Genomic DNA, 113989 nt, shown 5'->3' on the forward strand with positions numbered 1-113989 from the left:
CGGCGATCGGGGTGAACGGCACGGTGGACGACCCGGATGCCGACACCGCCGCGCTGGATCGGATGCACGCCACCAACTACCTCGGGGTGATCGCCGTCCTCCGGGCCGCTTCCCGAGTGTTGCGCGAGGGCGGCCGCGTCATCACGGTGAGTTCCGGGTTCGGCACTCGAGTCGGCGTCCCGGGCGTGGCCGACTACGCGGCGACCAAGGCGGGAGTCGAGCGGTACACCATGGGCGTCGCCCGCGACCTCGGCCCCCGGGCCATCACCGCCAACGTCGTGGAAGCCGGGCTGATGACGGGCGGCATGGAGCCGCCCGACCCCGAAACCCTCAAGGCCCTGCTCAGCTCGCTGTCCCTGCAGCGCATGGGACACCCCGACGAGATCGCCGCGGCGATCGCCTTCCTGGCGAGCCCCGCTGCGTCGTACGTCACGGGCGCCGTGCTGGACGCCCACGGCGGCTACAACGCCTGAGCCGCAGCGCCGTCGGCGCGCCCCATGCTGGAACCTAGGGGGCGGTGGTGTATCCCCGGTTCACAGTAGGCGAAGAGAGTGGTGTGGCTGGACCCGGACGCCGTACGCCCCGTCGCCGTCGCCGGGCCCGTCCAGCAGGTGATGGGCTGCACCCCGGGAGGCCGCGGTCGCGGTGGCACACCTGCTGGTGGCCTCAGGCGGTAGGCGGGTGGCCGTCCCTGGCGGGCCCGTCGCGGAGGCGTTCCGCCGGGCGATCGACGGCCTCATCCCACCGGAGCCCGCAGCAACGACACCTCCCCCTGGCCGGGCGCGGCCCGTCCACCGCCGTCACCCCGGTGGCGCGGCATCCGCAAACCGGCGAGGCAAGGCCGTGCGCTGCGCGAGCGTCCTGCCGCCGGCCGCCGACGGGTGGACGTACCTGTCTGGCGGCAGCCCAGCGTGGCACACACCAGACGCCGCACCCGCATGCAAACCACCACCCGGCGGTCATCGACCGGCACGTCGGTCACCGTCCTCAGCTGGTATCCGTGCACCCGTCCCGACGACGCCCCGCACACCGGACAGACCTCGGCTTCCCCTTTGGGCCTGTCGCATCTCATGGACTTGAGGCGCGCCTTGCCTCTATTCAGACGCGCTTCCTGACTCCCCTTGAGTGAGGTACCGGTGAACACATGGCAACCGCCACCGCGCCTCCTCAGGATCGTCCCAGTACTCCCCGATTGGATTGAACGGTTCTCGGATTTCGATACCTCTGGCCCCTGGCGTCTCCCAAAGGGACAGCGCACCTTCACCAGTCACCTGCTCATAAGGATGGATCGCAAGTGAGCGCAGTGACTCGAACTCGGGATACAGCTTTTCCGGCAACCTGCCCGCCGACCGACGATATTGGACACGCTCTCTTACAGTCAATAGGTTCTTCAGCCAATGCACTCACTCAACCTTTGTCCAACCTTCACCTTTCGACGACTCAATCAACGCCCAGAAGTCATCTTCACTCATGCTGTGGTACCGTTGCACATTTCCTCCTTAGTGTTTGAGTCGTTCATTCGCCGGCAGCACCGGTCAAGATATAGGGCGGGGTTTGGCGTTCCCGTTCTCGGGTCCAGGCGGTGCAGGGTCGAGGCGACCCGGCGCATCGACTACCGCTTCGGCACTGACGAGGTTGGTCACCAGCTTTGGACGGCCAGGATGCCCCACAGCCACCGGCGTTCTCACATTCCGGCCACAGGTGCCCTCACATGGCCTGCTGGATCCACTCATCGGCTGCGGGCAGGAGAACGGAAGGCGTTACCCAATGGGGTGTCCACGCCTTGGTACTCGTCGGCGAAGGGCCCGGCCAACCACAGGTCAGAGTTATTCTGCCTGCATTCTGGCACGGAACAGGCCGAACGGTTGCGCGTTCAGGACGCTGTGCGGCTGATTTGATGCAGGCACCGCTTCATGATGACGACGACGGCTTTTTGATCGTCGGTGAGATGTCCCATGAAGGCCTGGCTCGCGACCGCGTCCGCGGATCTGGTGGGGTCGTCTCCCAGCGCGTCCAGCAGCACCTTCACGGCCGCACGGCGCGGTGTCCAGTCGGGGCCAGGTTCTCGTGAGACGTCGTCGCGCAGTAAGGCGACCTGGCGGCGGACCTCCCGCCGCCGGGAGGTGTCGTCGTCGCCACGCAGGAACTCCAGCGCCTCATCCGTTGTGGGATGCAACAGCTGCGAACCCTGTACCACCGCCTCCGTCATCAGGTAGCGGATGGGAGCTACCTTGTCGGGCGACAGATCGTCGAGGATCGCCCGTACTTCGGGTCGGTTCAGTACAGGGTGGTTGCGTAATTGATCGGGGACGATGTCGTCGGGGAGCGGATTCTCGACGAGCAGGCGCGTGAGGCCGCCGTCCAGCAGCCACTCTTCCGTGAGGCGGGCACCAGTGATGTGCTCCGCCGCCAGGAGCGAGGCGGCTTGGAGCCCGATGACATCATCGGTGCCGACCGAGCCGATGACCGAGTCGATGACCGCGCCGGCGTCACCCGGAAGGCGGCCGGGACGGGAGGGGGAGGACGTCAGCCGGACGGCGAGCAACCGCCCGGCGGCGGCGTAGCTGAGCCGGTCGTACTGGCCTCCGTTGAGCAGAACGTTCACCGCTCGCCCGCGGGCCGACAACGCCTTCAGCACTTCGGGTCTTGCTCCCTCGCATCCATTCGGTTCGACGACCAGCGTCCAGTCGCCGATCGTCCCGGCGACCAGACTCGGCAGGATGCCAGGGATGTCCGCGGTGTACTGCTCGAGCTGGGCGTCCTCGAAGCTCAAAGACTCGGCCGCGGCGAGATCGGCGCCGAAGGCTCGCGCCACGCCGTCCAGCCCTGATGCCTCGCACCAGGTCAGGCAGGTTGGATCGGAGAACCACGCGGAGACGAGTCTCTCGTAATGAGTAAAGTCGTCTTCCCTCATGCCGCGGTCTCCATCGTGAGGAGCCGGCGGGCGTCCTGGAACGCCCGCCGGCTCAGCGCTTACCGAGCGGGTGGATGCCCGTCATAGATCTTCACATAGAACGTGTCTCCAGGGAGCACCCTGTACCGCACTCCGGCCGACGTGGCGCCCGCGCCCCCGGAGCGGCAGGTGACCGAGCCCTTATTCGATGGGGATCTGGAAGGCGAGCAGGCCCATGCCTAGGCTGTCGATGACGCGCGGGCCGGCGCGACGGTGGGCGACGTACGCCACAGTGGCGCGGGCGGGTGCCGGCCGGTCCAGCGTCAGCACCAGGCCGCGACCACGTTCCCAGACGACGGATTCCACGACGGCGTCCGGTACCCGAAAGTCCGACGCGGCGCCGTCCTCGACGGTCAGCGGGTGGGCGGGTGAGCGGAGTCGCACCACCAGTCGGTGCGGGTTCGTGTCGATCCGGTGGGCCGATCGAGGGTTCGGCGGTGCGACCCTGGGGGTGCCTGGGCGGTACAGGTCGTCGAGCAGCATGGCCGCGTTGTGCTCACCCAGGGTGCGGTAGCCGTCGATGTAGGCGAAGTGGCAGCCATCGTGGCCGTTGAGGCCGGTCGTCGACAGCACCCGCAGGTTGCCGACGGTGTCCGGCAGCCGCCGCTGGGCGTCCCGCAGCGCCACCGGGGTCGCCTGGTCGCATGGGGAGTTCCGGACCTGGTGGACGTGGACCGGCAGCTCGGCGCCGTAGTCCTGGCGCCAGTCCGCGACCAGCTCGGTGAACCCGGAGACATGTGCCTCGGCGTCGTCTCGGTCGGCCTCACCCTGGTACCACAGCATGACGTCGATGGCGTCCGGCCCGGTCAGGCCGGCCCGGGTTAGGCGTTGCAGCAACATCCCGTAATTGGTCGCGCCATCGGTGGGAGCGCTGTCGTTGCGGGCGAAGTAGCTGATCGGCCGGCCACCACGGGCACCGTTGATGATGGCGATCGGGATGCCGAGCCGGGCCGACATCAGCTGTCCCGTCCGGACCGCCCACTGGCCGATCGCCGCGACCCGCTGGATGTTGTCGCCCGTGGCATAGGTCCAGCCACCGATGGCGGCGGCCAGTCGCGGGTTGTTGTTGTTGGAGGTGCCGTAGGTGCGAACCCACCGGGACCGGTCCGCCTCCGACGAGGTCGAGTTCGGCTGTCGGCCGGCCTGCGCGTTCGACTGGCCCTGCACGACGATGACGTCACCCGCGACGACGTCGACCGCGCGGGCGATGCGGCGGCTGTCGCCGTCGACCGTGAGCGCGACGAGTTCCAGGTCGGTCGACGCCAACGCCACAGGCAGCGAGACGGTGAAGGAGAACCGCGGTGCCGCCGGTGACACGGTGGCCCGTCGGGTCGTCCGGCGGCCACCGCGGGTGGTCCGCAGTTCGACCTCGGTGACGTCCGGGTCGAGTGCCACCCCGCGGACCGGCACCGGCACGCTGGTGGCGATCCGGCCCGGGCGGGGCACCACCTGCCGCGAGATTGGGGCGGTTTCCACCCGGGCAAGCGAGGGCCGGGCGTAGAAGGTGAGCCGCCTGGCGGTGTGGTCGCCGGCATTCCTGGCGGACGTCCAGTCGGGGTTCTCACCCGGGGCGGCGCCGATGCCGACGTCCATCGCCTGAGAGCCGGCGGTGAAGGCGTTGACGGCCAGCACCGGAGTCGCGGTGGCGGCGTCCGCGGCCCGTGGGCCGCGGGCGTCGCCGGCGTCGGCGAACGCGTGTACCTGGAACGAGCCGTACCCGTTCGCCCACAGGACCGCGTCGTCGGCGTCGCGGGCGGTCTCGGACGCTCCCGGTACTTGTCCCGAACCCGTTGCGTCGTACTGGTTGGGCCACATCTCGACCCAGCCGGAGCCTCCGTCGACCTCCCGCACGCCGGGCACGTTGGAGGCGACCGTCAGGTCGTCGACGAACTGGTGCCGCGACTGCTCCATGCGAGTCGGCAGGCCCAGGTCGTCGGGGTTCGCGCTCAGCGCCTCCATCGAGGTCCACACCCAGGCCGTGCCCGCCTCGGCGGTGAGCTCCAGGCAGTAGCCGACCCGGTCGAAGCCGCCGACCAGGCCGGCGGTGTCGTCGAACATGTACGGCGGGGTCGTGTCCCGCCAGTTGGCGACGGTTGGCAGGTCGAGCACTCGCACCAGCCGGTAGCCCGCGGCCTCGGCGTCGCAGGAGGTCGGCGGGGCGCCGGTGGTGGCCGGTCCGGCGGCGGCGACGCCGGTGATGGAGACGGTCGCCGCGGCGAATACCAGGGCAGCGCATCCGATGGCTGACATGCAGGTGTTGAGCCGATGGCGCGGCATGGGCACTCCTCCATGGGCTGGGGTCAAGGGGAGTGAGCCGGTCAGCCGAACGACAGCCAAGTATCGCGCAGCGGCCGCTGCCCGACTCCGGGCTTCGTCCAGTCGCACACGCCCGAGGGGAAGACCTCCAGCAGCCGGCGGCGCTCGGCCGGGCTGAAGGTGACCGAGTAGTCGCTCCAGTCGACGGCCTTGCGGTGGCAGGTCACCACGTCGTCGGTGAGCGGGGCGCCGGCTGTCAGCCGTGGGGTGGAGTAGGCGGGGAACAGCTGTCCGCACTCTCCGGTGTTGTCCGCGGTGAGCCGTTGCACGATCTTGCGAGGCTCGGCGTCGCGGCTCCAGCAGGCGTCAGTGAGATCGCCCGGCTTGTGGCGCACCACCTTCTGGTGTGCGGCCAGCCGGGAGCCGTCGCCCGCGATCGCGGTCAGCCACGCGTCCATGCTCGTCAGGGCGTACCGCAGGGTGGGGCTGGTCAGGCTGAACCCGCCATACCGGCCGTCCTCCACGAGGATGACGTGGTTGTCGGCGTCGCCGTTCGCCGCCTCCAACCGGGCCCTGGTGGCGTAACCGTGCGTCATCATGTGGATGTCGCCGTTCGCGGCGTCCTCGGAGTAGGTCCGGTAGTCGATGATGGGGGTGCCGGCGAGGCCCGCGCCACCGGAGAGGATACGTCCGGTGCGGTAGGCGGCGTTGCGCGCGATCGGGTCCGCCGCGGTGCGCCGGGGCGTCGGCCTGGCGTCGAGGTCCAGGCCCCCGATGCCCTGGTTGAGGTCGAGGAACTGCTGTGTGCTGATCCCGCCCGAGTCCAGCGCGGCCAGTCCGTACTGCACCCCCACGTTGTCCAGCGGCCGCCGGGCGAACCCGGTGGACGGGTCACGTCCATAGACGTTCACTGTGTGGTCGTAGACGTCCGCGCGCGCTCCACCGGGGTTGGTCCGCGGGTGATAACGCAGTTCCGCGGGCAACTCGGCGGGGAACTCGGCGACCGGGTCCAGCCGTTTCGCCCCGTTGCTGAGATTGCCGATGCTCTCCCACCGAAGGAAGCCGGCGACCTGGCGCTGCTCCTCCCGGCTGAACGTGCCCGGGGCGACCTCGGCGAAGTAGTGCTCGAGCAACCGGGCGTCGAACAGCGTGATGTTCGTCGCGGACGCGACGTCGGGAAACGACCGCCCGACCACGATGCCGTCCAGCAGGCCCGGGTAGTTGTCCGCGATCTGGTGGCTCTGGTAGGAACCTCCCGACGAGCCCCACCCGATGGTGAACAGCGGGTCGCCGTAGTGCTCGACGAACCGTTCCTTGACCATCATCATGGTCTCGGCCGCGAGCAGATCGTTGCAGTTGTTGCCGAAGACGTTCAGCGACGCCGAGGCGACCGCGTAGCCGCGAGAGAGCATCTGCTGGTCCAGTACGCCGCCGGTGTCCGTGCCCTGGGTGTACCAGCCACGCCGGCAGCCTCCGCCGAAGGTGTAGATGAGCCGGTCGTTCCAGCCGGGGCTGTGCCGGTAGAACGTGGGCTCCTCCGTTGCCGGGTCGTGCAACATGGAGATCTGGTAGATCGACCGGTTGAGCGTGCCGGTCTCGATCCTGATGAGGAACGGGACCGTCTCGCCGGAGACGGTCGTCGTGTACGCGAGGTCACCGGGTCTGACCGCCGGATCCGGCAGCGGCCTGATCCGGCCGGCGGTCGATCGGTACGCGTAGTCGACCTGGGTGGCCACCGAGCAGTCGGCGTCGAGCGGATCGCCGAGCGTGCCGCCGTCGACCATCCGGAACAGGTCAGTGGTGCAGGCGTACGGTGTCTCCTGCGGACCGCTGATCACCGGCCCGGAGGCCGGATGGTTGGTCATGACGAGGTGGTCGCGCAGCGGCCCGGCGGTCGCGACGAGGCGGTTGTGTCCGGGGCGTAGCCGGTCGGCCAGGCCGGTGAGGGCGTGCGCGGACGTGTCGGCCAGGAAGGAGCCGGTGATGTCCGCGCCGTTGAGCGTGATCCTTACGGCCTCCAGCGGGTGGTCGCGCGGCACCTCCGCGGTGACGAGCACGTCGTCCGCCGTCACCAGTTCGGGCCGAGCCGACAACGCCACCAGCCGCAGGCGGCCGTCGCCGGCCGCCGATGCCGATGCCGGTGCGGGCTGGGGCGCGACAAGCGTGGACGCGGTGACAGCGATCACGGCCGAGAGCGCGGCGAGGACGGATCGTGGAGAACGGTGTCCGGTGACAGAGCGCATCGTGAGCCTCTCCTCATCCGCCCGCGGAGTGGACGGCGAGCGCCGCCGCGAGGAGCGGAACGGCGACCAGACGCTCACCGGTCATCACCGGTCTCCGATCGCTCGCCGGGAGGCACGATGGCGTTCATCGGCAGGTGAGCGGTGAGGCCGGGAATGCGGTTGGTGTTGCTGGTACGCAGCCGGGCCAGTTCGGCGGGGCTCAGTGCGCGGTCGTAGATCCGGAACTCGTCCATGCTGCCGTGGAACCGGTCCGCCCCGTCCAGCCGCTGCCCGAGGTAGACGGGCGTTGGATCATCGCCGCTGACCGCCCCGGCGGCACCGGACGCGACGCCGGCCCGGACACCGTCCACGAACAACTCGACGGTGTCCGCTCGGCGGCGCAGCACGACGTGGTGCCAGGCGCCATCGGCGTACGCGCCGGCGGAGGCGACAGCGGCCACCCCCGTAGCGGCGGTCACCACGCCACGGATCCGGTCGCCGCCCGGTTCGGCCCGCAGCGACACCCCCGGATCGCCGTCCTGGCCGTACGCCGAGACGATGGCCTGGTCCCTGGTGCCGTCGTCGTACCTGATCCAGGTCGACACGGTGAAATCGCCCGGACCCAGCACCGGCGTGGTCCGGTACGGCAACTGCACCCGGCCCCGCTGCCCGTCGAACGCCAGCGCCCGGCCGTACATGCCGCGGGTGGTCGTGACACCGTCGAAGACCAGCGCCGAGCGGCCTCGCGCGTCCGGAGTGGTCGACGGGGTGTGCAGGTCACGATCGTCGAGCGTCACGAAGGCGATCTCCGAACGGTAGTCGGTGGCGCCGCGCTCGTAGAGCAACGCGACGTCACCATGAGGCAGCTCCACCATGTCGGAGTAGCCGCCGTAACAGGCGCACTCCTGCACCGTGACGCTCCGATCGTTGGTGCCGTACACCTGCACACCTTCATCGGTGGAGTCCAGCGGCGTGTCCACGCCCTGCCAGGTCCGGCCCTCGTCGAACGACGCCCGGACCGTCGGCCGGATCCGCGGCTCCTGGTTCACCGAGGGCGCGGAGGCGAGGATCCGGTTGTACGCGTCGCCCTCGTCGGTCGCGTCCGTCCGCAACGACGCCGACTGGATCGGAGGCGCCTCGAACCCGGGCAGGTTGGTGTAGCCGCTGTGGTAGGTCTCGCCGCCGTCCTTGCTGATGGCGATCGACCGGTGCGGCACCCTGTGAGGATCGGCAAGTTCCTCCGGGGTTCCCGTGTTGGTGTTCTGCCGGCCCCACACGAGGATGTCGCCGTTGGCGAGTTCCACCAGGCTCAGCTCCCCGACGTTCTGCCGGGCGACGGGCGGGTACTCGACCTGGGCGCCCTTGCGCCAGGTGGTGCCGCCGTCGTCACTGTAGGCGATCATGAGGCCGAACTTCGAGCCGGCCCGGTAGTTGACGCCTACCGCCAGCCGGCCGGCGTGCGCGCCGCGGGTGAGCTGGATGCCGTGCACCGGGGCGGTCTGCATGTGGCCCCAGGAAGGGTCGTCCAGCTCCTCGTACAGGCTGCGCGCCGGGCTCCACGTCACCCCGTTGTCATCGCTGTGCAGCACGTACGGGGTACGCGGCGCGGTCCTGTGGTTGCTGCCGGGAGTGGCCGGATCCACGGGATTGTGCGTACTCATCAGCACGATCCGGCCGTCCGGCGCGTCGGTCGCCGGAGCGCCGGGTAACTTCCGGTACACCACCGGCCCTGGGTTGCCCCAGGTCGCCGGTGCCTCCAGGGTGGAGCCCTGCACGGTTTCCTCCGGTAACCACTGCGAGGCCCGGGGCGGCAGCCGCCGTACCACCAGGTCCATGTGAGATTTGTCGGCACAGGTGTGAATCCGGCGCTCGGCGAAGGCCAGCAACGAGCCGTCCACCGCCCGCACGATGGCCGGGATCCGGTAGCACCCGGACGGCACGTACGGGGTGGAGAACAGCACGGTGGTCCTCGCCTCCAGCGGCCCCGCCGACGGCGCGGTGGCCTCGGCCGCTGCGGTCCGGGCCGGTAACAGCGCCGTCGCCGTGGTCATCCCGACGGCGAGCAGCGCCGCCAGGCATCTGGGCAGGCGAGAAACGGGCCTGCGATGGATCGTCACGATCGTCGCTCTCCTCGTGAGGGCGGGGGGTGCTCGGGCGGACCGAGCGTCAGGAACGGTGTCGTGCGACCGCGGTGGCGAACAGCTCCCGCCGCGCGGCGCGGTCGTCGTCGGTGGCCTGGACGCGGGACGGAGCGGCAAGATCCGCGTAGGTGGGTGGGGTCGCCTCGTGCAGCGCCCACCGCGCCACGGTGTCGCGCACCCTCCGGAGCACGTCGGCGTGGGACGGGTCGCCGGCGAGGTCGGTCATCTCGTAGGGGTCGGCGATCAGGTCGAACAGGGCTTCCCCGGCGGCGTCCGACCACAGCAGCTTGTACCGGCCGGCGCGGGCCATGCCCGCGATCTCATGCCTGCGGTCCTCGGCGAAGACGCAGTCGTGCCCCGCGGCCGGGTCGGTCAGGTCCTGGCCCGGCAACGGCGCCGCCGGCGACACTCCGCAGGTCGCGAGGACCGTCGGGGCGACGTCGATCAGTGAGGCGAGCCGGTCGGCGGCCTCGCCGGCGCGCCGGCCCTCCGGGAACTTGACCAGCAGCGGCACCTTCACCACCGGGTCGTACATCGGCCCGTCCTTGAGCAGCAGGTGGTGGAACCCGAGGTACTCGCCGTGATCCGCGGTGAAGATGATCAGTGTGTCGTCGTAGAGCCCGCGTTGCCGCAACGTGTCGAGCAAGAGTCCGACCTGGTGGTCCAGGTGCGAGATGGTGGCGTAGTAGTGCGCCATCACCCGCCGCAGCAGCGGCAGGGTCAGCGGCTCGTAGTCGAAGTACCTGCGCCGGTACCGTTCGTCGGCGGGCGGGATCGTGTCCGTCCATCCTGGCAGCGTCGTCAGCGCCGCCGGGTCGTACATCGTGTCCCAGCCGTCGGGCGGGTCGAACGGGTGATGTGGCTTGACGAACGACACGTGCAGCAGGTCCCCACCGCCGCCGGACCAGGCGGCCACGACCTTCCGTGCCCGCTCGCCGATCCAGGTGGTGGTGTGCCATTCCTCCGGCAGGTCCGACCGGCCGCTGCCGTACGTCGCCCAGTACGACTGTGGCGCCTTCGCGCGGAACTCCTGCTCCTGGTCCACGAGATCGGTCACCGGAGCCAGCCCGGCCGCCGCCAGCTCCCGGTGGTAGTCGTCGTCGTACCGGCCGGGCCCGTCCTGCTCCGCCAGTTCGAGACGGTCGTAGCCGACGTCGAGGTACGTCGGCGTGAAGTGCATCTTGCCGACCGCCGCCGTCCGGTATCCGGCCCGGCGTAACGCCCGGGGAAAGGTGTCGATGCCGGGCGCGAGCGTGGACCGGTTCGTCCAGCCGGCGTGCTGGCGGACGTGCAGGCCCGACAGCAGCGAGTACCGGGACGGGGTGCAGACCGGGAACGGGCAGTACGCGTTGCGGTAGCGGACCCCGTCACCGGCCAGCCGGTCCAGGTGGGGGGTACGGACGTCCGGGTTGCCGGCCGCGCCGAGGCAGTCCGCCCGGAACTGGTCGGCCTGGATGAGCAGCACATTCGGCGCCATCAGCGGCCGCCGTCGACACCGAACCCGAGCCGGGCGACCTCGGCGCGCAGCGCGGCCAGTCGCTCCGGGCCGAGTGAGGCGAGCGGCGCCCGGCAAGGCCCGCAGTCGACGCCGAACACCGAGCCCAGGGCCTTGAAGCCGGCCAGCTCGCCGGCCGGCCGCCCGGCCGCGTCGATGACCTGCTGCGCCAGGAGCTGACACTCCTGTGCCTGAGCCAGCTCCCCTCGGGCCGCGTGGTCGAGCATCCGCCGGAACAGCGGAGCGGCGAAGTTGTACACCGACCCGATCGCCGCCCGCGCCCCCCACTGCCAGGCGGCGAGCACCAGCTTGGCGACGCCGACGAAGACCTCCTGCTCGCCGGCCAGGTGCAGGCAGCGCTGCAGGTCCACCATGTCGTTGGCGGCGAACTTGACGCCGGCGAACGACGGGATCCTCTCCCGCGCCGCCGTGAGCACGTCGCTGGCCCGCAGGTTCACGCCGGTGATCGAAGGGATGTGGTAGTAGGTGAACGGCAGCGTCGGCGCCGCGTCGGCGATGGCCGCGCAGCCGTCCACCAGCGAGGCCACCGTCTCGGGCCGGTGGAAGTACGGGGCGACCGCCGAGATCGCCTTCGCCCCCGCCTCCTCGGCGTGGCGGGCGAGCGCGCGCGCCTCGGTGAGGCTCGCGTGCCCGACGTGGACGATGACGTCCAGCCGGCCGGCCGCGACCTCGCACCACCGCTCGACCAGCGCCATCCGCTCGGCCGTGGACAGCGCCGCGCCCTCTCCCGCGGTGCCCCCGACGAACGCCGCCGGCGACCCCCACGCGAGCAGCGCGTCCGCCTGCTTCGCGACGGTGTCGAGGGCCAGCTCGCCGGCCTCGTCGAACGGTGTGAACACCGCGGTCAGCAGCGCCATGTCCGTGCCGTCGGTGGAGTAGCGCAACCCTGTCATGAAGTTCCTTCCAGTTGGCCGGTGAGCAGGTCATGCCTTCGTGTCGACGAGGGTGACGAAGTTGCGGGGATCGGTGGCCAGGCCGGTGACGCGCTTGTCCAGTGCGAACAGCGATGGCTGGGTGGAGATCCCGATCGCCCAGGACTCGTCGGCCAGCACCCTGTTCAGCTCCGCGTACGCGGCCTTCTGGTCCTCCGGTGTGAGCGCGGAGCCGGCCGCGGCCACCGCGTCGACGTAGGCGGGCGGCACCTTGTCGCGGAACGTCGTGTTCTCCTTGCCCGGCAGCATCTGCCGGCCCCGGGCGATCAGCGACGGGCTCTGCATGTTGTTGGGCTGCGCGGCGACGGTGCACTGCAGTTTGCTGGCGAACAGCGCCTCAAGGTACGCGGCCTCTTCCTGCGGGGCGATCTCCAGCTCGAACCCGATCTTCTTCAGGTCCGCCTGGATGATCTGCAGCACCTCCACCTCTGGAGTTCCCGCGGCCACGCCCGCGACCGCCTTGCGCGCGCCACCGGACTGCGCCAGCAGTGCGGCCGCGGCGTCCGGATCGAACCCGTGTGAGTCGAGGTACGCCGGGTCGAACGCGGGCGACCGCGGCATGAACGCCGTGTAGATGGGCTCGCCGATGCCGAAGTTGACCTGCTTGATGATCCGATCGCGGTCGATGGCCCGCGCCAGGGCCTGCCGCAGCAGCTTGTCGTCGAAGGGCGGGATGGTGGCGTTCATGAAGAAGAGGATCATCCGGCCGCTGCCCCGCACCAGGGTGAACCGGTCCTTCAGCCGCTCGGAGTGCCGGAACCCGATGTAGGCGGCACCGTCGACGGATCCCGACTCGAGCGCGGCCACCAACGCGTCCTCGTCGGTGAAGAACCGGTACTCGACCTCGTCGAGGTACGGCTTGCCCGCATCGTGGAAGTCGGGATTCTTCTTCAGCGTCAGGCGCTGGTTGCGCCGGAACTCCCCTAGCCGGAACGGCCCGGAACCGGCCGGCTCGTGTTCGAGCTGCTCCGGGGTGTTCTTGTCCGCCGGAACGAGCGGGAACGCGAACATCCAGTCCATGACGAGCCCCTCCGGGGTGGGCGCCTTGAAGTCGACGCGTACGGTGCGGTCGTCGACCGCGGTCGCCGTGTCGATGAACGCCGACGGCTGCGCGAGGGTGAACGCGATATCGGGGTTCTGCGCCCGCTTGATACCGGCGACGACATCCGCCGCGCTGACCGCCGTACCGGAGTGGTATTTCGCCTCCCGCAGGGTGAGGGTGACCGACTTGTGGTCGGCGGCGAGCTCCCACCTCTCGGCGCCGGCGGGGATCGCCTCGTACGTGCCGTCGGTCGGATAGTCGACCAGGTACGTGTAGAAGGCATGGATGTGGATGTCGGTGTTGGTGAGGTACGGGTCGAACTGCATGATCTTGGTCGTACCGAGCGTGAGCTTGCCCCTGCCGGCGTCGCCGCCGCTGCCTGCGCCCGTGCCGGAACCGCAGGCGCTCAGCAGGGGCGCGGTGGCCAGCGCGCCGGTCACCGCCAGGCCGGTCCGTAGGAGCGCGCGGCGGGAGACAAGGCGGGAATCTCGCGGAGAAATGCTCATGGTCATTGCCCTCTGAGGTGAGAAGGGGGTGGAGGTCAGGTGAGCCGGATACGCGGATCTAGGACGCCGTAGGCCACGTCCACCAGGAGATTCAGCAGCAGGAACGTGGCGACGACGAACAGCACCCCGCCCTGCACCAGGGCGTAGTCGCGTTCCCCGATGGCGGTGTAGAGCAGCCGCCCGAGCCCGGGATAGTTGAAGACGGCCTCGATGACGACGGTGCCGCCGAGAAAGCCGCCGAGCTGGAGCCCGACGACGGTGACGGTCGGCAGTGCGGCGTTCCGCACGGCGTGCCGGCGGATCACGTCCCGTTCCGGTACGCCCTTGGCGCGGGCGGTACGGATGTAGTCCTTGCCCATCACCTCGCCCAGCGAGTTCGCGAGGAACCGGGCGGTGACGCTGGAGGTGTGCACGGCGATGGCGGTCGCCGGCAGGATCATGCTGGCCAGCGCGGCACCGGGATCCTGCCACAGGGGCACGAAATCGCTGGAGGCGGGCAGCCACCGCAATTGGACGGCGAGCACGATGATGAGCAGCAGACCGAGCCAGAACGCCGGCACCGCCAGGCCCGCCGTGAGGTAACCCTGCAGCACCCGGCCGACGGCCGAGTACGGCCGCAGCCCCACCACGATGCCGACCGGCACCGCGATGACCAGCGTCAGCACCAGCGTCAGCCCGGCCAGCTGCACCGTCGCCGGGATCCGGTCCATCAGCTCGGTGAGCACCGGCTGGCCCGAGTAGTACGACGCGCCGAGGTCACCGGTGACCGCGTGACCGAGCCAGATCCCGTACTGCGCCAGGAAGGGCTGGTCCAGCCCCATCCGGGCGCGGGTCGCGGCCAGCTCGGCGGCGCTCGCGTCCGGGCCGAGCAGCACCGCGGCCGGGTCGCCGGGCAGCAGGAGTACGAACGCCCACACCGCGACCGAGCCGAGCAGCAGCACCACCGCGAACTGCATCAGCCGGCGTACCAGATAGCCGTACATCTACACCGCTCCTCTGCCGAGGCCGCGGGCCGCCGCGCGCCGCCCGCCGCCACCCACCGCGAGCTGCAGGCCACGCCCGATCCGTTCCAGGAGGAAAACGGTGGCGGCCAGGCAGATCCCCGGGAACAGTCCGTAGGTCGGGCTCTGGTACAGGTACGATCGGGCGTCCTGCAGCATGCCGCCCCACGACGGCGCCGGCGGCGGAGTGCCGAGCCCGAGGAAGCTCAGTCCCGCTTCGATCACGACCGCCATCGACGCGGTGATGACGAACTGGACCATGACAGGACCGAGCACGTTCGGCAGTACGGTGCGGGTCATCGTGTCCGGCGTGCTCGCGCCCATCCCGCGGGCCGCCAGCACGAAGTCGCGCTCGCGCACCTCCATCGTCGCCACCCGGGTCAGCCGGGCGAACTCCGGTATCGCACCGATTCCGATCGCCAGGATCAGGTTGAGCAGGCCCGGCCCCAGCACCGCGATGATGACCAGTGCGAGCAGGATCCCGGGCACCGCCAGCAGCAGGTCGACCACCCGCATCGCGACCGCGTCGGCCCACCGTCCCAGGTATCCGGCGGCCAGACCCAGCGGGACCCCGATTCCCGCGCCGACCGCGGCGGCACCGGCCGCGACGAGCAGCGAGCCGCGAGCACCGTGGATCATCCGGGAGAGGAGGTCCCTGCCGAGCTGGTCGGTGCCGAGCCAGTGGGGCCCGGACGGGCCCAGCAAGGGCTCGCCGCCCTGCACGGCCGGGTCGAACGGCGCGACAACCGGCGCGAGCAGCGCCAGCACCGCGAGCGTGGCCAGCCCGACCGCACCGACGACGGCGGACCGGGACCGGGCGAACCGGCGTACCGCCGCCAGCCGTCGCCGTCGCCGTCTGGGCGCGACCGCCGGGTCGCCGGCGGGTGACGCGCTCATGCGCTCGGCTCCGGGAGCGGATGGGGACCTTCGTCGGCGAAGTGGCAGGCCGTGTGCCCGCCGGCGACGGGACTGAGCAAGGGTTCCTCCTCGGCGCAGCGGGCCACCGCGATCGGGCACCGCGTACGGAAGCGGCATCCCGACGGCGGATTCACCGGACTGGGGACATCGCCGCCCAGCGGCACACGGCGCCGGGTCTCGCGGCCGACCGGGTCCGGTATCGGCACCGACGCCAGCAGCGAACGGGTGTAGGGGTGGCGCGGGTCGTCGTACACCCGGGTCACCGGCCCGGACTCCACGATCTTCCCGAGGTACATGACAGCGACGTGGTCGGCGACCTGGCGGATCACCGAAAGGTCGTGGCTGACGAACAGGTACGCCATCCCGGACTCCCGCTGCAGGTCCGCCAGCAGGTTCAGCACCTGGGCCTGCACCGACACGTCCAGGGCGGACACCGGCTCGTCAAGGATCAGCAGCCGGGGCCGGGAGGCCAGGGCCCGCGCGATCGCCACCCGCTGGCGCTGACCGCCGGAGAACTCCGCCGGGAACCGGTCGGCGTGCTCCGGCCGCAGGCCCACGCGGCTGAACAGCTCGAGCACGTCCTCCCGCCGCCGCGCGCGAGGAAGGCGCTGCAGCCGTAGCGGCTCGGCCACGTTGTCGCCGACGGTCAGGCGCGGATTCAGCGAGGCGTACGGATCCTGGAAGACCATTTGCGCGCGCCGCCGGATCCGCCGCAGACCGGCCCGGCCCGCCCGCCCGACCTCGTCGCCCTCCACGAGGATCTGCCCGCCGACCGCGTCCACCAGTCGCAGGACGAGCCGCGCGAGCGTGGTCTTGCCGCAGCCGGACTCGCCGACCAGGCCCAGTGTTCCGCCAGGCGGGATGCGCAGCGAGACCCCGTCCACCGCGTGCACCCAGGAGGTCGCCCGCGCGAAGACCCCGGATCGCACCGGGAACCGGCTCACCGCATCCCGCACCTCCAGAACCGGCACGGCCGGCTCCGCCGCTTCTTCCGCTGTCGCCTCCGCCTCGCCCGCACCGGCCGGCGTGGCCACCGGATCCGCCGGTTCGCCGCTCAGCGGCTGCGCACCGGTTTCCGTCGCGGGCCGCGCCGCCGCCTCGTCCGGGAAGTGGCAGGCGCTCGCGCCGGTACCGGCCTCGTCGGCCGGCAACTCCGGCCGGGTCTGCACGCAGACGCTGCGGGCGCGGGAGGTCGGGCAGCGCGGCGCGAACGCGCACCCCGGCGGCATCTCGGTGAGGTCGGGCGGCTGTCCAGGGATCGGCAGCAGCCGTTCCGCCGTACCGTCGAGCCGGGGCAGCGAGCGCAGCAGGGCGGCCGTATAGGGGTGTCGCGGCCGGGTGAAGATCGAAGTGACGTCGCCGGTCTCCACGATCCGGCCGCCGTAGGTCACGGCGACCCGGTCGGCGGTCTCGGCGACCACGCCGAGGTCGTGGGTGATCAGCACGACGCCGGCGCCGGTCTCCTCCCGCGCCAGCCGGAGCACGTCGAGGATCTGCGCCTGGACGCTCACGTCCAGCGCCGTGGTGGGCTCGTCCGCGATCAGGACCTTCGGGCGGTTGGCGATCGCCATGGCGATCATCACCCGCTGGCACATCCCCCCGGAGAACTGGTGGGGGTACTGGTCGTAGCGGGCCCGCGGGTGGGGCACGCCCACCATCTCGAGCAGCTCCACGACACGCTCCCGTGCCGCGCCGGCCGTCAGTGCCCGGTCGTGCACCCGCAGCCCCTCGGCGATCTGGTCGCCGACCCGCCGAACCGGGTTGAGTGCGGAGATGGCGTCCTGAAAGATCATCGCCACGTCGCGCCCGAGCCGCCGCCGCAGCTCCACCTCCGGCAGGGTCAGCAGATCCATGCCGCCGAGCATCACCTCGCCGGAGACCCGCCGCAGGTTCGCCGTCTGGAGCAGGCCCAGCGCTGCGAGCACCGAAACGCTTTTGCCCGACCCGGTCTCCCCCACCACGCCGAGCGTCTCGCCACCGTAGACGTCGTAGGACATCCCGTCGACCGCGCGCACCACGCCCGCCGGCGTCGCGAACTCGACGACCAGGTCCCGCACGCGCAGCACCGGCTGGTCGGCACCGCCATCCGGCACGACGGGCGTGGTGCCGCTGTGGACGATGTCGTCTCGGACCACACCATCCAGGCCTCCACCTGACACCGGGCGACCTCCTCCGCACCGAAGACGAGTGCGTTGCTGCAAGATGTCCTACAGATTTCGTCACCGTAAGCTGCGCCCATCACAGTGTCAAGACTGGCAAGATATCCTACAAGTTGATACGAAGGGGGAGGTCGATTCCGAACGTGGCCACTCGAGAGGACGACGTGCAGCCGGAGTTCCGCCGGCTCGACAACGCACCTCCGCTGCACAAGATCGTGCAGCAGGAGATCAGAAACTACATACTCAAACAGGGACTGCGACCCGGTGACCCACTCAAACCGGAGTCCGAACTGGCCCGGCTGTTCGGGGTCAGCCGCAACTCGGTCCGCGAGGCGGTCAAGGCGCTGGAGTCCACCGGCGTCCTGGAGACGCGCCGCGGCAGCGGCGTCTACGTATGCCACTTCTCCTTCACCCCGCTGCTCGACCACCTCCCCTACGGGCTCATGCAGGACCATCGAGCGCTGCGAGAGCTGGTCGCGCTGCGAAAGACCCTCGAAGCCAGCCTGGTCGCCGACGCGATGCAGGCCATGACGCCCACGAGCATCGACGCTCTACGAGAGAACCTGGACACGATGCGCAGGCTCGCCGAACAGGGCCAAGGCTTCCCCGAGCAGGATCGCCAGTTCCACCAGCTCCTCTTCCGCGATCTCGACAACGCGATGCTGCTGAGGCTGTTCGACCAGTTCTGGCTCGCCTTCCACGCCGCGGCGCCACCACCGCGCGGCCGCACGCCGATGAATGCCTACCAAGGCCACGTCACCATCTTCGAAGCGATCCTCAGCGGCGATCCGGATCGGGCGCGGGCGGCGATCCAGGACCACTACATCGGCATCGAATCCAAACTCACCGAGACCCCGCCGCCCGATACGCCACCCGGAACGCCATCGGGCGAGACGACCACGGAGGCAGGCTGACCGGCGTGGGCGTCGGAATCGGTTTTTTGCCACCGCCGAAGTCCACGTCAGAGCGGGCACCCTGCCAGGATCGCCACCCTCCAGCAGCGCGGGGACTTCGCATGGAGAGGGCGGGTGAGCACGTTGATCGAGGATGGTGGCACGCGAACGCGGCCCTGTTCGGGGAAGCACGACACTCTAGAGAAGCGGCGTTTCACCGATGGCGGCGAGTAACAGGATCGGGAACTCCGGATCAGCCTGACCGACCGCGAGTGCGACCCATCGGCCGGCGCCCGGATGCCAGACGGACATCTCACCGCTGTACAGGCTGAGCTCGTTCAGCGGCTCAGGCACCGGCGAACTCTCACCCTCCAGGTCAGGCCACAGATCCACTACTTCGGGCCGGCCCCAGCGGGACGTCAGTGCGGTCACCAGCGCCTCGAAGGCGGTGGCGATCTCTTCCTCCGCCGCCTCGACGACATCCTCGCCGCGGCCGTCCCAGAAGTCCTGGCTGGCCTGCAAGAAGCACAGGTGGCTGCGCCGTCCGCTGGAGCGATACCCCTCCCACGCCTTGCCGGCCGGCTGCACCCGTTCCTCCTCCCGCGGAAAAGGGCGAGCCAGCAGGCTGTCGATGGTGGCGAGTCGATCTTCCAAGGTCATGCGGCAAGGTTAGGGACCCGGCGGAGGTTCTTGGCCACCGCACTGCGAATGGGTCGGCTGGACGCCCGTCGCGGCAGGACGTCACGATCAACCGCCCGCCCACCGGGCAGGCAGCGCGGAGTTCGGGTTGCGGTTGTGCCGGATGGTTCGCGAGCGATGCAACGCCCGCGAGTACGTCACCGAATACTCGGCGATGTGGATGGGCGACTCCTGGCTCGCCGCGGACAACCGGCCCTACGCCCTCGTCCGCAACCTGCGCTGGGTGACCGCGGCGCCCGAGGGCATCGTCCCCGCCACGAAGCCGGCCGCGGGCCGCCTCGGCTTCCGCATCTGGATGGATCCGCTGCAGACGGTGTTCCACAGCGGCCCCGGCGACGACTTCTTCCTCGTCGGTGCGGAAGAGGCGATAACGATCCCGCGAACGGACGTTCCCCCACGGATCGGCGCCCCGATTCCCACCCTGCTGCGCAACGACGACAGCGTCTTCACCCAGATCGAGCGGCACGGGCTGCCCACACCGCGGTCATGGGCCTGGGCAGACTAGGAGGTTTCTGAACCGGAGCCGGGGAAGCAGACGGGTGATCTCCCCGGGTGATCGGCCTAAGGGCAGATGTTCTGGTACGGCGCTCCGCCCAGGTACCGCTCCCATTCGGCGTGCGACAGCGGGCGCCCGACCCGCGCGCACACCTCCCGCGCGACCCGTTCCCCGTCGACGGAAACCGCGCGGACGGCCCCCTCCATCCCGACGTGCACGGCCGCCCCGTCGGCGCTGAACGCGAGCGACCACGGCTGGCCCTCCCGCAGCCGGTAGGCGCCGCCGAGCCGACGCCTGGCCTCGACGTCCCACAGTTGCAGCACGCCGTTCAACGAGGCGGTGGCGAGCGTCTTGCCGTCGGGTGAGAAGGCCAGGAAGTCGACTTCGTCAGCGGCACGGGGAAGGGCGGGGCGCAGTGCCGCCGGCCCGTCGGCGTTCCACAGCCCGACCCGCCCGGTGGTGCCTTCGTACGCGGCGAGGAGCCCTCCCCTGCTGATCGCGAGCGCATCCGTCGGCAGGAACCCGGCGCCCACCGGCTCGCCGGTGCCGACGTCGACGAACCTGCCGCTTTCCGGCGACACGTACGCCGTGCCGCCCGGCAGGAACGGCCCGCCCCGGGATGTCGTGTCGAACGAGCTCAGCACGCGCCCGTCGGCGGCGTCGAGCACCACTTCCTTGAACACCGTGCTCTGCCCGTACGCGACGGTCGTCGCGAGCCGCCGCCCGTCCGGGCTGAAGCGCATGTTGATCGGCATACCGCCCTTTCCGGGCATCGGCACCGACCAGAGCATGGCCTGGGTACGCAGGTCCCAGAACATGACCTTGCCGCCGGCGTCCCTGACCGCCAGCTTCGTTCCGAAGAAGTCGGCGATCAGCGGCCCTCCGTCCGTGGCGACCGGAAGGCGGGCGCTCTCCTTGCCGGCGCCCACGTCCCAGATCCGAAGCTGCTTGCCGGTTGCGATCGCGGCCAGCCTGCCGTCCCCGCCGAGGTAGGCCATCCCCGGCACGGCCGTCGCGCGGGTGCGCGAACGCAGGTCCATGCTGACGACGGCGTCGTCCATGACGTACCGGAGCGTGCTGCCGTCGGGATCGAACGCGACGTCGGCCAGATCGCCCTCGGCGCGGTGATCGAGCACGGTCTTCCGGGTGCGCAGATCCCAGACCTGCACATCTCTTCCACGGAAGGCGGCGAGGCGCCGGCCGTCCTGGCTGAAGCGTAACTGGCCGTCGGACCCGCAGGCGTCGCAGGAGATCGTGTCGCCGAGGGCGCGGCCCGAGGCGGCGTCGACGAGGACGATATCTGTCCCGCCGCAGGCCAGCGTCCCGCCGTCGCGGCTGAAGGCCACCGCCTTGGGCCGTTCCGCGCAGGCGGGGAACGGCCGTTCCATCCGCCACCCCGGCAGCGCGATCTGGTCGAGGCGGTCCCCCGGCAGCAGCAGGCGCCTGCCCGTGCGGTCCACGAGCGGATGTCTCACCGCCTTCCCGCCGCGCTGCCGGAAGACGGGCCTGCCGAACTGCTCGCCGGTCGAGACGTCGAGCAGGTAGTGGACGTCGTGCAGGCTGTACAGCAGCGTGAGCGTGGTCTCGTGCTCGCCGAACACGGCGCTGTAGCTGAACCCGGCTCGTGCGGGAAGCGGTCGTTCGAGCAGCTTCCTGCCGGTCTTCAGGTCCCAGACACCGAGCTTCTCGGTCGTGGTCTGGGCCAGCAGTCGCCCGCTGCGGCTCAGCGCCGGTGGATAGATGATGGTCCCGCTCAGCGTCATCCGGGGCCAGCTCGCCGTACGCCTGCCGGTGCGCACGTCGTACACGTTCACTCCGCCTTCGCTGGCGCTGACCAGCGTGCGGCCGTCGCGGCTGAGCAGCCGCCGCGCCACGCCCTTGACCGGCGGGTCGCGGAAGACGGCCGTCTCCTGCTGCTGAAGTGAGGCCGTCAGGCTGGAGCGGGCCTCCGGCTGCGCCGGCGAGATCCGCCAGGCCGCCACGCTCAGCAGCATCGCCAGGGACGGGTCGACGGTACGCTGCCGATCCGCCTCGGCCGCCGCCTGCCTGGCGGCAAGGATGTCGCGTTGCCGTGCCGTCTCCTGGCGCTGCCAGACGGCCAGCCCGCCGGCCACGAGCGACACCACCAGCAGCCCGGCCAGCGCGACCGTGGTGAGCGTCCGGCGCCTGGCCCGCCGTCTGGTGAGGTGGGTGCCGGCGCGCAGGAAGTCCTGTTCGAACGGGGTCAGCGTGACGTGCCGGCGACCGGTCGCGGCCCAGCTCAGCGCCTGCTCCAGGCGGCTGCCCTGGAGCACGTCCGCGTCGCGCCTGCCGTTCTCGGCCCAGTGGCGGGCGGCGACGTTGACGCTGTTCAGCATGGCAAGCCCGTCGCGTTCGGCCTCCACCCACCTGCGCAGTCTCGGCCAGGCGCGCAGCAGCCCGGGGCGCGACAGGGCCACCGTGCCGTCGTTGCTGACGATCACGTACGAGAACGCGTCCAGCACCCGCCTGACCGCAGCCGACTCCCCCTCGGGACGTCCCTCGAACAGCTCGTCATGCCCGGCCGAGCGTCCGGCCTCGTGCCCGTCCTCCCCGACGGTCACCAGCCTCAGGAACACCTCGGCCGCCACCTCCCGCTCCTCGGGGTTCAGCGACTCGAAGGCGTCCTCGGCGATCGTTCCCAGAGCGGGATCGCCCTGCGGCGCCGACCCGTGCACGCCCCGCGCGGTCCTGCTGCCCGCCGCCAGCAACCTCTCTGTCCCGGCGTCGTTCCCGCTGACCAGCGCCAGCAGCAGGTCACGGGCAGTGGGACGGGCGGCCGGGTCTTTTGCCATGGCCGCCTCGACCAGCGAGGCCAGGCGTGGCGGCAAGGCGCTCAGATCGGGCCGGTGCGACAGCACCCGATGCATGACGGCGCCCAGGTTGTCGGCGGCGAACGGCTCACGCCCCGTGGCGGCGAACACCATGATCGCGCCCCACGCGAACACGTCGGCCGGTGCGCCCGCCCGCTCCCCGATGAACACCTCGGGCGCCATGTACGCCGGCGTGCCCGACACCTCGCCGGTCCTGGTGAGCGACATGTCGGACGTGCGGGCGATGCCGAAGTCGATCACCCGTGGGCCGTCGGGCCCGAGCAGCACGTTGTCCGGTTTGAGGTCACGGTGCACGACTCCCGCGTCATGGATCGCCGTGAGCGCGGTGGCCACCGCGGTGGCCAGCCGATGCAGGTCGTCACCGGTGAACCGGCGCCCGTCCCGAACGGCCGCACCCAGGCTCGGCCCCGGCACGTACTCGGAGACGAGATACGGCCTGCGCCCGTCCAGGTCGGCGGCCAGCACGCGCGCCGTGCAGAACGACGACACCCGCCGCGCGGCCGTCGTCTCCTTCGCGAACCTGCCGCGGACCGCACGATCGTCGGCCGCGTGCAGCACCTTGACCGCGACCCGGTTGCCGTCGGCGTCGTATGCGTCGTACACGACGCCCTGCCCGCCCGACCCGAGCCGTCCTGCGAGCCAGTAGTTCCCGATGCGCTGGGGGTCCCGCGCGCTCAGCGCTTCCATGGCGGGTTAGATGTCGTCTTTCTGGCGAAGGTTGTCAAGCGAGCATCCCGATGTGCTGTTCCGCCACGGCACCTCAACGTGACCAAGATTCTCGAGGTATGCGGTAGAGATGATGGACCGTCTCGAACCACTCGCTGCTGATGGCGCCCTCAGTCGCCTTCTCGACCACCTTCAAGAAGGAGTTGAGCGTCACCTCGCTGTCCGCCGTCTCCGAGAAGGGCACGTCTCGTAGATACGGGCTCAGAACGTATCCGAGGCTTGCGGGATCGGGGTGATACGGAGTGATGTTGTCGATCAACTCTCCGTTCTCCAGATAGAACAGCTCGGTCGGACCATCGATGTCCGTCCATCCGAGCCCCAGCACGCGACGGCCGGCTTCACACAGAGCTTTCTGCAGACTCACTCGCCCGCAGACATGCCCGCTGAGACTGATGATCTGCGTCCACCCGGGAGCATGCGCCCCCAGCCAAACGATTTCTCCGTGTTCCGAGACGTCAGAGAACCATTGCATCGCAGTCTGGCGGTCACACAGCAGTTCGGACGACGAGTCGACGCGAAGCCGCATGGCAATCTCGCGCTCATCGCTCTCCGAGACCCATAGTCCTCGAAAATAGTCACCGAACCCGTACGCTCTGAGCAAGCCAAGCGGGCCCCCACCATTTAATGACATAACATAACAGTCCTTTATGGAGCACGGATGCCCGGGAGTTCGTGAACCAGATCGCACGCTACGGAACGATTCGCGTGTGCGCGACTCCCAGGCGTTCAGCGAGGCCCGGCTCGCCCGAGCGCGCTCCAGGGCCGGAGTGACGCGATGGCCCGGCGGTGCATGTCGGCCTTCGGAGTGCCGGCCTCCTCTCTCACGAGTGGAGGCCGTTTCCTTCACCTACTCACTCGCGTTGTCCGAGCTTGCGCCATAAGTATCGCCACGCGGGCTGAGGCTTCGCTTCATCCACCACCCCCGCATTCGATTCCGATGTTCGGTCAGTGTCGCGGAAGACCAGCGTCAACTTACCGATGAAGATGTTGCTCCAGTCCACCGACTCAGCTCTGACGTATCTGCCCACCACCATTACGGCGAGGACCCCCACGTACGATGCGAACCTAAGCCCAAGCGGAAGAAGCAAAATCCAGGGACTGCTGACCACCGCAGTGATCAGAGCCCCCACGGCTGATTACGCGGCGGGGCGAGGCCGAAGAGATCGTTTCATCTCTGCCTCCCTTTCGACTCGACGGGCCATCTGGGGCACATGCCCATGTCTCAATGGAGCCATGAGGCCGAGTCCACCCAGTTCGGCAGATTGCCGGTGGGACGGCGCATCCTCCTGGGGCGGACGCCCACAAACACGCACGCCAGACCACCGCAAGATGCTCAATCCAGCAGCACTTCGGTCGTCAAAGGGCAGCGCAGGAGCAAGCTTAGCCCGTCACAGAGACGTCGAAGGGGGATCCCAGCCGGTCAGTCACAAACGCCAGAGCTTCTCTGAATGCTCGCCATACACGCGGCAGGACGTCGTGCCGCAGCGACGCCATCCGCCGGGGACGCGGCCGCCGATCATCCGGTCGGCGCGTCCGCGCCCACGTCCGGACCGCTGAGGCTCGCTTCCGTCGCGTCGGGGCTCATGTCCTGGGTGCCTATGACGGACAGCAACTCCAGCTGGGCCGCACCCTGGCTGCCGGGCGGCGCGGTGAACCACAGCAGGCGCTGGCGGCCGTCCTCGCTGAACAGGCTGTGGCAGTCCACCTCGATGATCCCCAGGGCCGGGTGGACCAGGCACTTGTGGTCCGCCCGGCGCAGCGCCACGTCGTGGGCGTCCCACAGGGCGGCGAACTCGGCGCTGCGCCGCCGCAGCGCGGCCACCATCCGCACCACGTGGGCGTCGCGGCCGCGCCGGGCAGCGACCGCCCGCAGGTCGGACACGAAGACCCGGGAATGGTGCGGGTGCTCGTCCGGCGGGTAGAGCGCGCGGGCGGCGGGGTCGGTGAACCAGCGGTAGACGTAGCTGGCCTCCGGGCCGCGCCTCATCGGGTGCCGGCCGATCAGCGCGGCGGCCAGGTCGTTCTGTACGAGGGTCTCGTGCAGGTCAGTGATGATCATCGCGGGCGTCGTGGCCAGCCGGTCCAGCATGGCGAGCATGGCGGGCTGGACGTGCGCGGCCGGGCCGTGCGCCGCCGAGACAGGCCGGCCCGCGAGATGGAACAGGTAATCGCGCTCGTCACCCTCCAACCGCAGCGCGCGGGCGAGCGCGGCCAGCGTCTGGGCCGACGGCTGGGCGCCGCGCCCGCGCTCCAGCTCGGTGTAGTAGTCCGCCGACAAGCCCGCGAGCTGCGCGACCTCCTCCCGGCGCAGCCCTGGCACCCGGCGCCGGGGGCCGGCGGGCAGGCCGACGTCGGCCGGCCGGACCCGGGCACGGCGAGTCTTCAGGAACGCGGCGAGTTCGCGGAGGTTCACCTCTCCATCGTGACCCCTGGCGGCCGGTCGTAGCCAGGGGATGACAACCCCTGGGTGAACACAGCCCTGGCCGGCGGGCGGGTCGCGGGCGAGCGTGGACGTCACCCCGCCTCCACGGGCCAGTGGACGGGAACCCGCTACCCACCCCAGGAGATCTCTTCATGCGTGTCATCACCCAGCGCGCCCTCGGCGGGCCCGGCAAGCTCGTGCTCGTGCCCTGACGGCGGCCGCACCCCTGCTCCCTGAACCACCGAAGACCCCGTACCAAGGAAGGCAAGGAGAATCATGAGACGCGGTATCGCCCTACTTCTCGGCGCGGTCATCGCGGCGGGCCCCAGCCTGCCCGCGCACGCGCACCCCGGCCACCCGACGCCCACGACACCCGCCGCGACGCCCGCGGCGGCCGACCCGACCTACGGGAAAGGGTGGCAGGCGCGGGCGTCGATCGGCGGCGGGCCCCGCCAGGAGCACAGCGTCGCCGCGCTCGGCCACCGGGTCTACGTCCTCGGCGGCATCGTCCCCGACCCGGCCGGCGGCGTCGTCACCACCGGCCGGGTGGAGGTCTACGACACCCGGCGCGACACCTGGTCGGAGGCGGCCCCGCTGCCCGTCGCGATGAACCACCCCAACGTGGCGACGGTCGGTGGCCGGATCTACGTGCTCGGCGGGCTGTCCGGCGGCGCGTCGTGGCAGGCCCTGCGTGACAGCTTCGTGTACGACCCGCGTACCGACCGGTGGACGCCGTTGCCGCCGATTCCGGCCGGCATGGAGCGGGGAAGCGCCGCGATGGGCGTGCGCGGGACGAAGATCTATCTCGCGGGCGGCATGCGCACGCTGACGCCCGGCCCCGGCGGCCTGCAGGACACGGTGGCCCTCGTGTCGTCGTACGACGTCGTGACCGGCCGGTGGGAGAGCCTGCCGAGCCTGCCGCAGGCGCGCGACCACGTCGGCGGCGCCATCATCGGCTCGACCTTCTACGTGCTCGGCGGCCGCGACCGGGGACAGGTCAACGTGCGCGACACCGTGTACGCGCTCGACCTGCGCTCCCGCCGCTGGTCGGAGCGGGCGCCGATGCCGACGGCCCGGGGCGGGATCGCCGCCGCGGCCGTGGGCGGCACGATCTACACGTTCGGCGGCGAGGGCCGGCACGACGGAACGAACCCGAACACGGTCTTCTCCGAGACCGAGGCGTACGACGCGGCGCGCGACCGCTGGGTGCGCCTGGCGCCGATGCCGGTGCCCCGGCACGGGACCGCCGCCGTCGCGGTGGGCGGCACGATCTACATCCCCGGTGGCGGCACCGCGGGCGGGGCGGCTCCCGTGGACGTCAGCGACGCCTACCGGCCGAAGGCCGCCCCGTAACCGAGAATGACGGCCTCCGACCTGCGGCTTCTCAGCCGCAGGTCTTCCGCTTCGCGGACCTTGACAGGCGGCCGCAGGACCATGATCCGGGGATATGGTGCCCCGCTCATGTGGCCCAGGCTGCTCGGGGTACGGGGTGAAGAACGCGAGTCGAGGCGAACCAGTCCCGATCGAGGAAACGCCCGGTGATCCGCCCGACCATGCAGAGCAGGAGGTGAAGCTCCTGCGTGCCGGACATGCCGAGCTCCAGCTCAAGCCCTTCCGCATGCACCGCGTACTCGGGTACGCTCACCGGCGCGCCGTCGACATAGGGCGGATCGATCTCATCGACCAGCGCGCCGTCCTGGTACAGATACAGGTGGTCGAGCTCGCCCAGTCCTCCGTTGTGGAACATGGTGAGAAGCCGCCGTCCTCCCGCGCTGAGCGCCTTGGCCTCCGCAGCCGTGTGAAAGCCGCTGAGCCAGAGGATGTGGGTCCAGCCGGGCGCGTGGGACCCGATCCAGATGACCTCATCGTCCAACGACTGCTCATACCTGGCCATCGCCTCGTCGAAGCCGCACTCCACGCGCTGGCCCGGATCCACCCGCAACCGCCGCGCCAGTTCCTCCGGGTCGTCGCCTTCGACCCAGATCGCGGCGAACCCGCTGCCCAGCCCAAATTCGCGCAGCAGGTCCCACTGATTCTCTGAGGGCAGCAGCCCGACCATGCAACCATCGCCTTCTCCGCCGGCTCGGCGGGCGCCTGAGGGCATCCAGCCCATGCGTACCTCCCCTTGAGTATCGCGGGCGCAGCCGTACGACATGCAATGGAATTCCTTCCGGAACGAGCCGTACGGCGACGCTTGCCCGGGCACCGGGTCGCTTGACATGCTCGCGCCCGTGATCGATGCCCATCGCCCCGTCGAGGCCACCCGACGGCTCGATCCGCTGCCATGAGACCACGTGCGTTCTCATGCGCAAGAGCCTGTGACTTCAGGCCCCTACGGCGAAAATCGTTTGCTCCGCGTGGCGGGCTCAGGAAACGTGGTGTTCATGAGGCTTTGACGGACACCACCCCCTGCTCCGAGATGCCACGGCGCCGGCTCGCGCCGTGATGCCGCCTGCCCGCACCCAGTTCAGTGAAGAGAGCGTCTTTGTCCCAGCAATCCCCCGCCGTCGGACCAGCCACCGTCACCGTGTTCGCCTCCCCCACCAGCTGGATCGAGTCCGACGCCGTCGCGCAGTGCCACCAGGTGGCCGCCCTCGACGGCATGACCCATGTCGCCGCCATGCCGGACCTGCACCCCGGCAAGGGCGCCCCCATCGGCGCCGCCATGGCGTCGACCGTCCTGTACCCGTTCCTGGTGGGCTCCGACATCGGGTGCGGCATCGCCGTGTTCCCCGTCAAGCTCAGGCGCGCCGTACCTGAGAAGCTCGCCGCCCGGTTCCCCGATCTCGACCGCGCGCTTGACCCCGAGCAGGATGCCGACGACCCGGCCTGGGACGTGGTGAAGGGCGACATCATCCCCGCGGGCCACGTCGAAGGCCTCGGGACGGTCGGCCGGGGCAACCACTTCGTCGAGCTGGCGCGCATCGGGGCCGTCTTCGAGCCCGGCCACGCGAGCCGGCTCGGACTCGCCGCCGGCGACCTGGTCCTCATCGTCCACAGCGGTTCCCGAGGGCTCGGCGAACGGATCCTGCGTGCGCACACCGAGGCCCACGGCGCGGGCCCCGCCCCCGATCCCGATGCCTATCTGGCGATGCATGACGACGCCGTACGCTGGGGGTCGCTCAACCGGCGGCTGCTGGCCGCCCGGGTCGCCCGCGCGCTGGGCGCGGAGCCCGCCGAGGCGATCGTCGACCAGTGCCACAATCTGGTCGAGATCCGCGACGGGATCTACCTGCACCGCAAGGGTGCGGCGCCGGGTGACGGCCGCGACGTGCTCATCGCCGGCACGCGAGGCACCCCTTCCTACCTCGTGGCCGGCCACGCAGGGCCGGACGCCGGCCACTCCGTGGCACACGGCGCGGGCCGCAAGATGTCGCGGGCCGACGCCCTGCGCCGCGGCCGGGCCAAGCACACGGTCGAGGAGCTGCGCCGTACGCCCGTGGGGTCGCTGGTGGTGTGCGGCGACCGCCAGCTGCTCTTCGAGGAGGCGCCGACGGCCTACAAGCGCATCGAGCAGGTCATCGCCGACCTCGTCGAGCATGACCTGGCCACGCCCATAGCCACCACGATCCCCCTGGTCACGTACAAGACGCCCGACCTCGCGTCCACGCCCGGAAGGGACCGCCGGGACCAGCGCCGCAAGCGGGGGCGGCCGTGAGCGTCCACCTGCTCCTGTCGGCCGGGCGCGGCCCGCAGGAGTGCGCCTGGGCACTGGCCCGGCTACTGCGCCGCCTGGAAACCGACGCCACCAGGCAGGGTCTGGAGACCCATCGGGCCCACACCGTCCCCGGTGACCGGCCGGGCACCTACCGATCGGCCCTCATCCGGATCGCAGGCGACGGCGCCGAGACGTTCGCCGCCTCATGGAGCGGAACCCTGTGCTGGCAGGCCCCCAGCCCTTACCGGGCCAGGACCGGCCGGAAGAACTGGTACGTCATCGCCCGACCGTGCCAGGTCGACACCCCGCGCACGACGTTCGACGAAGCGGACGTCGACATCGTCGCCTGCCGCACCGGCGGCCCCGGCGGGCAACATCGCAACAAGGCCAGCACGGCCGTACGGGCCACCCATCGGCCCACCGGGATCGTCATCGTGGTCGACACCGAGCGGCGGTTCAGCCTCAACCGCCGCATCGCCATGCGGCTGCTGCGGCAGCGCATCGAGCACGGCGACGAGGCAGCGGAGCGCGCCGTCACCACAGCCCGCTGGCGCATCCACGACGAGCTCGTACGCGGCGACCCCACCCGCGTCGAACGCCCGGTACGGTCTCCACGCTGACCCGGGAATCCGGCCAGGTGGGCGGGTGCGTGACCACGGGTCCTGCCTGCGATGAGTTCCGGCGCTCCGCCGGGTCTCCACTCCCGACGATTTCTACGACCAAGGAGAGGTTTCGTGGGCAAGGTCATCTACTGGATGAACACCTCGATCGACGGCTACATCGAGGATGCCGAGGGCGGCATGGACTTCCAAGACCCGGGCGAGGACTTTCACCAGGCGGCGAACGACCACGTTCGCCGGATCGCGGCGTTCCTGTTCGGGCGGCGGCTGTACGAGGCGATGGAGAAGCCCTGGACGCAGGACCTCGGCAAGGAAGGCGCCCCGGCCGTCGAGCGGGAGTTCGCCCGGTTGTACAAGGAGACGCCGCGGTACGTCTTCTCCGACACCCTCCGGACCGTCCCCGAAGGGGTCACGATCGTCCGTCGCGAGGACGCCGTGTCCGAGGTGACGCGCCTCAAGCGGGAGATCGACGGCACCCTCCAACTCGGCGGCCCCGAGCTGGCCACCTCCGTGCTGGACCTGATCGACGAGTTCTGGGTGTACGCGTTCCCCGTGATCGTCGGGGGCGGCAAGCCGTACCTGCCCGTGGGGGAAGTACTGCGGCTGCGCCTGGTCGAGCACCGTTCCTTCGCCTCGGGAATCATGTTCCGCCGCTACGTACGGTCCTGACCGGTCCGGGAGCGGACCCGCGCTAGCCGGGGCGAGGGACGCCTGTGGCCCGGCGCGGCGGCACTGGCGGCGCAACGAGGGCCGGACCCGTTTGGAGGGGGTGGCGGGAGGGCAAGCGCTGATCATGCCGGAGTGGTTGCAGGCGGGCGGGTGGGGGCTGCTGGCCGGGTTCGCGCTCGTGCTGGGAGCGCTGGCCGGGTACACGGTCCGGCTGCCACAACGGCTGATCGCGTCGGTGATGGCGTTCGGCGCCGGGGTGCTGATCTCCGCGGTGTCGTACGAGCTGATCGAGGAGGCGCACCGCCGCGCGGGACTGGCTCCCGCGGTGGTGGGTGCCGTGTCCGGCGCGGTCCTCTACACCGTCTGCAACGTCCTGCTGGCGCGGCGTGGAGCCAGGCATCGCAAGCGCTCCGGTGACCGGCATCCGTCGCAGCAGGAGGGGTCGGGGACGGCGATCGCGCTGGGCGCGGTGCTCGACGGGGTGCCGGAGTCGCTGGTCATCGGCGCGAGCCTGCTCGGCGGGGGTGCGGTGAGCATGGTGACCGTGGCGGCCGTGTTCATCAGCAACGTGCCCGAGGGCCTGTCCAGCGCGGCCGGCATGCGCCGGGCCGGGCGATCCAGGACGTACGTGTTCGGGTTGTGGATCGGGATCGCCGGGGTCAGCGGCCTGTCGTCGCTGGCCGGGTACGCGCTCCTGGGGCAGGCGCCCGCGGCCGTGCTGGCGGGCATCATCGCGCTGGCCGGCGGAGCGATCCTCACCATGATCGCTGACACCATGATCCCCGAGGCGTTCGAGTCCTCGCACCTGCTGACCGGTCTCATCACGCTGGCCGGTTTCCTGGTCGCGTTCGCCGTGTCGAAGGCCGGCGGTTGAGCGCTGCGGTATCGCTCGCCTGGCGCGCGGGAAACGCCTACGGCCTGTTTGCCGCTCACGCTGCCGAGCGCGTGGACATCGCCTGATCACCGCCGCCGCAGACCCTACGCAATGCGTACGGCACGCGGGCCCGCGCCTGGTCACTCGTCGTCCTGATCCGCCGGCTCCGCGGGCGGTGCGATCTGCAGGGGTGTCGCGGCCCCGGCGGCGAGCTCGCGCCCTTGACTCAGGGTGTGGTCAAGCTGCCTGGCCAGGTGTGGGAGGGTCGCCGGAGGGAGGTATCCGTCAGCGCCCGCGTCGAGCAGTCGCCGGACCGGGCCGTGGTACTGCACTCCGAGTTCGTGGTCCTCGATCTCGGCGACGATGACGCGAGCTTTCGGGAACATCGATCGAAGCGCTGCGATCAGCTGCGGGCTTCCCGGGGGCACCAGCAGCACGTCGGTGGTCGCGGGAGCCGCGTGCATGTCGAGCACCACGTAGTCCGCCCCGAGCTGGGTGGACAGCGCAACCCTCGCCGCGGTCGACAGCTCCATCGCGGTAGCCACGACGGTCACGCCCGCGTGGTCGATCGGCACTTGGTCGTCGCTCTCGTCCGGCGTGTCGCGATCGACGACGGCGCCCTGGATCACGTCGATGGTGCTGGAGATCGTCGCGATCGACTCGCCGTCACGCGTGAGGATCAGGTTCTCACCGGGCTCGAGGGCGTCGATGAGCGCCACGACGTCGTCGGGAAGGCGGGTCACGTCGATGCGCTGCGTGGAGCGTGAGGCGCGTTTGCGGATCACCATGCCTCGGGCAGGCCGTTCAACCAGATCATCACCTATGCCCCCTCTTGTGCTGTGATCTTTGTTGGATGCCGCTCCGCGACCATTGGTTCGGCACCACGCCGCGGTTTCCCGCAGACCCTCCGGCGACGAACACCAGCTCGGCCTCGTAGCCTCGGCCTCATGAACAACCGCGCCTTCGTCCCCGGCGACTTCGTCGTCCCCGTCAACCTGGTCACCCCACAGTTTCGCCTGGAACCCCTGGGGCCCCAGCACAACGCCGCCGACCACGCCGCCTGGGCCGGCAGCATCGAGCACATCCGCGCGACCCCGGGCTTCCCGGACGGAAGTTGGCCTCCCCTGGAGGGCATGACCTCGGAGGCGAACCTCGCCGACCTGGAACGCCACGCGAACGACTTCGCCCGGCGCCGCGGATTCACCTACACCGTCCTGGACGCGGCCGGCGACGAGGTGATCGGCTGCGTCTACATCTACCCCTCCCGCAGCGACGACCACGACGCTGACGTGTCCTCCTGGGTCCGGGCCGACCGCGCCGAGCTGGACGTGCCCCTGTACGAAGCCGTGACGGCCTGGCTGTCCGCGCGGTGGCCCTTCGAGACGCTCGACTACGCCCCGCGCTGAGGTGGTCCCCGCGGGCGCCGGGAGAAGCCGCCCGCGTACGCGAGCGGTCACAAGGTCCTCGTATAGCATTACATGATTACAGAACCGAGGACGGTGCCGATGAGCCTTCGTCAGTACGAGTACGCCTTGGCCGTCGCCGAGGAGGGATCGGTGACGGCGGCGGCGGAGCTGCTGCGCGTCGCCCAGCCGTCGGTGTCCCAGCAGATCCGCAGCCTCGAGCGGGAGCTCGGCGTGACGTTGTTCACCCGCACGCCGACCGGGCTGGTGCCCACCGCGGTCGGCCGGGCGTTCCTGCGGGAGGCGGAGGTCGCCGTGAACGCGTCGCGGCGGGCGCGGGCGACGGCGCGGGCCGGCGTCGGCGAGCTGGTGGGCGAGCTGCTGGTCGCCGCGCAGATGGGCCTGGGCACGCGGCAGCTCCCGAGCGCGCTGAGCGAGTTGCGCCGCCGCTTCCCGCAGTTGGAGGTCACCGTCTTCGAGGAGCCCAACCCCGCCGAGATGGAGCGGCTGGGGCGCCGGGGCGTGCTCGACCTCGTCCTGGTGGCCAAGACGTGCGACGAGGGCAACGCCGTCGCCCATCACCTCGGCGACGAGGAGTTCGTCGTGGTGCTGGGCGCCGGGCACCGGCTGCTCGCCCGCGACCGGGTCGACCTGCGCGAGCTGGCGGAGGATCCGTGGGTGCGGTTCGACCGCGACAGCACGCTCGACTGCGTGATGCAGGACGCGCTGCGCGACAACGAGCTGGCCCCGGCCACGGTCGCCCGCGTGTCCCAGACGGGCACGGCGATCCGCTGCGCCGCCCACGGGCTGGGGGTGACGCTCGTCCCGGCCTCCGCGGTGCCCCACGATTACGTGCACCTCACGCGCCCGGTGTCCCCGGCCGTGTCGCAACCCGTCATCGCCGGGCTCCGGCACGCCGCGGGCCCCGCGGAGCTGGCCCTGCTCGACCTGCTGCGCCAGGAGACCTGGCACAGGTCCGCTTCCGTCTCACCGGTGCCCTGACGAGCCCGCTAGATGACGGCGCCGCCGGCGTCGACGTGGAGCGTGGTGCCGGTGATGTAGCTGGCGCGAGGAGAGGCCAGGAAATAGATCGCCTCGGCGATCTCCTGCGAGCTGGCCGTCCTGATCCCCATGCTCTTGGCCAGGCCCTCGTTGCCCTCCGGGCCGTATTCGGCCAGCACGCCTTCCGTGCGGGTCGGGCCGGGAGAGACGCTGTTGACGCGTACGCCGCCGTCCGCGAACTCCAACGCCCACGTACGGGTCAGCGCGGCCAGCGCGGCCTTGGACGCGCTGTAGACCGAGGCGCCGGCGAAGGCCCTGGTCGCCGCGAGTGAGGTGACGTTGACGATGTTGCCCTCCCCCTTCTCCATCATGGCCGGTACGAGCGCGGCGACCAGGAAGTAGGCACCGCGCACGTTGGTGTCGAAGATCCGCTCGTACCCCGACACGCTCTGTTCGACGGTGAGCGAGGAAGGGAAGGCGGCGGCGTTGTTGACGAGGATGTCGACCGGACCGCTCTGGCGGCCCAGTGCGGCGACCGCGTCCAGGTCGGCCATGTCCGCCGCGACGAACCGGACAGCGCCGTCCTCCCGCGCGGCGTGGACGGCGTTCTCGCCGCGCTGGACATCGCGTCCGGTGATGACGACCTCGGCGCCCGCGCGGGCCAGCAGGCGGGCGGTTGCCAGGCCGATGCCGGAAGTGCCGCCCGTGACGAGTGCGATTTTACCCTGCAGTTCCATTCCCCAAGGCCTTTCATGAAACTTTTTGAGTGGCGTCCAGAAATGCGATCGACGTCAGCCCATGGGGAATTCCCCGCCGTCCACGATGAGATTCCTTCCGGTCAGCCAGCCGGCCCGGTCGGAAACGAGGAAAAGCACGGCGTCGGCGATGTCGTCGGGCCGGCCGTCGCGCCCCAGCGGCACGATGGGGCCGTCGGCGTCGTTCCGGTCCGGCGCCACGCCCATGCGCGCGGTCACCTCCGCCCACCGCCGGCGCGTCTCTTCGCCGCCGGGGGTGGCGACCCTGCCGGGAGACACGGTGTTGACCCGGATCCCGTGCGGGGCCAGCTCCAGAGCCAATCCCCGGCTGTAGGTCACCAGCGCCGCCTTCGCCGCCGCGTAGTGCAGGAACAGCGTCACCTCCGGCGTGAGGACCGCGGCCGTGGAGATGTGCACGATCCTCCCGAAACGCCGTTCCCGCATCCCCGGCACCAGCAGCGCGTCCAGCCGTACCGACGCCAGGTAGTTCAGGTCCAGCGCGTCCTGCCACTCCTCGTCGGGGATGGCCGAGCTGCCCTCGTACGGCTGCGCCCCGCCCGCGTTGTGCACCACGACGTCCACCCCGCCGAGCACCTCCTGCGCGGCCTCGGCGAGCGCCTGCGCTCCGGCGCGTGTCCGCACGTCGGCCGCCACGAAGGCGGCACCCTCCGGCACCGTGCCCGACGCCGACCTGGCGGTCGTGAGCACCTCGGCGCCCGCGTCAAGGAGATGGCGTACGACGGCCGCGCCGATCCCCCGCGTGCCACCCGTGACCAGTGCTCGTTTTCCCACGAGTTCCGGCGTTCCCGACCTGTTTTCGACCACGGTCATGTCAACAAACCTCTCGTTCACGTGTCAGTCCGCCCGACGGAAAGAAATCGCGATTCTCGGGAATGATCGCGGAGAGCCCGTCGTCGAGCTGTTTCACGCTACGTCCGGAAAAGAACGAGAGGCAAAGACGAAATGTCAGCAGGCGCCATAGGCGATTCCTATGGCACCGCCTGCGGGTCCCCCGGGTCAGCCTGCCGGGAGCGCGGCGTACAGATCCACGCCGTTCCCGTCGGGGTCGGCCACCGTGGCATAGCGCATGCCCCAGAACGCGTCGAACGGCTCGGCGATCCCGCGACAGCCCGCTTCGAGCAGATCAGCGTATGTGGCGTCCACCGCGGCCGGGGTGTCGAACTCGAAGCACAGCAGGGTGCGCGGGCCGCCGGTCGGCGCGCTCCAGCCCGGCAGGAACGGGGTGCGGAAGCCCTCGGTGTCCAGCATCACGTGCAGCCCGTTCGGCAGGTCGCAGCCGGCGTGCTCGGGCGAGTGCTCATCGACCTTGAACTCCAGCCCCAGCCGCGCGTAGAACGCGATCGAGGCCTCCAGGTCGGACACGATGATGTCGATGGTGTTCAGTGCGGGATGCATGATGCGCTCCTTGCAGATGGGTGGGGCCTTTCAGGGGCGTCACCGGCGGCCCCTCATCTCCAAGACGATCGGCCGAGCGTGTGACACGACACGGCTCTCACGTTTCCGTACGGCGGCACAGGCCCCTCGTCCTGCTCAGTAGATGCGGTACTTCTTGCCGCAGTTGTCGAACTTGCCGGCCCAGCAGGTGAACGTGTACACCTTCTTGATCCCGTGACCCTGCCAGGCGCCCGTGACCTTGCCGTCCCACGCCTTGTTGAACCTCTTCCACTGACCGCCCTGGTACACCTCGAACCAGACCCAGCCCTTCTTGCCGCCGACCTTGTCCACGCCGTACCACTTCGTGAAGACCTTCCCGTGGCTCTCCCACGTCCTGCCGAACGTGTACGCCTTGCCGTCGCTGGAGAAGACCTTCCCCCAGCTCGTCGTGGAGTGCGTGGTCGCCTGGGCGGCGGCCGGGACCAGGGCCAGGCCGGTGACGGCCATCGAACCGGCAAGAGCGGCGATCGCAAAGGTCTTACGCATTTCGGGTTCCTCCCCGTGTCGGTGTGATCCGGTGACAGGGACATTACGGAGACCCGCAGCGATCAACTGTGGACGAATCCACACACCGGATGTGATCAGCGCCACAGGCGGCCCGGCTTAATAGGATCGCTGCTGTTGCGTTGGTCCGGCGAGCGGAGCACGATGAGCGACCCCGGCGGCTTCGGCCCCCTGGCGATGGACGACCGCGAGCCGATCGGCCCCTACCGGATCGCAGGCCGGATGGGCGCCGGTGGCATGGGGGTCGTCTACGCCGGGATCGCGGCCGACGGCACCCGGGCCGCGGTCAAGGTCATCCATCCGGGATTAGCCGCCGATCCGCAGTTCCTTGCCCGTTTCGTCCGCGAGGTCGACCTGCTGTCCCGAGTACGCGGGCGTTGCACGGTCGCCGTGCTGGCCGCCGACACCACAGCGATGCCTCCCTGGCTGGCCACCGAGTTCGTCCCCGGCCCGACGCTCAGCACCTACGTCCAGGAGAACGCCCCGCTGCGCCCGGACGAGCTCCTCCCGTTCGGCCTGGACATCGCCGAGGCGCTCACCGACATCCACCGGGCCGGCATCGTGCACCGCGACCTCAAACCGGGGAACGTGATCCTCTCCGCCTCCGGCGCGAAGGTCCTGGACTTCGGCATCGCCCGGGCCCTCGACGAGAGCGGGCTCACGGGCACCGGCGCGCTGATCGGGACTCCCGGCTGGATCAGCCCCGAGCAGTACCGCGGCGACGAGGCGGACACCGCCGCCGACGTCTTCGCCTGGGGCGCGCTGATGGTCTACGCAGCGACCGGCCGCCCGCCGTTCGGCACCGGAGCTCCCGACGTCCTCGCCTACCGGGTCATGAGCGTCGAACCGGATCTGTCCGAGGTGCCCGCCCCGCTCCACGACCTCGTACGCGGCGCGCTCGCCAAGGAGCGCACGGCCCGGCCCAGCGCGTACGAACTGCTCGACCGGGTCACCGCGCTCGCGTCGGGCACCAAGCCCATGCCGCCGCCACCGCCACCGCGGCGCAGGCGCCCCGCGGTGCCGCTGTGGTCGGCCGCCGTCGCCGTCGCGGCGGTCGCGGCCGCGGTGTTCGCCACCAGCTCGCGGGGCACACCCGAGGCGCTGCGGAGCCCGAGCACCACCCCCACGTCCACGTACGAGGAGAGCCCCGAACCCTCGGCCGAGGCGTCGACGGCGAGTGAGTCCCCCGAGGACGCCCCCAGCACGACCGAACCGCCCAGGAGGAAGACCTCCAGCCCGACGAGGAGGGCGAGCACGCGCCGCACCGACGCCGCCGTTCCCTGCGCGTCCGACGCCTCGATCATCCGGCAGGTCGCCGCGCTGAACGGCGGCAGCCTGCCGGGGGATGCCGTGGTCGCGCGCAAGCGGTGCTCGGGCCCCTGGGTCGCGGCCGAACTCGACTCCCCCTCGGTCGGCGGCATCGACCTCATCGCCAGGCGGAACGCGACCCGGTTCCTCGACGGGGAGATCGGCAGCAACTTCTGCTCGCGGGAGTCCCGGTCGGAGCTCCTCGCGAACGCGCCCGCGAGAATCCGGACCTTCCTCTGCCCTGACGGCTTCCAGTGACGAAGCGAGCTCTGGTGGACACGGCGCCGGTTCGCGTCGAGATTGGTCGTCAGGCGCGGATCGGACGCGGATCGGACGCGGATCGGACGCGGATCGGACGCGGATCGGACGCGGATCGGACGACGTGAGGAGTGCGCATGAGGATCGTGGACCTGGCCTCGGTGGACGGATGCATCGCCTTCGACCTGGACTGCCCGACGAGCGCGGGCGGCACCCGGCTCGCCCCTGACGTCACCCGCGGCGAGGCGGGGCTGCTGGCGCGGGCGATGACGTACAAGCTGGCCGTGCTCGGCGAGCGGATCGGCGGCGCCAAGGCGGTGCTGCGCGCCGAGCCCGGACACCGGACGGCCACCCTGGCCCGTTACTGCCAGGAGATCACCCCGATGGTCGAGAAGGGCGGCTTCCTCACGGCCTCGGATCTGGGCACGCGTACGGAGGATTTCGCCTCGTTGCCCGGCTACCGTACCGGCTCGGTGATGCACCAGGAGGTCGGCGGCGAGCTGGTGGACACCATGGTGACGGGCTTGGGCGTGGTCGTCGCCGCGGAGACGGCGCTCGGCGGGCTGGCCGGGCGCACGCTCGCGGTGGAGGGGTTCGGCAAGGTGGGTGGCGCCGTCGTCCGGGAGGCCGCGCGGCGGGGGGCACGCCTCGTCGCCCTCTCGACCCTTCACGGATGCGTCACCGACCCCGCCGGGCTGGACGTGTCCGCGCTCGAGGAGTCGCGCGCCGAGCACGGCGACGCCTGTGTGCGCCTGCTCGGCCTGCCGGTGCGGCCCGCCGAGGCCCTGTACGGGGTGGCCGCGGACGTGCTGGTGCCCGGCGCGCGGACCGGCACCCTGACGGCCGAACGGGCGGCCGGGGTGCGCGCCCGCCTGGTCGCTCCGGCGGCGAACGTCCCCTACACCGAGGCCGGGCTGCGCACCCTCGCGGAGCGGGACGTGGTGACGCTGGCGGACTTCGTCTGCGGGGCCGGCGCCACGATCGGCTACCTCGCCGAACGCGCCGGCCGGGTCTCCGGCGCCGCCTCGGCGCGGGAGCTGGTGGAAGAGCGGGTCGGCCGGCTCACCGGCAGAGCTCTGGAGCATCCCGGCGGCCCGTACGCGGGCTCGTGCGCCGTGGCGGAGGAGTTCCTCGCCACCTGGCGCGACGCACCCGACCTCGCCGCCGGACCTCCCCTCGCCCCCGAACCTGGCCGGTGACCGCCCTTTTTGCGCGGGTGATGGCCGGTCAGCACTTCGTGAGGTTGTAGAAGGTGCCGGGCGACCTGTAGTAGTGGGTCCGGTGCTCACCGGGTCTGATGGTCCAGCACGGTCCGTCGGGCCACGAGGCGATCCTCGCTCTCACCGTGTTCGTCTGCCCGCACTTGCTCTTGATCGTGACGCTGCGGTAGAAGCCGACGTCGCTGCTCCGGATGTCGTAGCAGGGGATCCTGGCGTCGGTCGTGGCCGGGGCTGTGGCGACGTCCGCGCCGGCGTGAGCGGCATTCATGACGCCGGCTCCGGCGAGGGCGCCTGCCAGCACGAAGGCGCCCCCGAAGATCGCGGCACGCATGGTGTGTTCCTCTCCTTCCGGTCGCGGCCGGCGCGGCGGTGGGCCGCGCCGCTCTCGTAAACCCCGAACCGTAACCGGGTCAAAGATTCCTAAACCCGAAGGGATCACCTCGCGTCCGGGCCGGCCTCTCGCTCGCGTGCCTCCGCAACTTGCCCGTGGCGACGAAGCCGACCGCGATCCGGTAGAAGCCGGCGATCGATTCGCCCTCTTCCGCCCCGCCACGGAACTGCTTGCGCACCTTCGTGAAGGGGAAGGCCATGCTGCCGTCGGGAAGGAGCACGCCCCACGCGCCATCGTCCGTCCTGCGCCAGTGACCGTCCGTGGCGGCGGCGACGCAGGCGCCGAGAAACGAGCCGAGCACGCCGACCAGCCCGTCGATCTGCTCCGGGTCGAAGCCGGGCCGGGAACGCTGGCGCTCGATGAAGCCGTCGACCCACTCGACCGACTCCCGGTTGAGGCCGAAGTCCACGTCGCTCAGCGGCCCCAGCCGGTCGATGGCCAGGGTGACATTCTCCTGGATCAGCCGCAGCTCGTCTTCCTCCATTCGAGGATGGTGGCATCGCCGGCTAACCCGATCAATCCGGTTTCCGGCCGCCTCGCAGTGGCTCGTGAACGTGGCGGACCCACGATCTCAGACCGCCATGGCGGGGACCGGCCAGCGGCGCATCCGGTGCGGGAGGGTGACCACGAGGTCGCCGCACCTGAGCACCAGCCGCTCGTCGATCAGCACGTCGACGGCGTCGCGTTCGTCCGTCCCGAGGCCGGGCAGCCGCCGCGGGCGCAGGCAGCGGGTGAACGCGGAGCCCAGCGCCCCGTCGTCGATGATCATCCGGGCCGCGGCCGCCGGGTCGCGCATGTCCTTGACCTGCAGGAAGCCGGGCCCTCTGCGGTAGTAGCACAGGCCGATCCGGAACCGCGAGCGCCAGACGTCCAGCCCGGCGCTCCCTTCCTGGCCCGCTGCCGGTACGGGCCGCCGCGGTGGCGGCAGGTGGAGCAGCGGCGCCGTGTCGAAGCCGGGCCGCACCCCGCCCGTCCAGTCGACGACGGTGCCCCGTTCGAGGTTGTCGCGCAGCACGGCGATGAACGCGACCGTCTCCTCGGGCCGCTCGCCCAGCGTGATCGGCCGCCCAGCGGTGATCACCGTACCGGGAGGAGGCGGGCCCGAGGAAAGCGGGGAGCTGCTCATGCCCGCGTCCCGGTCAGGACCGGCGCGCGGTGCGGAGCGGAGCCGGTGGCGAGGCCGATCCAGAAGTCGCCGTCGCGGAACACCAGCCCGTCTGCCTGGGCCTCGCCGAGCCAGGCACCCAGTTCCGCCTCCGGCGGCGCCTGCCCGTGCCTGCTCAGGTGCCGGTGCAGCCCCGCCCCGGTGCGGCGGTCGCCCAGCGCGCGGTACGCGGCGGCCCGCCAGCCCGGCAGGCGGTGCCGGGTCCGCGGCCGGCCGTGGCGGGCGTCGTCGATGACGATCAGGTCGCCGTGGTCCTCGGCGATCAGGTAGGAGGACGGGTAGGCGTCCTTCCAGCTCTCCAGCGCCGCCTCCAGCGCCCTGGCGGTCTCCTCGTCGATGCCGGCGGGATCGCTGTCGAAGAAGTACGCCAGGTCGGACAGCTCGCTGTCGGGCAGGTCGTAGACGTGCCGGTAGAACGCCGCCGGCGCGCGGCGCGCGAAGCCGAGCTCGGGCCGTTCGTGGTAGGGGCTGAAACGTTCGAGGACGATGCGGACCGTGGTGTCCGGCGGTTGCAGGTGGACGAGCGCCGGGATCTGCTCGATGACGGGCCGGTAGTCGGCCGCGCTCTCGCCGGGGAAGCCGTACAGGTAGTTCCACTCCACGGTCAGGTGGTGCGTCTCGCAGTCGCGCAGCAGCCGGATGTTGGTCGTGCCGTCCACGCCCTTGTCCATGAGTTTGAGCACCCGGCCGTTGAGGCTCTCGATGCCCGGCTGGACCGTGGCCATGCCGGCGCCGGCCAGGGCGCGAACCTGGTCGGTGCGGATGTTGGACTTGATCTCGTAGTGGACGCGCAGGTCCCATTCCAGGTCCGCCATGGCGGGCAGGACCGTACGGAAATAGTTCATGTCGAGGATGTTGTCGACGGGCAGCACGTCCAGGATCTGGTGCCGCCTGACCAGCGTGGACAGCTCGTCCAGGAACCGGTCGGCGGGCTTGGACCTGAATCCGATCATCGAGCCGTTGAGCCCGCAGAACGTGCACTGGTGTTTCTCTCCCCACCAGCAGCCGCGCGACCCTTCCATGACGAGTTGCGGGGAGACGTGCTCGCGTACGGGCGACGCCTCGAACACCTCCTGCCACCCGCGGAAGTCGGGCAGCGGGATGGCGGCGGGCGGCACGGGACGGCTCGTGGGCGGGTTGGCGATCGACTCGGCGCCGTTCCACCAGCACACCCCGGGCAGGTCGGCCGGGTCCTCGGCCGCCAGGACGCGGTCGAGGAGGAGGGGGAACACCTCTTCGCCCTCGCCGCGCACGACGTAGTCGACGAACGGGTGGTTGCGGTGCAGCGCGTGGCCCATGACGCCGTCGCAGTTGGCCCCGCCGAAGACGACCCGGAGCTCGGGGCGCAGGCGCTTGAGCCGCCGGGCGAGTGCCAGGCTGGCGGCGTTCTGCATGAACGTGGAGGTGAAGCCGACGACGTGCGGCTCGCCGGCCAGCACCTCGTCGACGGCGACGTCGATGAAGGCCGCGGCGTGGGGGCGCATCCGCACCACCGCGTCGACGTCGAGCCCGCGGGCCTCGGCGTACGCGCGGAACTCGGCGTCCTTCCACGCCGGGTCGTCGTGGAGGCAGCCGGCGAAGACCCAGTCGCCCAGGCCGTGCAGCACGCCGTACTCGGCGATGTCCATGACCGCCCTGGGCCCCAGGTCGCCGCCGCTGTCCTTGATCAGGAACTCGACCCACCGGATGCCGCCGTGGAACTCGGTCACCTCGACGTCCGGACGCCGCGTGCGCAGCAGTTCGTGCAGGATGCCGATGGGCAGCGAGGGCCGGTTGACCGGCTGCCAGGGCATGGCGGCGAGCGCGACGCGCATGTCCCTCCCTTCCCGGGTGGGGACGCCGTGGCGCCGGCGCCCCCGCTCGTGGTTTCCGTCCGGGCCGCCTACGCCGCCTTGGCCCAGAGGTTCTCCGTGTAGACGAGCTGCGAATGGATCGGCGTCTTCTTGATGGCCGGCCTGGCGGCGGTCCGCTCCTCCGCCGCCTCCGCGCCAGGGGCGGGCGCCGCCGAACCGCGTGTCTCAACAGGCATGAGCATGTCTCCTTTCGACCGCGCAGAAATGGTCGGGGAGACTTTATGGGCGTCCCGTTATTGCCGGCTTAAATGCCGATGAAATGGCTTTCGCGGAACGGCCCGGCGGCTCGGTGACCTGGGGACACGATAGGCTTCCTGCGCATCCGGTCGTCGGAAAGGGGCGGCGCTTGCGCCAGGTGGGGTTCCGGATACTCGGGCCGGTCGGGGTCTGGGCGGAGGGCCGGTTCGTCGGCCCGTCCACTCCACAACAGCGGTCGGTGCTGGCCATGTTGTTACTGAACGTGCGCCAGGTGGTCACCACCGAGCGGCTGATGCGGGCGGTCTGGGGCGACGAGCCGCCGATCACCGCGCGCAACGCCATCCACCAGTACATCTCGCGCCTGCGGCGGGTCCTCGCCCCGGTCCCCCGGGCCGCGCTCGTCACCGCGCCGCCCGGCTACCGCCTCGACGCCGAGCCGGCCGACGTCGACCTCCACCGCTTCCGCGAGCTGGTCGACCAGGCGAGGAAGAGCGTCCCCCGCGAGGCCGGCGCCCTCTTCGGGCAGGCGCTGCGCCTGTGGCAGGGGCCGCCGCTGGCGGACGTCTCGGGCGACTGGCTGCCGGCGATGTTCGGCCAGGCGCTGGCGGAGGAACGCCTGAGCGTGGTCGAGGAGCACGTGGCCGTCGGCCTGAGCCTCGGCGCGTCCATCGAGTCGCTGGCCGACCTGCCGATGCTGATCAGCGAGCACCCGCTGCGGGAGCGGCTGACGTACCTGTGGATGTTGTCGTTGCTGCGTGACGGCAGGCGGGCCGCCGCGCTGGAGGCGTTCCGGCAGACCCGCCGGCGGCTGGTGGACGAGCTGGGCGTCGAGCCCGGGATCGAGCTGCAGGAGTTGCACCGGCGGGCCCTGTCGGCCGAACCGGCCGTCGAGGTGTGGCCCTACTCCCAGCAGGCCACCGCTGAGGGCTCCGCCGACGCGGCGGACGCGCCGCCGGTGCCCGCCGAGCTCCCCGCGACCCCGGCCGTCTTCGCCGGGCGGGCCGCCGAGATCGCCCGCGTACGCGCCGCCCTCACCGCGGGCCCGCGGGTGTGTCACATCAGCGGCATCGGCGGCATCGGGAAGTCCGCGCTGGCCGTCCACGTCGCCCGCGGGCTCGTCGAGCGCTTCCCCGACGGGCAGCTCTACGTCAACCTGCACGGGGCCATCCCGCAGGCAGGCCCGGTCGACCCGCACATCGTGCTGGGCCGCTTCCTGCGCTCGCTCGGCACCGCCGACTCGGCCGTGCCCGCCGACCTGGAGGAGGCCGCGGGCCGGTTCCGGTCCCTGACCGCCGGCAAGCGCATCCTGATCGTGCTCGACAACGCCAGGGACGCCGCGCAGGTGCGGCCCCTGCTCCCGGGGAGCGCCACCTGCGCCGTCCTGGTGACCAGCCGCCGGATGTTCACCTCGCTGCACGACGCCGTCCACGTCCCGCTCGACGTGCTCGACGTCGGGCGGGGCACCGACCTGCTCGGCGGCATGGTCCACGACGACCGCATCGCCAGGGAGCCGGACGCCGCGGCGGCGGTGGTCCGCCTGTGCGGAGGGCTGCCTCTCGCGCTCTGCCTGGCCGCCGCGCGGCTGAACGGCCGTCCCTTCTGGCCGGTGTCGGTCCTGGCCGAGCGGCTGTCCACCGCCCGGCACCGGCTGGACGAGCTGCGCGCCGACGACCGGGCCGTACGCGCCGTCTTCCAGGAGAGCTACGAGGACCTGCGCGCGAGCCCGTCGGGAGCCGAGGCCGCCCGCGTGTTCCGGTACGTGGGGATGCTCGACGGGCCGGATGTCGGGCCCGTCGTCGTCGCGGCGATGACCGGGCTGCCCGAGGACCGCGCGCGTGACCTGCTGGACGCGCTGGTCGACGCCCAGCTGGTGGAGACCCACGCCCCCGACCGTTACCGCCTGCACGACCTGCTGCGGCTCTACGCCCGCGAGCGGGCCGAGGCGGAGGACCCCGCCGGCTGCCGTACCGAACTCGTGCGGCGGGTCCTGCACTGCCAGCTGGCGACCGCCCGCACGGCGATCAAGGTGATCGGCGCGAACTCCGGCCGGCGCGCCGGCATCGGCCCGCGCACGCTCGATCACCCCGGCGCCCGGCTGGCGAGCGGCGAGGACGTGCACGCGTGGACGGACGCGGAGGCCGACAACGTGCTGGCGCTGGTCCGCACGTCCGCGGGCCCTTCCATGGACGCCCTGGTGGTTTCGCTCGCGGCGACGTTCACCGTCCTGCTGTACGAGCGCGGCCACTGGCTCAAGCAGCTCGGCCTCGCCCAGTCGGCCCTGCCCGCGGCGGCCGGCACCGGCGACATCCGGTACGAAGCGCGCATCCTCGGCGACCTGGGCTGGGTGCAGGTGTGCATGGGGGCGAGCGAGGACGGCATCGCCCACCTGCACCGCTCGCTCGACGCCTACCGGCGGGCAGGTGAGGCGACGATGGAGGCGTCGTTGCTCGACAACCTCGGCGTCGCCTACCGCACGGCGGGGCAGCCGGAGCGCGCGGCCGAGCACCACACGCTGGCGCTGCGGCTCAACCGCGAGCTCGGCGACCGCAGGGGCGAGGCGGTCAACCTCACCCACCTCGGGCTGGTCCGCCAGGCGGCCGGCCGTTACGACGAGGCCGTCGAGCTGCACACCCGGTCGATCGAGCTGCTGGGAGAGCTCCGCATGCCGGGCGAACGGCTGCGCGCCTTCATCCACCGCGCCGAGGCGTACCGGCGGGCGGGCCGGTACGAAGAGGCCGTCGAGCACTACCGGCAGGCCATGGAGACCCACGAAGGGCTGGGCGGCTCCGGCGACTTCGGGGAGGCCGAGATCTCCTGGGGGCTCGGCCTGGTCCTTCACGAGCTCGGCCGCGCCGACGAGGCGCGGCAGGCGTGGCGGCGGTCGGTCACCCTGCTGGGCAGGCTGGGGCTCATCACCCGCGACGAACGGCTCAGCGCGGAGCAGGAGGAGCCGCCCCCGACGCCGCGGGTGATCGTGCGGCAACGCTGACATCCGGGCGCTGCCCAGGTTAGTTGACACGACATATATGTCGTGTAATCTATCGGCATGGCAAACGAACCGACCCTGGTCTTCATCCCCTGCTTCTCCGGCGCTCCATGGGATCTCGCGCAGCTCACCCCCCTGGCCCATCGCCCGCAGCGCACCTTCAGGCTCCCCGAAGGCGTGGCCGACATGGAGGCCTACGCCGACGCCGCCGCGGCCCACGTCGCGGACCTGGACGACTACGTGCTGGTCGGAGACTCCTTCGGAGCCAACATCGCGCTGGCGCTGGCCGTCCGCCGGCCGACCGGGCTGCGCGCCCTGGTGATGTCGGGCGGCTTCGCGGCCAACCCCGTCTCCTCCCCGATCTGGAGGAGCGCCATGCGGGGCATGGGCAGGCTGCGCGGCGGCCCCTACCGGCAGCTGGCGCTGCGCGCGCACGCCCACCGGCTGGCCTCACCCCACGACCGTGCGGGCCAGATCCCCTGGAGCCAGGCCGACAGCCGCCGGTTGTTCCTGGACAACACCCCGGCCGCGTCGTTCGGAGCCCGCGTCAGCGCGGCGCTCACCGCCGACTACACCGACCGTCTCGACAGGGTAGGCGTCCCCACCCTGATCATCACGCCGTCGCACGACAAGCTGATCGGCGAGCAGGCGGCGCAGACCATGCGCACCGGAATCGCCGGCGCCCGCGAGATCGTGCTGGACCGGACCGGGCACATGTTCCGCTTCACGCATCCCGAAACCTACGCCCGCGCCGTCGAGACGTTCCTGACCGAGACGACCCGCGACCGCGAGCTGACCCATGCGGCCCGCTGAGGAGCTCAGATACCTGATCCTGGCCGCGCAGCGCGAGGGCAACCGGATGCTCGGCCAGGCCCTGCGGCCGCTCGGCATCACCCCCTCCCAGGCCGAGGTGATCCGCGTCCTGCGGGAGCACGGCCCGCTGACGCTCAACGGCCTCGGCGAGCTCCTGGTCTGCGAGAGCGGCAACAGCCCGAGCAGGCTCGTGGATCGCCTGGTCACGCTCGGCCTGGTCAGGCGTGACGTGGCGGGCCACGACCGCCGCCACATCGACCTGTCGCTCACCGAAGAGGGGGCCGAGCTCGTACGGCAGGTCGCCGAGATCGAGGAGAGGCTCTACCAGTCGATCGACGCCGCAGCCGGAGGCCGCGATCTCGAACAGGTCTTCGCCTTCCTCAGGGCCTTCGTCGGCGACCTGCCCGCCGGCCAGGCCCTGGCCCGCCGCGCCCACCGCTGACCCGCGTCACGGTCACTCGGGCTGAGCGGCCAGGATCGCGTCCCCGTGATGCTCGGCCCACCGCGTCAGGATCGCTATCGGGTCGATCAACGTCTCGCCGAGCTCGGTCAGCTCGTACTCGACCCGCGGCGGCACCTCCGCGTAGGCCCGCCGGCCGACCAGCCCGTAGTTCTGCAGCCGGCGCAGGGTCTGGGTCAGCATCTTCCTGGAGATGCCGCCGATCAGCTCGACCAGCTCACCGTGCCGGCGCGGGCCGCGGCTGAGCGCGTACAGCACGACGACCGACCACTTGTCGGCGATCACCTCCACCGCCAGGCGGGCCGGGCAGTCGGCCAGGAACACATCCCCCGGCCCGTCAAAGTCACCCACGGTTCCTAAGGTACTCGTTGGTTCCCATGGGGCTGGCTATCGTGCGCCTCATGACGACGCAGAAGCTCTCGCCCGCCGCGGATCGACTTCTCGAAGCCGACCGGTGTGCCACATTTGTCACCATAAATGCTGACGGATCGCCCCAGGTCAGCCTCATGTGGATCTCCAAGGACGGCGATCACCTGGTGTTCGGCGTCGAGCAACATCGTGTCAAGGTCCGCAACCTGCGGCGCGACCCGCGCGTCACGGTGCTGATCGAGGACGACCGGGATTCGGAGCACGGCCTACGGCAGCACCTGATCGTCCGCGGCACCGTGACCTTCGAAGGCCCCGGCATCCCCGAGCGCTTCGCTGCCTTCATGGACCGGCAGGCCCAGCGCTACCTCGGCACCGGCTACCCCTTCGCGAACCGCGAGTCCACGACGGCGCTCATCGGCCGGATCCAGGTGGAACACGTGTCCGGCGTCGGTCCGTGGGCGCCATAGCCTAGACGCTCGCGCATGGAAATGCGCTTCTCGACCATGGTTCGTCTCATCCTTTCGCGGTGAACTCGAATCATGACAACGACACCGATCCTCATCCTGGGCGGCGCGGGCAAGACCGGCCGCCACGTCGCCGAGCGGCTGCGGGCGCGCGGCGTCCCGATCCGGCTCGCCTCGCGATCGAGCGAGCAGCGGTTCGACTGGTACGACGAGAGCACCTGGACCCCGGCGGCGGCCGGCATGGACACGGCCTACCTGGCCCCGCCGGTCGATCCGCCGGGTCTCGCGCAGGCCGGACGGTTCGTCCAGCAGGCGGCGGCGAACGGCCTGCGCCGGGTGGTGGTGCTGTCCGGCCGCGGCGTCGGCGGCCCCGGCCGCGACTTCGCGGTCTACGACGCCCAGCTCGACCTGGAGAGCGCCGTCAAGGACAGCGGCGCCGCCTGGACCATCGTCCGGCCCGCCTGGTTCATGCAGAACCTCAGCGAGGACTTCATGCACGGGCAGGTGGTGGCCGGTGAGCTCCGGTTGCCGGCCGGCGACGGCGCCGAGCCGTGGATCGACACCGAGGACATCGCCGACGTGACGGTGACCGCGCTGCTGGACGAGAAGCACGCGGGCCAGACGTACTCGCTTTCGGGTCCGCGTACCCTCACCCTGGCCGAGGTCGCGGCCGAGCTCTCCGCCGCGACCGGCCGGCAGATCCGGTACGTCGCTCTCGAACCCGCCGAGCACGTCGCCGAGCTGGTCGGGTACGGCGCGTCCCGGGCCGAGGCCGAGGCCCTGCGCGACCTGTTCGCGGTGATCCGCAACCACCGCTCCGAGTACCTCTCCGACGGCGTGCGGGAGGTGCTCGGCCGGAGACCGCGCGACTTCACCGACTGGGCGCGCGGCACCGCACGAACCGGCGTGTGGTCGTGAACGAGCGGCACGGCGAAAATCCACGTGCGCCGTGAGCGCGGCCGGGTGTTGCATGAGCCAGGTGATCGACGAACCGCTGGAACGACTCCGCACCGCCGCCCGCCGCACCCGCGAGCTGGCCCTGGGCCGGGCGGGCACCGGCCTCCGCCACCAGGACGCCGACGACGACGTCGGCACGGTCGGCACGGACGGCGCCCTCGGGTTCGACCCCTTCCCGCTGCTCGGAGCCCTCCACCACCACGGCGTCCACATCGTGGTGATCGGGCAGGTCGCCGGCATCATGCACGGATCCACCGAACTGACCGGCGATCTGGACCTGCTCTGGGACGGCGTCCCGGCTCACGCCCCCGCCTTGGCGGCCGCCTTCATCTCTGTCGGGGCCCGGCTCTCCGACGAAGCGGGCGACCCCGTACCGACGCGGCCGGAGTCCTTCCTCCATCCCAAGGTGCAGTTCACCTCGCCGGGAGCCGGCGGCGACTGCTGCACCCCGGCGCTCCCCTGGGGCGGCCTTCGCGTCCGGGACTTCCTCGACCGCGCGATCACCGCGACCGGCCCGGACGGCCTGGTCGTCCGCTACGCCTGCCTGGACGATCTGATCCGGATGCGCCGCGCCATCGGCCGCCCGAAGGATCTGCGGCGGGCAGCCGAACTCGGCTCGCTCGCCCCGGGCGGTCACCGGTAAGGCCGGCGGACCTGCCACGTACGAACGTGGCAGGTCCGCCCGCACGTCCGTCGCGATGGGTTCAGCCGCAGTGAACGTTGTTGAGCTTGCGCGAGTTCCAGTCCGGGACGATCCCCTCGACGTCAATGCACTGGTTGGGCGCGGAGACGTACACCGGGCCTGCGTAGTGCGTGAACTCCCCGGCGTCCGAGTCCTTCCCGCTGCCGTCGCCCCGCGAGATGATGACGCCCTTCCAGCTCCTGGTGTTGGCGTACTTGCCGTAGCCGTAGGTCAGGGCGCAGTTCTTGCCCGTGCTGGAGCTGTAGTGCACCTCCAGCGTGCCCGTGCGGCTGCCGTCTACCTTGTGGTGAATGGCGTAGACGCCGACCCGGGTGTAGCTGCTGCCGCAGGGTCCGGCCGCGCCTGCCGGGGCGGCGGCCGCCACCATCGTCGCGGAGGCGGCGATGGTCGCGCCGGTCAGGAGGGTCGCCAGCTTGCGTGTGCGCACGGAAATCCCTTCAATCGATCAATACTCACGATATGAGACCACGAATGCCGCTGACGCGCATCACAGATGCAGCCACGTCACGAGCGGACTGGACCACCGGGAACGGCGCGGGCCTCGAGGCGCCGCGCCCGTGCCGGCGGGCCACACCTTCTTCGCCGACCCGTGCACGGCGCAGATCCTGCGAGCGTCAGGGCAGGACCGGTCAGCCGCGTGGGCCGAGCGGCACCTGCAGCGACAGGTGCGGGGTCAGGGCGCGCAGGAAGTCGGGGGCGTCGAAGGCCGCCCCCGCGGAGGCGACGCCGGTGGTCCTGGTCCGGCCGGTGAGGATGCGGTCGGCGGCCTCCACCGCGAGCGGCGCGGTGATGGCGTAGATGTCCTGACCGGCGGCGGCCGCGCGGCGTTCCGCGCCGCCGGAGCGGACGACGACGTCGACGAGGAAGGTCTGCGCGGAGCGGCCGCGCTCGTCGACGGCGGCCGGCGGCGAGGCGTCGGGAGCGAACAGGTCCGCGGCCGCCCTGGCGGTCATGTAGGTACGGACCTCCGGGACGGCCAGGTGGCTGGGGACGGTGACGACGTCGGCCATGGTGAAGTCCCCGATGACGTTCTGGGGGCCGAGCGGAGCCGGGAACCGCCATTCCAGGGTCGGCAGCGCGTCGTCGTGGTGCTCCAGCCGCCCGCCCGTGTAGCGGACCCGGCGGCCACCCCGCCGTTCCGCCGAGACCACGCCGGCGGCGAGCGTTCCCGCGGTGGGGTGCCAGCTGCTCAGGCCGTAGGCGACGTGCACCTCGTCCGCCGCCGTCCAGTCGCCCATCGCGGTGGTGACCAGCAGGTCGCCGAGGCCGCCGTAGAAGGCCATCGCCGGGACCACCACGGTGCCGGCGTCGCGGGCGGGCTGCGCGAAGCGCGCGAACGTGTCGGCGTTCGCCTCGATCTCGGCCGCCACGTCGACATAGGGGATGCCGGCCCGCAACGCCGCCTCGACCAGCGGGGCGGCGGTCGAGGCGAAGGGTCCGGCGCAGTTGATCACGATGTCCGCGCCGCCCAGCGCGCGGTCGAGCGAGCCCGGGTCGCCGACCGGCGCCTGCCGCGTCAGGGACGGCTGACCCATCGCCGGCAGCTTGTCCCGGTCGCGGCCGAGGAGCAGCGGTACATGCCCGCGCTCGCGCAACTCCGCGACGACGAACCGCCCGGTGTGCCCGTAGGCGCCGTACACCTACCGCCGCACGTTCCGCGCGCCGGCCCCCACGTTCACCAGCTCCACGTCCCCACCCTGACCGGCACCCCCGGAGAGGCGTGGAGAACGGGCCGCCCTTCAGGGGCGGGCAGCCCGGCGGCCTGCACCAGGCCCTGATCCAGGCCGTGCAGGGAGGCGTGGTGCAGCGGCCACGGCGGGTGCTCCACCCGTGCCGCCGCCAACCGGCCGCCCACGAGGCTGAACAGCCGGAAGCGGGCGGTCAGAAAGTACGCGAGCTCGTCGCGCTCCCGCTCCGCCAGAGGCAGACCGGTCTCCACCTCCGCGTCACACCACGCGCCCGCCGGCCCGGGGTAGCGCCGGCGGCACCGGTAACGCGTGTGCCCGTTCTTGACGTCCACCGACATGTCAGACCAGAAGTAGGGCAGCCAGTAGCCGATCCGCCCGCCGAGCGCGGCCGGCAGGCGTCCGGCGTCCAGCGAGAAGAACCAGACGCCCGTACGTCCCCGCGCGTCGCGCACATAGGTCCGCACGTTCGTCTCCGGAAACGTGGACAACCACGGCAACGCGGGAACACCCGGCACCCGGACCCCGCGCATGAGGAACGGCGTGAGCCCCACCCACGCCGCCCCGTCGAACGTCTCGACCTCGAGCTGCGCCGGCAGGAGCGCCTGCACCTGCTCCGGCCGGTAGCGCCAGTGGATGAACGTCATCCGGGACCAGCGGTGGTACATCACGGGCCGGCTGACGCGGGGCGAGGGTGGAGCACGCATCCCGCCCCCCTGCCCTCCGCCCGTACCGGCAATCCGCCCTCAGCGCGATCCCGATGCGTCCCGAGGCCTGAAGTGGCCCCCACCGGCACGATCGTCCTCATGCCTGCGTGCTGGTCCTAGTCAGGCCGAGGGTGCGGGCGAGCAGGTATTCGCGCAGGCCGGCCGGGAGTCGCTGGAGCAGGCCGGCGATGCGGGCGTCGCCGGGGACGACGTAGTGGCGTCGGGGGTTGGTGGACCGAAGCGCCTTGAGCACGGTCTCGGCGGCCGCTTCCGGAGGCGCGGGACGCAGGCCGGCCTGAGCTCTGGCGGCCGCGGCCAGGTGGTGGGCATAGCGGGCCACCCGTTCCGGGTCAGCCAGCGCGAGAGCCGCACCGGCGTTCTTCTCAGCCTTGGCGAAGATCTCGGTGGCGGTGCTGCCGGGTTCGACGACGATGACGGGGATGTTCCAGGCGGCCAGTTCCAGGCGGAGCGCGGCCGACATCGCGACGAGCGCGGCCTTGCTCCCGGACAGCGCGGACAGCAGCGGTATGGGTACACGCGCGGTCGATGCGCTGATGTTGATGACCCTGCCGCCGCCGAGCCGCAGTAACGGCAGGAAAGCCTGGGTGACGTAGGCAGGGCCGAGTGTGTTGACCTCGAACTGGCGGCGCAGCTCGTCGGGCGGAACCAGTTCAAGAGGTCCTTGGACGATCACGCCGGCGTTGTTGACCACAGCGTACAGGCCGCCGTCCCCCATCTCCCTGGTGATCTCCTTGGCCGCGGCGGCGACGCTGTCGGGGTCGGCGACGTCCATGACGACCTGCCGGACGCCGTTCAGCCCGTCGCTCTTGTGCCGGACTCCGGCGAAGACCGTGTATCCGGAGAGCGCCTTGACGGTCGCCCGGCCGATTCCGCCGGTCGCGCCGGTGACGAGTACTGCCTGGGGCATGTCAGCCTCCATAAGTCCACTAGGACATGTCCTTAGGTACATATGAGAGCGTGCACATGTCCCCTGGAACATGTCAAGATGGGTTCCGGAAAGGGGGCCGCCGATGTCGTTGCGGTACGGCCTGCTCGGCCTGCTCGCCGAAGGGCCCGCCAGCGGTTATGACCTGGCTCGACGGTTTCAGGAGATGCTCGGCTCGGTCTGGCCGGCCCAGCACCCGAAAATCTACTCCGAGCTCAACAGGATGGCGGGCGAGGGACTCATCGAGGTCGAGAGCGAGGGACCGCGGCGCCGTAAGGCCTATCGGATCACCGACGCCGGTCTCGCCGCCGTCAGGCAATGGCTGACCGACGGCGAGGTCGACCACACCATGCGGCTCCAGCCCCTGCTGCGCTCGGTGTTCTTCTGGCTGATGGAGCCCGCCGACCTGCGCGCCCACCTTGATCGTGAAGCTGCCTACTACCGCGGCGAGCTGGCGAAATACCATGCCTACGCCGAGGCCAAGGACCGCGGCGACTTCGGCGACGGTCCGCAGACCCACTCGCTCCGGATCGCCATCGAGGCGGCGATCCGGCTGTACGGCGCGCTGGCGGAGTGGGCCGAATGGGCACGGGACGAGGATCCCCTCGCGGGGCAGCGCGGACGTTGACCCATGCTGGTGGTGACACACCCAGGATGAGCTGACACTGCCCGGTTCGCAGTCGTCCCCGCACGATGGACGGCATGAAGGCAATCACGATTCCCGAATTCGGCGCCGCCGACGTCCTCCGTCTCGACGAGATCGAGGTCCCCGAGCCCGGGCCGGGGCAGGTCTCCATCGACGTGGCCTACGCCGGTGCCAACTTCGCCGAGATCCTCTACCGGCGGGGTGTGGTGGATGTCCCGCTCCCGTTCGTCCCCGGCATCGAGGTGTCCGGCCACATCCGAGCCCTCGGCCCCGGCATCCGAGGGTTGCGCCCGGGACAGCCGGTCGCCGCGCTGACGATCGTCGACGGCGGCGGCTACGCCGAGGTGGTGACCACCTCCGCCGACCTGGTGGTCCCACTGGACGGATGCGACCTCGGGCTGGAGCTCGCGGCCGCGCTGCCGTCCAACAGCACCACGGCGTTTCTCGTACTCGACCGGGTCGCCCGCCTCGAACCGGGCGAGAGCGTACTCGTCCACGCCGCAGCCGGAGGTGTGGGCAGCCAGCTCGGCCAGGCCGCGCGGCTGCTCGGCGCGGGCCGCGTGGTGGGCGCCGTCGGCACCCCCGCCAAGATCCGGCTGGCCGAGGAGTTCGGGTACGACGAGGTCGTCCTGCGCGAGGAGGTGGCCGGGGCAGGCCGGTTCGACGTCGTGGTCGACATGATCGGCGGCACGGCACGCCGTACTGGACTGGACCTGCTGGCGCCCATGGGCCGGCTGGTGGTGATGGGCAACGCGTCCGGCGCCGAGGACGCCGGGGTCTCGGCCAACGAACTGTGGTTCGCCAACAAGACGGTCGCCGGGTTCAACCTCGCCGCCTTCTCCGCCGCCTTCCCCGAGGAGGCGGGTCGGGCGTTGCACCGGGCGGTGACCGCGGGCGCGAACGGGGAACTGAGGGTACGGACCGAGTCGCTGCCGCTGGAGCAGGCTGCGGAGGCGCACCGGCGAATCGAGTCCGGCGGCACCACAGGAAAGCTTGTCCTCGAGGTCGAGCGCGGCTGAGCCTTCCCGTCATCTGGAAAAATGCTGACGCGGCCGCGTCAGCTGGTCCTGGCTGACAGCGACAGGCGCTCCACCTTCTCCTTGGTGCCGGTGTCCGGGTGAGGGGTGTGCAGCACCACGTTGAGGTCCGCGCGATCCGGCAGCCGGAACAGGCTGTACTCGAAGGTGAGGTCACCGGCCTCGGGGTGGCTGATCGCCTTGATCCCCTGGGATCTGGAGCCGACATCCGCACGTGCCCAGAGCTCGGCGAACTCCGGGCTCGCCGCCGACAGCTCCCCGGCGATCCGCCCGAACGCCGGATCGTCCGGATAACGTGCCGCGGCGGCGCGGAAGTCGGCCACCATGTCCGGCGCGAACTCGTGCCATTCGGCGAACCGGCTGCGGTAGGTGGCGTGCGTGAAGAAGGCGACCATGCAGTTCTCCACGTCGTCGTCGAATCCGAAGATCCACCTGGACGCGTCGTTCGCCGCCACCAGGTTGTAGTGCCGGTCGAGCACGTGTGCCGGATTGGGCATCCAGGCATCCAGCACCGCGCGCAGTTGCCCGCTCGCCGGCGCGCCCGGCCGCCCGCCAGGCTCCGGCGGGTTCAACCCGGCCAGAACGTAAAGGTGGCGCCGCTCGGCTTCCTCGAGCTGCAACGCCCGAGCGACCGCGTCCAGCACGGCGTCCGAGACCTTGATGTCACGCCCCTGCTCCAGCCAGGTGTACCAGGACACCCCGACTCCGGCGAGCACGGCCACCTCTTCCCTGCGCAGCCCGGGAGTACGGCGGCGCCCACCCTCGGGAAAGCCGACCGCGGCCGGCGAGAGCGCCTCCCGCTTGGCACGCAGGAACTCTTTGAGCTGCTCACGGCGATGCTGGAGGGAAGCCACGGGCCCACCATAATCGACCGGGCCGGTGCCGATCCGCGCACGCGAACCCCATTTGGGCGGACCCGCGACCGAACGCCAATGCGCGTGGACCCAGAGTCAACGACTTCTCCCGATCCTCCTCAGAGAATGAAAGCTGATCACCGTCGGCACGCTGTCCGGTGGGACCGTCCAGGCCGCCGCCCTCGACGCATCGAGCCAGCCGCCGCATTGACGATCGCGAAGCACCTACGCATGCCAACCTTGGGGGAAACGTGTCACTTCGGAACTGGAGCAGGGTAATCCTGGGAGCCGCCGCCGCGACGGTGACCCTCGCTGTGACGGGCCCGGCGCCGGCCAGCGCCGGTCCCGGCGGAAGCTGCGCGAACACGGCGTTCTGCCTGTATGAGAACACGAACTACAACACCGGGAACACCGATCACTGGAGAAACTTCTACGCCTCCGACAAGGATTTCCGGAACAACGTCTGGCTCGACCGCGAGGGCAGGGCCACCAGCGACGGAATGGACAACGAGGCCAGCTCGGTCAAGAACTACACCAACTGCGTGGTCACCCTCTACCAGCATCCCGGCTATTCGGGCGCGGCCACGACGTTCATCCTCAAGGGGCAGGAGCGGCCGAATCTCGGCCGCGAAGGGATCGGCGACAACCGGGCCAGCTCGGTCAGGTTCAATTGCTAGTGGCGGTCAAGCGGTGGCCCGGCGTCGTTCTGGGCGCGCTCGCCTTGATGGTTCTCTCGCGCAGCGCCCCAACGCCGGGCTTCGCCCTGCCCTTCGACGGCTACCTGCTGACCCCGTCTGACGCGGTGGCGATACAGGCCGCACGAGACTCCTGTGCGGAAGCCGCGCAGGACGCGGAGGCTGCGGGCCGGCGCTCGACACCGGCTCACGGCGTGCGGCTGGAGCGGAACATGCGCCGGTACGGCATCACGGACGTCGGCGATGCCGAACGCCACGGCTACCACGTGCCCGGCCCGCTCGTGCGCCCGTCGTCGGCCCCCGCAGCCGGCCATGCGTGCGCGCGCGAGGCAGAAGAGCGGCTGTGGGGCGGGGTCCCGGAAGCGGATTTCGCGTGGCTGTCGGCGCTGAACGCCCGCTCGGTCGTGCGTTCCGAGAGCGACCCGGCCGTCGTGGCGGTGACCCGGGCGTGGAGCAGGTGCATGAGAACGCATGGATTCACCTACCCCGACCCGCTCGCGGCCTTGCAGGATCCGGCGTGGCGGCTCGACTCCGCCGCGAGTTCCCCCAGGGAACGCGCGGCCGCGGTCAGCGACGCCCGGTGCAAGCGGACCACCGGCTACGTCACCGTCAGGTCCGCGGCCGAGACCCGGTTCCAGAAGGAGCTGGTCGACCGCTTTCCGGCGAAGTTCACCGCGTTGAAGCAGGCCCGGGACCGCCTGTTGCGCAACGCCGAGCAGCTCACGGCCCGCAGGAGCGAGAAGGTACGAACGTGAGCGGGAACGTCACCTCGTCCGAAGCCTCATTCGATCACAGGAGTCCCATGACGCAGAACGTGCGCATCCCGCTGGCGGACGGCAGTTCACTGGCAGCGGCGGTGGCGATGCCGGAAGGGGCCGCACCCGCGCAAGGATGGCCAGGAGTCGTGGTCGTGCACGAGATCTACGGCGTCGAACCGGACATGCTGGAGGTGGCAGAACGGTTCGGCGAACACGGGTACGTGGCGGTCCTGCCCGACCTCTACAGCCACGGCTCCACAGTCAGGTGCCTGGCCCGGGTCATGCACCAGCTCGCGACGGGACGGCTCGACGGGCCCACCGCCGACATCGACGCGACCCGGCGATGGCTGGCGGGCCGCGAAGAGGTCGACGGCGGCAGGCTCGGCGTGATCGGGTTCTGCATGGGCGCGGGCTTCGCCCTGGCCTACGCAGCCGGCGCGCCACCCGGCGTGCGGGCGGCGGCGGTGAACTACGGCGCGGTGCCACGCCGCAAGGAGGAACTGGCCTCGATCTGCCCGGTCGTGGCCTCCTACGGCGGCCGTGACAAGGGCTTCCGCTCACACGGCGAACGGTTGCGAGAGCACCTGCGGGCACTCGGCGTCGACCACGATGTCACGATCTACCCCGAGGCCGGTCACTCTTTCATGACCGACGGCCACCACCCGATCGCGAGCCTCGCGCTGTTCCCGCTCCGTCACGGTCTGGTGCGCCCGGCGGCGGACGACGCCTGGCAGCGAACCCTGTCCTTCTTCGACCGGCACGTCGCCGATCGCCAGCAGCCTCGCCGCTGACCGTTCACCAGGTAGGACGCCGAGGTGCGCGTCCGGTGCCGTCACCTCGCCTGACCGGTCAGGATCTGCACCCACAGCTCCCGGGCGGCGCGCGCACGCACCCACGGACTCTCCCGTACCTTGTCGGGATCCTCGGAGGGAATCAAACGGACGAACGACAAGCCCGCCCCCGCGCAGAGCTCGAACATCGGGTACGTGCACCCGCACGTGTGCTCGCGAACCCGCAGCAGAACAGCCCGGCTCTGGGGCACAACCCAGTCCACCCGGATGGCATTCGCGTTCGGCGCGGCCACGTGCAAGCCGTGATAGTCGAAATGGGAGGGCGGGCGGCTCACGACCTCACCACCATCCGGACCTGGTCCTCCAGCAGCGACACGAACGTTTCCACGTCGCCCGCACAAACCGTCTGCCGTAGCCCCTTGTCGATGTCGACGTTCCGGAGATGAACACCGCGCCGGGTCGCGTAGAACACGCCCGCGTCGCTGCAGAACATCGACCAGTCCGGGAACGCCGCGCGAAGTTCTTCGAGGTCATGGCGCTCGTGTGAAAGCTGTTCAGGTGGCATGCGCCGACCGTAGATGCCGCAGCGTACGCGAAGGGACACACTCTGTACCCCCTCGTTCGGTCAGGTCATCAGGCCGATCTGGTCCGCGAGTTCCCGTGCCTGCGGCCGCAGAGTAGCCGGGCCCGCCTCGCACAGATCGAGGGTCATCCTGCGCGCGTAGCCGTTGTAGCGGACGGTTTCCGGTGCGGCCTGGTGCGCGAGCTGCAGCGTGCCGAGGACCGCCGCGTGGTCCCGCCGCATCAAGTGGGCACGGGACACCTCGATCAGATGCCGGCCGCGTCGCGGACGAGATGGGATGGGTACGGACTCGGCGTGGTCACTCTGCCGTGCCGACTCCCCACCCTGCCGGAGCTCAACCGCGATGGTGACGGCGTGCGGACGCATGATTACCTGCGAGAACGAGGTCCACGGCTGGTAATAACCGTCGGGGAGCCGCTCCGCGACCCGCGCCGCCTCATCCCAATACCGCCACGCCTCACCGATGTCGCCGGTACGCGCCGCGGTGAAGGCCAGCTCGAACAACAACGCCCCCCACATGGCGAGCAGGCTCGTGCTCGGATCCTCCATGTGCGGCTCGACAGCCGCCATCCCCTGCCGGTTGATCTCGTGAGCGGCGTCGAAGTCGGCGGCGTCCCTGTGCGCCTGGGCGAGGAACCACACCGCACACGACAGCGCCAGCGGATCCTCCGACTCCTGGGCGGCGATCAGCGCCCGGTCGGCCACCCGCCACAGCAGGTCCACCGCAGGCTGGTAGGCAACGAACATCTGGGTCAGCCCGTACGTCTCAGCGAGCAACGCCTGCGCCTTGCGCCGGTGTTCGCCCCGGTACATCTTCGCGGCCAGCTGCGCGTCGCGGATCAGGTCGGGCAGCAGGTCACCGAGAGCTGTGCGGTGATCGGGAGAAGCATGCCTGATCCGCCACGCCGCATCGAGCCGCGCCCGAAGGGTGGCCAGCGGTTGCACGGACCCGCTCGGTTGCATCGGCACGGCGTTGACGGCCTCTCGCACAGCGCTCAGTGCCGGATGGCCGGAACCGGTGAACATCCGTACAGGTATGGACTGTTCGCCAGTGAGCTCGCTCAGGTCGCGGACGCGCAAGGCCTCGGCGAGCTGCAGCAGGATCGGCAGGCGGGGATTTTGCTGACGGCGGCCGTGCTCGACGGCCTTCAACCAGCTCTCGGACTTGCCGACCAGGCCGGCGAGGACTTCGCGAGTCATACCGCGACGCTCACGCAGGTACTGAATGCGCTGGCCGATGGTGCGAACCGGTGCACTGGAACCGCTGGTCTCGTCGTCCACAGCCCTGCCTCCCGGAAGGTGACACCTTTAGGCTACGACCAGCGCCTCTTGGCCGCCAGCGAACGGCCCCACTCGAAATCCCGAAAGCAGGACAACAGGCACATGACAGTCATGGATGAGGGTTGCTCGGTCAGGGTGAACCCGATCGAGTACGACAGCCGCGGGCGGTCTTCGCCGACCACATCGAAGCCACTCGGCTGGCCCTGGCCCAACTGCCCAAGCACCGCCGCCGCCAGGTACTGATCCGCACCCACTCCGGCGGCACGCACGAGTTCCTGACCCAATCCAGCGGGTCAGCGCTCTGCGCGTGCGCGCGCGACTTCCCCGACGATGCGATCGACCGCCTCGGCCGGATCTTCGTGCTCCCAGATACGGACGACCCGCCATCCCGCCTGCCGCAGATGCTCGTTCGTCGTAACATCCCGGGCGATGTTCTTCGCCAGTTTCTCGGACCACCACGTGTCGTTCGCAGCCGGGCGGGAGGCGTGCTCGGGGCACGAGTGCCAGAAGCATCCATCTATGAAGACCGCGACCTTCGCTCGCGTGAAGGCTATGTCGACCGACCGGCGCTTCATGCCGGGTATCGGCCACGCGACTCGGTACCGCAGGCCGAGGGCGTGCAGGAGCTTCCGCACGGAGATCTCAGGCCTGGTGTCCCTGCGGCGCTGCTTGCTCATCCGCTCCGACACACCGGCCGAGCTGGGGAAAGGCATGGATGCCACAGGCAAACGGTATATCGCGTCCGCAACTCCTGACGCAAAGGTTTGTCATGAAGAGCGCGCCCCCGACCCGACCCTGGCGCGCTCTTCTCGTGCACGACTCGATCCACGGTTCTGCTGGTCGTCGTGAATGTCTGGCTGTCACTCAGGCCTCTGCACCATCACGGTGACGGATGGTCGATAATCGCACAGTCGCAGAACCACAAGGAGGATCTTCATGGTCAGGCGAATCCGGACGATTGACCTGTTCTCGGGTGCAGGCGGCCTGGCAAAGGGATTCGCGATGGCAAGATGTGGCTTCAAGACCGTCTTCGCGGTGGAGATCGACCCGGATGCTGCGATGACATTTGAGCACAACTTCGGGTGCAAGGTCCACGTAGGTTCCATCACCACGGTGCCGGAGTACCCTGAGGCCGATGTGATCATTGGGGGGCCGCCCTGCCAGGGGTTCAGCCGGCTGGGTCGTGATCGCAGTGACGAGAGCCGAGCCGAGATCAACGAGTTGTGGCAGGAGTACATCGAAGCCGTCCGCCGTGTGCGGCCCAAGGCGTTTGTGATCGAGAACGTGCCGGAGTTCCAACGCTCGCCCCAGTTCGAACGGCTACTCGAACTGATGGACACGGATGAGGACTTCAGCGCCTACGCGTACAACTACGGGGTGTTGAGCGCCGCCGACTACGGAGTGCCACAGAACAGAAGGCGAGGGATCTTCATCGCGGTCCGCGATGTTGCCGAAGTGGCGTGGCCACCACCTCCTACACACGGGCCACGTTCGAAGCACAAGACCCCTTACAGGACCGTTCGGGACGCTATCGGCAAGCTGCCATCCATCCCCATGGGCATCGAGCTGGAGGAGGATCGCGTCCCGCAGAACCTTCATCTCGGCCGCAACCTCACGCAGCTGTCGATAGAGCGGTTCAAGGCGATACCGCCCGGGGGCAACAGGTTCGACCTTCGACGGAACCGCCCCGATCTGGAGCCCCAGTGCTGGGCCAACAAGCCCACGGGCACCCACGATGTCATGGGCAGACTTCTGTGGGATCGTCCGAGCGTCACAATCCGCACCGAGTTCTACAAGCCCGAAAAGGGCCGTTACCTGCACCCGGATCAGCACCGCCCGATTACTCACAGGGAAGCTGCCCGGCTTCAGAGCTTTCCGGACAGCTTCTACTTCGTAGGCAACAAGCCATCCATCGCCCGTCAAATCGGCAACGCCGTACCCCCGCTCCTGGGCAGGGCGTTGGCGAAATTCGTCCACGAGATCGCGTTCGCCCGCCCGGACGACTCAGCGATCACGTCCTCGGACAGGAGCTTCGTCGTACAGCCTGGCGAAGAGCGCGACCAACTCGTCGATCGCCGCCGCAGACACCTGACCGTCGTCGGGCCCGTCGGGAAGCGCGTCGTAGGGGACGAAACCGTTGTGCCCTTCGTCGATCCAGTCACGGTAGGCGTCGGGGTCCTGCCCCACGTCGGGTGCAAGAGCCTCGTAGACGAGGGTGCTGCCTGCCGCGTTGACCGCTTGGGCAAGAGCGTTGACCTCTCTGCCGGTGGCGGCCCTGCCGTCCGAGACCAACCGCAACAGGGCTTGGGCGACGGGACGATGGAGGATCACCCTCAGGCCCAGCACGGTGTTGAGCACGTCCTGGTTGCCGCAGGCCACAACCACGGGACGGTAGTCAGGGCCGTCGCGGAACAGCTCGGCGGCCCACCACAGGCGGGCGAAGGCTTGCGCGTCGAACGGTCCGACGAATCGAGCCTTGTTGATCGATTGGACTTGTCCGTGCTTCGGGTTGCGTCCGGGATGGCGCCAGACAACGTAATCGGACGCAACTCGCATGGCGAGGTAAGCCCATAGACCCGGGTCCGCCGCCTCCGCACGGGTGAGCCGAAGGACGGCGTGCAACCTAGGCGCCAACCAGGCGTCCGCCTGGGTGGGTGGGTTCAACTCGAACCTCTTGAGCGCCTCCTCGATCAACTGCCGTACCGGCTCGGCAGGCCAGGGCGCAGGAGTGCAGACCTTGTCGATGGCGACGATCGGCATGGCCTCTCGTCGTTCCAGGACGGCCGTCGACAGCAGTCTCGTCGCCACCTCCACCTGAAGGTAGGCGAGCCGATCGGGTACGGCGCTCACTGCTCCTCCTCATGTCCCGTGCGGTGCAGCGCACGGATGAAGGTACCCAATGTCGCCGGCATCCTGGCTTGCTTGGCCGCCGCGTGCAGGACGCGGGAGCGCAGCTCTCCTCCCGACGCGCCGGCCAGCTCACGCAGCGTGTCCTCGGGAGAACAGTCAGGGAACACGTCGGGCAGCATGCGGCGGAGGACCGACCCACGCCAACCGACCGGCCATTCCGATCCGTCGACCTGGTCCGCCGCCGCGTCGAAGAGCACCGACCATATGTCCATGGCGATGCGAGCAGCCAAGGCATCACGAGCTGCACGTTCACTCTGCCGCGTGCTTTCGAGCAGCAGGCGCAGACCTTCGAATCCGCTGTTGAGATAGAGAACGGGCGGTTCGCCGGTGGTGTCGATAGCCCAGGGGTCGCTTCGGTAGGCACGGAGCCAGGGATGGCGGTCGTCACCGAAATCGACCCACCGAGTGGTGACGTCCTCCCGCCTGACGGGGGTTCGCGCCCGTACGTCGATTGTCCACGAGGAGTCCACGGCACCGATCAGGCGTCCGGGAATGCCATCGACCGTGGCGACGAGACATGCGCTCAGCTCGGCACGTCTGTCGTGGTGGTCCCGCCGGAGTTCGACATATCCCACCCATTCACCCGGCTCCACCATGCGCAGCCGGACGGCCGAGTGGGCGTTGGTGCGACGTTCGGTCAGCATCGCCACGCAGGACATGCGCCCCCACGGCCCTGTCGCAAGTTCCTGCTCCGGGCCCCGGACACGGACGGAGAGTCGCGCGGATCTCCAGTCGGGACGCTGGATGTCGTGCAGCGCCACCGCGCGTTCGATCGGCGAGATCATGTCGATCGGCACAGGAAGATCGTCCAGCCACGCCCCGTCCACCGCCAACGTGACCTCGCCGAGCACAACGTGGTAAGGGAAGATGCCCTTCACGACACCCCACCCCGCACCCGGACGAGGTCGACCTCGGCCATGGTCAGTTTCGCGTCCACCGGGTGGCTGGTCACGTCGCTCACGCCGACGAACACCGCCGATCGGGCGCCTGAGGTGCACATCAGGTCACCGTTTGCCGTCTCACAGTTCCATTCGGGGTCAATCCTGGCCCATTCGGCCTCGGGCCTCGGTCCCGAGCGGGTGGCGAAACGGAGCAACGGCCGCAAGATCCACCGGTCATCGCGCGGCGGGAGCTTGATCTCGATCCGGACGTGCCAAGCGCCGTGCTCGTCGACCTGCCCGGTCGCGCTCCGGATCGTCGGATATCCAGGGCTCCTCGGCGGTGTCGCCGGGTCGAGTTTGAGCAGGTCACGCAGAACCTTGGGGGTCGCGACCGCGTCCAGGTCGGCCTCCGCCGGTCGCACGGTCTCCCGCGCGAGGTCAAGCATCGCCTTGCGGAATTCCCTGAGCCGGGTCACAGCTCCGCGGGCATAGGTAGAGGTCAGATCTTCGGTCGGCTTCCAGTCGTTGTGCTCAGGCGGCTCGGCTGTCCGCAGGAACGCCTCCGCCGAATCGGCATCGGTCCCGGCGGCACCGGACGCGTGCCCCGCCAGCAGCACGGCTTGGAAACGCCGCGCACCGAGTGGGACGTCGGTGACCGGTCGCTCCACCACACTCATGCGCGTGCCGCGCATGCAGACGATCCGGTTCGCACGCTCCTCCTCTTCAGCGGCCGGAGTGACGAGCAGCACAGCGTCGTGCTGGATCGGTTGTGCCCGGGCTCTGTCCTTTCTGGGCGGGATGAACAGGGGTACGGGGACGCCGACGACGTCGTCGGCGGACACAAGGACGGAGGTGGTCTCGTTGTCGAGGAACGCCCGCACGGCACGTGACCTCGCCGGCTGATAACGATGCGGATCGACGCGTTCCTCCGGCACGACGACCTGCTCGTCGCGCAGCGCCTCCACGGACGCCTCCAGCACGGGGGAGGCTCCGCGACCCGCGACCATGGAGGCCCAGAAGCCGTCCGCCAGAGCCTGGACGAGTGTCGCGTGCATCTGCTCCAGAGTCACTGCCTCGCCCGAGGGGTCGTGCGCCCCCACGATGAGAAAGCTGGTGCCGGGGTCCGTGCTGCTGCGGGTCAGATACAGCTCCTTGACCGTCCGCTCTCCCGCCCACCAGGACCGCGCTGCGCCTTCACGATGCGGATCACGCTCACCGAGCCAGGCGGGGCCCGCGAACTGACGTCCGCCCACCTCGTGCCAAGGCAGGTCGATGCGCCCGACCACTCGACGTTCTCGGCGGCCTTCGAAGGGCTCGGACAACGTGCTGTTCGCGATCACCATGCCGAATCTGCTCGTGCCCCAGAGCGTGGCCTTACCCAGGCCGTACGAGCCACCTGCGGTGCCGCTGCTCTTGTGGCTGTCCAGTTGCCGGCGGATCACCGCGGCGAAGCGGCCGTCTTCGTACTCGGGGCCGGTGAGCCCATTGGCGTTGTAGTCGTCGATACGAAGCAGAAGCAGACTTCCGCTCTCCCGGAGCTCGCGTAGGCCGTCCGCCAGTACCCGGCCCACCTTCTGCCCGGCCTCCGCAGCCGACTCGATGTGCGGGACGAGATCGTCCCAGCGCACTGCTTCCTGAAGCCGGCGCAGGCGTTCACCGGTGAGCTCGTGCAGGATGAACCGCACCCGAACCGGGACATTCGGATCGTGCCGCTCGTCCAGGGAGTTCTGTGTCGCCTCCCGGGTGAGAATCGCCAGGCTGGAGTCGAAAGCGAAGGCGGCCGCGTTCCCCAACTCGCGGCCTCCGTCGGCATGGGCCGGGCGTAGGTGCCATCCGACGAAACCCGCCGAGTCAGGTGCCTCGTCCCTCGTGACCGAGGATCCGGTCGCAAGACCGAGAACTTCCTCGATGGCATGAATCTTCTCGATTCTCGGCACTGCACGGCCGGTGATCCAGGCGGACACCGCGGCCCGGGTCACGTCCAAGGCCGTGGCCAGTTCCGACTGCGTCATGCCCTTGCGCCGCAACTGTCGACCGAGCCAAGGGCCGAAGTCTTCCGGGTCGTCGGCGGCACTAGGACTGTGCGTCATTCGTGGCTCCTTGTCGCCCGAGTCGTTTGACACCCAGAGTACCGCGTCAAACGGAAGTTGACAGCATTATGCCTGACCTGCATCTATGCGTTCGGTCCTCGAGTCCTTGTCGAAGTCTCTTGCGGGCTGCCCGGAACTTGTGTCACTCTCTGGGAGCATGACAGGCGGAAGCTCTCCTTTCGTCTCATCTCTTTCGCAATGCAGTTCTATCCTTCCGTTTCACCCCCACAGCCGTCTGGGCTCTGCGAGAGCACGCCTTCTTTTCTACGGATGAGGTTTGTTCAGCGCGCCCGGGCTTCCCCTGAAACAGTTAGGAGTCGGCCGCGCGATGGGCAACGTAGAACGTTCCGTGCTTGATGTGGTCCGCAACCAGTCGGCGCGTGTCCTGGAGACGTACCGGATCGACCCAGGTCTCATCCAGGAACATGCGAACAACGAGCGCCGCATCAAGGAGGGCGGATACGGCGATCGGCAGATTTACGAGTTGGTCCAGAACGGCGCCGACGAACTCCGGGACAACCCCGGTGGCCAAATCGCCGTCGTGCTGACGACATCGCATCTGTATTGCGCCAACCAAGGGTCGGCCATCACGCCCGACGGGGCCGACACCATTCTCCGCATGGGCGTTTCCCGGAAGCGGGGAGGACAAATCGGGCGATTCGGCGTGGGTGTCAAGTCGGTGCTCAGCGTCACCGACGTCCCGGAGTTCTTCAGCGCGGAGGACGACAAGAGCTTCGGCTTCGATCGGGACTGGGCGGCCGAGAGGATCAGGACGGTGCAGCCCACCGCCGCCGAGACACCGGTGCTGCGCATGGCGCGTCCCCTGGACCGGGATGCTGCGGCAGCGGCCGATCCGATCCTGGCCGAGCTGCTGGGGTGGGCCACCACCGTCGTACGGCTTCCGCTCAAGCCCACGGCAGTCAACCGCCTCGGGCGCGACCTCACGGAGTTCCCTCAGGAATTCGCGCTGTTCTCGGCGCACGTGGGCACGGTCACGTTGCAGGACCGCCGTACGTCCAAGCCCGTCGTTCGTCAGATCTCCCACCGCGTGCAGCGCGGCCTGCACAACCTTCAGGTGGAACGTTCCGGGAAGAAGGCGACGGTCGACAGCTGGCGGGTGTTCTCCCGGACGCACCGGCCCTCCGCCCAGGCTTTGGCCGAGGCCGGCGAATTGCACGACCGCCCCGAGATCGACGTGTCCTGGGCGGTGCCCGTGGGTCGCATGGAGGGGCGGGGAAGATTCTGGGCCTTCTTTCCCACGAACTACGAGACCACGTTGCGGGGCATCATCAACGCACCGTGGAAGACCAGCGAGGACCGCCAGAACCTGTACAACAACAACAGCTTCAACCATGAACTGATCAAGGTGGCAGCCGAGCTCATCGTCGATTCACTGCCCGAGCTCAGCCGTGACGACGACCCCTGCGCATGTTTGGACGCGCTGCCCGCACGTGGCAAGGAGGAGCCCCAGTGGGCAGCCATGGAGCTGGTCAGGTCGATCTGGTCGGCCGCGGCCAACCGGCCGACAATACCCGACCAGGACGGGGTGTTCGGCACCGTCTCCACCGTTCATCTGCATCCGGACAAGCTGCGACCCGAATGGCTGGAACTCTGGGCCGGTCATCCGGGCCGCCCTCGGAACTGGTGCCATCACTCGGTCGACAGCGGCCAGTACCGCCGGGACAAGGTCGGCTACATCCAGGCGGCCGCCGGCGTGATCACGAAGAACGCGAAGGAATGGCTGGAAGCGCTGTTGGAGGACAAGTCCCCCCAGGCCTCCGCACGTGCCATCAAGATTGCTGCCGAGATGCGGCGGCACGGGCACCCCGGGGCGACGGACGCGCTCAAGGCGCGCATCGTGCTCACCGAGTCCTTCGGCCTCGTGGCACCATCGGGGCGGGTCTTCCGGCGTTCGGGCAGCGATGGTCTGGTCGACAACACGGTGTACGTCGACGAGCGGGTGTACGCCGGCGATCCTGCCGCGGTCCTGGCGTTGAACGAGCTCGGGGTGCACGAGGCCGACTACCAGGGCCGGTTCGCCTCTGTCGTGGAGCAGGGGTTCTCCAGCTACTCCGACAAGGACTGGGCCTCCTTCTGGGAGTTGTCCCGTCTCGCAGGCCCGGCGGGCACCCTCACCGCTCTGAAGAGCACGGACATCAAGACCGAGGAAGAGCTCAAGGTCAAGACCGCCTCCGGAGACTTCCGCCGGATTCGCGAGTGTCTGCTTCCTGGCCGTGTCGTCCCGGCTGACGGGTCCCGTGACGCCCACATCTCGGTGGACGTCGACTTCCATCGCGACGACCGGGTGATCCTGCGTGACCTCGGCCTGCTGGACGGACCGAAGTCGGGGGTCGACCCGAGGAGCGAGCCGTGGTTCACCCGGTACACCCAGACGCTCTGGGAGGGTTACTGTCGTAAGCTGTCGCCCTCCGATCACCGCCCCATGCACACGACGATGAACTTCGACGGAAGCAACCCCGCAGGACCGCTCGAGTTCCTGTGTGAGCTGTCCGAGGAGGGACGCGCGGCATTTCTCCAGCAGCTTCCGGACAACGGCCTGGTTCATCACTGGACGATGCAGGTCGGCAAGCAGGTCGCCACCCGGAAGACGGTGGTCTCACCGCTGAGGTGGATGGCTCGCAAGCACGGCTACCTCGAGACTTCCCGCGGTCTTAAGCCGGTGACGCACGCCGTGGGGCCCGAACTCAGGAGGTACGAGCACGTCCTGCCCGTCGCCAGGGTCTCCCCGGCGGTGTCGAACATGCTCGGCCTGCCACACGCACTCGGCGAGGTCAAGTCCTCGACATGGGCTGAGCTGGTCGAAGAGGCCGCCACGTCCACCGACGACGCCTTCGCCGGCAGGGTTTACGCGCTCATCTTCGAGGCCGACGCCAAGTGGCCAGAGGGTGGGGATACACGCTGTCGCCTGGGCTCGGAGTGGCGTACGGACATCCCGGACGGCGAGATCGCGGTCACTGCGGACCGCACGCAGTACGAGGCCCTTGTCAGGGAGCAGATCCCTGCGCTCCTGGCTCCTTCTGCCGAGGCCGCCGGCCTGATGCGCGAGCACTGGAGGATGCTGGCTCCGGACGACGTCATTCAGAAGGAACTGCGCTGGGTCGAGCAGTCGGAGGCCGTTCCCCTCACCGATGAGTTCTCCCATCTGAAAATCGTAAAGAGGGCTCAGACCGAAGGCTGGTCACTCGTGCGATGCGACGAACTCGAAGAAGTCGTTCGTACGCCGCACGGCGCACGCGCCGAGGTCCTCCCCTCTGCCGTGCAGACGGAGGAGCACAAGGTGCTCGTCCTGCGTCCGGCGAACGACGAGGCGACGTTGGCTGAGATCGACAAGGTGCTCAAGCTGGGCCTGGGCTCCGGTGGATGCCGCGGCGTGCTGGAGCGCCGCAGGCAGCAGCGCAACAACGAGCGGATCAAGAAGGCCCGCGAAGCAACGGACGTGGCGGACAAGGTGCTGCACCTCGTGGGAGTGGACGCGCTGAAGAAAGGGCTGCCTCAAGGGTTGTTGGAGATCGACGAGGTGGAGCGCGGCAGGCCGGCCGACGACCGGCGGATCGCGACGCTCGCGCACAACGCCCACGGCACCGACCTGCTCCGTGTCTACCGCAAGGACATCGAAGCGAACCTGCCGGAGGCGGCAGCCAGCTTCCGCGGCGACACGAACTCGGTTCGCCTCGTCAACGACCTCGGGCTGTCCGAGTCCTACGCGGGGACCAGAGGCGAGACCCTACCTCCCGTCCAACGGGTCAGCGGCCCCACCGCCTTCCCCCGTCTGCACGACTATCAGGAGCGCCTCGCGCAGAAGACCTTCGACCTGCTCACCCGCTGGGAGGCGCCCAGGGCCATGCTGTGTCTGCCCACCGGTGCCGGCAAGACTCGAGTAGCGGCCGAGGCCATCATTCGCGTGATCAAGGAGCGGGGGCTCGACGGCAAGCCGGTGCTCTGGATCGCGCAGAGCGAGGAGTTGTGCGAGCAGGCGGTACAAAGCTGGGCCTTCGTCTGGTCCAAGGTGGGCCCGGCGGAGCAGTTGACGATAAACCGGCTGTGGTCGAGTCGTGAGGCCGCCGCGAACAAGGAGACCGTCCACCTGGTGGTGGCCACCGACGCCAAGCTCGAGACCTGCCTCGACAAGCCCGAGTACGGCTGGCTCAGAAACGCCGCGCTGGTCGTCATCGACGAGGCTCACTTCTCGATCACGCCCCGGTACACGGACCTTCTCAAGTCCCTGGGCATCACTCACCGCGAGTCGTCCCGACCGTTGATCGGACTGACCGCCACGCCGTACCGGGGGTTCAACGAGATCGAGACCAACCGGTTGGTCGAGCGGTATGGGCGCACTCGACTGGACGAGGGCATCTTCGGCGGCGACCCCTATGCCGAGCTTCAGGAACTGGGGGTGCTCGCCCGGGTGGAGCACCGCGAGCTCAAGGGCGCCACAATCGAGCTCAGCGAGGAGGAGCTGAAGGCCACCTCGGGCTTCCAGCGTGGACGTCTGCCCGCCTCCGTGGAGGAGTCCTTGGGACAGGACACCGACCGGAACAACATGTTGATCAGAGAGATCGAGGCGCTGCCCGTCGACAGCCCGGTGCTGTTGTTCGCCACCTCCGTCAACCATGCCAAGTTGATGGCGGCATTGTTGCGTGGCCGCGGCATCTCCGCTGCCGCAATCGACTCCGCTACCCCGGACTCCGACAGGCGTGCCCACATCGAGGAATTCAGGACGAGGAAGATTCGGGTCCTGACCAACTACGGCGTGCTCGCCCAAGGGTTCGACGCGCCGGCGACCGAGGTCGTCATCGTCGCCCGACCGACCTACAGCCCCAACGTCTATCAGCAGATGATCGGACGCGGACTGCGTGGCCCGCTCAACGGCGGCAAGGAGACCTGTCTGATCCTTGACGTGACGGACAACATTGTCAACTACGACAAGAAGCTGGCATTCACCGGCTTCGAATATCTGTGGAGCCGGAGATGAGCGAACTCAGGCTGACACCCGAGCAGCAGGCTGTGGTCGCGCAACCGGCGGATGCCCTGGTACTTGTCACCGCCGGGGCCGGTGCTGGCAAGACGTACACGCTCGTCCGGCGCTTGGACCGGTTGATGGCGCAGGAGGAGCTGAGCGCTGGGGAAATCCTTGTGCTCACCTTCTCCCGTGCCGCCGTGCGCGAACTGCGCGAGAGGCTCGCCCGCCACGGTGACGGCGTCCGCTTCCTCCGCGCCCAGACGTTCGACTCCTGGGCGCTCGACGTCCTCAGGAGGGTCGACGCCACCACCGAGTGGCAGCACCGGTCGTTCGAGGCGAGAATCGAGGGCGCGCGCCAGGCGGTCGAGGACGGCTTGGCCGACGATCTGTTCGAAGATCTGCGGCATGTCGTCGTCGACGAGGTTCAGGACCTCGTCGGGTCCCGGCGGGACCTCGTGGAGGTCCTGTTGGAACGGTTCGACTGCGGGTTCACGGTGGTGGGTGACCCGGCGCAGTCGATATACGGGTTCACCGTTCCGAACCCTCAAGAGAGGGCGGGCGAGACCAACCGGTTCTTCGACTGGCTGCGCGCCACCTTCGGAGAAGATCTGGTCGAGCTGCACCTCACCGACAACTTCCGGGCCCAGACCGAGGAGGCGCGCATCGCGCTAGAGATGGGTCCACTGCTCAGGGGCATCACCGAGAAGGGCATCGACGAGACGTCGCTGCACCACGGCATGCTCCGCAACAAGCTGCGGGACTCACTCAACCTGGGTGCTCTGGAGGCGTTCTCGTTGGAGGCGCTGCGGGACTACGGCGGCACCACGGCCGTGCTGTGCCGTACCAACGGGCAGGCGTTGGTGGTTTCGGCAGAGATGCACCGCTTCGGCATCCCACATCGGCTCCAGCGTTCGGCGGGTGACCGCGTCGCTCCTGCCTGGTTGGCGTCCCTGTTCGCTGCGACGGACGGGGCGAGCCTCAGCCGCGACAGGTTCGACGAGATCGCGTTGTCGGAAGGCGAGAACCATGACCGGTTGTGGAGGCACCTCCAGCGGACGGGCGGGGTGCGTGGTGGAGACCGGCATCTCGATCTGGCAAGACTTCGCGCGGCCCTGGCGGGAAGTCGGCTGCCGGACGAACTTACCGCCCAGCCTCCCTCTCGTCTGTTGGTGTCGTCATTCCACCGCGCCAAAGGGCTGGAGTTCGACCGAGTGGTCATCGTCGATCCTGGTCCGCTCGTCCCCGAACGGGACGAGGACCCCGCCGAGGCGGCTCGCCTGCTCTACGTGGCGATGACAAGGCCGCGCAAGGAGTTGCTCTGGCTCGACCCTGTCGACGTCCGCCACCTTCGCATCGATCGCAGCACCGGACGATGGGGCCGATACGGGTTCCAGTACTGGCGTCGGGACGGTATGGAACTCATCGCCGGTGACGTCCATGCAGATCACCCCGCCGGTACCCGGGACTTCTCGTGCGAGGCCGGCGAGCTTCAGGACTATCTGCGGACGAAGGTCCTGGCTGGCGGCCAGGTGCTTTTGAAGCGGCTGGAGACCGACGCGCTCGAGACAGAGCAGAGCCCGCCCTATCTGATCATGTATGAAGGCCGCCCTGTCGGGACGACCTCGGAAGGATTCAAAGCCGATCTGTACCGGCATCTGAAGACCAGCAAGAGCTTCGTACCGCGGAACTGGCCCCGGTCGATCGACGAAGTCTTCGTGGACGGCCTCGAGACCGTCGCGGGCAGCGAATCGGCGGGCATCCGTGCGGGTCTTGGCCCCCACGGCGTTTGGTTGGTGCCGAGACTCGTCGGTCTTGGCCGGTTCACCTGGGACAAGAAGGAAGATGCCGGTGACGAAGCACAGTGAGCACTACCGGTTCCGCAGGGAGATGGTCAAGCGGCTTCGGCTCGATCTGCTGGGACCTGTGGATGGAGCGGCGGAGACGCTCGACGACCTTCCCACGACCTCTTACGCCGCCGGCATTCTCTTTCCGCCGCAGCAAGACGAGGAGCGGTTCGCGGGACGCCACGACGCCGAGGAACTGCTCGAACGGGCCGACGCGGAACGGCTAGTCCAGCAGGACAACGATCAGGCGCCTGCCCTGCTTCCCGTGGACGAGACGCCCGACACAGGGGTCTCACTCGCCAACAGCCTCGCCCCGTCCTCGATGGGACTCACCTTCGGTGTCGATGCCGCCCTTGCCCCCAAGATCCGCGTGGCAACTTCAGCGGCCGTGTACGAGCCCGTGGACGTCGACGGCAATCCCACCAAGGCCCAGCGCGCGGTGCGACGTACCACCGACGAGCAGAAGCTGCGCTGGCGGCGGCGCGTCCTGGAGCTGCCGATCGTGGAGGTGGACGTCACCGACCCCGGCTCGGTCGTACAGCCTCTTGCGCCGGGTCTGCAGCTCCGCGTCAGGGTACGACCCGCGGACGCCGACACCGGTGCGGTATCGGTGACCGCGGCTCTGCTCAACGTGCACGAGTGCGATCCGTACGAGTTGCAGGACCCTTTCTGCTTCTTCCAGCCTGAGCTGCGGGTGTCGAATACGGAGGAGGGAACGAAGGCCCTGGTGGAGCGGCCGGTCCCGGTGGGGGCTGACGAGGATGAGATTCGCGCCAATCGCCTCCTGTACCGCTACGCGCCCTCATTCGCCGTCGGACACGGCTGCGCGGTCGACTGGGACTGGACTCCCCCGGCTCCTCGTTCCGAGGAACTGCTGCGGGGAGCGCTGGCCCGTGTCTCCGAGATCTGGACCACTTTCGTACCCGCCAAGGAGATGCTACTGACCGACTCCAACCCGGAGATCGACGCCTCCGGGCTGGGCATGCTCTATCTGGCCCAGGCCCCCGACGCGGACGTCCTGGCCTCGCTTCGCCGACTGGCTGCTGGCTATCGCGCCTGGATCGCCGAGCGCGCGGAGGAGGCGCTGCTTCTTGCCGACACGGAGTACGGTACCGCCGCGGCCGAGCAGGTACGGCAGTGCGAAGGGACATGCGACCGGGTGGTCGCAGGTATCGAGACGTTGCAGAACGACCCTGTCGCCATGACCGCCTTCCGGGCCGCCAATCAGGCGATGGCGCTGCAACGGGGGCGGACCAGCTGGATCAAGTCCGGCCGGACCGGGGATGTGGTGCTCGACGGCGCCTGGCGTCCCTTCCAGATAGCGTTCATGCTGCTCTGCCTCAACGGCATCGTCGATCCGGACCACGACGACCGCCGCGAGGCCGACCTGCTCTGGTTCCCGACCGGCGGTGGCAAGACCGAGGCCTACCTGGGGCTCATCGCCTTCACCGTCTTCCTCCGGCGGCTGCGGAACGGAGCTCAGGGCGGCGGGGTCACGGCGCTGATGCGGTACACGCTTCGACTGCTGACACTGCAACAGTTCGAGCGGGCCGCGGCGCTCATCTGCGCCATGGAGACCATTCGCCACAAGCGGCCCCAGGAATTCGGCCACGAGACCATCTCCATCGGCATGTGGGTGGGCAACGCCGCCACGCCGAACCGCCTCAAGGAGGCAGAGGCTGGCATCAAGAAGCTGCGCGAGGGCGGTGAGCTTCAGCAGGACAATCCTGTACAGCTACGCGCATGCCCATGGTGCGGGGTCGAGATGGACGCCTGGCACTACGAAGCGGACGCCACGACCTCGCACATGCGGATCTTCTGCCCCAACCAGGACTGCGACTTCCGCGAGGCGCTGCCGGTCCATGTCGTGGACGAGATCATCTACCGGGTGCGGCCGACACTCCTCATCGCTACTGTCGACAAGTTCGCGCAGATCGCCTGGCGCGAGGAGGTCGCCTCGCTCTTCAACCAGGATCTGGCGGGAACACCAGGGCCGGAGCTCATCGTCCAGGACGAGCTTCATTTGATCTCCGGCCCTCTGGGCACACTTACCGGACTCTACGAAACCGCGATCGACGCCGCCGCGGACCAACCTAAGGTGCTCGCCTCCACCGCAACCATCCGCAAGGCGAAGGACCAGGGCCTCAAGCTCTTCAACCGCCGGGTGCGGCAGTTCCCGCCCGCCGGCTTGGACGCGCGAGACTCCTGGTTCGCCGTGGAGACGCCCGCCGAGGTGAAGGCGTCGCGTCTCTATGTCGGTCTGCTGACACCGAGCACCAGTCAGGCCACTCTCCTGATCCGGGCCTACGCGGCGCTCCTGCATCATGCCGAGAAGATCGAGGGGGAGGAGAACGTCCGCGACGCCTATTGGACGTTGGTGGGCTACTTCTCCAGCTTGCGTCTACTCGCCGCAGCGGAACTGCAGGTTCTGGACGACGTTCAGGACCGACTCAAGCACCTCGCCAAGGACGACGAGGAACGAACCCGACCCGCCGACCACCTCGCCGAGCTGACGAGCCGGGTTAAGTCGAGCGACATCCCCAAGCGGCTCAAGGACCTGGAGAAGGGGCTCACCAACAGCGAGCCCTTCGACACCGTGCTCGCGACCAACATGATCTCCGTGGGGGTCGACGTGGACAGACTGGGGCTCATGGCGATCACGGGCCAGCCGCAGACCACGGCCGAGTACATCCAGTCGAGCAGCCGCGTGGGACGTCGCGACCCTGGGCTCGTCGTGGTCCTCTACAACGCCGCTCGCTCACGGGACCGCTCGCACTACGAGAGTTTCATCCCCTACCACTCGGCTCTCTACCGCCAGGTCGAGTCAACCAGTGTCACGCCCTTCTCCTCACGTGCCCGCGACCGTGCGCTGCACGCGGTCCTCGTGGGCATGGGACGGCTCATCTATAAGGAGATGCGACCGAACGACGCCGCCCGCAGGGTACGTAAGTTCGGACATCGTCTTGAGGAGCTCAAGGACATCATCATGGCCCGGGTACGCGCCGTCGACCCCGACGAGGCCGAAGGCACCGAGTCCGACCTGGACTGGATCATCGACGAGTGGATCAAAATGGCCGACAACAACCCGGACCTTCACTACGAGGCGAAGAAGTCCTTCAAGCCGAGCGAACCGCGTCCCGCTGACTCCGCCCTGCTGCGTACCCACTCCGACGAGGACCTCACCGAGGCCTTCCCCACGTTGTGGAGCATGCGGGACGTGGACGTCGAAGCCGACCTCTATCTGGAGCGCTGACACATGGCCCTGCGCAACAAGCGCACGAGCGCACGTGAGAAGGAGATCAAGAAGTCGCCCATCGGCGCCGTACGACGCGCACAACTGATCACCACGTACGGGGTCGGTTCCTTGATCGCGATGGAGGACAAGTCGTACATCGTCAGCGGGCTCGATACCTGGAAGGACAACTCCCGCTGGGGTGGTGCGCTCTACGAGCCTCGGCTCCAGCACTGGCTTGGCGTCACCCACTTCCAGCTTCCGCCCGCCGACGTCCCCACCTCGGGCAACGGCGTCAAGGTGCGCATGTTCCCCACCATGTACTCCTGCGGAACGTGCCAGGTGTTGCAACCGTTCAGGAGATTCAACTCTCCCGAGAGCAAGAGCATCTGCGGGGCGTGCGAGAAGCCGTTGATCCCCTCCAGATTCGTGGTGGCCTGTGAGCAGGGACACCTCGACGAGTTCCCCTATTTCGAGTGGGTGCACAAGAAGACCGCGCCGGACGCCGCCAAGGAGCACCGTCTCACTCTGCACAGCACCGGCCGCACGGCTTCGCTGCGATCTGTCGTCGTGCGGTGTTCGTGCGGCAAGGAGGCCTCGCTGCAGGGTGCCTTCGGTCGTAGCGCGATGGAGGCGCTGGGCATCAGGTGCAGCGGGCGGCGCCCTTGGCTCGGACTGGGCACCGAACAGAACGGCTGTCCCGCCACACCACGCACACTCCAGCGTGGTTCGTCGGCCGCATGGTTCCCTATCAACCGGTCGGCCCTGTCGATCCCGCCCTGGTCCGACTCGCTCCAGCAACGACTGAACGAGCACTACGCGGCCCTCAACGGTGCCATCAACGACGGTGTTCCGGAACACGCAGTCCTCAACCTCATCAAGAACACCGGCATGCTGAAGAACAGCCGCTTCACGGCGAAGGAAGTGCTCGACGCTATCTACGACCGCCGGGCTCTGGAATCCAGCGCTCGACCTGATTCGGACGCCGAGGCGGGATTCGAGCCGGCCAACGAGCTCAGGAAGGAGGAGTACCAGAAGCTGTTCGACGGCACGGCGAACGCCGATCGTGGGGACGACTTCGAGTGTGTTCCGCCCGAACGAGACCGCGACGTCCCACCGCCTCCCGGTATCCAGCGTGTGATGTTGGTGAAGCGCCTACGCGAGGTGCGTGCCATGCAGTCCTTCACCCGGGTGGAAATGCCGGATCCGGCAGGAGGCGACACCCGGAAGGCAGCGCTCTTCACGGGCAACATCGACTGGCTGCCAGCGATCGAGGTGAGCGGTGAAGGCGTCTTCTTCACACTTGACCAGAATCTGCTCAGGCAATGGGAGAGGCGCCCGGGCCCGGTTCAGCGCGCCGGACTGATCAAGGAGAGGCACGAGATTCTGCTTCGCCGTCGCGCGAGAGGCGACCGGCCGCTGGATCAGGTGCGGTCTCCGGTCAGCCCACGCTACCTCCTGCTGCATACGCTGGCACACGTCCTGATCAATGAATGGAGTCTCGACTCCGGATATCCGGCCGCGTCCTTACGCGAGCGCCTGTACGTGTCCGACGACATGGCAGGCGTACTGATCTACACCGCGACCAGTGACTCGGCGGGCAGCCTGGGCGGCATCGTGGCCCAGGGCGAGCACCGCAGACTGCGGACGTCTCTCGCCTCGGCGCTCTCCCGCGCGTCCTGGTGCTCGCAGGACCCTCCCTGCATGGAATCCGAAGCCTCCGGCGTGGACAGCCTCAATCTCGCCGCCTGCTACGCATGCGTGCTCCTTCCCGAGACGAGTTGCGAAACCAACAACGTCTTCCTGGACAGGGCCGCGCTCGTCGGTACTCCGGACGATCCACAGACGGGTTTCTTCCAGAGCAGCCAGCAAGTACGTTGATCACGTGATCGCTCCCGGCCTTCGGAGGCCGGGAGCAGAAGGGGCGGAAGTGACGAGGCTAGGCATCCATCGTGACTTCCTCCAGGATTTCGTCCGCCTGGAGCGCTCCGTGCAGCAGAAGGTGGTCGACACGATCCTCAGGTTCGAGCACACCGCCAATGCGGGCGCTCACCTCGAAAAGATCAACGCTCGTGACAGCCGGCTGAAGAGCATCCGCATCGATCTGAAATACCGCGGCATCGTACTTGCACCCGAATCCGGTGATCAACACACACTGCTGCGGGTCGACACCCACGACGAAGCGTACGCCTGGGCTCGCAACTGTCGGCTGTCGGTGAATGCCGCCACGGGTCACATCGAGATTCGCGACGAGGAGACCATCGACACGGCTATCGCGAACCTGACTCGGGGCAGGCCTAGTACCGCCAAGCCGCTCTTCGGCCACGTCTCCGGCAGCGACCTCGCCCGACTCGGCATAGACGATCAGATCCTACGCTTCGCCCGGATGGTGACGGATGTCGAACTGCTCGAGACACTGGCCGGCACCCTGCCGCGTGGCCAGTACGACGTGCTGCTCGGGCTTGCCTCCGGCATGACCGTCGAAGAGGTCTGGAACGAGGTCGTCGGCTCCGTCGAGCCCGAGCTCTTCGATCCCGAGGATGTCTCGGCGGCGGTATCGCGCACTCCTGACCGGATCGCTCTGGTCGAAGGACCCGAGGAGCTGATCGAGCTGTTCTCGAAGCCCTTCGCCCGTTGGCGGGTCTATCTGCATCCGCTCCAGAGGGACGCGGCCTTGCGTTCCTACTCGGGTCCCGCCCAGGTCCTGGGCGGGCCGGGTACGGGCAAGACGGTCGTGGCTCTGCATCGGGCCAGGCATCTCGCGTCCAGGGGCGGGCGGGTCCTGCTCACCACGTTCACCTCCACACTCGCCCGGTCGTTGGAGGAGTCACTCCGACTGCTGGAGAACGACGACGAGGTTCTGTCCCGCATCCACGTATTGACCGTGGATCAGGTCGCACGCCGAGTCCTCGAACGTCACGACATACGCGTCGGCCTGCTGGGGAGAGACGAGGAGCGGGAATTGTGGCGTCGAGTCGTTCGACGCCGAGCATCCGCCTTCGGCGAGACCTTCCTGGCGGAGGAGTGGCGCCAGGTCGTTCTCGCCCAGAACGTGACCCATGCCGACGCCTATCTGTCCGCCCGTAGGACGGGCCGGGGAAGGCGGCTGGGGGGCGTACAGCGTGCCCAGATCTGGCGCGCGATCTCCGAGTTCGAGGAGCAGCTCCGCGCGGACAACCTGCACACGTACGAGACCATCTGCGCCGCTGCGGCGAAACTGCTGGATGCCAGCGAGAGCAAGCCGTACGACCACGTGGTGGTGGACGAGGCCCAGGATCTCCATCCGGTCCGGTGGCGGATGTTGCGGGCCGCCGTCGCGGAGGGGCCTGATGACCTGTTCATCGCTGGAGACACTCACCAGCGGATCTACGACAGCCGGGTGTCTCTCGGCTCCCTGGGCATCCATGTCGCCGGGCGGTCGACGCGTCTCACCGTCAACTACCGAACTACCGCCGAGATCCTCACATGGAGTTGCGCGATGCTGTCCGGCGAGCGGATCGAGGATCTGACAGGGGATCCTGCCGCACTCACCGGATGTCGTTCTGAGGTGCACGGCCCCGAGCCGGCTTCCTACGGCACCGCTACCCGCAACGCCGAGCTGAACCGTCTGGTGGAGACGGTGCGGGAGTGGCTCGATGCGGGCGTGCTGCCCGAAGAGATCGGAGTCGCGGGCCGATCGGCTCCGCTGGCGCAGGACGCGGCTGCAGCCTTGGAAGGGCGGGTCTCCCGGTGGAGCACCTGACTCGGGATCGGACCGGCGGCGAAGGTCGAGTCCAGACCATGACGATGCACAGGATGAAAGGGTTGGAGTTCCGCTGCGTGGCAGTGATCGGAGCGGGCTCCAATCTTCTTCCTCTTCCCCGTGCCGTCACTCCGTTGGCAGAGGACGCCGTGACTCATCGGGCTGATCTGCAACGAGAGCGTTGCCTGCTCTTCGTCGCCTGCACCAGGGCCAGGGAAAGGCTGACGGTCTCCTGGCACGGAGAACCGAGTCCCTTCCTCGCCTGAGTCACGAACCCGTCGACAGTCCGTCGAGGACCGTCTTGATATCTGCGTCGGAAACGACACCGAGATGAAGCTTCCGTGGCCTCGACGCCGCCGTCGCCTTGAACAATCCCTCGCCCAGCCTGAGAGATTCCGCACCCGATCCGTCCAGCACGCGAAGGCTCATGTCGTGCGAGGGGACGGCCAACCCCAGCCGCGCGGGTACGTAGGACCTGATGTGCGGCGTGACCACCTGCTCCGTAGGTCGCGTGGTGCGCAGAACGAGATGGATGCCGGCAGCTCGGCCGACCTTCGCAAGTGAGACTATCGCGGCTTCCGCTGTCGCCCCTTCCGCGCGAAGGACTTCAGTCAACTCGTTGACGAGGACCACGATGGCCGCGTAGGAGGCGTCGTCGCCTCCATAGAGGGAGCCCGTCGAGGGCGGCAGGACTCCGCTCCGCATCTTCTCTTTGAGCTGATGGACATGGCGGCACTTCGCCTGCCGGAGAGCCGCGTAGCGGCGCTCCAGCTCACTCGTCGCCCACTGCAGGACGTTCGGTCCCGCGATCGGCAGCACATGAGGAGCCTCCGCGAACCGGGAGAGTTCGCCGGAGTGAGAGTCGATGAGGGCAAGGCGAACCTGAGTAGAGGGCGTGCGAGCGAGCAGGGTAGCCACGACCGCCCGAACGGGGTCGGACTCGGGAGTTCCGACGGAACCCCCGATGAGGAGGTGAGCTGACTCCTGAAGATTCAGGAGCACCAGTGCGCCCTCGTGGTCCTGTCCGAGGGGAACTGTCAGAGGACCGATGCCGTCGAGCCGCCGGAGGAGATCGGGAAGCCTGGCGTTGGACCGAGAATCCGTCGCCTTGGGCAGCGTCGCCACGACAGTGGGAAGTGGAGCCGGCCGGTCGTTGCTCGAATTCTGCCGCTCACTTGTCCGCAGGCCGCGGAACGCGTGCAGTCGCTCGGCGACCTCGCTGGCGTGCTGTGGCCGCTCGGCGGGGTCCTTGGCCATCAGCTCAAGTATCAAGTCCTCGATGGCAGAGGGCAACGTGGGCCGAATCAGGCTTGGAGCTGTGGGCATTTGCGTGATGTGTTTGTACATGAGCTGGGCGGAGTCGCCCATGAACGGTTGTTCGCCGGTGGTCATCTCGTACATCACGCATCCGAGGGCGTAGAGATCGGAGCGAGCATCCACATGCCCCTCGAACTGCTCAGGGGCCATGTACGCAGCGGTGCCGATCCCCGAGGTCACCTGCTGTTGCGCCGACTGGATGATCCTCGCCACGCCGAAGTCGCAGATCTTGGGCCGATCGTCGGGCAGGACCATGATGTTGGCGGGCTTGATGTCTCGATGGATGATGTTCCGCTCATGGGCGGCTGCGAGAGCGTCGGCCGTTCGTTCACCGAGTAGCGCAGCCCGGTCGCACGAGAGCCCCTGCCGGCGGTGAGATGCCATGACCTGAGCCAGGTTCTTGCCGTTGAGCAACTCCATGACGAAGAACATCCGCCCCTCGTGCTCACCCACGTCGAAGACCACGACGATGCCGGAGTGCTGGAGAGGAGCGACGATCTTTGCCTCGGCCAGCAGCCGGTCGATGTTGGACTGGTCCTCCGCCATGTGACTGAGCACGATCTTCACCGCGACGGGTCGTGCGAGAAGAGTGTCGAAGGCCTTCCAGACCTCACCCATACCGCCCGCGCCCAGCTTCTCCTCAAGTCGGTATCTGTCAGCCAGCGACACTCCGCTTCGCACTATGCCCTCCGCCGTCGATGCCGGAACCGCGACTCGACCACCTGATTGATGTCGGGATCCTACCCATTAGGGGCCTACCAGCACGAACCGCATACTGCGCCGTGAAGAGTATTCGAAAACAAGTTTGGCAAGAGAGCCCGCCCTGAGGAGCGCCTGGGCCTTTATCGTCCATGGTAAATCGAGAAGAATAAACTCCGTATCGTGTCATGGGAGAGCTGTAATGTATTCACGTTTCACCAGCCTGGAGGTCTGCGCAGGCGTCGGTGGCCAGGCGTTGGGGCTCGAGCGCGCTGGATTCGACCCCGTCATGCTCGTTGACGACGACCCTCAGACGTGTGCGACCCTGCGTGCCAACCGGCCGGACTGGCGGGTGCTGCAGACCGATCTCAACGATTACGTGGGGACGGAGTACGGCGGGGTGGCCGACGTGGATCTCCTGTCCGCAGGAGTGCCGAGCGCACCGTTCGCCACGTCGGGCCGACAGCACGGGATCTCCGACCGCCGAGATCTGCTCCGTACCGTGATCTTCCTTACCATGGACGTACAGCCACGGGTCGTCATGCTGGAGAGCACATCCAACCTGCTGACGAATCCAAAATTCGAGGCCGTCCGGCGCTTCGTGAGTAATGAGTTGGAACATATGGGCTATTGTTGGACGTCATCAGTTCTGGATGCGCAGCATTTCGGTGTCCCTCAGACCCGGCGGAGCGGAATCATCATCGCCATGCGTCCCGACGATTTCGAACGATTTTCCTGGCCTGTGGGGAATTGCCACGCCCCCACCCTGGGTGAGGCACTCCGTGATTCGATGGCAAGCCGAGCATGGTCAGGAGCGGATGAGTGGGCCCGTATCGCGAATCAGGTCGCTCCGACGATTGTCGGTGGATCGAAGAAGCATGGCGGCGCGGACCTGGGCCCCACCAGGTCGAAACGCTCCTGGCAGGCCCTGGGCGTGGACGGCGGCAGCTTGGGCGACGAGGTGCCCGGTCCCGAGTTCGTGTTGGCGCCCCAGGCCGGCCGCTCCGGCCTGCCCAAGCTGACCGTTGCCCAGGTGAAGCTCCTGCAGAACCTTCCGACCGACTGGGAGGTGACGGGTCGGAAGACTGCCGCCTACCGCCAGGTGGCGCAGGCCATGCCGCCTGCTGTCGCGACCGCTGTCGGACGACACATCGCGCAGGCCCTCGCCCGCTGAGCATTTGGCTTGATTCCTACCTCTCTCTTCCGGATAGTGTGAGGGTCATGCCCGGCCGCACCACCGACACCATCAAAGTCATGGACCTCTTCGCGGGGTGTGGCGGATTCAGCGAAGGCTTTCATCAGTTTCGCGTCAACGGCGCAAAGACCTGCCCCTACCGCACCGTCGGTGCGGTCGAGTTCAACCTGGCGGCAGCCTCCACCTACGCCGCCAACTTCGGTTCCGAGGCGAAGGTGTTCGCCGGGGACATCAAGGACTGGACGCCCGATTCAGTAACGTCGCAGGTCGACGTCATCCTGGGTGGGCCCCCGTGCCAGGGCTTCTCCGGGCTGGGCAAGGAAGATCCCGACGATCCTCGGAACACTCTCTGGCGGGAGTATGTGAAGATCGTCAGGGCGTTACAGCCGAAGGTCTTCGTCATGGAAAACGTGGATCGGTTCCTCCGGTCCGTCGAGTACACCCTGTTGCAGAAGGCCACCGAGAAGGGCGGCGAGCTCAGCGACTACCGCGTCGAGACCCGTATCCTCAACGCAGCCGACTACGGGGTGCCGCAGTTCCGCCGTCGGGTCATCGTCCTGGCGGTCCATCGCGACCTCGTCGCCAAGCACCCGAACCGGCTGTGGCTCACGCACCCCGAGCCGACTCATCGACGCCCAGGCAAGGTAGAGGAAACGGACAAGCTGCCTCTGTTCGAGGCCGATCATCCGAGGTGGCTGACCGCGCGGACAGTATTCGAGCGGACACCCGCGGCCACTGAGAGCACCACTCTGCCTGAACGAGAGATCGACCTTCTCGGAAAACTCGTGCCTGGAACCTTCAGGACCAGCGAGCTTCACATCGGGCGCATCCCGACAGAGCTCTCGATTGCCCGCTATGCCGCCATTCCGCCGGGCGGGAACCGTCACAGCCTCGCCGACAAGCCCGGGCTGTCCACGGAGAACTGGCTGAGGCACCGCACCGGCGCAGGAGACGTCATGGGCCGCGTGCGGTGGGACGAGCCCTCGGTTACCATTCGCACGGAGTTCTACAAGCCGGAGAAGGGGCGGTATCTCCATCCTGAGGCCAACAGGCCGATCACGCACATGGAGGCGGCTTTCCTCCAGGGTTTCCCCGACGATTTTCTCTGGTGCGGATCCAAAGTCGAGATCGCCCGGCAGATCGGCAACGCCGTACCTGTAGGGCTAGCTCGAGCGATTGCGGGAGCCCTGCACAACTATCTCGCCGAATGTGGTGAGGTTCAGTGGTTCGGCCCGGACGTGTAATGACGGTGGCACGGTGCCGATAGTTCCCAGCGGCCGACTGCCGCGCGCTCGGTGTCTCGCCCGTAAAGCATCAGGGTCATGCTCCACCGCACTTGATGGCGGCGTACCCTCGTAGCTGGTCAGCTGGATGGGAAGCGGCAAGCCGGTGCTGCCGCTTTCCCACAGGACCCGGGTTACTTGCCGGTGGTGAGGACCATGCGGTAGCGGGCCTCGCCGGACATCATGCGGTCGTAGGCGGCCGCGACGTCGTCCAGCGGGCGGGTTTCGATCATGGCGCGGACGCCGGTCAGGGCGGCGAAGTGCAGGGTTTCCTCGACGTCGCGGGCCGTGCCGGACGGGTGGCCGTGGATGGTTCTGCTGGATGAGATGAGCTGGAACGGGCTGACCTGGATGGGTTCGGGGGTGGCGCCGAGCACGATGAGTTCGCCGTTGTCGCCGAGCCCGTCGATGACGGCGCTCATGGCCTCGGAGCTGGCCGCGGTGGCGAGCACGACCTTCGCCCCGCCCAGGGCCTGCAGTTGCCCGGCGACGTCGCCGGCGTTGCTGTCGATGTAGTGGTGGGCGCCGAAGTTCTTGGCCGCCTCGGCCTTGGAGGCGCCTCGCGCGACGGCCACGGTCTCGAATCCGAGCTTGCCGGCGAACTGCACGCCGAGGTGGCCGAGCCCGCCCAGGCCGAGTACGGCGACGAGGTCGCCTGGCCCTGCCGCGCTGTGGCGCAGCGCGTTGAACGTGGTCACGCCTGCGCAGCCCATGGGGGCGGCTTCGGCGGCGCTCAGCTCGTCGGGGATGCGGGCCAGCGCGGACACGGGTACGACCACGGCCTCGGCGTAGCCGCCCGGGTACGCCCAGCCGGGGACCTGCATGCGGACGCAGTGGATGAAGTCGCCCCGGCGGCAGGCCGGGCAGGTGCCGCAGTTGCCGCCGAACCAGCCGACGGCCACCCGGTCGCCGACGTTCCAGTTGTCGACGCCGTCGCCGAGCGCTTCGACGCGTCCGGCGATCTCGTGCCCGGTCACCAGCGGGAAGGTCACGTTGGGGAAGCCCGCGTTGACGAACCCCGCGTCGGACCGGCAGACGCCGCAGGCCTCGACCGTGAGCCGTACGTGGCCCGGCTGCGGCTCGGGCAGCTCGCGCTCGACCACGCTGAATCCGCCGCCGGGTTCGGTGACCTGGGCGGCTCGTACGGTCAGCGGCTTGGCGTAAGTCTCCGTGGACATGATGAACCCCTTCGGAAAGGCTGGACCGGACCCCATCGGGCCCATACCCAGCACACCACGCGGCAGCCCTCGGAAACGGCTCTGACCAGGCCCTGAGCGGGCTGGTACCCGGGAGGCAGGTACGGACAGGGCCACCCGGGCGCGGATGTTCTCCCGCTTCGCCTGCTGAGCAGCTTGTCCACCCTGCCGATATCAGCGATACGAACTTTTGATTCCATCGATATTATCAGTGATAAGCTTTAGTCGTTTCCATCGGAACGGACCACTGGAGTGCGACATGATCATCGTGACCGGCGCCACCGGACTGCTCGGGCGCCAGATCGTCGAGCGGCTGCTCACCCGCGTCCCCGCCGCCCAGGTCGGTGTCAGCGTCCGCGACCCCGGCAAGGCCCGGGCCTTCGCCGACCAGGGCGTACGCGTGCGGCACGGCGACTTCGCCGACCCCGGCAGCCTCGCCCACGCCTTCGAGGGCGCCACCCAGGTGCTGATCGTCTCGATCGACGCGTTGGGCGACGAGGCCGTACGAGGGCACCGCGCCGCGATCGGCGCGGCCGTCGCGGCGGGCGCCCGCCGCGTCCTCTACACCAGCCACATGGCCGCCGGCGCCTCCTCGCGCTTCCAGGCCTGCCGCGACCACGCCGCGACCGAGGAGGCACTGCGCGCGTGCGGCGTGCCGTTCACCTCGCTGCGCAACGGCTTCTACGCCGCCAGCGCGGTGCGGTTCCTCAGCCAGGCCATGCGCTCCGACCAGATCGTGCTCCCCGCCGACGGGCCGGTCAGCTGGACCGCCCACGAGGACCTCGCCGACGCGGCCGCCGCCGTGCTGGCCGACGAGGGCCGCTTCGACGGCCCCACTCCCCCGCTCACCGCGGCCCGGGCGCTCACCTTCGACGACATCGCCGGCATTGCCGGGGACGTGACCGGCCGCGCCGTCACCAGGACCGTCGCACCCGACGACGCGTTCCGGCGGCAGCTGACGGAGCACGGCGTGCCCGACGAGTACGCGGGCCATCTGATCGACATCTTCGTCGCCGCCCGCGCCGGCGAGTTCGCCACCGTCGACCCGGCCCTGGCCGGCCTGCTGGGCCACGAACCCACCCCGCTGAGCTCCGTCGTGCGCAAGCACCTGCCGGGCACCTGAGCGGCGCGGGGACCTACCCGCCGGCCGCCAGGCGGTCGAGCCACTCGCGGAGGAGGTGCTGCTCCGCCTCGCTGAGCGTGCTCTGCTGCGGCAGCGCGGCGCGCAGCGCCCGGGCCGCGCCTGCGGGGCCCGGGTCGCGTACGGCCGGCTTCTCCGTGGTGACGGCGGTGACCATGGACTCGCGCATGGCGGTCAGCAGGGCCCGGTCGCGCCGGTCCTCGGGCAGCGACAGCCAGGTGAGCACGGCCCCGCGGGCGGTGGCGTGGATGACGGCGGCGGCCAGCGCCTCGTCGACGCGGAGCCTGCCCGCGGCGGCGATGCGGCGGATGCGCCCGAGGAGCAGCTCCATGCCGGCCTTATGCGCGGGCGAGTCGCTGCCGCGCCGGGGTTCGCCGTACATCATGGCGTAGAGCGCCGGGTTGGTGAGCCCGAACTCGACGGCGAGGTCCCAGCCCGCCCGCAGGTCCTCGACCGGATCGTCGGGGGCGGGGATGGCCCGCTTGTCCTCGACGAACCTGGCGTAGCCGTGCTCGGCCACCGCGTCGAGCAGGCCGTCCATGTCGGCGAAGTGGCGGTAGATCGCGGGGGGCTGCACGCCGGCCGCCGCCGCGACCGCGCGGGTGGTGACCGCCTCGCGCCCCTCGCGGGCCAGGAGGCCGGCCGCGGCCTCGACCACCCGCTGGCGGGTCAGCTGTCGCCCCTCCGGCGGGGAGCTCCTCGACATGGGGCAACGATACCGCTCGGAACGTATCGATGGTTCAGCGCTGCTCGGCGTGCGCCCTCCCACCTGGAGCGACGTTTGCCGACCGGCGGCCTGCCCCTGTAGGAAGGCCGTATGTCCGTCGAAGGTGAACGCCCGTCGGTCGACCACCGCGTGGAGGACGCGCTGTGGGCGGCGCGAAAGTACTACCTGCACGGCGTGACGATGGACACGATCGCCAGGGAGCTCGGCGCGTCACGCTCGACCGTGTCCAGGTTGCTCGCCTACGCGCGCGACGTGGGCCTGGTCGAGATCCGCGTGATGCCGCCCCGCACCCGGTCGACGCGGAGCGAGGCGGAGCTCACCGGCCGCTATGACGTGCAGGCGCACGTGGTGCCGGTGCCCACGACCGCGTCGACGGTGGAGCGGCTCGAACGGTGCGCCGTCCACACGGCCCGGCTGCTCACCTCGGTCTTCGACTCCGACATGATCATCGCCGTTTCGTGGGGCACGATGGTCAACGCGATCAGCCGCTGCCTGGTGCCCAAGGAGACCACCAACTGCCAGATCGTGCAGCTGAACGGTCTCGGCAACGCCCGTACGACGGGCACTCACTACGCGGGCGCCATGTTGTCCGCGTTCGGGGCGGCGTTCGGCGCCTACGTCCAGCAGTTTCCGGTGCCGCTGTTCTTCGACTCGCCGCACACCAAGGAGCTGCTGCTGCGCGAGCGGAGCGTGCGCTGGGTCGTCGAGCTGCAGCAGAGCGCCGACGCGGCGCTGTTCAGCCTGGGCACCGTGACCGGCGGGATGCCCAGCAGCCCCTACCTGAGCGGCTATTTCCTCGACGAGGCCGACTTCGCCTCGCTCGCGGAGGACGGCGCCGTGGGCGACATCGCCACCTCGTTCTACCGGCCGGACGGGTCACACGACGGCGTCAGGTTCAACGCCAGGACGAGCGGACCCGACCTCGACCAGTTCCGCCAGGTGAAGCACCGCATCTGCGCGGTGTCGGGCGACCACAAGGTCGACGCCCTGCACGCGGCCCTCACCGGCGGTTACGTCACCGAGCTCGTCGTCGACGAGATCACCGCCCACGTTCTGTTGGAGCGGTATGCCTGACGGCGGCCGGCGTGCCGTCGCCCGCCTCCTCGTCCCTGCCGTGGAAGGGCATGCTGCGGCCGTCCCTGACCCCGAGCGCGCCGGCGATCGCGATGGCGCACATGACGACCATCAGCGCTGAGATCGCCCACGTGCCCTGCGTGCGCGCGGTCAGGAAGGCCGCGATGAACGGCAGGGTGCCGCCCGCCGCGGCGGCGGCCAGCTCCCGGCCCGCCGCCACTCCGGTGAACCGCATCCTGGTCGGGAACTGCTCCGGCAACATCGACGCCTGCGAGCCCAGCATCAGGTCGTTCGCGAACGTCAGCACGACGACCATGGCGAGCCAGACCAGCATCGTGTTCCCGGTGTCGAGCAACCAGAAGAACGGGAACGCGGCGACAGAGCACAGCGTGGCCCCGGCGATGAACACCGGCTTGCGCCCGAACCGGTCGGACAGCGCGCCGGACAGCGGCAGGGTGACGAGCTTGATCGTGTTGGCCACGAGCAGGCCGCCGGTGGCGACCGCCGCCGCCAGGCCGACGTTCTCGGTCACGTACGACAGCGCGTAGACGCTCGGTATGTACGTCGCGACATTCGGCCCGACGCTGACCAGGAAGCTTTTCAGCAGCGAGCCCGGCGCCTCCCGCAACACCGCGACGAGGGGCGCTCTGCTCCGGTCGCCGGCCTCGACGGTCTCCGTGAACGCCGGCGTCTCGTCGACCCGTGACCTGATGTAGAGGCCGACGGGCAGGATCAGGATGCTGACGAGGAACGGCACGCGCCAGCCCCAGCTGAGGAACGCGTCCTCGGGCAGCCACGTGAACGGGGTGAACACCAGGGCGGCGAGGATGACGCCGAGCGCGTTGCCCGTGGGCGGGATCGCGGCGAACAGCCCGCGACGGCCCGGAGGCGCGTGCTCGGCGGCCATCAGCGCGCCGCCCGCGTACTCGGCGCCGGCGCCGAGCCCCTGCGTCACCCGCAGCAGGACCAGCAGCACCGGGGCGGCGACGCCGATCGAACCGTAGTCGGGGATCAGGCCGATCGCCGTCGAGGAGACGGCCATCACCGTCAACGTCACGACGAGCACGAACCGGCGTCCGTGACGGTCGCCGAGGTGGCCGAAGAGCAGGCCGCCGACGGGACGGGCGAAGAAGCCGACCGCGAACGTGCCGAGCGAGGCCAGCGTCGCCGCGAGCGGGTCGCCTTCGGGGAAGAACACCTTGCCGAACACGAGCGCGGCGGCGGTGCCGTACAACATGAAGTCGTACCATTCGAGCGCGGTCCCGATCGTGCTCGCGGAGACCACCCGGCGGATCATCGCCCGCCTCCCGACCGGCCGCTCGCGGCCGGGAGCCGCTCGGCGTGCGGGCCGAGGTAGGCGCCCTGGTCGAGCAGCCGCTGCTGGAGCTCCGGCACGTCGACCCGCCGCGGCGCGACGCCGGCGGCGACCGCCATCGCCGCGCCGAGCCCGGCGGCCTCGCCCATCGCGAACGAGGGCGGCATCACGCGCACCGCGGCCAGCGCCTCGTGGGTCGCGGAGATGCACCGGCCGGCCACGAGCACGCCGTCGAGCTCCGCCGGGAGCAGGCTGCGGAACGGGATCTCGTAGATGTTGGCGGTCGGCGGGATGCCGTCCTCGAACGGCCCGTCGCCGCTGACCGGGCTGTGGATGTCGACCGGGTAGCCGGCCACGGCGATGACGTCGTCGAAATGCCTCCCGTCGACGAGATCCTCCAAGGTCAGGACGTATTCCCCCACGATACGTCTGCTCTCGCGCACGCCGACCGTGGCGGCGGTGTCGAGCAGCTTGGCCCGCTCCAGGCCTGGCAGGTTCTCGTGGAAGAACGCCATCAGCTGCCTCACCTGCCGCCGGCCGAGCACCTCGGCGCGGGTCAGGTCGCCGACGTCGGTGCCGTTCATGCCGAGCACCCTCGTCGTGTTGACCCGCCAGACGCCCGGCTCCAGCGTCTTGAACATCTGGACCCCGCGGCGCGGGATAGGGAACCGGCCCTCCCGCCGGGCGCGCTCGACGACGCCCTGGAAGGGGAACAGCTCGTCAGGGTGCGCGTCCTGGTAGGCCTGGACCTTGGCGTCGTCGACGTTCGACACCCGGAAGAACACCGTCATCGGCTGCACCTCGCCGTCCCCCTCCCGCCCGTACGCGTAGGCGGCGCCCCCGCGTGCCGCGACGTCGCCGTCGCCCGAGCAGTCCACGGTGACCGTGGCGGGCACCACGGCCAGGCCGCTCTTGTTCGCGACGACGACGCCGGTGACCCGCCCGTCCGCCACCACGGTGTCGGCGACGAAGCTGTGCAGCAGCAGCTCGACCCCGGCCTCCAGGCACATCTCCATCGCCACCTGCTTGGCGACCTCGGGGTCGAACGGCGTGACGGCTTCGTGCCCGAACACCATGAACCCGGAATACTGGCTGCCCGCCCTGGTGCGCGAGGGGTGGACCGCTCCACCGGCGGCCTCCATCCTGCGGACGAACTCGTCGAAGACGCCGCGGATCAGCTGCGTGCTCCCGTCCAGCGAGAACGACGTCATGCACGGGCCGACCAGCCCGGCGGTCAGGTTGCCGCCGAGGAAGCCGAACCGTTCGACGATCCGTACGGACGCTCCGGCCCGCGCGGCCGCGATCGCGGCCGCGAGGCCCGCGGGCCCGCCACCCACGACGAGGACGTCGGTGGCGTCGCTGATCGGGATGTGGCGCGTGTAGTGGAGGGTGGTCACAGGCACTCCTTGTTCCGGTGCTCGGGGTGTCGCGCCACTGTGACCTGCGCTTGAACGGATGGTCAACGGATCTGCACGAACGTGCACAACGCACGTTTTGCACGCATGCTGCACAGCTGATTGCCTGCGTCCGGCGATGAGTTCCGCGCCCGGGGCAGGTCTATCCCTGAAACGGACAACCATGCCCACGAAGTGAGGGACCATGAAAACCAACGCGCTCCCACCCGTCGTCGACGCCGGCACCTGGCAGCGAGAGCTCGACGCGCTGCGTGCCCGGGAGAAGGCCGCGACCAGGGAACTCGACGCCATCGCCGCCCAGCGCCGCCGCCTGCCCATGGTGGAGATGCCCGGCTACGTCCTCGAAGGAGAGGACGGACCGCTCCGGCTGGCGGACGTCTTCGACGGCAAGCGGCAGCTGATCGTCTACAACCACATGTGGTTCCCGGGCGAGGAATGGCAGTGCGCCGGCTGCACGGGCTTCTCCTCGCAGTTCACCCGTACGGAGTTCCTGGACAGCTACGACGCCCGGTTCGTCGTCGTCACCCAGGGCCCCATCGACGAAGCCCTCGCCTACAAGCGGCGGGTCGGCAACGCGATGCCCTGGTACTCCACCGCCGATAGCCCGTTCGGCGCCGACGTCGGAGCGGGGCCAGGCGAAGGCTTCGCCCTCAACGTGTTCCTGCGCGACGGCGACACCGTCTACCGCACCTGGCACACCAGCGGCCGGGGCATCGAGCAGCTCACCCACACGTTCGCGCTGATCGACGTGCTGCCGTACGGGCGGCAGGAGGAGTGGCAGGACTCGCCCGACGGCTGGCCCCAGTCGCCTGCCTACAGCGGCTGGCCCAGCTCCCAGGACATCGCCGCCCGCTACGGCCCCGCCTGAGACCGCGCGCACTCAGTAGAGTGTCGGGATGGCAGGCGAGCAGGTGAGTGCCCGGGTGGACAGCTGGATCTGGTCGGTGCGGCTGACCAGGACGCGCTCGATCGCGTCCGACGCCTGCCGGGGCGGTCACGTCCGGGTCAACGGGGTGCGGGTCAAGCCCGCGCACGCCGTGCGGGTCGGTGACGAGATCCGGCTGCGGCACGAGGGGCGCGAACGCATCGTGGTCGTCTCCCGGATCATCACCAAGCGCGTCGGCGCCCCCGTGGCAGCCGAGTGCTACGTCGACAAGAGCCCTCCGCCGCCTCCCCGCGAGGAGACCGTGACGGTGGCCGTACGCGCTCGTGGTGCGGGCCGCCCCACCAAACGCGAGCGCCGCAACATCGAGAAGCTCATCGGCCGCCGGGAGTGAAACCGGGTCAGCGGGTCAGGGGGCGGGGGCGGTTCCACCAGAGGGAGAGGGACAGAGCCGCGGTGACGAGCACGGCGCCGCCGGCGGCGAAGGCGGCGGCCGTGTCGACCCGCTGGGTGACGACGGTGAAGGTGCCGGGCAGGGCGTCGAGGGCGTCCTGGAGCTGGTCGGCGTTCTCGGCGCGGTGGTAGGTGCCGCCGGTGGTCTCGGCGATCCGCCTGAGCGCGGGTTCGTCGATCATGCGGATGTTGCGGCCCCTGTCGAATCCGCCGCGCCCGCCGAAGCCACCCCAGCTGCCCCAGCCGCGGCCGTCGAACTGCGAGTTCTCGCAGACCATCGGGGCCGGGTCGGTGCTGCCGAAGCCGATGGGGAAGACGCGGACGCGGCGCAGCGCCGCCTCCTGGGCGGCGGTCTGCGGGTCGACGCCCTGGGTGTTGGCGCCGTCGGTGAGCACGACGATCGCGGCGCCGGCGTAGCCGGACCCGCCGCCGGGCGGGCTCGCTCCGGTGGGGGCGACCGACGGGTCGACCTCCGCGATCGCGTCGATCGAGGTCAGCATGGCCTGCCCGATCGCGGTGCCGCGGCCCACGGTGAGGCCGTCGAGCGCCTCCACCAGCGATTCCGTGTCGTCGGTCGGCGGCACGAGCAGGCCCGCGCTGCCGGCGAAGGTGACCAGGCCGATGCGCGGCCCGCCCCGCTGCGACTCGATGAACTCCGCGGCGGCCTTCTTCGCGGCGGTGATGCGGTTGGGGTCGACGTCCGTGGAGCACATGGACCCTGAGGTGTCGAGCGCGAGCAGGATCGTCGCCGACGTCTGCGGCACCGGCACCGACGCCTGCGGCCGCGCGGCGCCGACCACGAGCAGCACGAGCCCGGCGACGAACAGCGCCGCCGGAATCTTCCGCGTCCAGCGGGTACGGCCGGGCAGGGCGCTGCGGACGAGCGCGATCGAGGTGACCCGCACGGCGGCCCGCCGCCGGCGTCGCCGCGCCCACCAGCGAATGGCGAAGATCAGCGGGATGATCAGTACGGACAGCAGCGCCCACGGCCACGAGAACATCATCAGATCACCCGTCCTGACCGGAGCACCGTGAGCGCCGCTCCCGCGGTGAGCAGCGCGAGGGCGAGCCCGATCAGCCCGCCGGCGAGGGGCAGCGGCTCGTCGGAGACGGTGAGCCGAAGATCGATCGTGTCGGCGATCCCGTCGAGCCGCGCGGTGTCGGAGGCGGGATGGTAGGCGCCGCCGGTGGTCTGCGCGATCACGGTGAGGGGTTCCTCCTCCAGCGAGGTCTGCAGGTGGTAACCGTCGACCTTCACCGTCGCCCCGGCCGCGGTCCCGACCCCGACGGTGTGGATGTGCACGCCCGCCCGCTGGGCCACTTCGGCGGCCCGTTCGACGTCGCCGCCCTGGTTCTGGCCGTCGGAGAACATCACGATCGTCGCCGACGGCCAGTAGCCGATGTCGGGCGTCTCGCCGTCGCGGCCGACGGCCACCTGCCTGCCGGTGATCGCCGACAGCGCCGCCGTGATGGCCGTGCCCAGCGAGGTGCCGCCGGTGAGTCTCAGCCGGTCGATGGCCCTGAGCGCGACGGAGTGGTCGGCGTCGGGCCGTGCGGTGGTGAGCGCGCCCCGTTCGAACGCGACGACGCCGATGTCGACGCTGTCGGGCTGCGCCGCCACGAACGCGCGGGCCGCCCGCTGCGCGGCCGCCAGCCGGTTGGGCGCGACGTCACCGGCGCCCATGCTGTTGGAGACGTCGATGGCGAGGATGACGGTGCCCGCGGTCCGCGGCACCGGCACCATGGCCGCCGGTCCTGCGGTGGCGATCGCGAGCACGCCGACGCCGGCGATCGTCAACCCGGCTCCGAGGTACGCCCGCCGGCCGCCCGTCACGGCGACCCCTGCCGCGGCGAGGGCCGCCGCACGCCGGCGCGCCGAGACGACGGCGGCCCAGGCGAGCGCCGCCGTCACGAGCAGCCCGGCGACCAGCAGCAGCGGGGAGGACAGGGTCATGTCGACCGCTCCCGGGTCCGGGCGACGACCTCGACGAGCGCCTCGGCCAGATCGCGGTCGGTGTCGACGCGGTGCACGGGCACCCCGGCCCGGCGCATGCCCGCCGCGAGCCGGGCGTCGCGGTCGTCCACGGCCTCGCGGAACCGTACGCGCAGCAGCGGGTCGGCGGAGTCGACGACGAGCTGCTCGCCCGTCTCGGCGTCCTCGACCACGATCAGCCCGGCTTCTGGCAGCACGTCGTCGGCGGTGTCGACGATCCGCAGGGCGACCACCTCGTGCCGGCGGGCCAGGCGCTGGAGCGAGCGTTCCCAGTCGCCGTCGCCGATGAAGTCCGACAGCACGACGACGAGGGCGCGGCGGCGGGCGAGCCGTCCGGCCGCGTCGAGCATCTCGGCCAGGTCGGTGGTGCTGCCGCCGCGGGTCCCTGAGGTGCGTTCCAGCTCGGCGCCGATCCGCAGCGCGTGCCGCCGGGAGGTGCCCGGCGGCACGACGCGCACCATCCCGGTGTCGAACAGCAGGGCGCCGACGCGGTTGCCGCCCCGGCCGAACAGCCGGGTCAGGACGAGCGCGAGCTCGGCGAGCACGTCGTGCTTGCCGCGTCCCGGCCGGCCCGCCGCCATCGACGCCGACCGGTCGAGCACGAGCCACACCGTCAGCTCGCGGTCCTCGGTGAACACGCGTACGTGTGGCTCGTCCAGCCGCGCGGTCACGTTCCAGTCGATGTGCCGGGCGTCGTCGCCGTCGGCGTAGGCGCGCAGCCCGGTGAAGTCGATCCCGGAGCCGCGGTACGTGGTGCGGTGGGCGCCCTGGAGCCGGCCGTCGAGCCTGCGGACGACCTTCCACTCCAGGCGGAGCAGGAGCCTGTCGGGGGCGGTGGCCATGGCTCAGCGGTTCTGCAGGACGACGTCGGGGGTCCGGACGGCGCCGAGCACCCTGGTGATGATCGTGTCGGCGTCCACGTCGTCCGCGAGGGCCTCGTACGACAGGACGAGGCGGTGGCGCAGCACGTCGAGCGCGAGCTCGGCCAGGTCGTGCGGCAGGACGTAGTCGCGGCCGCGCAGGAACGCCAGCGCCCGGGCGCCCGTGACGAGGGCGATGGACGCCCGCGGGCTGGCCCCGTAGGTGACGTACCGTTCCAGCTCGCCGAGCCCGGCGGTCGCGGGGGAACGGGTCACGGAGACCAGCCGGACCGCGTAGTCGACGATGGACGGATCGACGTACACCTCCTGGGCGCGGGCCCGCATCGCGACCAGGTCGTCGGCCGTCACCATCGCCTGCGGCGGCTCCGGCGGGCGCAGCGCCCGGTCGACGATCGCCTGCTCTTCGGCCTGCGTCGGATAGTCGACGACCACCTTCATCATGAACCGGTCGACCTGCGCTTCGGGCAGCGGGTACGTGCCCTCCGACTCGATCGGGTTCTCCGTCGCCATGACGAGGAACGGCTCGGGCACCCGGAAGGTCTCGCGGCCGATCGTGACCTGGTGTTCCTGCATCACCTCCAGCAGGGCGCTCTGCACCTTGGCGGGGGCGCGGTTGATCTCGTCGGCCAGCAGCAGGTTCGCGAACACCGGGCCGAGCTCGGTCTTGAACTCCCCTGAGTGCTGGTGGTAGACCCGCGTGCCCACGAGGTCGGCGGGCACCAGGTCGGGGGTGAACTGGACGCGCTGGAAACTCCCGGCGATCGCCGCGGCCAGCGACCGCACCGCGAGCGTCTTGGCCAGGCCCGGCACGCCCTCGACGAGCAGGTGACCGTCGGCGACCAGCGCGACGGCCATGCGCTCCAGCAGGACGTCCTGCCCGACGATCGTCCGTTTGACCTCGAACAGCACGTGTTCGAGCGGGTGGGCCGACGAGGAGGGCTTGGTCGAGGTCATGGGCTTCCTTGTCATGAGGCTTCGGTCAGATCTGGGGCCCGTCGCCCGGCGGGCCGTCGCCTTCGGTGCCGCCCAGGGCCACGCCGATCGGCACCGCGAACGCGATGCCGGCGAACGCCTCGTCGCCTCCCGGGTCGGCGATCGAGACGACGATCCCGATGACCAGGCCGCGCGCGTCGAGGAGCGGGCCGCCGGAGCTGCCCGGGTTGACGGCTGCGTCGAACTGGATGAGCCCGCTCAGGTCGCCCTCCTCCGCGTTCCGGGTGGCGCTGCGGTTGAGGCCCGACACGACGCCGGTGGAGACGCTGTACGTGAGGCCGAGAGGGTTGCCGATCGCCACGACGGGCGCGCCCACGGCCACGCCGCCGCCGAGCGTCGCCGGGACGACGATCTCCGACAACTTCGCGGGCTTGAGCGTCGCGACGTCCTTCTTGGGGTTCGACGACGCGACCACGGCCCTGGCCTTGGTGCCGTCGGCGAACGTCAGGTTGACGTCCTTCGTACCTTTGACGACGTGGTGCGCGGTCAGGATCGTCCCGTCGTCGGCCGCGATCACCCCGGTGCCGAGCGACTTCCCTGCCTGGATGACCACCACGGAGGGCCCGACTCTCTCGAAGACGTCCGGCGCCGCGAGCGTCGCGCTGGGCGTCGGTGTCGGGCTCGGCCTGGGCGCGGCTCCTTCGCCGTTCCCGCCACCGCTCCCCATCCAGTACGCCAGCACCGCCACGACGACGAGGACGCCGCCCCCGATGACCATCCGCCGAGCCTTTCCGGCCACGGCTCTTCGAGCTTGCTGAGCCTCGGCCGCACCGGCCTCCTGCGGCACGCGCTCCATCGCCCCATAGTCATAAATTTCAGGCGAAAGTGCTACAAAGTCCGCCTGAGAACTCCATGAGAACCCGCCCCCGCGCCACCCGTACGCGGCCGGCTTCAGCCGCTCCCTCGCAGGCGGACCTGGGCGAACGTGGCCAGGACGGCGATGGCGCAGGCCGTCACGGTGAGAGCACCGTACCCGCCCGCCGACATGATCATGGTGGACAGGAGTCCGGCAGCCGCCGCGACGGTCCAGACGGCGGCGTCGACAGCGCCCTCGACGTGCAGCCGTTCGGCATCGGGCAGGTCCCGGGCGAGCCGGCCGCTGCCGCCGACGAAACACAGGTTCCAGGCGTAGCCCAGCAGGAACAGCCCCACGGGACGTACCGGAGCGAAGGCGGCCGTCCCCGCCGAGAAGGCCAGCAGGAGCAGCCCGCCGAGCATCACCGGCCGGGCTCCGAAACGGTCGAACAAGCGGCCCGTCACCGGCGACAGCGCGAACATGCCCAGCGTGTGCGCGGACAGCGCGGCCCCGACCGCCCCGAGCCCGTCGCCGTGCAGGTGCATCTCCAGCGGCGCGGCCGTCATCACCGCGACCATCACGACCTGCGCCGACACCATGACGACCAGCGCGGACCGCGCGGCCGGCGTACGGGCGAGCGCCCGCAGGGACACGCGCGGCGCGATGGCCTCCCGCGCCCGCGAGGGCCGTGCGCCGTCGCGGCGATCCGGCCGCGAGGGCGCCGCGACGGAGGCGAGCGCGGCCGCGGCGCAGGCGAGCGACGCCAGCAGGAAGGGCCCCGCCAGCGACGTGAACCCCATCCCGGCGGCCGTGTCACCGGACACGTCGAGCAGCAGCGGGCCACCGACCGCTCCGATGGCGGCCGACCACACCACGACCCCGATGGCGAACCCCCGCCGCGCCGCCGGATGCAGCTCCGCGGCGGCGTACCGTGACAGCTGCGCCCCGGCGTTGCCCAGCCCGAGCAGGAGCATCCCGGCGGTCAGGCCGATCATGTCGCCCGCCACGACCCCGGCGACCGCCAGGCAGGCTCCTGCCGCCGCCGCGACGTAGCCGGTCACCAGGGCCGCGCGCCGGCCCGCCCGGTCCGTCAGCCGGGTCAGCACCAGCGCCCCCGCACCGGTCCCGACGATGCCCGCCGTGACCGGCACGCCGGCCCAGCCCGCTCCTAGCCGGTCCCCCGCGACCAGCGTGCCCGCCGCGCTCGCGACCGCCATCGCCGCGTTCATCAGGGCGGTCCCCGAGCACAGTGCCGCCATCGGCCGCCTGCGGGTCACGCCGCCCGCCCGCACCTCAACAACCATGGCCTTCACGATAGGAACGCCGGACCCGCCGTTGAATGGGCAAACACCGGAGTTCGACGCCATGGACCACTGGTTCATACGGAATCAGGCATGCGAGGCTTTGCAGATGGATCGGACGGACTGGCGCATCATCGGCGAACTCCAGCGCGACGGCCGGCTCTCCTTCAACAAGCTCGCCCAGCGCGTCAACCTCTCCGCACCCGCCGTGGCGGAACGCGTACGCCGGCTCGAGGAGTCAGGAGTGATCACCGGCTACCAGGCGCGCATCGACCCGTCCCGCGCCGGGCAGCCCCTGACGGCCTTCGTCCAGATGCGCTGCGCGCACGGCCGCTGCCTGCTCAAGACCACGGCCGCCGAGGACCTGCCCGAGGTCACCGAGGTGCACAAGCTGAGCGGCAACTGGTGCACGATGCTCAAGGTGCGGGTCGCCTCGATGCCGCACCTGGAAGGGCTGCTCGAACGGCTCGGCGAGCACGGCGAGATGAACTCCCACGTCGTGCTCTCGACACCGTACGAGGGCCGCCCCGTCGAACCCGCGCCCCCGCGGGGTCGCCAGGTGACCGCCTCGGAAGGCTGGACGCGCCCCCACCCGGGCGCTCGCGCGTGACGCGCGGCGCGGGGGCGAGGAGCATGACGGTCCGGCCCGTGTCGACGGCTGCAAGGTAGATCCGCTATCGTGCGGACCCCTCCGCCCGGCCATGGGCAGGCTGCGGGCGGGGGCGAGGGCGCCGGCATCGGCCCGCCGGCGCTGATCCCGCGTCGCGGGGCACACGTGAAAGCCGGCCTGCGACAGGTGACCGCATGGCCCGTTGTGAGGATTGAGATCGTGGAACTCCCACCGCATCTGGTAAGTGTGCATAACCTCGTGAAAGATGTGGCGCCGCTCGGCTCGCCGGACGAAGAGCAGCGCATCAGGTCCGCTCGTGCGTGGGTCGATCTCGGCCTCGGACTGCGTACGGCTTCCGCCGAGGCCGAGTCGGCAGCGCGGCACGCGTGGACGGTCAACAAGGGCGGCGACGTCACGGCATTCCAGGCCCACTGGGAGGGCGACAACGGGCCGGGACACCAGCTCACGGGGGCAAGCCAGGGCGCGTTGCTCACCGGCCTCGGGACGCTGACGATCGTGATGCTCCGGGTGATGTGGAAGGCATACGTCGTCTATGCCGTGGCGATCCTGGCGGCCTCGCTGCTCGCCGCCCTCGCGGCCGGTCCGGCCAGCGCGTACATCCGGCAGGCACGGGTCGCGGGAGCGCGTCGCGCGCTGGCGCAGATGAGAAAGAAGTTCGGCGAGCACGTGGAGTCGGTCGTCCGCGACACGCTGCGCAGAGCCAGGATGCTCGCCTCTGCGTTGCTCCCCCTGTACGCGGCTCCGGTGCTCCACCCGGCGTTGGGAATCTACAGGGGCGGGGCCGGGCTGATGCGGTCGGACGAGGAGGCACAGCGGCGTACCGAGGAGGTGCTTCGCGAGACGCCCGCGGGCAGGGAAGCCCTCGCCTGGACGGAGGAGCACGGCATCACCGTGGTCTACAAGCCGGGCGGGCTCGACGGTGCCCTCGGGTCCTACCAGGACAAGCTGAACCTGCTGCTCATCGGCGTTTCCGGCCAGACACCCGAAGCACTCGCCGAGACGTTCGTCCACGAGGTGAACCATGCGCGCAACGAGGGCGAGCCGAACCCGCTCGGCATGGGGCGGGAAGAATACATCAGGGCGGCCATCGAGGAGGAAGTCGATGGGCAGGTGAAGGCGTACGAGATGCGAAGGCAACTGGCAGCCGCCCGCGGGGAGCAGCTGGTACACGGGGGCGAATACGGATGGGCGTACCACGATGCCGTCAACGTGGAGAACACCGAGCGGGAGCGGCGAGGCCAGCCCTCGCTGTCTGCTGATGAGGCGCAGCGGGTCGGAGACGAGGCCGGTCGCGAGGCGCTTCGCGCGTGGGCGCGGTCGGCCGGCTATGAAGAGCAGTTCGGTCAGGAGTGGAGCCTCCGGTTCCTCAGGCCGGTGGCCGACATCCTCGTGCCTGAGTGGTGATTTGTCCGGACATACCCCTTGACGAACGGCTAGGGTGTCGGAGGTGGCTTACGCGCATGGGGATCAACCAGATGATCAGGAAGTTCACCACACCAGCCTCAGAGCCGCCTCGGAGACCGTCCGGGATGTGGTGAAGAATCTCGACAACCTCACCAAGCAGACGTTCACCGTCGCCGGCCGGCACCCGGTGAGCGACGCCGCGGAACCCAGCGCCGGGTTCGACGCTGAATACATGGACCTGCTGCAGACGATGCCGCAGGCGTACACATCGCTCATCGAGCAGTTGCACCGTCTGGCCGACGGCATCATCGAGCACTCGGGCAACCACAAGCGTGCCGAGCAGGCCAACGAGACGGCCATCGGAGACGTGTGAGCGCGTCGTCGCCGGCCACGCCCCCTTCGAGGGCCGCCTGTCACATGGTCTCGAGCGCGGCCATCATGAGGAGCACGGTGAACGAGCACCCGACGAGCAGCACGGCCCCCGAGGCGGCGAGCGCGAGCTTCGCCGTCAGCAGGCGCCGCACGAGCAGATAGACCACCACGCTCCCCAAGAAGGCGAACAGCGGAAGCCAGGGCACGAACACGCAGGCGCCGCCCACGAGGAGGGCGCACGCCAGGGCGACCGCCACCCTTGCGCCGCCCTCCAGATCGCGGCGCGTGACCGCATAGGTGGTTCCTCCGCTGAGAGCGGTAGTCGCCAGGATCATCGCGATGATGGTCTCCACGAACAGCCTCCGAATCGGCGGGCTCCATCGTTGGTCATCAGCTGTGATGCCGCCGGAAGCCAGAAAGTTCGATCTCGCCGCCGGCTTCGATCACCGCGACGGCCGGCGCCCGAGCCCGAGATCCCCGGAGAGGTGGCCGCTCCATGCCAGGTCGTCGACCGCCAGAAACGGCTCGCCGGCCACGGTCGCGGGAGTCACCCCGGTGAACGCCACGACGTCCCGGTGCAGGTGGGACTGGTCGGCGTAGCCGGCGTCGGCCGCTACTCGGGCGGCGCCTTCGCCCGCCACCAGGCGATGGGCGGCATGGTCGAAGCGGACCAGCTTCGCGGCGCGTTTGGGCGGCAGGCCGAGCTGCGACCGGAACCGGGACCACAGGCGCCTGCGGCTCCATCCGACCTCCGCCGCGAGCCCGTCGATCCGGGTCCGGCCGCGGTCGCCGGCGATCCGCCTCCAGGCCCAGGCCACCTCAGGGTCCACCGGCGGCCCCGCGGCACGCCGGCTGGCGAGCATCGCGTCCGTCAGCGCGAAACGATCGCGCCACGACGAGACCTCGCCCAGCCGCTCCCGGATCCGCGACGCCTCCCGGCCCCACAGGTCATCGAGGGCCACCACGACGCCGTCGAGGTCGGCCGGGGAGACGCCCAGAACCGCGCGTGCGATCACCGGGGACAGGCGCACCTGCACGCACTCCACGTTCTCGCCCGACGCCCAGACCGCGCCTCCCGCCCCGATCCCCGGCCCGGCGGCGACGCTGCCCCGCAGCCGCCCGGCGGCATGGTCCACCACGGGCGAACCGGCGCCGAACTCCACGATCAGGGTCACGGCCGGGTGCGGGATCATGCGCAGCGCGCTCAGGTCACGGACCCGGAACCCGGCCATGGTGACACCCGCCACCCGCCTGGGCCGCCGTGGGCGCGCGACGCCCCACACCGCCGCGCCGTGGACGAACGTCCGCATCCTGCCATGCTAGGCAAGCCGGCCGAGGGGAACATTCGTCCAATCCACCGGTGCGCGCCGGCGGCCACAGTGACACCATGACGATTCCTGACGGCACGCACGCTGAGGCCACAGAGAACACGACGCTGTCCCTGGACGACGGCGACATCCACGTGTGCCAGGACGGCCCCCGCGACGCACCCGCGCTCCTGCTCATCCATGGGTCCGCGTCCTCGGCCCGCTCGTGGGACGCGCTGGTTCCGATGCTGACCGGAGCTCATCGCGTCATCCGGATCGACCTGCTCGGGCACGGCCGGTCGGCCAAACCCGCCGACCGCAGCTACGCGCTCCCGGAGCAGGGGCGCCGGGTCGGCGCGGCACTGGACCGGCTCGGCGTCAGGCGTGCCCTGGTCGCCGGCCATTCCAGCGGCGGCGCGGTCGCCACCGCCCTCACCGAGGAGCGGCCCGGCCTGGTGAGCGCGCTCGCGCTCATCAACACCGGCCCGAGCCTGGACGCCTTCATAGCCCCGGAGACGGCCGCGATCGGGCCCTCTCAGTGGCCGCCGGCCAACGAGCAGGTCCGCCGGCTGGCGGGCCCTGCCTTCAGCCGCGCGGGCTACCGGATCCCCGACGAGTTCCTGGACGAGGTGCGCAGCATGACCTACCACACGTTCACCACGACGATGCGGAGCGGGCGCTGCCGGATCGGCTGAGGGTGCTCGGCAAGCCGCTGCTGGTGATCTTCGGCGAGGACGATCGTCGATGGCGGTCCTCATCCGCCGCCGGCTACCGCGTCGTCCCCGGAGCGAGGGTCGAGATGCTGCCCGGTCTCGGGCACACGCCCATCATGGAGGATCCGGGACGGACCGCCGCCCCTCTCCTTGCGTTCAGCGCGATCCACGCCGCGCGGGCCGGCTGAACGGGACGATCGGCGATCCGTACCACCTTGCTGTCGTTTAGATTGCAGGATGTTGCGGTTCGTGGCGGCAGAGCCCGTGTTCTGACCTTCACGGCTCCCTCCTCCCGTTAAGGAAGCTTCCATGAGTTCCCATGACGTCCATACGATGCGCCAGGCGGTGCTGCGCTTCCTCGGCTCGCTCGACACCGAGCGGAGGGCCGCGGCGACGGCGGCGTTCGGCTCGCCCGAGCGCACCGAGTGGTCCTATCTGCCGGGTCCCCGTCCGGGGCTGCCGCTGGCCGAGATGACCTCCGGGCAGCAGGAGCTGGCACTCGCCCTGCTCGACGCCGGCTGCGGCGTGGCCGGCGCGCGCACGGCCAGAGGCGTCATCGAGCTCGAACGCGTCCGGCGCCGGCTGGCGACCGGCGTCGACCAGATCGACGGCGACCGCTACTGGTTCCGGGTCTTCGGCGACCCGGGAGGAGCGGACCCGTGGACGTGGCGGGTCAACGGCCACCACCTCGCGGTGCACATCACGGTCGCCGGCGACGCGGTCGCCGTCACGCCGAGTTTCCTCGGCGCAGAACCGGCCATGGTCCTGTCCGGGCCGCAGCGGGGTCTGCGGCTGCTCGCCGAGGAGGAGGAGCTGGGCCGGGCGCTGCTCGCCGACCTCGCGCCGCACCAGCGCTCGATCGCGGTCACCAGCCAGGCGGCCCCGGACGACGTCCTCACCCGCAACGACCCCGCGGCCGATCCCGGCCTCATCCCCCACGGGCTGCCCTGCGCCGACATGTCCACGTCCTCCAAGGAACTGCTCGAACGGCTGATCCGCCGCTATTTCGACCGTGCCCCGGGCTGGTACGGCGAGACCTGCTGGCGCGACGTGCTCGACGCCGGGCTCGACAAGGTGACGTTCGCGTGGATGGGGTCCGACGAGCGCGGGCAGGGCCACTACTACTGCGTCGCCGGGCCCACGTTCCTCCTCGAGTACGACAACACCCAGGACGACGCCAACCACATCCACTCCGTGTGGCGCGACCTGCGCAACGACTGGGGCGAGGACCTGCTCGCGCGCCACTACGCCGAGCACCACTGACCGCACCGGTGACGGTCACTTGTGGTGGCCCGCTATGAGGGTCCTCATCGTCGGCGGCAGCGGCCTGCTCGGCGGCGAACTCGCCAGGCAGTGTTCGACGGCCGGACACGAGGTGGCCGCGACCTACCTCTCCCGGCCGGGAGAGACGGAAGGTGTCGCGTGGTCGCCGCTCGACGTGCGCCGGCGGGACGACGTCGGGGCGCTGATCTCGGCACGCCGGCCAGAGGTCGTGATCAACGCCGCCTTCCGGCAGACGGACTGGGCGACCACGGCGACGGGCGCCGCGCACGTGGCCCTGGCCGCCGCCGCGGCAGGTGCGCGCCTGGTCCAGGTGTCCAGCGACGCGGTCTTCTCCGGCGCCGCCATCCGTTACGACGAGACGTGCGCCCCCGACCCCATCACCCCGTACGGCGCCGCCAAAGCCGCCGCCGAGACCGCCGTGCACGCGATCGCGCCTGCCGCGGTGACGGCCAGGACCTCCCTGATCATCGGTGGCGGCGGTTCTGCGCACGAGGCGCTGGTGCACGCCCTGGCCACCGGCAGGGCGAGAGGAGCGCTGTTCACCGACGACGTACGATGCCCCGTGCACGTCGCCGATCTCGCCGCGGCGCTGCTCGAACTCGCCGTCTCCGGCCACCACGGCATCCACCACGTCGCCGGGGCCGACGCGGTGAGCCGGTACGAGCTGGGGCGGCTCGTCGCCCGGCGCGACGGCCTCGACGCCGACCGGCTGCCCTCTGCCCGGAGAGCGGACGCCGGCGTGCCCGGCCCGGTGGACGTGCGCCTGGAGTGCGGCATGACCCAGCGGCGGCTCAGGACCCGCCTGCGGGGGGCGCGGGAGTTCCTGAGGTGAGGTGACGCCGGTGACCGCCCACCCGCACGCCGAAGATCGCGTCACCGCTCACCTGGCCGCGGTCACCCGCTCCAGCACCTCGTGCAGCTCCTGAGACGAAGCTCGCCGGGTCTTCCACATCAGCCTCACGTCGTCGCCCCGCCACCGCGGGACGACGTGCGCGTGGAAGTGGAAGACGTCCTGCCCGGCCGCCTCCCCCGTGGCGTGGGTGACCGACAGTCCGTCGGGGGCCAGCGCCACCCGCAGCAGCGCGCTCACCCGATGCACCAGCCGGGCGACCTCGGCGCAGGCGTCCTCGGGCAGCTCCCACACATCCCGCGCATGCCCGCGCGGCACGACCAGCGTGTGACCAGGCGCGGCGGGGGCGATGTCCAGGAACGCGACCGCGTGCTCGTCCTCCATCACCCGGTAGGCGGGAGCCCGCCCGGCGACGATCTCGCAGAAGACACATGCGTCCACCCGCCGATGGTCGCATCCCGCCGGACGGACCGCCATCCGGTCACCCGGCGGCGCCGTAGCCGGTGACCCCTCGCGACAGGTCGAACTGGTGGATCCTCGTCAGCGGCCATTCCTCGTACGGGAAGGTCCGCAGGTCCCGGCCGAGGGTTTCGCGGTCGAAGGCCTCGGCCACGCCCTCGGACCGGAGCTGCGCGGCCAGCAGCGCGGTCAGCCGGTCGGCGTCTTCCGGCCGTTCCGCCTGCACCGGCTTGAGCTCGTGCGGGTCGGCCGCGAGATCGAACAGCAGCCGGTGCCCGCCGTTGGCCAGCCAGATCAGCTTCAGGTGATCCTGGCGGACCATCGCCTTGAACCGCCGGGTGCCGGGCCGCCCGTGGTAGCCGAAGAGCGTCTCCCTGGGCGGCGCCGTACCGGCCAGCAGGCCGAACAGGTCACTCCCCTGCCGCAGCTCCGGCTGCCCCGCGGCGGAGGTGGCCAGGCCGAACAGGTCGGTCAGGCAGACCGGCTCCGATCGGCGGTCACCGGCCGCGATCCGCTCCGGCCAGGAGATCAGGAACGGGACCCGGGCTGACGCTTCGAAGAAGCTCTCCTTCTGCCAGCCGTGATGGTCACCGAGCAGGTCGCCGTGGTCGGCGTAGAAGCAGATCAGGGTGTTGTCGGCGTCCGGTCTTCGCTCCACCGCGTCGAGCAGGTCGCCGACGCAGCCGTCGATGTAGCTGATCTCGCCGTAGTAGCGGGCCTTCAGCGTCCGGGCGCGGTGCGGGTCGACGTCTTCGGCGTAGACCAGGTGGTTCATCCAGGGGATGTGCTGGTCGAGATGGTCAATGGCACGATCGCCGCACACAGGGTCGGGCATCTGGTCGGGGTCGTACATCCGGTTGTACGGCAGCGGCGGCGCGAACGGGGGGTGCGGGCCGATGTAGGACACGAATCCGAACCAGGGCCGGTCGTCGTCGGCGGCCATCAGCTCGATCGCCTCCCGCGTGGCCCACGACTCGACGGTGCAGTCGGCCGGCAAGGGGCTGAGCTGCGGCATGTAGTACATGTCGGTCCGCTCCCCCATCAGCGCCTCGATCCAGTCGTACTCAGGGTGTTCCGTCGCGATCCACGACGCGTACGCGTCCCCTGCGCGCTGCTCGGGGCTGCCGTAGAACTCCTCGCTGTGCCGCTGCACCTCGTAGCCGACCGGCGCGTCCCACGGCTCGGTGTGGAACTTGCCGACGCCCCACGTGCGGTACCCGCGCAGGCCCATCGCCTCGGCCAGGTACGGGCCGCAGCGTTCCCGGATCGCGGCGTGTCCCCCGTCGGGGACGGTGTTGTCGTACACCCCGGTCCTGGTCGGTTCGCATCCGCTGCGCAGCGTGTAGCGGGCCGGGACGCAGACCGGGGAAGTGGAGTACGCGTTGTCGAAGACGGTCCCGCGGGCCGCCAGCCGATCGAGATGGGGCGTCGCGACATGGGGGTTGCCGAGCGCCGCGATGGTGTCGAACCGCTGCTGGTCGGTCATCACGAACAGCACGTTCGGGCGGGTGGGCATGAACGGGTCTCTCCTCACAGAGTCGGCAGCAGCCGGGCCTTGTCGCCCCGCAGGGAGATCTCGCGGGCGTTCCAGTCATCGACCAGGCCCAGCTCGGTCAGCAACCGGTCAGCCGGCCAGAACGTGTCCCCGGACTCCGCCAGCAGCGCCGACAGGCGGTCGTCGGCCGCGGCGACCCGGCCGGCCGCCGCCGGGTCGCCGGCCAGGTTGTTCAGCTGCCAGGGATCGGCGCGGTCGTCGAACAGCAGCCAGGGCCGGCCGTCGACGGTACGCGCGTAGGTCAGCTCGTCGGTGACGAAGCCCCGCCACTCGCCGATGCCCTGGTCGTAGCCGTTGTCGAAGCTGACCCAGTTGCCGATCAGCAGCTCCGTGCGCAGGGAGGCGCCGGCTCTGAGCCGATCGCTCAGGTCGCGGCCGTACACCCCGATCGGCGGCAGCCCGAGCAGTCCGAGCAGGGTCGGAGCGAGATCGACCAGGCCGAGCAGGCCGGCCGGGCGGCCGGCGGGAACGCCTGGCCCGCTGATCACCATCGGCACCCTGACGGCCTCCGCGTACGGGCTCTGCTTGGCCCGCAGGCCGTGGGCTCCGAGCATGTCGCCGTGGTCGGAGGTGACCACGACGATCGTGTTCTCGCGCAGCCCGAGCCGGTCCAGCTCCGCCACGACCCGGCCGATCTGCGCGTCCACCGCCGTGATCGCGCTCCAGTAGAGCCGCTGCACCTCGCGCTGCTCGTCGCCGTCTGGCGTGTTCGGCGGCACCGTCATCCGCTCGATCGGGTAACCCGTGCGAAGGTGCTCCGGCACCGAGTCGTACGGGTCGTGCGGCGGGTTGTAGCACAGCGTGAGGAAGAAGGGGGCGTCCTGCCCGGCGAGGAACTCCAAGGCGAGGTCGGTCTGCACCTCGGGCTCGTATCCGACGAAGTCGACCCTGGTCGGGCTCTCGACGCCGACGTAGTAGTGGCCGTCGACGTGGTCATGCGAGCAGTCGACCCCCGCCCAGTGCTCGATTCCCGGCCGCGCGGCGGGCGGCACCCACTTGTCCCGTGGCAGCCCGGCCAGATGCCACTTGCCGATCCAGCCGGTCCGGTACCCGGCGGCGGACAGCGCCGTCCCCAGAGTCTCCAGCCGGGGCGAGAGCGGCAGGTCGTTGGCGACCACGCCGTGCTGGTGGGGCAGGCGGCCGGTGAGCAGGCTGCCCCGGCTCGGTCCGCAGACCGGCGAGCTGGAGCAGCCGCCCGCGATCGCGGCGCCGCCGGCCGCCAGCCGGTCCAGGTGCGGTGTGCGGACCTGGGAGGCTCGTCCGCGGGCGCCGCCGAGCCAGCCCTGGTCCTGGCTCCGCCACTGGTCGGCCAGCAGCACGACGAGGTTCGGGACCGTCACGCCTGGAACTCCCGCGGGTCGATCTCGCCGCTCTTCACCGCGGCGTCGTAGGCGGCCTGCATGCGCTGTTGCATGGCGGTGAGCGCCGGTCCGAGAGCCGCCGACGGGTCGAGCAGCAGCTTCTCCACGGTCTGGTCGACGCTCTCCCCGTCCACCTGCAGCAGGCCGCCGGGCGTCTTCGGCCACTGCTCGTCGCCTTCGGCCGGCCGGAACTGCTGGAGCAGCGCGTTGTCCTTGATCGCGGCGGAGTCCCAGACGGCGGCGTTCAGCGGCGGCGCCGCCTTCGCGGCCAGCGCCTCCTGCATCCCGTCGCCGACCATCACCTCGAACACCTTGGCGGCCTTCTCCGGGTTCCCGGTGGTCGAGGAGATCGCGTACGGGTAACCGGCGTTCATCGGCGACCGCACCGGCTTCTGCCCGTCCGGCACCGGCAGCGGGGCCGCGGCCGCCTTGACCTCGCTGCCGAGATCGGCCAGCGAGGACACGACCGCGCTGCTGGTGACGTACATCCCGGCCTCGCCCTTGCCGAAGGCGTTGATGGCGACGTCACCGGTCAGCGTCGCGGCGCCCGGGTAGGCGGTCTTGTCGGTGAGCATGCTCCGGTAGAGCTCGAGCAGTGGCGCGTACTTGGCCGACTCGTACTTCTGCGTGGCCGCGTTGAACAGCCCGAACTGGGCCAGCGCCGGGTCGGCCGCCATCAGCAGGATGTCGACGCTCCACTGCCGGAACCCGGTCGCCTTGATCGGGATCAGCATGCCGAACGCGTCACCCTTGCCGCTCCTGGTGATGACCGCCGCCGCCTCCCGTACCTCGGAGAAGGTCGCGGGCGGCGAGTCCGGGTCGAGCCCGGCCTTCTCGAACAGGTCGGTGTTGATCAGCATCCGGTTGGTGAACGCGGTGGTCGGCACCGCATACGGCACGCCGCCCCAGACCAGCTCGCTGTTCTTCTGGTGGTAGGGCGCGGCCTTGTCCAGCACGGCCTTGTCGACCAGGTCCGGCAGCGGCTGCACCCACCCGGCCGCGACGAACGCGCCCAGCTGCGCCGACGGGCTGTGGAACAGGTCGGGCGCCCTCTTGGTCTGGAAGCCGAGCCGGACGATCTCTTCGTACTTGTCCGTCGCCTGCGGCTCGTACCGCACCGCGATGCCGAGAGACTTGCCCTCCTGCTGGTTCCAGGTACGGAAGAACTCCTGCCGGGCCTTGGCGTGCGCGCCCGCCCGGTCCCAGACCACGATCGTGGTCAGCTCGTCAGGATCGGTGGAACCGCTCGAGGAGCCGCCGCAGCCGACGAGGACACCCGCGGCGCCGGCGGCGAGCGTGCCGAGCAGTCCGCGGCGGGTCAAGGAGGGATCGATCATCAGGGGGCCTTTCTCATCCGGAAGGGACCGAACCGGACCCCGATCCGGCCGGCGGAGACCACGTCGTGGACCGCGGCGGCCCGATCGCCGAGCATGATCACGAAACTGGCCGTGGCCGCAGGCAGCGCGATCGCCAGCAGCGGGCCGGCGTACGGCACCTGGGTCGCCAGGAACGGCCCGGCGACGGCGGCGACCAGCATGGCCACCGTCGCGGTCAGTGCCAGCTCGATCCGCGACAGCGCCAGCACGTACGCCATCCGCAGCGCCGCCACGGTACGGCCGGTGCGCTCGAACATCACGACCGACCACGGGGCGACGAGCGCCCAGGTCACCCCGGCCACCACGCTGGTGACCAGCACCAGCCAGCCGTAGGGCCCGCCGGGAGACGGGCCGAGCAGGCCGATGAGCACCAGGCAGGCGATGCCGAGATGGCAGCCGGCCAGCCGCAGGGCGGGCAGCAGCCGGCGGGCCAGGAACCGCAGCGTCTCGCCGGGCCCGAGTGCGGCCTCGCCGCGGGCCTGCCGGCGTTGCTGGGCGACCAGCCACAGGGTGGCCGCGGGGGCGGTGATCACGGGCAGGCTCAACAGCAGCCAGCAGCAGCTTGTCCAGGCCCAGAACCACCAGCGGGACCAGCCGCGCAGCAGGGCGCCGTCCGGAGCGAGCAGGGTCATCCCTTCACCGACCCGTCCGTCCAGCCGCGCACGAAGTGCCGCTGCAGCAGGATGAAGATCACCACGATCGGCACCAGCGCCATGTTCGCGCCGGCCAGCACCGTGTTGTACGGCGTCATCCCCTCGGCGGCGTCGTACTGCAGCGCGCTCACGCCCACGACCAGCGTGCGCAGGTCGGGTGCGGCGAGCGAGAACACCAGCGGCACCTGGTAGTTGTTCCACGAGGCCTGGAAGCCGAGGATCACCGTGGTGGCGAGGATCGGCCGCATCATCGGGAAGGCGATGCGCCAGTAGGTGCCGAACAGCCCGCAGCCGTCGACGCGGGCGGCGTCCTCCATCTCGGTGCCGAGGCCGAGCACGAACGCCTTGATCAGGAAGATGTGCACCAGCATGATGCCGGCCAGCTGGACCAGCGCGATCCCGAGCAGATTGGCCAGGCCCAGCGCCTCGGCGATCACGTACTGCGGGTAGAGCGTCGCCGTGGTCAGGCCGACGAACAGGGTGCCGACGTACAGGCCTTCGAGGAAACGCTGGCCGCGGAGCCGGCGCCGCGCCAGCACGTAGCCGGTCATGCTGGAGGCGAGCGTGTCCAGCACCACGACCAGGGTCGTGACGATCATGCTGTTGACGAAATAGCGGGAGAAGCTGGCCGTGGTCCAGGCCTGGAGGTAGGTGCCCCACTCCCAGACCCTGGGCAGCAGGCCGCCGTTCCTGCTGAGGATCTGTTCCAGCGGCGACACCGAGGCGAACAGCCCGAAGACCAGCGGCGACAGCATGATCAGCGCAGCCGCGATCAGGACCGCGTGCAGCAGCGCGGTCAGCGGGCGGATGCGGCGCGGGCGCCCGGACGGCACGGGCTGGGCGGCCGTCGGGGTCGCGGGTTCGGTGACGGTGGGTGTGGTCATGGTGCCGCCCTCCCGCTCCGGCTGATCCGCAGGTAGGCCACGGAGATGATGCCGACGATCACGCTCGCGGTGACGCCGAGCGCGGCGGCGTAGCCGATCTGCGGCACCGATTCGGGCTCGAAGAAGAACCGGTAGAGGTAGGTGAACATCACCTCGGTGCCGCCGGCCGGTCCGCCGTCGGTGAGCGTTTTGACCAGGTCGAAGCTGCGCAGCGTACCGATGATCGAGATCAGGATCACCACCCGTGTCACCGGGGCCAGCATCGGCAGCACGATGTGGCGCAGCGTCGACCAGTGACCGGCGCCTTCCAGCGACGCGCTTTCGAGCAGCTCGTTCGGGATCGTCATCATGCCGGCGAAGAAGAGCAGCAGGTTGATCCCGAGGTGGGCCCACACGCCGACGCCGATGAGGCTGGCGAGCGCGCTGCCGGCCTCACCCAGGAAGCGGATCGGCGTCTCCACCAGGCCCGATCCGACGAGCAGCTGGTTGATCGGCCCACCGGTCTCGCGCAGCAGGAAGACGAAGATGATGCCGACGATCGCCGGCGACAACACGTGCGGCAGGAACAGGATCGTCCGGTAGACGGTTCCGGCGCGCACCCCGCGGAAGAACACGTAGGCCAGCACCAGTGCCAGCGGGATCTCGATGATCAGCCGGCCGGCCCCGAACTTCACCGTGTTCAGCACCGCGAGCCACCACTGCCCGTCGCCGATCATCCGCTCGTAGTTGGCGGCCCCGGTGAACCGCGGCTCCGTGAACCCGTTCCAGCGCTGGAAGCTGAACCAGAACAGCCAGCCGATGGGCAGCAGCGCGAAGGCTAGGTAGGGCAGCAGGCTCGGCAGCAACATCAGGCGGCCGACGCCGTCCTCGCGCCGGTGCCACTGCGCGCGACGGGGAGTGCGGACGGCTGCGGGCATCCGTGCCCCCTCCCTCGGTCGAGTGCGCCGGCCCCGGGCTCGCGCCGATGGGGCCTCATCAACTCGGTATGGACCTTAGATCGATCTAAACCGACGGGTCAACCATATCGACAAAAACCGGTAGGTCAAGTGTGGAATAGTTCAGTGGCAACCGCAGGACGCGCGCGCGTGGATTTCGGGCGGCGGAGGCGTACGGCTGCCCTCGACCGGCATCCCCATCTCCGCCAGCAGCACGCGGCCGCAGACCCGGCCCAGCTCGACAGGATCGGTGGCGATGCTGCTGATCGACGGGTTCCACATCGCCGACTGGTGAAGGTCGTCGATGCCCAGCACCGCGCAGGGCGTCGCGTCGGGCGTGCCGAGCCGCAGCGCCTTCGCCAGGCCGTAGGCCACGTTGTCGCTGTGGCACAGCACCCCGTCCGGCGGCGGCCCCGCGGCGAGCAGGTCGGCGGCGCGGCGGCGCGCCGCGTCCGCGGTCGCCTCCAGCGGCTCCGACCAGGCCGCGTCCCAGCCGGCGCCGGCCTCGGCGACCGCCTCGTGGAAGGCCCGCATCCGGCCCACCCGCGGCGAGGCCAGCGGGTCGCCGCCGAAGTAGGCCACCCGGCGGCAGCCGTGCACGGCGATCAGGTGCTCGGCGCCGAGCCGGCCGATGGCCACCTCGTCAGTGCCGACGAAGGGCAGGTCGACACCGTCGATGCGCCGCAGCAGCAGCACCGTCGGCAGGCCGCTGCGGCGGATGCCGGCGAAATGGTCGGCCGCCGAGGTCAGCGCCGGGATGGTGACGACGCCGGCCGCCCGGTGCCCGACCAGGGACTGCAGGATCTGTCGCTGCAGGTCCAGCCGGTCGACCGTGTTGGCGATCGTGACGAAGAAGCCGACCTCGCCGAGCACCTCCTGCACGCCCAGCGACACCTCGGCGACGAACGGGTTCATCACGTCCGGCATCACCAGCCCGACCAGGTCGTTACGCTGGGTCCGCAGGTTCGCGGCGGCCTGGTTGTAGATGTATCCCAGCCGCTCGGCCTCGGCCAGGACCGCGCTCCGGGTCGCCGCCGACACCAGCGGGCTGTTCCGCATCACCAGCGAGACGGTGGCCCGGGACAACCCCAGCGAGTTGGCCACGTCGATCATCCGCACCCGTCGCCCCCGGGCCCGGTCGCCCTGCTCCAGGTCGTCTTGCACGTCTCACCTCCCGCGCCGGCCGGCACCGCCCTGCATGAACGACAAGCGTCGCCGCCGCGGCGAACAGCAGGCGGTGATCATCAGGTGATCAGTGGCGGCCTCAGGATAGCCCGATCTCGGCCGGGACAAAATTCCCGATCATGGAACTTTCCGGTTGCAGGGAAGTTCCGGTGAGCGTATGTTCTGGTCCATGCAGGAGTCGCGGCGGGAGCGGAAGAAGCGTGAGACGCGGCAACGGATCGTCATGGCGGCGATCAAGCTGTTCGAGGAGCAGGGATACGAGCAGACCACGATGGCGCAGATCGCCGCGGCGGCGGACGTCGACCCCAAGACCTTCTCCAACTATTTCCGCAGCAAGGACGAGGTTCTGTGGGTCGGCAGCGAGCGGGACTTCGACGTGCTCTTCCGGGCGATCGCGGAACGCCGGCCGGAGGAGGGTCCCGGCGAGGTGCTGGCGAGGATGATCCAGGAGTACGCCGCCCACCGCCGGCCCAAGGTTCCACAGAAAGAGCCCGAAGAGCTGTCCGCGACGGCCCGTCTTGTGCTGAACACGCCCGCCCTGCAGGCGAAAGGGCTCTACCTGATGCTTGACCTGCAGCACCGGATCGCCGGCGAGTTGCAGAAGGCGTTCCCCGACCGGCTCGACCCCATCACCGCCGCGGCGATGACCGGCGCGCTGCTGGGCGCGATCCAGCAGGCGAGCTGGACGAGCGTTCAGCTCGGCCGGTCGCAGGACGAGTTGTGGGAGGCGGCGCGGCATGCCGTCGACATCGCCATGCAAGGCCTGCGTTCGGCGCGACCGCACGCCGAAGGCGCGTAACTCGGACCGGCCCACAAGGCCGGCGGCATACCGCAGAAAGGATCGGCCCACCATGAGGGAGAACGTCCGGCAGGTGG

At 70.0% G+C, this 113989-nt stretch carries 102 protein-coding genes and 3 pseudogenes (2 of these 105 cut by a window edge); 44 read left to right on the forward strand and 61 right to left on the reverse strand.

Annotation, left to right across the window (positions count from 1 at the left end):
* On the forward strand, positions 1–473 hold the 3' portion of the coding sequence (locus ACZ6SA_RS23915; protein ID WP_465830467.1) for an SDR family NAD(P)-dependent oxidoreductase. Its footprint begins 277 nt before the window's first position; only the last 473 of its 750 coding nucleotides appear in the window; its start codon lies off the left edge, out of view; it ends in the stop codon at positions 471–473.
* Positions 474–892: 419 nt separating this feature from the next.
* On the opposite strand, the pseudogene ACZ6SA_RS23920 reads toward ACZ6SA_RS23915, so the two are convergent.
* The 11 genes and pseudogenes from ACZ6SA_RS23920 to ACZ6SA_RS23970 all read right to left on the reverse strand — a co-directional run.
* Positions 893–1045: pseudogene (locus ACZ6SA_RS23920) on the reverse strand (transposase family protein); the annotation flags it as partial.
* Between the two features lie 828 nt (positions 1046–1873).
* Positions 1874–2914 carry a DUF6461 domain-containing protein gene (locus tag ACZ6SA_RS23925; RefSeq protein ID WP_465830469.1) on the reverse strand — a complete coding sequence of 347 codons (1041 nt, stop codon included), beginning with the start codon at positions 2912–2914 and terminating at the stop codon, positions 1874–1876.
* A gap of 180 nt (positions 2915–3094) precedes the next feature.
* The gene (locus tag ACZ6SA_RS23930) at positions 3095–5230 is read right to left on the reverse strand and encodes a sialate O-acetylesterase (RefSeq protein ID WP_347645812.1); all 2136 of its coding nucleotides are present in this window, start codon (positions 5228–5230) and stop codon (positions 3095–3097) included.
* A gap of 41 nt (positions 5231–5271) precedes the next feature.
* Positions 5272–7452 carry a DUF6351 family protein gene (locus ACZ6SA_RS23935; protein ID WP_347645811.1) on the reverse strand — a complete coding sequence of 727 codons (2181 nt, stop codon included), beginning with the start codon at positions 7450–7452 and terminating at the stop codon, positions 5272–5274.
* A gap of 74 nt (positions 7453–7526) precedes the next feature.
* Positions 7527–9548: a LamG-like jellyroll fold domain-containing protein gene (locus tag ACZ6SA_RS23940; protein ID WP_465830472.1), complete on the reverse strand. Its 2022-nt coding sequence runs from the start codon at positions 9546–9548 to the stop codon at positions 7527–7529.
* A gap of 49 nt (positions 9549–9597) precedes the next feature.
* Entirely contained in the window at positions 9598–11049 is a 1452-nt protein-coding gene (locus ACZ6SA_RS23945) for a sulfatase-like hydrolase/transferase (RefSeq protein WP_465830474.1), read from the reverse strand.
* Entirely contained in the window at positions 11049–11981 is a 933-nt protein-coding gene (locus ACZ6SA_RS23950; RefSeq protein WP_465830476.1) for a dihydrodipicolinate synthase family protein, read from the reverse strand. The genes ACZ6SA_RS23945 and ACZ6SA_RS23950 overlap by 1 nt, the downstream gene beginning before the upstream one ends.
* A 30-nt stretch (positions 11982–12011) precedes the next feature.
* On the reverse strand, positions 12012–13568 hold the full coding sequence (locus tag ACZ6SA_RS23955) for an ABC transporter substrate-binding protein (RefSeq protein ID WP_465830479.1): 1557 nt from the start codon (positions 13566–13568) through the stop codon (positions 12012–12014).
* 35 nt (positions 13569–13603) lie between these two features.
* Positions 13604–14551: an ABC transporter permease gene (locus ACZ6SA_RS23960; RefSeq protein ID WP_465830481.1), complete on the reverse strand. Its 948-nt coding sequence runs from the start codon at positions 14549–14551 to the stop codon at positions 13604–13606.
* A complete protein-coding gene (locus tag ACZ6SA_RS23965) occupies positions 14552–15466 on the reverse strand; it encodes an ABC transporter permease (RefSeq protein WP_465830483.1) in 915 nt (304 codons plus the stop codon). It abuts the gene before it with no gap.
* Positions 15463–17622 carry a dipeptide ABC transporter ATP-binding protein gene (locus tag ACZ6SA_RS23970; protein WP_465830485.1) on the reverse strand — a complete coding sequence of 720 codons (2160 nt, stop codon included), beginning with the start codon at positions 17620–17622 and terminating at the stop codon, positions 15463–15465. Before ACZ6SA_RS23970 ends, ACZ6SA_RS23965 begins: the two co-directional genes overlap by 4 nt.
* A gap of 167 nt (positions 17623–17789) precedes the next feature.
* Here ACZ6SA_RS23970 and ACZ6SA_RS23975 point away from each other — a divergent pair, with 167 nt between their 5' ends.
* Positions 17790–18560, forward strand: coding sequence for a FadR/GntR family transcriptional regulator (locus tag ACZ6SA_RS23975; protein WP_347645803.1), 771 nt, complete (start codon positions 17790–17792; stop codon positions 18558–18560).
* 177 nt (positions 18561–18737) lie between these two features.
* Here ACZ6SA_RS23975 and ACZ6SA_RS23980 read toward each other — a convergent pair whose 3' ends face one another.
* A complete protein-coding gene (locus ACZ6SA_RS23980; RefSeq protein ID WP_465830487.1) occupies positions 18738–19199 on the reverse strand; it encodes a hypothetical protein in 462 nt (153 codons plus the stop codon).
* Between the two features lie 142 nt (positions 19200–19341).
* Here ACZ6SA_RS23980 and ACZ6SA_RS23985 point away from each other — a divergent pair, with 142 nt between their 5' ends.
* Positions 19342–19743: a hypothetical protein gene (locus ACZ6SA_RS23985; RefSeq protein ID WP_465830489.1), complete on the forward strand. Its 402-nt coding sequence runs from the start codon at positions 19342–19344 to the stop codon at positions 19741–19743.
* A gap of 56 nt (positions 19744–19799) precedes the next feature.
* Here the strand turns inward: ACZ6SA_RS23985 and ACZ6SA_RS23990 are convergent, their stop codons facing one another.
* The 3 genes from ACZ6SA_RS23990 to ACZ6SA_RS24000 all read right to left on the reverse strand — a co-directional run bounded on the left by ACZ6SA_RS23990 (position 19800) and on the right by ACZ6SA_RS24000 (position 25725).
* Positions 19800–23273, reverse strand: coding sequence for a WD40 repeat domain-containing serine/threonine protein kinase (locus tag ACZ6SA_RS23990; RefSeq protein ID WP_465830491.1), 3474 nt, complete (start codon positions 23271–23273; stop codon positions 19800–19802).
* A gap of 73 nt (positions 23274–23346) precedes the next feature.
* Positions 23347–23838, reverse strand: a complete 492-nt coding sequence (locus tag ACZ6SA_RS23995) for a hypothetical protein (protein ID WP_443152163.1) — start codon at positions 23836–23838, stop codon at positions 23347–23349.
* Between the two features lie 990 nt (positions 23839–24828).
* Positions 24829–25725 carry an MmyB family transcriptional regulator gene (locus ACZ6SA_RS24000; protein WP_443152162.1) on the reverse strand — a complete coding sequence of 299 codons (897 nt, stop codon included), beginning with the start codon at positions 25723–25725 and terminating at the stop codon, positions 24829–24831.
* 285 nt (positions 25726–26010) lie between these two features.
* Here ACZ6SA_RS24000 and ACZ6SA_RS24005 point away from each other — a divergent pair, with 285 nt between their 5' ends.
* Entirely contained in the window at positions 26011–27087 is a 1077-nt protein-coding gene (locus ACZ6SA_RS24005) for a Kelch repeat-containing protein (RefSeq protein ID WP_465830494.1), read from the forward strand.
* A gap of 106 nt (positions 27088–27193) precedes the next feature.
* On the opposite strand, the gene ACZ6SA_RS24010 is transcribed toward ACZ6SA_RS24005, so the two are convergent.
* Complete coding sequence (locus ACZ6SA_RS24010) at positions 27194–27793, reverse strand: hypothetical protein (RefSeq protein WP_465830496.1); 600 nt, start codon at positions 27791–27793, stop codon at positions 27194–27196.
* Positions 27794–28219: 426 nt separating this feature from the next.
* Between ACZ6SA_RS24010 and ACZ6SA_RS24015 the strand changes: the two genes are divergently transcribed.
* From ACZ6SA_RS24015 to ACZ6SA_RS24030, 4 genes are all read left to right on the forward strand, one after another.
* Positions 28220–29392, forward strand: coding sequence for an RNA ligase RtcB family protein (locus ACZ6SA_RS24015; RefSeq protein WP_465830498.1), 1173 nt, complete (start codon positions 28220–28222; stop codon positions 29390–29392).
* Positions 29389–30012 (forward strand): peptide chain release factor H, encoded by a 624-nt coding sequence (gene prfH, locus ACZ6SA_RS24020; RefSeq protein WP_465830500.1) that lies wholly within the window; start codon positions 29389–29391, stop codon positions 30010–30012. Before ACZ6SA_RS24015 ends, prfH begins: the two co-directional genes overlap by 4 nt.
* 114 nt (positions 30013–30126) lie before the next feature.
* Positions 30127–30681 (forward strand): dihydrofolate reductase family protein, encoded by a 555-nt coding sequence (locus ACZ6SA_RS24025; RefSeq protein WP_465830502.1) that lies wholly within the window; start codon positions 30127–30129, stop codon positions 30679–30681.
* 100 nt (positions 30682–30781) lie between these two features.
* Positions 30782–31555 carry a ZIP family metal transporter gene (locus ACZ6SA_RS24030; protein ID WP_347645792.1) on the forward strand — a complete coding sequence of 258 codons (774 nt, stop codon included), beginning with the start codon at positions 30782–30784 and terminating at the stop codon, positions 31553–31555.
* A gap of 140 nt (positions 31556–31695) precedes the next feature.
* Here the strand turns inward: ACZ6SA_RS24030 and ACZ6SA_RS24035 are convergent, their stop codons facing one another.
* A complete protein-coding gene (locus ACZ6SA_RS24035) occupies positions 31696–32343 on the reverse strand; it encodes a hypothetical protein (protein ID WP_465830505.1) in 648 nt (215 codons plus the stop codon).
* A gap of 159 nt (positions 32344–32502) precedes the next feature.
* On the opposite strand from ACZ6SA_RS24035, the gene ACZ6SA_RS24040 reads away from it, so the two are divergent.
* Both ACZ6SA_RS24040 and ACZ6SA_RS24045 read left to right on the forward strand, forming a co-directional pair.
* Positions 32503–32961, forward strand: a complete 459-nt coding sequence (locus ACZ6SA_RS24040; RefSeq protein ID WP_347645790.1) for a GNAT family N-acetyltransferase — start codon at positions 32503–32505, stop codon at positions 32959–32961.
* A 99-nt stretch (positions 32962–33060) separates the two neighbouring features.
* Positions 33061–33960 carry a LysR family transcriptional regulator gene (locus tag ACZ6SA_RS24045; protein WP_465830507.1) on the forward strand — a complete coding sequence of 300 codons (900 nt, stop codon included), beginning with the start codon at positions 33061–33063 and terminating at the stop codon, positions 33958–33960.
* Positions 33961–33968: 8 nt separating this feature from the next.
* Here ACZ6SA_RS24045 and ACZ6SA_RS24050 read toward each other — a convergent pair whose 3' ends face one another.
* The 4 genes from ACZ6SA_RS24050 to ACZ6SA_RS24065 form a co-directional block, all read right to left on the reverse strand.
* The gene (locus ACZ6SA_RS24050; protein ID WP_465830509.1) at positions 33969–34697 is read right to left on the reverse strand and encodes an SDR family NAD(P)-dependent oxidoreductase; all 729 of its coding nucleotides are present in this window, start codon (positions 34695–34697) and stop codon (positions 33969–33971) included.
* Between the two features lie 54 nt (positions 34698–34751).
* The gene (locus tag ACZ6SA_RS24055) at positions 34752–35546 is read right to left on the reverse strand and encodes an oxidoreductase (RefSeq protein ID WP_465830511.1); all 795 of its coding nucleotides are present in this window, start codon (positions 35544–35546) and stop codon (positions 34752–34754) included.
* A 186-nt stretch (positions 35547–35732) separates the two neighbouring features.
* Entirely contained in the window at positions 35733–36131 is a 399-nt protein-coding gene (locus ACZ6SA_RS24060; RefSeq protein WP_347645786.1) for a VOC family protein, read from the reverse strand.
* A gap of 135 nt (positions 36132–36266) precedes the next feature.
* Positions 36267–36656: a hypothetical protein gene (locus tag ACZ6SA_RS24065; RefSeq protein ID WP_347645785.1), complete on the reverse strand. Its 390-nt coding sequence runs from the start codon at positions 36654–36656 to the stop codon at positions 36267–36269.
* A gap of 162 nt (positions 36657–36818) precedes the next feature.
* Between ACZ6SA_RS24065 and ACZ6SA_RS24070 the strand changes: the two genes are divergently transcribed.
* Positions 36819–38240: a serine/threonine-protein kinase gene (locus tag ACZ6SA_RS24070; RefSeq protein ID WP_465830514.1), complete on the forward strand. Its 1422-nt coding sequence runs from the start codon at positions 36819–36821 to the stop codon at positions 38238–38240.
* A gap of 137 nt (positions 38241–38377) precedes the next feature.
* Positions 38378–39439 carry a Glu/Leu/Phe/Val dehydrogenase dimerization domain-containing protein gene (locus ACZ6SA_RS24075; protein ID WP_465830516.1) on the forward strand — a complete coding sequence of 354 codons (1062 nt, stop codon included), beginning with the start codon at positions 38378–38380 and terminating at the stop codon, positions 39437–39439.
* Positions 39440–39467: 28 nt separating this feature from the next.
* Here ACZ6SA_RS24075 and ACZ6SA_RS24080 read toward each other — a convergent pair whose 3' ends face one another.
* The 5 genes from ACZ6SA_RS24080 to ACZ6SA_RS24100 form a co-directional block, all read right to left on the reverse strand.
* Positions 39468–39791, reverse strand: coding sequence for a hypothetical protein (locus ACZ6SA_RS24080; RefSeq protein ID WP_347645782.1), 324 nt, complete (start codon positions 39789–39791; stop codon positions 39468–39470).
* Between the two features lie 79 nt (positions 39792–39870).
* Positions 39871–40335: a hypothetical protein gene (locus ACZ6SA_RS24085; protein WP_465830518.1), complete on the reverse strand. Its 465-nt coding sequence runs from the start codon at positions 40333–40335 to the stop codon at positions 39871–39873.
* 87 nt (positions 40336–40422) lie between these two features.
* Positions 40423–40977, reverse strand: coding sequence for a DUF5825 family protein (locus ACZ6SA_RS24090; RefSeq protein WP_347645780.1), 555 nt, complete (start codon positions 40975–40977; stop codon positions 40423–40425).
* On the reverse strand, positions 40974–42830 hold the full coding sequence (locus ACZ6SA_RS24095) for a RiPP maturation radical SAM C-methyltransferase (RefSeq protein WP_465830520.1): 1857 nt from the start codon (positions 42828–42830) through the stop codon (positions 40974–40976). The genes ACZ6SA_RS24090 and ACZ6SA_RS24095 overlap by 4 nt, the downstream gene beginning before the upstream one ends.
* Before the next feature lie 68 nt (positions 42831–42898).
* The gene (locus tag ACZ6SA_RS24100; protein ID WP_465830522.1) at positions 42899–43045 is read right to left on the reverse strand and encodes a hypothetical protein; all 147 of its coding nucleotides are present in this window, start codon (positions 43043–43045) and stop codon (positions 42899–42901) included.
* Between the two features lie 179 nt (positions 43046–43224).
* Between ACZ6SA_RS24100 and ACZ6SA_RS24105 the strand changes: the two genes are divergently transcribed.
* From ACZ6SA_RS24105 to ACZ6SA_RS24115, 3 genes are read left to right on the forward strand one after another with little or no spacing between them, the layout of a single operon-like run.
* The gene (locus ACZ6SA_RS24105; RefSeq protein WP_465830825.1) at positions 43225–46056 is read left to right on the forward strand and encodes an AfsR/SARP family transcriptional regulator; all 2832 of its coding nucleotides are present in this window, start codon (positions 43225–43227) and stop codon (positions 46054–46056) included.
* A 57-nt stretch (positions 46057–46113) separates the two neighbouring features.
* The gene (locus ACZ6SA_RS24110) at positions 46114–46866 is read left to right on the forward strand and encodes an alpha/beta fold hydrolase (protein WP_465830524.1); all 753 of its coding nucleotides are present in this window, start codon (positions 46114–46116) and stop codon (positions 46864–46866) included.
* Positions 46853–47308: a MarR family winged helix-turn-helix transcriptional regulator gene (locus ACZ6SA_RS24115; protein WP_465830526.1), complete on the forward strand. Its 456-nt coding sequence runs from the start codon at positions 46853–46855 to the stop codon at positions 47306–47308. Before ACZ6SA_RS24110 ends, ACZ6SA_RS24115 begins: the two co-directional genes overlap by 14 nt.
* A gap of 12 nt (positions 47309–47320) precedes the next feature.
* Here ACZ6SA_RS24115 and ACZ6SA_RS24120 read toward each other — a convergent pair whose 3' ends face one another.
* A complete protein-coding gene (locus tag ACZ6SA_RS24120) occupies positions 47321–47677 on the reverse strand; it encodes a winged helix-turn-helix transcriptional regulator (RefSeq protein ID WP_347645775.1) in 357 nt (118 codons plus the stop codon).
* A 50-nt stretch (positions 47678–47727) separates the two neighbouring features.
* On the opposite strand from ACZ6SA_RS24120, the gene ACZ6SA_RS24125 reads away from it, so the two are divergent.
* The 3 genes from ACZ6SA_RS24125 to ACZ6SA_RS24135 all read left to right on the forward strand — a co-directional run bounded on the left by ACZ6SA_RS24125 (position 47728) and on the right by ACZ6SA_RS24135 (position 49759).
* Entirely contained in the window at positions 47728–48162 is a 435-nt protein-coding gene (locus ACZ6SA_RS24125; protein ID WP_347645774.1) for a TIGR03618 family F420-dependent PPOX class oxidoreductase, read from the forward strand.
* A gap of 72 nt (positions 48163–48234) precedes the next feature.
* Positions 48235–49077: an NAD(P)H-binding protein gene (locus ACZ6SA_RS24130; RefSeq protein ID WP_347645773.1), complete on the forward strand. Its 843-nt coding sequence runs from the start codon at positions 48235–48237 to the stop codon at positions 49075–49077.
* Between the two features lie 52 nt (positions 49078–49129).
* The gene (locus tag ACZ6SA_RS24135) at positions 49130–49759 is read left to right on the forward strand and encodes a hypothetical protein (RefSeq protein ID WP_465830529.1); all 630 of its coding nucleotides are present in this window, start codon (positions 49130–49132) and stop codon (positions 49757–49759) included.
* A gap of 61 nt (positions 49760–49820) precedes the next feature.
* Here ACZ6SA_RS24135 and ACZ6SA_RS24140 read toward each other — a convergent pair whose 3' ends face one another.
* The 4 genes from ACZ6SA_RS24140 to ACZ6SA_RS24155 form a co-directional block, all read right to left on the reverse strand.
* Entirely contained in the window at positions 49821–50246 is a 426-nt protein-coding gene (locus ACZ6SA_RS24140; RefSeq protein ID WP_347645770.1) for a hypothetical protein, read from the reverse strand.
* Positions 50247–50448: 202 nt separating this feature from the next.
* The gene (locus tag ACZ6SA_RS24145) at positions 50449–51459 is read right to left on the reverse strand and encodes a saccharopine dehydrogenase family protein (protein ID WP_465830532.1); all 1011 of its coding nucleotides are present in this window, start codon (positions 51457–51459) and stop codon (positions 50449–50451) included.
* Between the two features lie 35 nt (positions 51460–51494).
* A complete protein-coding gene (locus tag ACZ6SA_RS24150) occupies positions 51495–52211 on the reverse strand; it encodes a YqjF family protein (protein WP_465830534.1) in 717 nt (238 codons plus the stop codon).
* A 97-nt stretch (positions 52212–52308) separates the two neighbouring features.
* A complete protein-coding gene (locus ACZ6SA_RS24155; protein ID WP_465830536.1) occupies positions 52309–53139 on the reverse strand; it encodes an SDR family NAD(P)-dependent oxidoreductase in 831 nt (276 codons plus the stop codon).
* Positions 53140–53242: 103 nt separating this feature from the next.
* Here ACZ6SA_RS24155 and ACZ6SA_RS24160 point away from each other — a divergent pair, with 103 nt between their 5' ends.
* The gene (locus tag ACZ6SA_RS24160; RefSeq protein ID WP_465830538.1) at positions 53243–53785 is read left to right on the forward strand and encodes a PadR family transcriptional regulator; all 543 of its coding nucleotides are present in this window, start codon (positions 53243–53245) and stop codon (positions 53783–53785) included.
* Between the two features lie 74 nt (positions 53786–53859).
* Positions 53860–54822 (forward strand): quinone oxidoreductase family protein, encoded by a 963-nt coding sequence (locus tag ACZ6SA_RS24165; protein ID WP_347645765.1) that lies wholly within the window; start codon positions 53860–53862, stop codon positions 54820–54822.
* Positions 54823–54860: 38 nt separating this feature from the next.
* Here the strand turns inward: ACZ6SA_RS24165 and ACZ6SA_RS24170 are convergent, their stop codons facing one another.
* The gene (locus ACZ6SA_RS24170; RefSeq protein ID WP_347645764.1) at positions 54861–55694 is read right to left on the reverse strand and encodes a helix-turn-helix transcriptional regulator; all 834 of its coding nucleotides are present in this window, start codon (positions 55692–55694) and stop codon (positions 54861–54863) included.
* 302 nt (positions 55695–55996) lie between these two features.
* On the opposite strand from ACZ6SA_RS24170, the gene ACZ6SA_RS24175 reads away from it, so the two are divergent.
* From ACZ6SA_RS24175 to ACZ6SA_RS24185, 3 genes are read left to right on the forward strand one after another with little or no spacing between them, the layout of a single operon-like run.
* Positions 55997–56371, forward strand: coding sequence for a peptidase inhibitor family I36 protein (locus tag ACZ6SA_RS24175; protein WP_465830541.1), 375 nt, complete (start codon positions 55997–55999; stop codon positions 56369–56371).
* Positions 56371–57144: a hypothetical protein gene (locus tag ACZ6SA_RS24180; protein ID WP_347645762.1), complete on the forward strand. Its 774-nt coding sequence runs from the start codon at positions 56371–56373 to the stop codon at positions 57142–57144. The genes ACZ6SA_RS24175 and ACZ6SA_RS24180 overlap by 1 nt, the downstream gene beginning before the upstream one ends.
* 47 nt (positions 57145–57191) lie before the next feature.
* Complete coding sequence (locus ACZ6SA_RS24185) at positions 57192–57938, forward strand: dienelactone hydrolase family protein (protein ID WP_465830543.1); 747 nt, start codon at positions 57192–57194, stop codon at positions 57936–57938.
* 41 nt (positions 57939–57979) lie between these two features.
* Here ACZ6SA_RS24185 and ACZ6SA_RS24190 read toward each other — a convergent pair whose 3' ends face one another.
* The 5 genes from ACZ6SA_RS24190 to ACZ6SA_RS24210 are packed head-to-tail and all read right to left on the reverse strand — an operon-like array spanning position 57980 to position 60515.
* Positions 57980–58273, reverse strand: a complete 294-nt coding sequence (locus tag ACZ6SA_RS24190; RefSeq protein WP_465830545.1) for a hypothetical protein — start codon at positions 58271–58273, stop codon at positions 57980–57982.
* Positions 58270–58503 (reverse strand): hypothetical protein, encoded by a 234-nt coding sequence (locus ACZ6SA_RS24195; protein ID WP_465830547.1) that lies wholly within the window; start codon positions 58501–58503, stop codon positions 58270–58272. The genes ACZ6SA_RS24190 and ACZ6SA_RS24195 overlap by 4 nt, the downstream gene beginning before the upstream one ends.
* A 60-nt stretch (positions 58504–58563) precedes the next feature.
* Positions 58564–59802 carry a helix-turn-helix domain-containing protein gene (locus tag ACZ6SA_RS24200; protein ID WP_465830549.1) on the reverse strand — a complete coding sequence of 413 codons (1239 nt, stop codon included), beginning with the start codon at positions 59800–59802 and terminating at the stop codon, positions 58564–58566.
* A 32-nt stretch (positions 59803–59834) separates the two neighbouring features.
* Complete coding sequence (locus tag ACZ6SA_RS24205; protein ID WP_465830551.1) at positions 59835–60071, reverse strand: hypothetical protein; 237 nt, start codon at positions 60069–60071, stop codon at positions 59835–59837.
* Positions 60072–60095: 24 nt separating this feature from the next.
* Positions 60096–60515: a very short patch repair endonuclease gene (locus ACZ6SA_RS24210; protein WP_465830827.1), complete on the reverse strand. Its 420-nt coding sequence runs from the start codon at positions 60513–60515 to the stop codon at positions 60096–60098.
* Positions 60516–60738: 223 nt separating this feature from the next.
* Here ACZ6SA_RS24210 and ACZ6SA_RS24215 point away from each other — a divergent pair.
* A pseudogene (locus ACZ6SA_RS24215) lies at positions 60739–61758 on the forward strand (DNA cytosine methyltransferase); the annotation flags it as partial.
* A 48-nt stretch (positions 61759–61806) separates the two neighbouring features.
* Here ACZ6SA_RS24215 and ACZ6SA_RS24220 read toward each other — a convergent pair.
* From ACZ6SA_RS24220 to ACZ6SA_RS24230, 3 genes are all read right to left on the reverse strand, one after another.
* The gene (locus ACZ6SA_RS24220) at positions 61807–62562 is read right to left on the reverse strand and encodes a DUF6339 family protein (protein ID WP_465830829.1); all 756 of its coding nucleotides are present in this window, start codon (positions 62560–62562) and stop codon (positions 61807–61809) included.
* Between the two features lie 86 nt (positions 62563–62648).
* Positions 62649–63590, reverse strand: coding sequence for a hypothetical protein (locus ACZ6SA_RS24225; protein ID WP_465830553.1), 942 nt, complete (start codon positions 63588–63590; stop codon positions 62649–62651).
* Positions 63587–65683: a helix-turn-helix transcriptional regulator gene (locus tag ACZ6SA_RS24230; RefSeq protein WP_465830555.1), complete on the reverse strand. Its 2097-nt coding sequence runs from the start codon at positions 65681–65683 to the stop codon at positions 63587–63589. The genes ACZ6SA_RS24225 and ACZ6SA_RS24230 overlap by 4 nt, the downstream gene beginning before the upstream one ends.
* A 328-nt stretch (positions 65684–66011) precedes the next feature.
* Between ACZ6SA_RS24230 and ACZ6SA_RS24235 the strand changes: the two genes are divergently transcribed.
* The 5 genes and pseudogenes from ACZ6SA_RS24235 to ACZ6SA_RS24255 all read left to right on the forward strand — a co-directional run bounded on the left by ACZ6SA_RS24235 (position 66012) and on the right by ACZ6SA_RS24255 (position 79748).
* Entirely contained in the window at positions 66012–70676 is a 4665-nt protein-coding gene (locus ACZ6SA_RS24235; RefSeq protein WP_465830557.1) for a DEAD/DEAH box helicase, read from the forward strand.
* Positions 70673–72529 (forward strand): UvrD-helicase domain-containing protein, encoded by a 1857-nt coding sequence (locus ACZ6SA_RS24240; RefSeq protein ID WP_465830559.1) that lies wholly within the window; start codon positions 70673–70675, stop codon positions 72527–72529. Before ACZ6SA_RS24235 ends, ACZ6SA_RS24240 begins: the two co-directional genes overlap by 4 nt.
* Positions 72507–75761, forward strand: a complete 3255-nt coding sequence (locus ACZ6SA_RS24245; protein WP_465830561.1) for a helicase-related protein — start codon at positions 72507–72509, stop codon at positions 75759–75761. The genes ACZ6SA_RS24240 and ACZ6SA_RS24245 overlap by 23 nt, the downstream gene beginning before the upstream one ends.
* A gap of 3 nt (positions 75762–75764) precedes the next feature.
* Entirely contained in the window at positions 75765–77621 is a 1857-nt protein-coding gene (drmB, locus tag ACZ6SA_RS24250) for a DrmB family protein (protein ID WP_465830563.1), read from the forward strand.
* A 49-nt stretch (positions 77622–77670) separates the two neighbouring features.
* Positions 77671–79748: pseudogene (locus tag ACZ6SA_RS24255) on the forward strand (UvrD-helicase domain-containing protein).
* Between the two features lies 1 nt (position 79749).
* Here the strand turns inward: ACZ6SA_RS24255 and ACZ6SA_RS24260 are convergent.
* Entirely contained in the window at positions 79750–81468 is a 1719-nt protein-coding gene (locus tag ACZ6SA_RS24260; protein WP_465830565.1) for a serine/threonine-protein kinase, read from the reverse strand.
* A 232-nt stretch (positions 81469–81700) separates the two neighbouring features.
* On the opposite strand from ACZ6SA_RS24260, the gene ACZ6SA_RS24265 reads away from it, so the two are divergent.
* Together ACZ6SA_RS24265 and ACZ6SA_RS24270 are read left to right on the forward strand one after the other, a co-directional pair.
* The gene (locus tag ACZ6SA_RS24265) at positions 81701–82672 is read left to right on the forward strand and encodes a DNA cytosine methyltransferase (protein ID WP_465830567.1); all 972 of its coding nucleotides are present in this window, start codon (positions 81701–81703) and stop codon (positions 82670–82672) included.
* Between the two features lie 47 nt (positions 82673–82719).
* Positions 82720–83937, forward strand: coding sequence for a DNA cytosine methyltransferase (locus tag ACZ6SA_RS24270; protein ID WP_465830569.1), 1218 nt, complete (start codon positions 82720–82722; stop codon positions 83935–83937).
* 173 nt (positions 83938–84110) lie between these two features.
* Here the strand turns inward: ACZ6SA_RS24270 and ACZ6SA_RS24275 are convergent, their stop codons facing one another.
* Positions 84111–85154 (reverse strand): alcohol dehydrogenase, encoded by a 1044-nt coding sequence (locus ACZ6SA_RS24275; RefSeq protein WP_465830571.1) that lies wholly within the window; start codon positions 85152–85154, stop codon positions 84111–84113.
* A gap of 277 nt (positions 85155–85431) precedes the next feature.
* Between ACZ6SA_RS24275 and ACZ6SA_RS24280 the strand changes: the two genes are divergently transcribed.
* Positions 85432–86295, forward strand: coding sequence for an NmrA family NAD(P)-binding protein (locus ACZ6SA_RS24280; protein WP_465830573.1), 864 nt, complete (start codon positions 85432–85434; stop codon positions 86293–86295).
* A 13-nt stretch (positions 86296–86308) separates the two neighbouring features.
* Here the strand turns inward: ACZ6SA_RS24280 and ACZ6SA_RS24285 are convergent, their stop codons facing one another.
* A complete protein-coding gene (locus ACZ6SA_RS24285; RefSeq protein WP_465830575.1) occupies positions 86309–87019 on the reverse strand; it encodes a TetR/AcrR family transcriptional regulator in 711 nt (236 codons plus the stop codon).
* 111 nt (positions 87020–87130) lie between these two features.
* Between ACZ6SA_RS24285 and ACZ6SA_RS24290 the strand changes: the two genes are divergently transcribed.
* Positions 87131–88114 carry a sugar-binding transcriptional regulator gene (locus ACZ6SA_RS24290; protein WP_347645750.1) on the forward strand — a complete coding sequence of 328 codons (984 nt, stop codon included), beginning with the start codon at positions 87131–87133 and terminating at the stop codon, positions 88112–88114.
* Here the strand turns inward: ACZ6SA_RS24290 and ACZ6SA_RS24295 are convergent.
* Together ACZ6SA_RS24295 and ACZ6SA_RS24300 are read right to left on the reverse strand one after the other, a co-directional pair.
* Positions 88080–89411, reverse strand: coding sequence for an MFS transporter (locus tag ACZ6SA_RS24295; RefSeq protein WP_347645749.1), 1332 nt, complete (start codon positions 89409–89411; stop codon positions 88080–88082). The two genes, ACZ6SA_RS24290 and ACZ6SA_RS24295, sit on opposite strands and share 35 nt — an antisense overlap.
* The gene (locus ACZ6SA_RS24300) at positions 89408–90826 is read right to left on the reverse strand and encodes an FAD-dependent oxidoreductase (RefSeq protein WP_465830578.1); all 1419 of its coding nucleotides are present in this window, start codon (positions 90824–90826) and stop codon (positions 89408–89410) included. Before ACZ6SA_RS24300 ends, ACZ6SA_RS24295 begins: the two co-directional genes overlap by 4 nt.
* Before the next feature lie 202 nt (positions 90827–91028).
* Here ACZ6SA_RS24300 and ACZ6SA_RS24305 point away from each other — a divergent pair, with 202 nt between their 5' ends.
* A complete protein-coding gene (locus tag ACZ6SA_RS24305; protein ID WP_347645747.1) occupies positions 91029–91712 on the forward strand; it encodes a DUF899 domain-containing protein in 684 nt (227 codons plus the stop codon).
* Between the two features lie 28 nt (positions 91713–91740).
* Positions 91741–92121, forward strand: coding sequence for an RNA-binding S4 domain-containing protein (locus tag ACZ6SA_RS24310; protein ID WP_465830580.1), 381 nt, complete (start codon positions 91741–91743; stop codon positions 92119–92121).
* A 7-nt stretch (positions 92122–92128) separates the two neighbouring features.
* On the opposite strand, the gene ACZ6SA_RS24315 is transcribed toward ACZ6SA_RS24310, so the two are convergent.
* From ACZ6SA_RS24315 to ACZ6SA_RS24340, 6 genes are all read right to left on the reverse strand, one after another.
* Positions 92129–93184: a vWA domain-containing protein gene (locus ACZ6SA_RS24315; RefSeq protein ID WP_347645745.1), complete on the reverse strand. Its 1056-nt coding sequence runs from the start codon at positions 93182–93184 to the stop codon at positions 92129–92131.
* Positions 93184–94134 carry a VWA domain-containing protein gene (locus tag ACZ6SA_RS24320; RefSeq protein ID WP_465830583.1) on the reverse strand — a complete coding sequence of 317 codons (951 nt, stop codon included), beginning with the start codon at positions 94132–94134 and terminating at the stop codon, positions 93184–93186. Before ACZ6SA_RS24320 ends, ACZ6SA_RS24315 begins: the two co-directional genes overlap by 1 nt.
* Complete coding sequence (locus ACZ6SA_RS24325; protein WP_443152121.1) at positions 94131–95015, reverse strand: DUF58 domain-containing protein; 885 nt, start codon at positions 95013–95015, stop codon at positions 94131–94133. The genes ACZ6SA_RS24320 and ACZ6SA_RS24325 overlap by 4 nt, the downstream gene beginning before the upstream one ends.
* Before the next feature lie 3 nt (positions 95016–95018).
* Positions 95019–96008, reverse strand: coding sequence for an AAA family ATPase (locus ACZ6SA_RS24330; RefSeq protein ID WP_465830585.1), 990 nt, complete (start codon positions 96006–96008; stop codon positions 95019–95021).
* 25 nt (positions 96009–96033) lie between these two features.
* Positions 96034–96843: a S1C family serine protease gene (locus tag ACZ6SA_RS24335; protein ID WP_465830587.1), complete on the reverse strand. Its 810-nt coding sequence runs from the start codon at positions 96841–96843 to the stop codon at positions 96034–96036.
* Between the two features lie 95 nt (positions 96844–96938).
* The gene (locus ACZ6SA_RS24340; RefSeq protein WP_465830589.1) at positions 96939–98147 is read right to left on the reverse strand and encodes an MFS transporter; all 1209 of its coding nucleotides are present in this window, start codon (positions 98145–98147) and stop codon (positions 96939–96941) included.
* Positions 98148–98253: 106 nt separating this feature from the next.
* Between ACZ6SA_RS24340 and ACZ6SA_RS24345 the strand changes: the two genes are divergently transcribed.
* From ACZ6SA_RS24345 to ACZ6SA_RS24355, 3 genes are all read left to right on the forward strand, one after another.
* Entirely contained in the window at positions 98254–98754 is a 501-nt protein-coding gene (locus ACZ6SA_RS24345; protein WP_347645739.1) for an Lrp/AsnC family transcriptional regulator, read from the forward strand.
* A 258-nt stretch (positions 98755–99012) separates the two neighbouring features.
* A complete protein-coding gene (locus tag ACZ6SA_RS24350; RefSeq protein WP_465830592.1) occupies positions 99013–100179 on the forward strand; it encodes a hypothetical protein in 1167 nt (388 codons plus the stop codon).
* 127 nt (positions 100180–100306) lie between these two features.
* Entirely contained in the window at positions 100307–100552 is a 246-nt protein-coding gene (locus ACZ6SA_RS24355) for a hypothetical protein (RefSeq protein WP_465830594.1), read from the forward strand.
* A gap of 40 nt (positions 100553–100592) precedes the next feature.
* Here the strand turns inward: ACZ6SA_RS24355 and ACZ6SA_RS24360 are convergent, their stop codons facing one another.
* On the reverse strand, positions 100593–100904 hold the full coding sequence (locus tag ACZ6SA_RS24360) for a hypothetical protein (RefSeq protein ID WP_465830596.1): 312 nt from the start codon (positions 100902–100904) through the stop codon (positions 100593–100595).
* Between the two features lie 90 nt (positions 100905–100994).
* The gene (locus tag ACZ6SA_RS24365; protein ID WP_465830598.1) at positions 100995–101861 is read right to left on the reverse strand and encodes an AraC family transcriptional regulator; all 867 of its coding nucleotides are present in this window, start codon (positions 101859–101861) and stop codon (positions 100995–100997) included.
* Positions 101862–101938: 77 nt separating this feature from the next.
* On the opposite strand from ACZ6SA_RS24365, the gene ACZ6SA_RS24370 reads away from it, so the two are divergent.
* From ACZ6SA_RS24370 to ACZ6SA_RS24385, 4 genes are all read left to right on the forward strand, one after another.
* Positions 101939–102553: an alpha/beta fold hydrolase gene (locus tag ACZ6SA_RS24370; protein WP_465830600.1), complete on the forward strand. Its 615-nt coding sequence runs from the start codon at positions 101939–101941 to the stop codon at positions 102551–102553.
* 2 nt (positions 102554–102555) lie between these two features.
* Positions 102556–102759 (forward strand): hypothetical protein, encoded by a 204-nt coding sequence (locus tag ACZ6SA_RS24375; protein WP_465830602.1) that lies wholly within the window; start codon positions 102556–102558, stop codon positions 102757–102759.
* Between the two features lie 121 nt (positions 102760–102880).
* Positions 102881–103834 carry a DUF3500 domain-containing protein gene (locus tag ACZ6SA_RS24380; RefSeq protein ID WP_465830604.1) on the forward strand — a complete coding sequence of 318 codons (954 nt, stop codon included), beginning with the start codon at positions 102881–102883 and terminating at the stop codon, positions 103832–103834.
* Between the two features lie 34 nt (positions 103835–103868).
* A complete protein-coding gene (locus ACZ6SA_RS24385; protein WP_465830606.1) occupies positions 103869–104687 on the forward strand; it encodes a sugar nucleotide-binding protein in 819 nt (272 codons plus the stop codon).
* A gap of 48 nt (positions 104688–104735) precedes the next feature.
* Here ACZ6SA_RS24385 and ACZ6SA_RS24390 read toward each other — a convergent pair whose 3' ends face one another.
* The 8 genes from ACZ6SA_RS24390 to ACZ6SA_RS24425 form a co-directional block, all read right to left on the reverse strand.
* On the reverse strand, positions 104736–105146 hold the full coding sequence (locus tag ACZ6SA_RS24390; RefSeq protein WP_443152106.1) for an HIT family protein: 411 nt from the start codon (positions 105144–105146) through the stop codon (positions 104736–104738).
* A 40-nt stretch (positions 105147–105186) separates the two neighbouring features.
* A complete protein-coding gene (locus tag ACZ6SA_RS24395; RefSeq protein WP_347645728.1) occupies positions 105187–106680 on the reverse strand; it encodes a sulfatase family protein in 1494 nt (497 codons plus the stop codon).
* A 14-nt stretch (positions 106681–106694) separates the two neighbouring features.
* Positions 106695–108059, reverse strand: coding sequence for a sulfatase-like hydrolase/transferase (locus ACZ6SA_RS24400; protein WP_347645727.1), 1365 nt, complete (start codon positions 108057–108059; stop codon positions 106695–106697).
* Positions 108056–109417 carry an ABC transporter substrate-binding protein gene (locus tag ACZ6SA_RS24405; RefSeq protein WP_465830608.1) on the reverse strand — a complete coding sequence of 454 codons (1362 nt, stop codon included), beginning with the start codon at positions 109415–109417 and terminating at the stop codon, positions 108056–108058. Before ACZ6SA_RS24405 ends, ACZ6SA_RS24400 begins: the two co-directional genes overlap by 4 nt.
* A complete protein-coding gene (locus tag ACZ6SA_RS24410) occupies positions 109417–110088 on the reverse strand; it encodes a hypothetical protein (protein ID WP_443152103.1) in 672 nt (223 codons plus the stop codon). Before ACZ6SA_RS24410 ends, ACZ6SA_RS24405 begins: the two co-directional genes overlap by 1 nt.
* Entirely contained in the window at positions 110085–110993 is a 909-nt protein-coding gene (locus ACZ6SA_RS24415; RefSeq protein WP_465830609.1) for a carbohydrate ABC transporter permease, read from the reverse strand. Before ACZ6SA_RS24415 ends, ACZ6SA_RS24410 begins: the two co-directional genes overlap by 4 nt.
* A complete protein-coding gene (locus ACZ6SA_RS24420) occupies positions 110990–111910 on the reverse strand; it encodes a carbohydrate ABC transporter permease (protein WP_347645723.1) in 921 nt (306 codons plus the stop codon). The genes ACZ6SA_RS24415 and ACZ6SA_RS24420 overlap by 4 nt, the downstream gene beginning before the upstream one ends.
* 141 nt (positions 111911–112051) lie before the next feature.
* The gene (locus tag ACZ6SA_RS24425) at positions 112052–113092 is read right to left on the reverse strand and encodes a LacI family DNA-binding transcriptional regulator (RefSeq protein ID WP_465830611.1); all 1041 of its coding nucleotides are present in this window, start codon (positions 113090–113092) and stop codon (positions 112052–112054) included.
* Positions 113093–113282: 190 nt separating this feature from the next.
* Here ACZ6SA_RS24425 and ACZ6SA_RS24430 point away from each other — a divergent pair, with 190 nt between their 5' ends.
* Together ACZ6SA_RS24430 and ACZ6SA_RS24435 are read left to right on the forward strand one after the other, a co-directional pair.
* Positions 113283–113912: a TetR/AcrR family transcriptional regulator gene (locus ACZ6SA_RS24430; RefSeq protein ID WP_347645721.1), complete on the forward strand. Its 630-nt coding sequence runs from the start codon at positions 113283–113285 to the stop codon at positions 113910–113912.
* Positions 113913–113964: 52 nt separating this feature from the next.
* On the forward strand, positions 113965–113989 hold the beginning of the coding sequence (locus tag ACZ6SA_RS24435; RefSeq protein ID WP_465830614.1) for a hypothetical protein. 1346 nt of this gene lie beyond the right edge of the window; only the first 25 of its 1371 coding nucleotides appear in the window; its start codon is at positions 113965–113967; its stop codon lies off the right edge, out of view.

It is taken from the genome of Nonomuraea sp. NPDC049378 (assembly GCF_055586745.1).

Bases quoted from the DNA above. Each gene is read 5' to 3' on its own strand.
- ACZ6SA_RS24325 (WP_443152121.1), bottom strand. From the start codon at position 95,015: ATGGCCACCGCCCCCGACAGGCTCCTGCTCCGCCTGGAGTGGAAGGTC.
- ACZ6SA_RS24090 (WP_347645780.1), bottom strand. From the start codon at position 40,977: ATGAGCAGCTCCCCGCTTTCCTCGGGCCCGCCTCCTCCCGGTACGGTG.
- ACZ6SA_RS24385 (WP_465830606.1), top strand. From the start codon at position 103,869: ATGAGGGTCCTCATCGTCGGCGGCAGCGGCCTGCTCGGCGGCGAACTC.
- ACZ6SA_RS24320 (WP_465830583.1), bottom strand. From the start codon at position 94,134: ATGACCCTGTCCTCCCCGCTGCTGCTGGTCGCCGGGCTGCTCGTGACG.
- ACZ6SA_RS24010 (WP_465830496.1), bottom strand. From the start codon at position 27,793: ATGGTCGGGCTGCTGCCCTCAGAGAATCAGTGGGACCTGCTGCGCGAA.
- ACZ6SA_RS24380 (WP_465830604.1), top strand. From the start codon at position 102,881: ATGAGTTCCCATGACGTCCATACGATGCGCCAGGCGGTGCTGCGCTTC.
- ACZ6SA_RS24310 (WP_465830580.1), top strand. From the start codon at position 91,741: ATGGCAGGCGAGCAGGTGAGTGCCCGGGTGGACAGCTGGATCTGGTCG.
- ACZ6SA_RS24075 (WP_465830516.1), top strand. From the start codon at position 38,378: ATGAGGATCGTGGACCTGGCCTCGGTGGACGGATGCATCGCCTTCGAC.
- drmB (WP_465830563.1), top strand. From the start codon at position 75,765: ATGGCCCTGCGCAACAAGCGCACGAGCGCACGTGAGAAGGAGATCAAG.
- ACZ6SA_RS23965 (WP_465830483.1), bottom strand. From the start codon at position 15,466: ATGAGCGCGTCACCCGCCGGCGACCCGGCGGTCGCGCCCAGACGGCGA.
- ACZ6SA_RS24315 (WP_347645745.1), bottom strand. From the start codon at position 93,184: ATGATGTTCTCGTGGCCGTGGGCGCTGCTGTCCGTACTGATCATCCCG.
- ACZ6SA_RS24305 (WP_347645747.1), top strand. From the start codon at position 91,029: ATGAAAACCAACGCGCTCCCACCCGTCGTCGACGCCGGCACCTGGCAG.
- ACZ6SA_RS24265 (WP_465830567.1), top strand. From the start codon at position 81,701: ATGTATTCACGTTTCACCAGCCTGGAGGTCTGCGCAGGCGTCGGTGGC.
- ACZ6SA_RS23960 (WP_465830481.1), bottom strand. From the start codon at position 14,551: ATGTACGGCTATCTGGTACGCCGGCTGATGCAGTTCGCGGTGGTGCTG.
- ACZ6SA_RS23995 (WP_443152163.1), bottom strand. From the start codon at position 23,838: ATGCGGCTTCGCGTCGACTCGTCGTCCGAACTGCTGTGTGACCGCCAG.
- ACZ6SA_RS24045 (WP_465830507.1), top strand. From the start codon at position 33,061: ATGAGCCTTCGTCAGTACGAGTACGCCTTGGCCGTCGCCGAGGAGGGA.
- ACZ6SA_RS24415 (WP_465830609.1), bottom strand. From the start codon at position 110,993: ATGACCACACCCACCGTCACCGAACCCGCGACCCCGACGGCCGCCCAG.
- ACZ6SA_RS24185 (WP_465830543.1), top strand. From the start codon at position 57,192: ATGACGCAGAACGTGCGCATCCCGCTGGCGGACGGCAGTTCACTGGCA.
- ACZ6SA_RS23930 (WP_347645812.1), bottom strand. From the start codon at position 5,230: ATGCCGCGCCATCGGCTCAACACCTGCATGTCAGCCATCGGATGCGCT.
- ACZ6SA_RS24430 (WP_347645721.1), top strand. From the start codon at position 113,283: ATGCAGGAGTCGCGGCGGGAGCGGAAGAAGCGTGAGACGCGGCAACGG.
- ACZ6SA_RS24065 (WP_347645785.1), bottom strand. From the start codon at position 36,656: ATGCGTAAGACCTTTGCGATCGCCGCTCTTGCCGGTTCGATGGCCGTC.
- ACZ6SA_RS24160 (WP_465830538.1), top strand. From the start codon at position 53,243: ATGTCGTTGCGGTACGGCCTGCTCGGCCTGCTCGCCGAAGGGCCCGCC.
- ACZ6SA_RS24295 (WP_347645749.1), bottom strand. From the start codon at position 89,411: ATGATCCGCCGGGTGGTCTCCGCGAGCACGATCGGGACCGCGCTCGAA.
- ACZ6SA_RS24370 (WP_465830600.1), top strand. From the start codon at position 101,939: ATGACGATTCCTGACGGCACGCACGCTGAGGCCACAGAGAACACGACG.
- ACZ6SA_RS23950 (WP_465830476.1), bottom strand. From the start codon at position 11,981: ATGACAGGGTTGCGCTACTCCACCGACGGCACGGACATGGCGCTGCTG.
- ACZ6SA_RS24290 (WP_347645750.1), top strand. From the start codon at position 87,131: ATGTCCGTCGAAGGTGAACGCCCGTCGGTCGACCACCGCGTGGAGGAC.
- ACZ6SA_RS23945 (WP_465830474.1), bottom strand. From the start codon at position 11,049: ATGGCGCCGAATGTGCTGCTCATCCAGGCCGACCAGTTCCGGGCGGAC.
- ACZ6SA_RS24130 (WP_347645773.1), top strand. From the start codon at position 48,235: ATGACAACGACACCGATCCTCATCCTGGGCGGCGCGGGCAAGACCGGC.
- ACZ6SA_RS24330 (WP_465830585.1), bottom strand. From the start codon at position 96,008: ATGACCTCGACCAAGCCCTCCTCGTCGGCCCACCCGCTCGAACACGTG.
- ACZ6SA_RS24405 (WP_465830608.1), bottom strand. From the start codon at position 109,417: ATGATCGATCCCTCCTTGACCCGCCGCGGACTGCTCGGCACGCTCGCC.
- ACZ6SA_RS23985 (WP_465830489.1), top strand. From the start codon at position 19,342: ATGGTTCGCGAGCGATGCAACGCCCGCGAGTACGTCACCGAATACTCG.
- ACZ6SA_RS24345 (WP_347645739.1), top strand. From the start codon at position 98,254: ATGGATCGGACGGACTGGCGCATCATCGGCGAACTCCAGCGCGACGGC.
- ACZ6SA_RS24395 (WP_347645728.1), bottom strand. From the start codon at position 106,680: ATGCCCACCCGCCCGAACGTGCTGTTCGTGATGACCGACCAGCAGCGG.
- ACZ6SA_RS24420 (WP_347645723.1), bottom strand. From the start codon at position 111,910: ATGCCCGCAGCCGTCCGCACTCCCCGTCGCGCGCAGTGGCACCGGCGC.
- ACZ6SA_RS24115 (WP_465830526.1), top strand. From the start codon at position 46,853: ATGCGGCCCGCTGAGGAGCTCAGATACCTGATCCTGGCCGCGCAGCGC.
- ACZ6SA_RS23925 (WP_465830469.1), bottom strand. From the start codon at position 2,914: ATGAGGGAAGACGACTTTACTCATTACGAGAGACTCGTCTCCGCGTGG.
- ACZ6SA_RS24235 (WP_465830557.1), top strand. From the start codon at position 66,012: ATGGGCAACGTAGAACGTTCCGTGCTTGATGTGGTCCGCAACCAGTCG.
- ACZ6SA_RS24080 (WP_347645782.1), bottom strand. From the start codon at position 39,791: ATGCGTGCCGCGATCTTCGGGGGCGCCTTCGTGCTGGCAGGCGCCCTC.
- ACZ6SA_RS24280 (WP_465830573.1), top strand. From the start codon at position 85,432: ATGATCATCGTGACCGGCGCCACCGGACTGCTCGGGCGCCAGATCGTC.
- ACZ6SA_RS24155 (WP_465830536.1), bottom strand. From the start codon at position 53,139: ATGCCCCAGGCAGTACTCGTCACCGGCGCGACCGGCGGAATCGGCCGG.
- ACZ6SA_RS24410 (WP_443152103.1), bottom strand. From the start codon at position 110,088: ATGACCCTGCTCGCTCCGGACGGCGCCCTGCTGCGCGGCTGGTCCCGC.
- ACZ6SA_RS24195 (WP_465830547.1), bottom strand. From the start codon at position 58,503: ATGCCACCTGAACAGCTTTCACACGAGCGCCATGACCTCGAAGAACTT.
- ACZ6SA_RS24220 (WP_465830829.1), bottom strand. From the start codon at position 62,562: ATGCCGATCGTCGCCATCGACAAGGTCTGCACTCCTGCGCCCTGGCCT.
- ACZ6SA_RS24110 (WP_465830524.1), top strand. From the start codon at position 46,114: ATGGCAAACGAACCGACCCTGGTCTTCATCCCCTGCTTCTCCGGCGCT.
- ACZ6SA_RS24365 (WP_465830598.1), bottom strand. From the start codon at position 101,861: ATGCGGACGTTCGTCCACGGCGCGGCGGTGTGGGGCGTCGCGCGCCCA.
- ACZ6SA_RS24150 (WP_465830534.1), bottom strand. From the start codon at position 52,211: ATGCGTGCTCCACCCTCGCCCCGCGTCAGCCGGCCCGTGATGTACCAC.
- ACZ6SA_RS24135 (WP_465830529.1), top strand. From the start codon at position 49,130: ATGAGCCAGGTGATCGACGAACCGCTGGAACGACTCCGCACCGCCGCC.
- ACZ6SA_RS23935 (WP_347645811.1), bottom strand. From the start codon at position 7,452: ATGCGCTCTGTCACCGGACACCGTTCTCCACGATCCGTCCTCGCCGCG.
- ACZ6SA_RS24060 (WP_347645786.1), bottom strand. From the start codon at position 36,131: ATGCATCCCGCACTGAACACCATCGACATCATCGTGTCCGACCTGGAG.
- ACZ6SA_RS23980 (WP_465830487.1), bottom strand. From the start codon at position 19,199: ATGACCTTGGAAGATCGACTCGCCACCATCGACAGCCTGCTGGCTCGC.
- ACZ6SA_RS24085 (WP_465830518.1), bottom strand. From the start codon at position 40,335: ATGGAGGAAGACGAGCTGCGGCTGATCCAGGAGAATGTCACCCTGGCC.
- ACZ6SA_RS24125 (WP_347645774.1), top strand. From the start codon at position 47,728: ATGACGACGCAGAAGCTCTCGCCCGCCGCGGATCGACTTCTCGAAGCC.
- ACZ6SA_RS23990 (WP_465830491.1), bottom strand. From the start codon at position 23,273: ATGGAAGCGCTGAGCGCGCGGGACCCCCAGCGCATCGGGAACTACTGG.
- ACZ6SA_RS23955 (WP_465830479.1), bottom strand. From the start codon at position 13,568: ATGAGCATTTCTCCGCGAGATTCCCGCCTTGTCTCCCGCCGCGCGCTC.
- ACZ6SA_RS24070 (WP_465830514.1), top strand. From the start codon at position 36,819: ATGAGCGACCCCGGCGGCTTCGGCCCCCTGGCGATGGACGACCGCGAG.
- ACZ6SA_RS24050 (WP_465830509.1), bottom strand. From the start codon at position 34,697: ATGGAACTGCAGGGTAAAATCGCACTCGTCACGGGCGGCACTTCCGGC.
- ACZ6SA_RS24275 (WP_465830571.1), bottom strand. From the start codon at position 85,154: ATGTCCACGGAGACTTACGCCAAGCCGCTGACCGTACGAGCCGCCCAG.
- ACZ6SA_RS24230 (WP_465830555.1), bottom strand. From the start codon at position 65,683: ATGACGCACAGTCCTAGTGCCGCCGACGACCCGGAAGACTTCGGCCCT.
- ACZ6SA_RS24055 (WP_465830511.1), bottom strand. From the start codon at position 35,546: ATGACCGTGGTCGAAAACAGGTCGGGAACGCCGGAACTCGTGGGAAAA.
- ACZ6SA_RS24285 (WP_465830575.1), bottom strand. From the start codon at position 87,019: ATGTCGAGGAGCTCCCCGCCGGAGGGGCGACAGCTGACCCGCCAGCGG.
- ACZ6SA_RS24340 (WP_465830589.1), bottom strand. From the start codon at position 98,147: ATGGTTGTTGAGGTGCGGGCGGGCGGCGTGACCCGCAGGCGGCCGATG.
- ACZ6SA_RS24210 (WP_465830827.1), bottom strand. From the start codon at position 60,515: ATGCCTTTCCCCAGCTCGGCCGGTGTGTCGGAGCGGATGAGCAAGCAG.
- ACZ6SA_RS24095 (WP_465830520.1), bottom strand. From the start codon at position 42,830: ATGCGCGTCGCGCTCGCCGCCATGCCCTGGCAGCCGGTCAACCGGCCC.
- ACZ6SA_RS24335 (WP_465830587.1), bottom strand. From the start codon at position 96,843: ATGGAGCGCGTGCCGCAGGAGGCCGGTGCGGCCGAGGCTCAGCAAGCT.
- ACZ6SA_RS24165 (WP_347645765.1), top strand. From the start codon at position 53,860: ATGAAGGCAATCACGATTCCCGAATTCGGCGCCGCCGACGTCCTCCGT.
- ACZ6SA_RS24270 (WP_465830569.1), top strand. From the start codon at position 82,720: ATGCCCGGCCGCACCACCGACACCATCAAAGTCATGGACCTCTTCGCG.
- ACZ6SA_RS24100 (WP_465830522.1), bottom strand. From the start codon at position 43,045: ATGCCTGTTGAGACACGCGGTTCGGCGGCGCCCGCCCCTGGCGCGGAG.
- ACZ6SA_RS24040 (WP_347645790.1), top strand. From the start codon at position 32,503: ATGAACAACCGCGCCTTCGTCCCCGGCGACTTCGTCGTCCCCGTCAAC.
- ACZ6SA_RS24005 (WP_465830494.1), top strand. From the start codon at position 26,011: ATGAGACGCGGTATCGCCCTACTTCTCGGCGCGGTCATCGCGGCGGGC.
- ACZ6SA_RS24245 (WP_465830561.1), top strand. From the start codon at position 72,507: ATGCCGGTGACGAAGCACAGTGAGCACTACCGGTTCCGCAGGGAGATG.
- ACZ6SA_RS24035 (WP_465830505.1), bottom strand. From the start codon at position 32,343: ATGGTGATCCGCAAACGCGCCTCACGCTCCACGCAGCGCATCGACGTG.
- ACZ6SA_RS24240 (WP_465830559.1), top strand. From the start codon at position 70,673: ATGAGCGAACTCAGGCTGACACCCGAGCAGCAGGCTGTGGTCGCGCAA.